Origin of the sequence: Marinoscillum sp. MHG1-6, assembly GCF_024714475.1 — a bacterium.
Lineage (GTDB): Bacteria > Bacteroidota > Bacteroidia > Cytophagales > Cyclobacteriaceae > JAMZMI01.
In genome coordinates, this window is record NZ_JAMZMI010000004.1 from 403,700 (window position 1) to 519,042 (window position 115,343).

The following is a 115,343-nucleotide window of genomic DNA, read 5'->3' on the forward strand; positions in this document are numbered from 1 at the left end:
GCTGGTCGCACAATTGGCATTCACGAGAGGCATAATATCGTCTGCAAGACTAACTCCGGTACGGACATACACATCTATAGTAGTACTGCATCCTTCCCCATCGGTTACCTTCATGGTATGTTCTCCTGCACTTAAGCTACCGAATTCAGTTGTATCGACGGCCGTTCCACCATCAAGACTATACTTATAAACGCCATCGCCCCCTGAAGCAGTCACCATAATCTCACCTGAACTTCCCTCACATCCTGCATCCATGGTTTGATCAGCAACTGCCGTCACCGAACCAGGCACCGCCTCAAGCGTAACATCCAGTGTGGCTGTACAGCCATTATTGTCCGTAACTGACAATTGATAGAACCCGGCACCCAAATCTGAAAACGTAGCCGAAGGCTGTTCTTTAGCTCCATTAATTTTATAAAGATATTCTCCCCCTCCACCTGTGGCATTTACTGTTATGGAACCCGCTTTCGTGCAGTCAGGCCGAAGCGTATCAGCCAAAGACAACGCAATATCACTCTCGGAACAGTCAACCTTCGGCTCCTCCTTTCCACTTGAACATGAAATTAGAAGTGAAATCACTACTACTAAAATTGGAATAAAAAGATTTTTCATCGCAAGGTTTTACTATTACTATTAAAAGTTAACCAATGCTTACTTCAATACCCAAGCGAGTCCAAAGTAAATGTATCTACATGATTTAGAAAGGGTCGATTGTCAATCAAATGGCATTGCCATCAGGCACTTATTTGTCCAGCTCCTTAGTAATCCTCTCTTTAAGGTTTATGTCGGAACCTGGCCAGGTGGTTCTTTTATTGATATCGTATGCGATATAAAGCATGATTAGAATGAAAATCAGAGAAAGAATAAAAAATATCTTCTTGGATTTTTTCATAAGCCTATAGAGAACTTTTTATTTGTGTTTTAATTAAAGAAGAGACAATGAATATTGAGGGCAAATTAATAGAGAAATTCGAGACTCAGAACGTTACAGAGTCATTCAAGAAAAGAGAGTTTGTGGTTGAATATGCAGATAATCCACAATATCCCGAATTTTTAAAATTCGAACTCATTCAAAATAATTGTCAACAATTGGACTCCTTTAATGTCGGAGATAAAATTAATGTCAATTTTAACCTGAAAGGCAGGAAGTGGACAAATCAAAAAGGTGAAACAAACTACTTCAATAGCTTACAAGCCTGGAGGTTAGAGAAAACTGGATCACCTGAACCTTCGGCCCCATCAATGGATACACCTCCCCCTCCATCAACAGAAGATTCCTGGATGGATCAAAGCTCAGCAGCAGATGATGATCTGCCCTTTTAATTAGTTCTTTTGTTTGAATGTAACCGGAATATATGCTTCGGTTGGCAGTCCAATCTGACTTAATTGCCAACCCGAATCATAGCCGGAAACTATATGTTTTAAGCAATCAACTTTGTGCTCTTTGGGGTCAGGACAATCATTCCAGTAAAAAAACTCAACCCGGTATTTGTACGTTTGCCTTTTACCGTTGATAATTACTTGAACTTCAATGTCTTGTTGTTCGTTAATATCAGGTATTTCGATTCCAATTATTCCCATTATCTTTTGATTAGTTTGGTGTATAATTGAATATCAAAAAACGTACCTATACCCGTAAATCATTAAAAATCAATAGATTAACCAAATATGAGTCCAGCCTATTGCTCAAAAATGAACACAGTAATGTCCATTAAAGCCTATTTGTTGTATTCTGTTATTTGGATAATTCTCCTTTCATCCTGTTCACGAAAAACCAGTGAAGGAAGGCCTTCTCCGCTTGCTCTTGATTCTACACAACTCGCCTTTTCTTCCGTTTCTATTGCTTACAGTAGTCCTGGAGTAAAGGAGAGAAAGATTTGGGGGGATCTGGTCCCTTATGGCAACATCTGGCGTACCGGTGCAAATGAAGCTACGGTGTTCAGTACTTCCAAACCCATCCACATCCAAAATGAACTTCTCCCTGCCGGGAAGTATTCGGTATTTACCATTCCGGATAGCCAAAAGTGGACAATTATATTCAACGAAGAATGGGATCAGTGGGGAGCTTATAATTACGATGAGAGTAAAAATGCCCTCACCATTCAAATCGAACCGGATATCGTAAAGGAATACCAGGAAAGGCTCAAATTCTACTTTGAGGATAATCAGCTAGTATTCCACTGGGAGTATCTTCGCTTTGCACTCAACCTCACAGAATAAGCTCAACGCCTGATAGCTTCATTCGCTACTCTCACCATGAGTCTGGTCATGGAAGTTATCGTTTCATCACAGCCGGAAACCATAAACCTTTTGGTCATAAACTTGGGGTCCATAAAACCAATATAAACATCTCCATACTCTTCCCATACCAGTATCTCTAAAGGTAGATCCAAAGCTGTGGTGGGTTGACAGGAGATTAGTTGTGTGGTTAAATCCGGATCTTCAAAAAGAATACTTCTTGTGGGCGGTATCTCCTTTCCGCGCTCTTTGGCTATCGCATCATGATTTACCGTCTCAAAAAACTTCAAATCATGGGACTTTATGATGCCTTCAATCTTTGTCACTGTCTCATCAACGGACAAAGAACTCCTGTAAATAGTAAGATTTTGCGCGCTTGCAATGAAGGTAATTAATGCCAGGGAGGTAAATAGCAGTGATTTTTTCATCAATAGCAATTTCAATCAACCTCAAAATAAAGGATTCATCAGCCCAAAAAACTAAAAAAACAGGATTATTTTATAAAAATCACTTTCAAAAAGTGTTTTAGTTTTGATTAATTACAATGTCATAATTGCAATGTAGTTTTACCTAAACTAACCAAACCCTAACTTCTACATAGACATATGAATATCTATGCCAAGCTCACCTTATTGTGTTTATTTCTAGTGGTGGTTTCATCATCTGTCATTTTTGTCTTCACGAATCTAAAAGTAAAGAAAACCTATAGCGAGGAAATACTCATCAGCGTCACTAAACAGGCGGAGTCTACCATTTCAAACATCGAACAATTCATATTCTCCAGAATTAATGATGTTCGAATGGCAACTAAGAACCCTTACTTTCGAATTGGAGACATCTCTTCTGAGGAGCTGACCTCCAGGCTTCAAGAACTGGAAAACCTCAATGACCTGTATTACAACTTTACGTTCTACAACATGGAGGGTGTTCGGGTGGCAGACAGTAAAAGACAATCTGTAGGTAAAAGTGATACCACCAACTTGTTGTGGAAGAAGCTATCTCCTGAAACTCCGTCAACCATGGCGGTTTCGATTTCTCCGGAACTGGATCGTGTGATCATGCAGTTTGGCGCCACAGTTAATGATCTGTTTGACCAGAACCCCTCAGGAGTCCTTGTGGGAAGCATTCTGCTAGATGAACTCTTCAAAATCATGGGCGATATCAGTCTTTCCGGCGACAGCACGGTTAGGCTAAATGTAAACCTGATCGATCAGAACGGACTCATCCTTTACAGTAACGATCCATCCTCCACCCCACTAAAATCAGCTTTCAATGACTTTGATTTGATTAAGGATGCAAAAGGATCATCCAGGGTTAATGTGGTTGAAACTGATAATGACCTCTACTTTGTAGCTCATCAGCAGAGCTATCTAAATTATGAAGGCAATGACTGGATACTGTGCGTCAGCACAGACAAGGAGTCGGTTAATGCACCCCTCAAAGACGTTCAAAGCCAGATACTCCTGATCATCCTCGCAGTACTTGGAGCCTCATTGATTTTGGCTCTTGTTGCAGCCAATTTATTTGTACGACCTATCGTAAAATTGAGTGAATACGCAGAAGAAATTGGTAGTGGAAACCTGAATGTTAAAATTGACATCACCGGCAATGATGAAATAGGAAAACTAGGAAAGCTCCTGGCTACTTCTTCCAAGTCCCTGATGGATCGCATACACGAACAAAAAGAGTCAAACCAGAAACTTGAGCAACAAAAGGCAGAAATCGAGAAGCAAAAACACCTTTTAGAAAATGTTAATCAACAGATTTCTGACAGTATTATCTACGCCCAAAGAATTCAAAATGCCATTCTTCCTGACCTGAACTCGATAAGCAAATTAGTTAATGACGCATTTGTGATCTTCAAGCCAAAGGATGTGGTAAGCGGCGATTTTTACTGGTTTGAAAGGATACGTCAAGGTAGAAGTGAATACCTGGTAATCGCATGTGCAGACTGTACAGGTCACGGCGTTCCTGGAGCTATTATGTCTATTATGGGTAGTAATCAGCTCACTAACATCATTTATTACCAGAATTACCTGGATCCCAATAAAATCCTTGCGCGTCTTGATAAGCTTATTAAAATGGAGCTACAAAGGGATAATGAAGAAAATCGAGACGGTATGGAGATTGGTATTTGTGTCATCAACCTTGATGACCTCAAAATGGAATTCTCAGGAGCCGGCATACCTCTGTACCTAGTTAGAAACAATGAGTTAACCACCTATCGAAGTCCTAAAGTTATGATCGGAGGAATAGAAGGTGATGAAAGAGAAGCTGCCGCTGTGATCAATAAAGAAGAAATTCAGCTATCTGAAGGCGATAGATTATTCCTCGCTTCTGATGGCTTTCAGGATCAGTTTGGTGGTCCTCAAGATAAGAAGTTCATGGGTAAGAATCTCAAAGCCCTGATACAAGAAAGTTCAGTGAGTCTATCCGATAAGAAAGTTGCACTGGAGGAAGCGTTCGATAAATGGAAACAAAACACTCCTCAAACAGATGATGTACTTGTGTTAGGTATTGAGATCTAGAAGATATTGAAAAGGTATTGAGATAGAATCTATCTCAATACCTTACTAGTAGTGTTTCGTCTACTGTTACGTCATATAATTCCAGTAAAGTCTGGTTGATAGCTTCTAGTAGCTCCTCATCCAATTCAATATCCGGATCCGTTTGTTCCATCTCGGTGATCGAAAGCCCTCGTTCACGCACTAGCGTCAGGCATTTTAACACTACTCTGGTCCACGCCTGAGGACTAATGTTATCCCCGCACCAATTTTTATAGTTACTTGCTTTTAAAGCCATGTTATTCCATTAATATTTAAATCCGAATACCGAAACATCATCGGTCAACCCGGACTCTCCTATCCAGTCTTCCAGCGTTTGATTCAAAAACGTATACTGATCCTCCATGCTCTTATCTTGAATTGATTTGAGCATTTCCTCAAACTTTTCCTGAGAAAATTTAACGCCATCCTGATTCTCCTGCTTATAAAAGCCATTGGAGAACATATAATACGTAGAACCTTCTACCATTGGGATTTTCTCCGCCATCAAATCCTGATAATTCTCTCCCGGCTCACCTTCAAGGACCATCATTTTTCCATTCTGGAAAACGATCATATCCTGGTCAATACCACTGAACTGCATGGTATTTTCATTATTATCAAAAAGTGCCACGGATACCTTCATATCACATTGCAATTCAGCTGATCCGGCAGCATCAATTTCTGCCTTAAGCTCTTTGATAATATCTCCGGTATGGAAAATTTTTCTGTCTTGAATAAGATCATTGAGAACTGAATCTGCAATCAATGTTTTCAATGACCCAACAATCCCTTTACCATCGAATTCTATCAGGGCTGCAACAGTGTAATCTTCTGATCTGAAGTTTAAACTTGTGGTCCACAAAAATTCTTCGCTGAAGAGATACTTCGTTTTATACAAAACAAAATGCTCATCAAAAATCCTCTTGAGATAACGCTCATTTGGAAGCATAGACTGCTGCAGAAGACCTGCATATCTGATGCTATCAATAAGCCTCTTATTCATCATGTTAAGCTCCTTGGTTCTTTCCCGAACCCTGTTCTCAAGCTCAACATTAGATTCCTGAAGTTCTTTAACGTGCTCATCACTATCCATGGCACTCTGATAAGTTTCCATGGCCCGATCGAGCACTCCCTTCATTTCCTCAAAATTCCATGGTTTGGTAATGTATTTATGAATACCGCACCTGTTAATCCCATCCTTAATAGCCTCAATGTCAGTAAAGCCTGTTAGGATGATTTTGATCAATTCAGGGTAATCAGGAAGAATTTTCTCAAGCAACTCCGTACCTGTCATTTCAGGCATTCGCTGATCTGTAACGATCACCTGAATTTCATTTTCCTTAAGGATATCAATCGCCTCTAAAGGGTTGGTAGTTGTGTGTACGTTAAAAAACTTCCTGAAATTTGACTTAAACACTCTGAGGTTAGTAGCTTCATCATCTACATAAAGAAGTGAATACTTCTTTTTTTTCTTCCCAGAGTCCTCTTTCACCTCATTTTCAATTTCTTGCATTCTTGCCGTCGGTTTCTAAGTTTTAGCTGATTTTCAAAATTAACCCTCAACTACCTTTTGAGAGGATTGTTTTACCTTCTTTACTACCTTTTTTGGCAAAGTAATAGCAAATTCAGTTCCCTGACCAATCTCACTGGCCAATTCAATTTTACCACCATGTTTTTCAATGATACCGTAGGTAATGGACATACCTAAACCGGTACCCTCTCCAACAGGCTTAGTCGTGAAGAAAGGTTCCCAGATTCTATTCTTAATTTCATCCGGAATACCAGAGCCATTATCCTTTATTCTAATGGCCACATTATCCTCTAACTCCTCAGTGTAGATGGTAATTTCAGCATCTTTCTTATCCTCAGGCATCGCCTGAACCGCGTTATTCAGAATATTCATGAAGACCTGATTCAACTGACCTGGATAGCATTCGACATCTTTCATCTTATCATCATAAAACTTGGATATCTTCACTTTGTTCTTTGTTTTGTTTCTTAACAAAGTCAGCGTAGCATCGATGTTTTCATTGATGTTTGCGGTCTTCACTTCCTCCTCATCCAATCTGGAGAATACCCTTAGACCTTTCACGATCTCTATGGTTCTTGTCACACCATAGTTAACGTCCTTGATCAATTCGTCAAGCTCTTCCATCATCTCTTCATACTCATGATCCTCTTTTAGCTCTCTGATATTCTCAATCACTTCAGCCGGATCAGCATCCTCCTCATCCAATCTGGAGTATTCATCTGCAATCTCTCGCAATGACTCGATGGACATCTTTATGGATGTCATACCGGACGAAATAAAGTTGATTGGGTTATTGATCTCGTGGGCAATACCCGCAGTAAGCTGACCAAGCGAGGCCATCTTTTCTGAGTGAACCAATTGCGACTGAGCACTTTTAAGTGAATGAAGTGCGTTGTTAAGCTCCTCTTTACTCTGTTGCTCCAGCTTAAGCGTTTCCTTAATCTTCTTCTCCGCAAGGAAAAGTTTTTCGTTATCCTGCAACTGCTTATCAGCCAGTTCCCGGATTTCAACCTCAGAATTTTGAAGCTTCTTATATGCTTCATTTAGTTCATTCTGGGCATTGATCAACTGTTCGTTAATCTTAATTTGTTCCTCTGAACTCTTCAACAATTTTGCCTCAGAAGCCTGAAGTTTCTTGTTATTCTCCTCAAGTTCCTTTCGGGACATGTAGAGCTTCTTGTTAATGATCTTCTGCTTTTGGTAGTTGACCTTCAGCTCTTCTTCTGACTTCTTCACTTTGATATAGGCAGCGTTCGCCGACAGGTAATTATCACCCGCCAACTTCACTAACGGCCTGAAAACAAACATGGCCTGTAAGAGAATAAGTCCAAAGAAGAATGCAAAGATGATCTTCTCGGCTAATGAGAATTCTGTTTTTCTCAATTGTGCTTCGTTCACAAGAAAATCGGCAATATTGTCTGCCGCAGTTTCGTACTTATTGACCGTATTCACCAATGCCTGGAAGGAATTACTTAGAGATAAATAATTCACATCAGAACTGTTGGTCGTGAAATCAAGACCAATAAGATTGCTGGCATTAATATCCATTTCAGAATAGTAATACCTCAATTCCTCCTGCAGCTTATCGTACTCAGCTGACTTTTCGGGTTGTAGAAGTTTTAAATCAGAATCACCTGAGATTAAAGCCTCATGGTTTTTTCTCCATTCAGGAAGAGCTCTACCCAATTCTACCTTGAAAAAGACAAAGTTTCTTTCGTTCTCAGCGTAACGCATACCCATAGCAGCCTTGGTCATTTGCTGACCCAGCGCGCTTTGATTAGTCGCTGTTTGGACCATTTTGGGGTCGTTGTTGAAAACGTTAATGATGTCTTTTTGAAGGAAGAAAATGTAATAGGCTACAGCACCTGCTACGATTAGCATCGTTATCACGTACGCTATCGCATATACGTCTTTCTTTAGCATGTAATTAGTGGTTGGTTGTAAATCGCTGTATTAATTAACCTACAATCTACGCATTTTTAAAATAATATCAATAACCCCTAATTCAATTTTTATTTGTCCATTATTTAGAATGATCCAAAAAAACATGCCTTGGTTACAGGAATTGCATTAATTTCACGGAGCACAAGATTTATGAAATCTTAAACCAAATAAGGTGAACTTTGAATTGATTTGGATTTAAACAAGATTCTGTTTTAGATTTCCAAACTAAACAGCACTAAATCGAATACGCCAATAGCACTATGGATTATCTAAGGAGCTACAAAAACATTTACGACCAAAATATTATCCTTTTATACAAAGGAGAGTTGACTTTCGATTTGGTGACTTCCATGATCGCGACTTTGGAAGAAAGATTGGAGGAGTTGGAAGAAAACAGGAAGGTCAAGAAAAAGTTCTACAATGTAGCTACCGAATGTGTTCAAAATCTTTACTACCATCTTGATGAGGTAACTACGGATGAGATGAAGATAAGTAGTTACGACTCCCAATCAGCTTTAATACTGATTGCCGCTCGTAAAAGATTTTACAGTTTACAAACAGGAAACTATGTTCCTACTGATAAGGTAGAGGAAATAAAGGCGAGATTGGATGAGATAAATTCAGTCAACCCGGATGAACTTCGAGATCTGTATAAAAAAGCGCTTAACGAACAAGAGTTCTCTGAGAAGGGAACCGGAGGTTTAGGTTTTATAGATATTGCCAGGAAAACAGGAGGTCAAAAACTGAGATACAAGTTTCAGGAGGTGACTGACAAGATTTCGTACTTTACATTGCAAGTAAGATTACCCAGAGAAATATAAAAAGGACAGAAGAGGTAGTTTCATATTTTATGGAAAGAGTATTCATTGAACCCACAAGAGTTACACCGCTAGTAAGTTTTGATCCTGACACGAACATTCTGGAGCTGAAGGGAAGATCTAGTCCTGAAAACTCCATACTGTTTTATGAAAAGGTTCACGAAATACTTGACAACATTATTGAAAACGACGATATTAATGAGGTAACTGTTAATTTTTCGTTTGAGTACTTTAATACCAGTTCATCCAAATGCCTCTTTGATGTGTTCAAAAAGCTGGTTAAGATGCAAGACTCAGACAAAGATTTGACAATTAACTGGTGCTACGAAGAAGATGATGAAGACATGATGGAGGCTGGTGAAGATTATGCCGATTTATTAGATTTAGACTTCAACTTCGTAGAAATAGAGGAGTTTTAGCTAATTTGAAGGAATGGATACCCCTAGAGAGCTCTATCATGAGGAAATAAAGCGGCTTAAAGAGTTTAGAACTCAGATTGAGAATCACTCCATCTATAAAGAGCAATTGGAGGAATTTTCAGATGATTATGAGGAACTCGTTGCTCAGGCAAAAGTTATCACCCGGGTATCGGATCGACTTCAGAAAAAATTGGATAGTGCCAACATCCAAATTCGTGAACAGAACGAAGAGATCAAGGACAAAAATCAGGAACTGACAAAGACCATTTTTCAACTGGCGGAAGCGAAAATGGGTAGACGAGCTTCGACCATTATGCTTACTGTTGCCATTGGACTATTCATTCTGGAACAGGTGGTTGTACAGCCCTGGATCGAAAACAACTTCAAAAATAGCTACTATTTAGAGTACCTTTTATTCATTGGGATATTCTTCCTTGTTAAGTTTTTGGAGTCCAGACTGGAGAACTTCTTTATGAATCGAGAGAAGAAGAAAATCATCAAGGGGCAAGTCGAGGAAAACGAACTCAAGTTCGCCAAGGCACAGCCACAATCCTAGCTTCCACTCCTCTCCTGACCCATGACGGAGTCATTCTTAAAATCCTGGAAATTCAAAGTCTTTCTCATTCGGCAACTTCCATTAGGCCTGCTCGTCGGATTAAAAATAAAAGAGGTTGATAACACCTCCTGTAGTGTGTCGGTACCTTTTAAATGGCTCAATAAAAACCCATTCCAATCCATGTATTTCGCGGTTCAGAGCATGGCCGCCGAAATGTCAACCGCTATCCTTTCCTTTACGGCCATTAACAAAAATGAAAATTCCATTGCCTTCATTATTGTTGGAATGCAATCAAACTTCCTAAAAAAGGCCACCAGGAAAGTAACCTTTAAATGTGCAGATGGTCACAAAGTTGAAGAAGCCATAAGTGAATGCATTCAAACGAAGAAAGCCGTAACCAAAACATTTAAGACTATTGGTACTCAAAGTGACGGTACGGTTGTCGCTGAATTCTTTTTTACATGGTCGTACAAACTAAGGTCATAAATCCTTTATCAGTTTATTCCCCTCAGAGGTCTTTCCATAACTTTCAATGTGAATCAAAGCTTCATCCACAGCTTTGAATGTTGGGTTATCCTCTAGTTTATTCAAATCGAGAACACCCACCAGATCGAGCTTTCTAAGGACGAGATGGACGTCAAGTTTGCTAACATCTACTGATGGCTGATAGTACTCATTACCATCATCTTTGGAAGTTTTTACACGAGAAACTAATCCTGCACGCTCCAGATTATTAAGTACTTCATGCACAAATCTGTTCGGGATAAACAAACCTTCGGTGAGCTGTTGGAATGAAAGGGGCCCATCCTCCTCCGAAAAATGCTTGACAATTTTATGTAGCACCATAAAGAGGAGCCTCTTTCGCAATCTTCTGCTCAGTCGCTTTCCCTCATCCGAGTAGGTCCAGTTCGATACGTTTTGTATGGCGTAAGCGAATTCAGCACCCAATAGCAAAATCAACCAGCTCAACTGTAACCAAATCAAGAATAAAGGAAAGGCAGCAAAGCTTCCATATATCGCACTATATCCTGACAAGAATGCCTGTCCGTTGATCCACGCGAATTGCGTTAACTGGAAAGCCGCTCCAGCAAACAAGGCCGCAGTAAAGGCCGGTCTCAACTTAACGGAAGTATTGGGAAAAACAATGTATACCAGAAACAGCAAGAAACAGATCAGAGTATAAGGAATAAGCTTGATCAATAATAAAATTGTTGGCTTCATGTATTCCAAAAGCGCCCATTGATTCGTGATCTCCTCTATACTTTCTGAAATGAGAACTGCCGTAGAGCTGGAGATGATGAGGATAATAGGACCCAGAAAAATGACTGAAATATAATCAGTGACCTTCCTCTTCAAAGACCTCCCCTGTTTGGTATTCCAAACATCATTGAAGGCATGTTCAACATTATTAAGTAATCGTGCCACGGCATAGATCAAAAGTACCGCACTCACACCCGAAATGATCCCTCCGCTTGATCCTGACAACATATTGTCTGCCCAACTTGTCACTTTTGCAAGCACCACTTCCTGATCACCAAATATTTCACCTTGCTCACTGAAATAACTCTTTAGCTCACTTTGGATATACTCTCTCAGACCAAACATCTGACCAATCCCAAAGGCGATAGCAAGGACCGGCACGATGGAAAGCAAGGAAAAGTAAGTCAATGCTGATGCCTTCTCTCCACATTTATCCTTTTGATATTCTGAGAAGGTGATCATCCATATCCTGACCTGTCTGTAAAGGAAGGCCTCCCATTTTGGAAGTGTGTTAAGAGGAGTATTCCAAACGGTTTCCTTGAAAAAGGTTTGGATAGATAGAATGAATTTGAGCGCCATAAACCGGTATTTCTCTCAATTTATAACCCCCGTTTAATTTTTGAAAATGAGAATGACTTTTTAAGGGCTGCTAGACTGATTTTAGTTCAAGAATAGTAATCTCCGGTAGGATTCCCACACGTCCGGGATAACCGATAAAACCATAGCCCCTGTTTACGTACAGATACTGATCGCCTTCCTGGTAAAGGTCAGCCCAACGATCATAGATATATTTTGATGGACTCCAACGGAAATCACCTATTTCTATTCCAAACTGCATACCATGGGTATGTCCGGCCAGAGATAGGTCTATACCAGGATATTCCTTCAAAATTTGAGCATCCCAATGGCTTGGGTCATGAGACAAAAGCAACTTGAAAGGGATCTCTTCTGTTCCCTTAATCGTGCGTTCCATATCCCCGTATTTTGAGAACCTTCCTGCGCCCCAGTTTTCCAGCCCCAGAATAGCCATCTGCCCGTCACCTTCCGTGATCACCCTGTTTTCATTCAACAGAATATCCCATCCCATATATCGGTGCATATCATGCAAATTGGAAATATCCTTTTGCTTAGCCTCTTGCGATGACCACGAACTATAGTCCCCATAATCATGGTTACCCATCGTTGAATAGACTCCCATTGGTGCCTTCACCTTTTTGAAAATATCGAGATAAGGTTTTGCTTCGGCACTTTCGCTATTTACCAGATCGCCTGTAAAAAATACGATGTCGGCCTTCTGTGCATTGATGAGGTCAACCCCACCTGCCACCGCAGTCTTATTGAAAAAACTTCCGGTATGGATATCGGATATCTGTGCTACTCTAATACCGTCAAATGACTTTGGTAGGTTCTTCAGGTGCAGCACTCTTTTCCTCACCCGGTAATCATGAGCTCCGGACAGAATACCAAAACTAAATGTTACCACTGGCACAGCTCCTGCAATTAAGGCTGCCTTTCCCATAAACTCTGACCTGGAAGCATCGATAGGAGTCTCTTTCTGTGGCAGTAAGTTTATTAAAGCCACAACTCCCCTCCTCGCATCATCAATCAATAAAAATATGGCGGCGAAGAGTTTACCAACCAGCATGATTAGAAAGCCGGAAAGTAGAAAGAGCCTCAGGTTCTTGAAAATCTGTGGATCGAGTGAACGGTAAAACAGCGCCCCCAGAAAGAAGGAAATCGAGAGCGTGAAATAGATGATATAAGTAACCCTACGAGCCGACAACGACCATTCGGAGATGGCCATTCTGATCGCCTGAAAGACATACCAGTCAAACAAGAAGTAAAGAACGGATATGAGAATAATTGTATAAAACCGACTCATAAGATAATTATACGGCGATCTCACTGAAGTGAGACCGCCTACTCATTGATTTATGGATTTTAACTAAGTCCTAGCCATCTATTAACTCTGGCAAAGAACAGGTACATAACTGGTACGATAACCAGAGTAAGGAATGTTGCAAATGATAACCCGAAAATGATCGTCCAGGACATTGGTCCCCAAAACGCAACGTTATCTCCTCCTATATAGAAATCGGCATCATAGGTACTCAGGAACTTAATAAAGTCTATGTTGATACCTACTGCAAGTGGAATCAAACCCAGGATAGTAGTGATCGCCGTTAAGAGCACAGGACGTAACCTTGTTGCTCCAGCTGTGGCGATAGCTTCTACTATCTCTCCAAAAGGCAACTTATCCACTCCTAATTCCTGACGCTTCCGCTCTCTACTCAACTCAATAAAGTCTATCAATACAATCGCATTATTCACAACAATTCCCGCAAGAGAAATAATTCCGATCATGGTCATGATTACCACAAAGTTCATCTGAAAGACCACCAGCCCCAGGAACACTCCGATAGTACTCAACAACACCGACATCATAATAATGAAGGGTGTTGTTACTTTATTGAATTGTGCGACAATGATCAGGAAGATCAAGCTAACTGCGATGGCGAGTGCTTTACTTAGAAATGCCATCTCTTTAGCCTGCTTTTCCTGCTCACCACCAAATTTAAACTCATATCCCGGAGGCATACTAAAGTCTGCCAACAACTCCTTAATTTCATTGTTTATCTCCGTAGCATTGTAACCGGTTTCTACATTCGAACTAAGCGTAATCACACGGTTCAAATCTTTTCTTTTTACAGAACCATACGTCGAACTTAATTCCGGTTCAGCAACAGAGGAGATCGGAACACTCTTCATCTTTCCAGATGTCTGGTCCCTGAATACCACACTTTTGTTCATTAGTGCATCGACATCATATCGGTACTTATCCATAAGTCGAAGCTGAATTTCATAGTCATCCTCCCCTTCTTTGTACTTGGAGATTTCTTTACCAAACAGTGCAGTTCTCACCTCGGTTGCAATAGAACTGGTAGACAAACCAAACCGTCTTGCCTTCTCACGATCAATATTTACCACCAATTCCGGTTTACCAGTTTCAAGGTCAGCCTTCAGCTTCTCAATACCTTCGATACCCGATTCATTGATAGTCTTCTTCATTCGCTCCGTTACTTCTATCAAAGTAGCATAATCGATTCCAGATATCTCAATACTTATTGGCTTACCTGCTGGAGGTCCATCTGCATTTTGATCCACAGTCACCGCAACACCAGGATAGCCTTCCATAACACCCCTGATCTCCGCAAGAATCTCTTTGGTGTCAACACCATGCCTGTATTTGAACTCCTTAAAGTTGACGGTAATCCTGGCTTTGTTCGGCGTATCCTGCTGACCGAAAGCTGATGGGTCATTCGGGTCCGCGGTCCCCTGCCCTACATTGGCAATGATGGACTCTACAATATCCGAATAAGGATCCACGACCTTCATCACCTTCTCCTCAATAGATTTGGTAAAGTCATTGGTCTCTTCAATGTCCGTCCCTACTGGGTATTCAATAAATACATTGATATACTTAGGGTCCGTCTTTGGGAAATACTCCACGTCAGGAGGAAATACTGACATTAATACGAATGAGAAAAAGAACATCAATACAGTCCCCCAGAAAAACAATGCAGGCTTCCAACCGGATAATGCAAAGTTCAAGGTAGACTTATACAATCCTTCTAACCATGGTAGAAAGGTGCTTTGAAACTTCCTTGAAGCCGGAGAAAGCACATAGACATTCAACAAAGTAATCAGTCCGGCTATTGCAAATAAGTTACCCGGTACAACCACCTTAATTAATGCCAAAAAAATCCCAAGTCCCAAAGCAACGAGTGCAAATACGGTCACCCTTTTCTTTCTGACTTCACCTGTATCCAACTTCATCAAAGTGGAGATCAATACCGGATTGATAACCAGGGCCACAAAAAGTGAAGAACCCAAAGTCACCATCAGAGTAATTGGCAGATATTTCATAAACTCTCCCATCAATCCCGGCCAGAAAGCCAACGGAAGGAAAGCCGCAAGCGTGGTAGCTGTTGAGGCTATAATCGGCCATGCTACCTCTCCAACTCCTTGTTTTGTGGCTTCGAAAGGAGAATTTCCTTCTTCCATTAATCGGTAAACATTTTCCACCACCACAATCCCATTATCCACGAGCATACCTAGTGCCATAATCAAGGAGAACAGTACCATCATATTGATCGTGATACCAAACATTCCAAGTACCATGAAAGCCATGAACATTGAAAGAGGAATAGCGATACCCACAAAAAGCGCATTTCTACTTCCCAGGAAGAAGAGCAATACAAGCACCACCAGAATTACCCCCGCAATAATGTTATTCTCAAGACTGCTCACCAACTCACGTGTCTGTTCAGATTGATCATTGGTTTTCGTCACTACGAGGTCTGCAGGAAATACTTCTTCCTGAGCTTTTTCCAGAATAGCATTGATTTTATCTGTCGCGATCAAAAGGTTTTCACCACTTCGCTTGATCACATCCACCATCACGACCGGATTACCTCTGAGTCTGGCGTAGTTTTGCTTCTCCTTATAGTCAAAGTCAACTTTCGCAATATCTCTGAGATAAACAATGTTTCCTTTTTCACTCTTGATCACCACATCAAGGGCCTCTTCAGGGTAAGTAAATTCCCCAACAATCCTGATAGATCTGCGAATTTCACCTTCCTTTACACTTCCCCCCGAAAGGGTAATATTTTCGGCCCTGATCGCATTTTCAACGTCTGTGAAATTGACCTCTCGTGCCTCCATTTGATATGGGTCCACGTTGATTTTGAGCTCTTTTTCGTCAATCCCCCGAATCTCAACTTTCGAGATCTCGGTAATCTTTTCAATTTCATCTTCAAGGTACTCCGCATACTCGTTGAGTTCCTCCATGCTGTAGTTACCTGACAGGTTGATATTCATCACAGGAAACTCAGAGAAGTTCATCTCAAACACATTTGGATCGGTTTGCAATTCAGGTAAATCTGGCTTGGCACGATCCACTGCATCCTTCACTTTGATCAGCGCATCTTCAATGTCCGTATCAGAGGTGAATTCAACAATTATGGTAGAATAATCCTGTACCGAGGTCGACTTAATATTGTCCACCTCGGCAATACTGTTGATTTCCTTTTCAATGGGCCTGGTCACCAGGTTCTCCATATCTACCGGCGAGTTTCCTGGGTGCGGTGTTCCGATATAAACAATCGGTTGCTGGATTTCAGGGAAACTCTCTTTGGGCAGTGTTATATAGGTTGTAAGCCCCATCACTACCACTATCAAGGTAAGCACCATCACCGTAGTGCGGTTTTTCAACGACAATGTGGTCAGCCCAAATTGCTTGTTGGTATTGATTTCATATGGTTCTTCAGCCATCTTAAAAAATGTCTTAGATTAAAAAATGTAATGAAGCTATGTTATTTCCTCACCGTGACGATCACTCCCTGAGCAAGGTCTCGATAACCTTCAAAAGCTATTGTCTGACCTGCGGCTAACCCACCTACAACTTCAGTCTGCTGATTATAAGTGACTCCGGGGCTGATATAAACTTTATTGGCTTTGGTGGTATCCCCATTCTTAACCAACTCATATACATAGCTCCCCTTACTATCCGTTTGAATCAATTTGGTAGGAACGATTAAAGCTTCTTCGTTGTGATAATCGGTCATGTTCAGTACTACTACCTGGTTCGGTTTTACCGGAAAATCAACTCGCGGCAAGCTCACTTCAATGTTGAAAGTACGGTTCTCTTTTTTGATCACCTGTCCAACCGCCTGAATAACTGAAAGGACTGTTTTATCCATTGACGGAAAGTAAACCTCTACTTTCTGGCCTTCAGTAAACCTTCCAAGAAATGCTTCAGAGACGTCCGCCGAAATGTACATTTCACGCTGACTCACCACTCTGAATAGAGGCATACCAGGTTGGGCCATTTCACCAACTCTTACAGGGACATCGTCGATAACACCATCAAATGGAGCGTACACATTGTATTGATTCAACTGCGATTTCAGTGTCTTTAACTTGTTTTCCAAAGACTCCTTATTGTTTTTGGCCTGTAAGTACTGCACCTCCGTACCAATATTTTGCTCCCACAGGCTTGCCTGACGATCATAAATTGTTGTAGCTAGCTCAAGCTGTGTCTTCACCTCTAAAATGCTGTTTCTCAACACATCTGCATCCAATTGTGCAAGGAGTTTTCCTCTTGATACTTTTTGTCCTTCCTTTACATAGATGGATTGAATCTTACCCATAGCTTCAGCTGAGACAATCACATTCTTTCTTGAAGAAACGGCTCCTCGAACATCTATCTTATGATCAAAGGGTTGTGGTTTCATATTCAGCTCTGTTACAAGAACCGTATTTGCCACTTTCACCTTTATGATCCCTGTTTCGATCAGTTCTTCTTCGAGCTCAGCAATTTGCTGCTCAAGTTCTTTCTGCTGGTCTTTCAGCTTTTGAAGTTCGGCCAGTTTATCATTGGCTGCTTCTGATCCTCCACATGCATACAAAATGGCGACCAGGATAGATAGATAGCTAATTTTGAAAATCTGTTTCATCACTCGGTTTGTATAAGTATTTTTCAAAGTTCTATTCAGTTTATTCGGTTGTTCCTAATGCTCTGCTCAAATCGATCTTAGCAATTACTGCTTCGAAAAGGGCATTGTAATAGTTAGTTTGAGCTTCTTTCAATGAGTTATTGGCATCCACCACTTCCAGGTTGGAACCAACACCCTCCTCAAACTTGATTTGTGTAATATTTGAAATTCGCTGAGCCAACTCCATGTTTTCTCTTTGAACATCCAGTTTTTCTAATGCATTTGAAAAGGTCGAACTTGCGTCCTCCACTTCGATATTGATGGCATTTTCCATTTCATCGATTGAGTTCTCCATTTTAGCCAATGCCACTTTTTGCTGCTGGATCTGATAGCTTCTTTGGAAACCTGTAAAAATGTTCCACCCCAACCTGAGGCCGAATACAGAATAACCGTACCACTGATCCGGGCCTAGACCGGGAACCTCGTTAAAGTCACTCTCAGTTCTGAACAGACCACCAAAAGACCCGGACTGGGTACTGTACCCCAATGTGGCGAACCCGCTAATAAATGGAAGTGCTTCAGCATACTTGTTCTTAATATTTAATTCCTGCAGCCGTTTGTTGGCCAAAAGCACCTGATAATCGCGTCGGTTATCCACATCCAACACCGGTTCAGCATTGGAAACAGACATACTCAAAACATCCTCTATCGTTCCTGACAATTCCAACGGTTGATCCAGTGGATAGTTCATTTGAAACTTCAGTAGACTTATGGAGAGGTTTAGCAAATTCTTGAAGTTCTCCTCCTCGGATTCAATGTTATTCAGAGATACCCTGATGCGATCAACATCAATTTGCTCTGCAAAACCATTTTTTTGCATTTGAACAGTATTGTCGTATAGAACCTGAAGTCTGTCCACATTAGAGGAGAATAATTTCAGGCGATCCTCATTGATCAGAACATTGAAATAGGCCTTAGCCACGGTAGCCGCTCTTTCACCCTCGATATGACTTGTTTGTCTTATAGAAAGTTCCTTAAATGCCCGTGAGGCCTGAAGACCTACAATATAAGAACCGTTAAAAATGAGCTGATTCACTCCCAAGCTGGCATTGCCATTGGATTTAAGCTGGAAAAAGTTCTGAGCTGCAAATACATCACCCGCTTCCATTCCTAGACTCTGAGCATCTTCTTCGCTGATAAAAGAGAATCCCTGCTCCTCTCCCGGTTGCGGAGGATTATATGTCGAAAAGAATCGCTGCTGTGTCGGGCTCTTCTGTACGGTAACGTTTCCGGTTACCTGGGGCAACCCTATGCCCACAGTTTCCTTCACCTTAAATTCCGCTGACTGTTCATCTAACTTCGCATTCTGAACGTCAATGGCATTTTGAAGCGCATAGTCTATACAGTCCTGTAAGGAAAATGCGGTGGCGGCATTTTCACCCTGAGCCATAACCATCGTGGGGCCCAGTAGTACAACTAGCGCAATAAGCTTCTTAATCTTTAACATGATTGTTGCTTTTGACTTGGTTTTAAGTTGATTTTAGTTCGTATTAATTCTTCTTTCTCTTAACTCACATTAGACACCTACGACACGGATACATTTTCTACTCCGTCTTTCAGGTAATTCTCGAAGAGCTTGTTTCCTTTGTCGGTCATCAATCCAAAGGCAAAATGTTCGAATAGCTGCATCTGAATTTCTCCATAGGGAATATCCAGTTTAGCAAATACCCCATCGAATACTAATTGTATAGTCTCCACTCTCAGGGTAGAAATTACTTCTGCATTCATATGCTCTCTGTAGTAGCCCTCATGCTTTCCACGCTTGATATTCTTTACCACGGTACCCCGTATAAATTCATATTTGAATTTTTGAAATACACCCCATGCCTCAGCATGGTATTTTTTCAGGTCATACATCAGCGATGGATGCATAGCATTCACCGTCTCTTTTATGCAGCTGGATAGTAGAAAAAGTTCGTGAACGGCATTTTCCGCTGCATCCGGAATGCTGTAAAATCTGTGTTTCTCCTCTTCAATAGCACCCTCTAAAACCTCATTCACGAGTTCGTCTTTGTTCGTAAAGTACTGATACAGGGTCTTCTTAGACATCGTCAACTCTCTGGCTACATCATCCATAGAGACTGACCGAACCCCGTATTGAAAGAATAATCGCTTTGCTCCTTCTACTATTTTTTCTTTTGCTTCCAATGCTCTCTTGTTTTGTCTTGTCTATAATCTGGATGTAAACTTAGGAAACTTTTACAATATAAATAGTTTCCATCGTTTCTACGTACTTCATTTGATAGGGTTTCGGAATAGTGATAATTATTTTTAAAATTTTAGATTAGCACTTCATGCAACCATTTCAGCTTCATTTTTCTAAACATGGAAATGGTCCCAAATCCATCCTTTTCTTCCATGGTTTCGGGCAGGAATTATCTGCATTCAGCAGCTACATTGAGGCTTTAAAGAGTGATTATCGTCTTTATTTGATTGATTTACCTCACCATGGAAGCAGCCCACCACTTGATCAGGAGATGACAAAAATTCGATGGGCAGAAATTCTGGAAAATTTCCTTGAGACGGAGTCAATTGATCAATTCTCTATTGTAAGTTTCAGTCTGGGAGGCCGATATGCCATTTCTTCCCTTTTCAATTTCAGAGACAGAATTGAGTATTGCTTTCTGATCGCTCCGGATGCTATCTATCCATCCATATGGTATAAGATGGCTACCAATCCGATTGGAAATGTGCTTTTTAAGTTTGCTATGACCAATGACTTAATTCTGAACGGGGTTCTTTGGTTTTCTGAAAAAACACGTCTTGCTCCCAAATCACTCATTCGATTCGCAAACAAGCAAATCCCTACAAGAGATAAGCGGCTTCAGCTCTATGCTACCTGGACGAATGTGAAGAACCTAAAGTATAAAATCTCCCTTATTACTGAGGAATTCAACACCACTCCCGTCATCATTCATGTGATTTTGGGTGAGGAAGATATTGTCATCCCACCGGTAAAAATAAAGGGTCAATTGAGGGATTGCCGAAAAATACATTGTCATATCATTCCGTCCCGACATGGTAAAATGATTGAGAAGTCATTACCATTGGTTTCAAGATTGCTAAAAGGTGGTTAATCTTTAGGAGATTCTTCTATTTTTGCGCTTTAATCTGATACCCTCCATGATCTATATTTTTCAAAAAAGCGTTTCTGAATTTTACATTGTTGGCAGTCATGAATCTCTTTCAGGGAAAAGCCTTGACACCCTGTCCTGGTTATTTTCGGGAGCTACACCGCTGGACGAAAAATCTCTTGAGGGGGAATTTGTCGGACCAAGAAAAGAAATGATCACTCCATGGAGCACCAATGCTGTTGAAATTGCTCAAAATGCTGGTGTTACGGGACTATTTAGGATAGAATCATTCAAAAAAGAGGTGAGGGAATTTGACCCGATGCTACAGCAAAAATATTCAGGCATTAGTGAGAATATCTTCACCCTAAACATTGAGCCTGAACCCATCAAATCGATCGAGGATCTAAAAGCCTACAACGAAACCGAAGGTCTGGCGTTGAGCGAAGAGGAGATCAGCTTTTTAGAAAATGTAGCGAAAGAAATTGGCAGACCATTGACAGACTCAGAGGTTTTTGGTTTTTCACAAATCAACTCCGAGCACTGCCGACACAAAATATTTAACGGAACCTTTATCCTAGACGGAGAAGAGCAGGAACTCTCTCTATTCAAATGGATCAAAAAGACCTCCCAGGACAATCCAAACTTTATTGTTTCAGCATATAAAGACAACGTAGCATTTATTGAAGGTCCGGTTGCTGAACAATTTGCTCCGGCCACACAGGATAAGCCTGACTTTTTTGAAACCAAGGAATACGAATCTGTTATCTCCCTAAAAGCTGAAACCCATAACTTCCCGACCACAGTCGAGCCCTTCAACGGCGCAGCTACAGGATCCGGAGGAGAAATCAGGGATAGAATGGCCGGTGGACAGGGAAGCTTCCCTCTGGCAGGAACGGCGGTCTACATGACTTCTTATGCCCGTCTTGAACCGGGAAAAGCGCACGAGCAGAATGTCCCGGAAAGAAAGTGGCTTTATCAGACCCCTAAAGAAATCTTGATCAAGGCGTCCAATGGTGCTAGTGACTTTGGTAATAAGTTTGGGCAACCGCTCATCTCTGGTAGCTTACTCACTTTTGAACACGAAGAAAAAGGAGAAGTTCAGGGCTTCGATAAGGTAATCATGATGGCCGGCGGCGTTGGTTATGCAAAAAAAGCAACCTGCCTGAAAAAGCCCGTGGGTAAAGATCAGAAGGTCGTGATCCTCGGGGGTGATAACTACCGCATTGGAATGGGTGGTAGTGCGGTATCTTCTGTAGATACGGGAGCCTTCAACCAGGCACTGGAACTCAATGCAGTTCAACGTTCTAATCCTGAAATGCAAAAGAGGGTTTGTAATGCTGTTCGTGCCATGGCTGAGCTGGACGAAAATCCAATCGTTTCGATCCATGACCACGGAGCCGGTGGTCACCTCAACTGTCTATCAGAATTGGTAGAGGATGCGGGTGGAGACTTTGACATGGACAAATTCCCTGTTGGAGACCCTACGCTTTCGGATAAAGAAATTATTGGTAATGAGTCCCAGGAACGTATGGGATTGGTAATTGATCCTGCGAAGACAGAGTACCTTAAAAATGTTTCCGAAAGAGAGCGTGCCCCTTACTATGAAGTGGGTGTAACCAATGGTACTATGGAGCTTAAGTTTTCCAGAAATGGACATGCAAAAGCCCCTTTTGATCTAAAGCTTGAGCATCTTTTTGGATCATCTCCAAAAACAATTCTTGTAGACAAAGTAACTGATAAGATCTACGAAGACAAACCTTACGATCTTTCAAAAGTAAAATCTTATATCGACGCCGTTTTGCAACTCGAAGGAGTTGCCTGTAAGGACTGGCTCACTAACAAGGTGGACCGTTCGGTAACCGGAAAAGTGGCTACGCAGCAAACAACGGGTGAGATCCAATTACCATTGAACAACGTGGCAGTAATGGCCATGGACTACAAAAGCAAAAAAGGAATGGCTACCTCTATCGGGCACTCCCCGATCCCGGCTTTGATCAATCCCGGAGCGGGTTCAAGGTTGTCGGTTACTGAGGCCCTGGCTAACCTGGTTTGGGCGCCATTGACCCATGGATTGAAAGGTGTTTCTTTAAGTGCCAACTGGATGTGGCCGGCGAAAAATGATGGTGAGAATGCACGGCTATATAAAGCGGTGAAAGACATTAGTACCTTCTCTTCAACATTGGGCATCAATATCCCTACAGGTAAAGATTCTCTTTCGATGACTCAAAAATATCCGGACAAGAAGGTTATGGCACCGGGCACCGTTATCATCAGCTCGGTTGGTGAGGTATCTGATATTACAAAAACGGTGAATCCTAATATTGACAGCGCTGCTGTAGGCAGCTCGTTGATCTATGTCAGCTTCAGTATAACTGACCTCCAACTGGGTGGAAGCTCATTTGCGCAAGCCAACTCATATATTGGGGAGGATTGTCCAGATACCACTCCAGGCATTGTTAAAAATGCATTCAACGCTATTCAGGAGCTCATCAACAAAGGGTTGATCCTTGCTGGTCACGATATCTCTTCAGGTGGTCTGATCACCACTTTATTGGAAATGAACTTCCCGAATGCTTCCGGGGGTATGAAGGTTGACCTATCAGGGTTTGACGAGGAAGATATCATCAAAACATTATTTGCGGAAAACCCGGCGGTAATCATCCAGTGTACAGAAGCAGAGAAAGTTGCTGAAATTCTTAGTGAGCATTCAGTCAATTTCTTTGAGCTTGGAAACACGACAGCGCAAAGAACCTTAAGTGTGGCTAAAGGTGACTGGAGCCTGAATCTGGACATAGACGCTCAGCGTGACACCTGGTTTAAAACCTCTTATCTTTTTGACGAAGCCCAGAGTGGCAAAGAGCATGCTGAAAAGCGATATACTAACTATAAGGCTCAAGCGCTATCCTACTCACTCCCTATCAATTTTAAAGGTTCTTATGGTGCGCTAAACCTTGATCCTAACCGCAAGACCAAGAGCGGTGTCAAGGCCGCTATCATCAGAGAAAAAGGGGTGAATGGAGATCGGGAGATGGCGTACGCACTCTACCTGGCAGGATTTGATGTGAAAGATGTTCACATGACAGACCTTGTTTCCGGCCGTGAGGATCTTTCCGATGTAAATATGATTGTCTTTGTAGGAGGTTTCTCCAATTCAGATGTCCTTGGTTCCGGAAAGGGCTGGGCAGGATCATTTGTCTTCAATGAGAAAGCCAAAACCGCTTTGGATAACTTCTATAAAAGAAAAGATACACTGAGCCTTGGGGTATGTAATGGCTGCCAGGTAGCAATGGAGCTTGGTGTGATCTACCCTGAAATGGGGGAATCTCATCCTAAAATGAAACACAACAGCTCCAGGAAATTTGAGTCTGCCTTCGTAGATGTGGTGATAGAAGATAATGAAACCATCATGTTTGGTTCTTTGTCCGGAACACGTCTTGGTATCTGGCTGGCACATGGTGAAGGAAGGTTTGACCTACCAGGTAACGCCGCAGATTATGTGATTCCTGTAAAATATGCCTACGATCAGTTCCCTGGCAATCCAAACGGCAGTGACTTCAGTGCCGCAGCAGTTGCTTCCAGGGATGGTCGTCATGTAGCGATCATGCCACACCTTGAACGCTCATTATTCCCATGGAATTGGCCTAACAATAAGGCACTCAGCGGCATGGATGTTTCCCCATGGATGGAACCGTTCGTAAATGCGTTTAAGTGGATAAAAAATCATCAATAATTCAGCAAACAGTATTTTGATTTATCAAAAGTTCACATACTTTTGCAGTCCGTTTTGGCCTATGGTGTAACTGGCAACACGTCTGATTTTGGTTCAGAAGAGTCTAGGTTCGAGCCCTAGTAGGCCAACAATAAAATCCCGTCCCGTTAAGGGATCGGGCTTTTTTATTTTAAAAGCGACCGAATGTCTGAAGTTTTTGTAAAACTATTCTCCGGTAAAGGGACCAACGAACTAGCTGAAAGGATTTCAAAATCCTACGGACAAGCACTTGGGCAATGTAGTTCACAAAGGTTCAGCGATGGGGAGCTTTCATTCAGCTATAACGAATCAGTTCGTGGCTGTGATGTTTTTCTGATTCAGTCAACGACCCCTCCTACTGATAACATCATGGAGCTATTGCTCATGATCGATGCAGCGAAAAGGGCGAGTGCAAAATACGTAACGGTAGTAATACCTTACTTCGGTTACGCAAGACAGGATAGAAAAGACAGACCAAGAGTAGCAATTGCAGCAAAGTTGATGGCTAACCTGATATCAGCTGCAGGAGCTAGCAGGATCATGACGATGGACCTGCACGCAGGCCAGATTCAAGGCTTTTTTGATATTCCGGTAGATCACCTGGATGGAACGGCCATTTTTGTGCCGTACATTAGATCGCTAAATTTGCAAAACCTGATCTTTGCTTCACCTGATGTGGGTGGCTCAGCAAGAGCAAGGGCCTTTGCAAAGCATTTCGGTGCGGAGATCGTCATTTGCGATAAGCACAGGAAGAGAGCCAATGAAATCGCTTCTATGCAAGTGATTGGAGATGTAGAGGGGAAAGATGTGGTTTTGGTTGATGACCTTGCAGATACAGCAGGAACCATCAGCAAAGCGGCCAACCTGATCAAAGAAAAGGGTGCGAATAGTGTAAGAGCAATATGTACTCATGCTATTCTATCAGGTAAAGCGTATGAGAACATTGAAGCTTCTGAGCTGGAGGAATTAATCGTAGCGGATACTATACCGCTCAAAAAAGAAAGTAGTAAAATAAAAGTATTGACTGTTGCAGAGCTATTTGCGCAGGCAATCAATAACGTCCATAACTATGGATCTATAAGTTCGCTTTTTATTAACAATTAATTATATACTATGAAAACTGTTGAGATTATAGGGTATAAAAGAGCAAATCTTGGCAAAACTGAATCTAAAAGATTGAGAGCCGAAGGTTATGTTCCAGGAGTACTCTACGGAGGAGAAGAACAAATTCACTTCTATGCTCCAGGACTTCTTTTTAGAGAAATTGTTTACACTGATGAGGCTCACTTCGTAGAACTAAACATCGAAGGTCAAAAAGTAAGAGCTATTCTTCAGGATCTTCAATTCCACCCGGTAAGTGAAGCAATCCTTCACGTGGACTTCCTTGAACTTCACGTAGGTACACCTGTAAAAATGGATATTCCTATCCATACTGTTGGTCAGGCTGCCGGTGTGAAAAGTGGTGGTAAACTTATCAAGAAGGTTAGATTCCTAAGTGTGAGAGCATTGCCTAAAAACATGCCTGAGCACATCGAAATCGATGTAACTAAACTTGGTCTTGGTAAAACGATCAAAGTTGGTGAAATCCCTACTGGTGATTATGAAATTTTGAACAGCCCATTGGTCTCTGTAGTTGGTGTTGAAATTCCTAGAGCACTTCGTGGAAAAACTGCTGCTGAGCTTGAGGGTGAAGAAGGAGAAGAAGAAGGAGCTGAAGCAGAATCTGCAGAAGCTTAATTCTGAGTTAGAGATTAGATTGAAATCCTGCTCCATTGGGGCAGGATTTTTTATTTTCGCACATCTCATATGAAATACTTAATAGTTGGATTAGGAAACATAGGAGCCGAATATGAGCTCACCAGGCATAATATTGGCTTTCTTGTACTGGACAGGCTCGCAGACAATCAGGGCGCTGCCTTTGAACAAGGAAGACATGCTTTTACCACTGAAATCAAATACAAAGGACGGACTTTGATTCTGGTCAAGCCAACCACTTACATGAATCTAAGTGGCAAAGCGGTTAAGTATTGGATGCAGGAGCATAAAATAGCTAAGGACAACTTATTAGTGATCACTGATGATATCGCCCTCCCCTATGGTAAAATACGCTTAAAGGCTAAAGGCTCCAGTGGAGGACATAACGGACTGAAAAACATCGAGGAACTAACCGGAGGACAAAACTACCCCAGAATGAGATTTGGTGTCGGCGATGATTTCTCTAAAGGACGACAGGTTGACTACGTATTAAGTCCGTTTAGCAAACAAGAGATGGACGAACTCGTTTTGAATATGGATCGCGCCATTGACGCCATTTTTGCTTTTTGCACTATTGGACTGGCGCGAGCCATGAATCAGTTTAATTAACAAGAACTTTTTCAAATGACCCCACACGATATTACGTTAGGTATACAAATTGTCCCTAAATCAAAAAATGGTCTTGATACCTATAAACTTGTTGATCACGCGATTGATGTGATCATTGAATCGGGTGTAAAGCACATGATCACTCCTTTTGAAACCGTGATGGAAGGGCCGTATGAAAAGCTGGTTCAGATAGCCGAAAAGGCTCAAAAAGCAGTTCTGGATGCTGGTGCTGATGAATGTCTGGTCTACTACCGAATCCATTATCGAAAAGATGGCCCGGTTACTTTTGAGGAAAAGAACTTAGATAGATAATTGAGCCAACAGGTAATCATTATCGGAGGCGGCGCTGCCGGTTATTTTTCTGCAATCAACATTGCGGAGAAGCATCCTGATTACAAGATCACTATACTAGAAAAAGCGGGCAAAGGACTTGCCAAAGTGAAAGTCTCCGGTGGAGGTCGTTGCAATGTCACCAACCAGCGTGATAACCCTTCAGAGCTTACCAAATTCTATCCAAGAGGTCAAAAACAACTCCATCTGGTATTCAAAGCCTTTACCACTTCTGATATGGTCCGTTGGTTAAGTCAACGCGGAGTGGACACTGTAGCTGAGGCAGATCAACGAGTTTTTCCGGTCAGTAATAGCTCACAAACCATTATTGATTGCTTTGTTAACCGCTCGTACGAACTTGGGATCAAAACCCATTATCACACAGCTGTCAAAGCGATCTCTACAGACTCAGGAGAATGGATCATTGAAACCAATCAAGGAAAATACGAGGCCGACAAGGTCATATTTGCCACGGGTTCAACACCTTCTTCACTGAATATCCTTTCAGACCTGGGATTAGAAATAACACCGCTCGCCCCCTCCCTCTTCACTTTCAATATTGATGATCCAAGGCTTCACAACCTTCCTGGAGTGAGTTTTGAAAACGTTCATATTAAGGTCGTCAAATCCAAACTTGAAGAAAGTGGTCCGCTATTGATCACCCATTGGGGTTTGAGTGGCCCGGTCGTGCTTAAGCTTTCGGCATGGGGTGCGCTGGAATTAAAGGAACGCAAATATGATTTTGGGGTATTGATCAATTTTGTCCCAGGGCTTAATCAGGAAGAGGTCAGATCTACTTTACAAGAACTGAAGACCACCAGTCCAAAGAAGAAAACCATGGGAGCAGTTCAGTTCGGGCTGCCGAAAAGGTTTTGGGAAAGAATGTGTGCTACGGCAGGTATATTAGATGAACAACAAAACCTTGATCTCTCGAAAAAGCAAATCAATAAGCTAATTGAAGAGCTTACCCAAGGATTATATCCAGTGAAAGGAAAGAGCACTTTCAAGGAAGAGTTCGTTACCTGCGGCGGTGTGAGCCTCAAGGAGGTTTCTTTAAAAACTTTCGAATGCAAGCGATTCCCGGGGCTGTATTTGGCAGGGGAAGTACTAGATATTGATGGGATTACAGGGGGATTCAATTTTCAGGCATGCTGGAGTGCCGGATGGGTGATTTCGGAGAATATCTAATCACAATTCCAACAAACCTCGTCTGGCCAATAAAAGACTCATCTCTTTGACCTGGTTATCAATAGTGAATTTCTTGGCAAAATTAGCTACCTGCTTCCCTAAAGTGACTGCAGTCGTATTTCTTTCTCCACGCTAGCCAATGCTTCCCCAAAGTTCTCTATCGTTACTGGCTTATGAATAAAAAAACATGCCTTCAAACCAAGTGCTTCATTTCTAAAGCCAGGGTTTGAGGACATGATCACTACCTTCGGTTGATGTGTGATACTGCTTAGAATGTGCAGTCCGTTTATTTTGGGCATTTCAACATCCAAAAAGACTAAATCAGGTTTTTTGGCTTCCATCATCATGATCCCCTTAACAGGGTCGGTATAAGCACCGACAAACTCAACTGATGGAAAATGTCTACATACCCCCTTGATTGCCAGGCCGGAAATGGGGTCATCGTCAATGCTGATGGCTCGTATCTTCATCCAATTAAAATTGGTTACAAGATCACCTCAGAACCGATAGATCACAAAATGTTTTCGGTGAACTGCCTGTATTTCCCTATTAAAATCCGGATTACCCTTTTGCCGGGTTAAACTACCTAGGCCACCGTCGCTCCGTTCTGCGCATCACTACCCGGACTAACTGCTTTCAAAGAGCCGTCCTCATTCTCAGCAAATAATAGCATCCCCTGCGATTCGATCCCCATAATCTTACGTGGCGCCAGGTTAGACATAACCAAAACCTTTTTTCCGATCATTTCCTCAGCGGTGAAATGTTTGGCGATCCCACTTACAATGGTTCGCTGATCCAGTCCTGTATCAACAGTGAATTTCAGCAGCTTATTAGATTTAGGAACAGCTTCGGCGGTCTTGATCTCACCTACTCTCAGATCCATTTTCATGAATTCTTCAAAATTCACAACCTCCTTAGCAGGAACCACTTTTGATCCCTCCGCTTCCGCCTCATTCGCTTTTTTAGTATCCATAAGTTTTTGTACCTGTGCTTCCACTGCACTGTCCTCAATTTTTTCAAACAACAAAGCTGCCTTTCCTATTTCTTGTCCCTCCTTCAAGAGGTCGCTTTCTCCCGCTAGTTTCCAATCTGCATTTTCAAGGCAAAGCATCTCTTTCAGTTTACCCGAAGTAAATGGCAAGAAGGGCTCAGCAATAATCGAAAGTGTAGATGAAATCTGGAGTGCGATGTTCATAATGGTTGCAACTCTTTCTTTATCTTCCTTAATCAGCTTCCACGGCTCCGTTTCGGCAAGGTATTTATTACCAGAACGTGCCACGTCCATTAGCTGACTCAAAGCTTCGCGGAACTTATATTGCTCCAATGAAGCTTCAATTGATTTAATTCCCGCTTTGACATCTACCAGAACAGCTTCATCAATTGGTTGCAGCTCATTTTTCATTGGTACTGTGCCCTCAAAAAACTTATGTGTGAGCACCACTGCCCTATTTACAAAGTTTCCAAAGATGGCTACGAGCTCACTATTATTCCTGGTCTGGAAGTCCTTCCAGGTAAAGTCATTATCCTTGGTCTCAGGAGCATTGGCTGTCAACACATATCGCAACACGTCCTGCTTATCCGGGAATTCTTCCAGATACTCATGCAGCCAAACCGCCCAGTTTCTCGAAGTAGAAATCTTATTGGACTCCAGGTTTAGAAACTCATTGGCCGGCACATTTTCCGGGAAAATGTATCCTCCATCAGCCTTAAGTAATGCAGGGAAAATAATACAGTGAAATACGATGTTATCCTTCCCAATAAAATGGACCAGTTTGGTGTCATCTGATTTCCAATATGGCTCCCAATCCTTGCCAGTAGCCGCAGCCCAATCTTTTGTTGCCGAGATGTACCCAATCGGTGCATCAAACCACACATATAATACCTTTCCTTCAGCCCCTTCTACCGGAACCGGAATTCCCCAATCAAGGTCACGGGTCATCGGACGTGGTTTTAGTCCCCCATCCAGCCAGCTTTTGCATTGACCGGCAACATTGGGCTTCCATTCTTTATGGTCTTCCAGTATCCATTTTCTCAGCCAGTCCTCATACTGATCTAATGGAAAGTACCAGTGCTTCGTAGCTTTTAAGACAGGCGCCTCACCACTCAACATGGACTTCGGGTTGATCAATTCTGATGGACTAAGTGTAGAACCACAGCTTTCACATTGATCCCCGTAGGCTTCCGGAAACGAACAAGTCGGACAGGTTCCTTTGATATATCTGTCTGCCAGGAACTGATTTTCCTTGGGATCAAAGAATTGTTCGGATGACTGCTCCAAAAACTTACCATTTTCATAGAGCTTCTGGAAATACTCAGATGCAGTCTCATGGTGAGTTTTAGAAGTTGTGCGGGAGTAGATATCAAAACTGATCCCAAATTTTTCAAAAGACGTTTTGATCTGTTCGTGATATTGATCCACCACTTGTTGAGGTGTTTTGCCCTCCTTTCTAGCCTTTAGGGTGATCGCCACGCCATGCTCATCTGAGCCACAAATGAACGCTACATCGTTTCCTCTCAACCTCAAATACCTCGCATAGATATCAGCAGGAACATATACTCCTGCCAAATGTCCAATATGAACGGGGCCATTAGCATATGGTAGTGCTGAAGTAATCGTATATCTCTTGAAATTTTTGTCTGACATGTTACTGATTTATTGTGGCGCAAATATAGAAAGAATGATGAGGCAAGAAGCTTGTCAAAGTTTTCATTTTGGGCTTTTTAGAATGACAACTACACCTATATTTACCACTGAAGCGATGTGCTCGCCTTTAAAATAAAAGAGGAAGCACCGAGTTAAATAGGTACGTTTCCCTAAAAACAAGTAATAATTAACAAGATATGATGATCAAAAACTCATTAGGTCTGATGCTACTATTGTGTACGTTTATGGGCATTGCCCAAACTACTGATTCTTATAAAGTAGAAATCGACCTCACCGCCGCAAAGGACGATAAAGTACCTGTAACCATTTACCCGCCACAATCTGATAGTGAATTTATAGAATATCATATGTCCAAGGTGGTTCCGGGAACCTACAGCATTTCAGACTTTGGTCGCTTTGTAACTGATCTTACAGCCACTGATGCCAATGGAAATTCCCTGAGTGTGGAACAAGTATCAACTAACAGGTGGAAAATTGAGAATTCAGGCAAACTGACTAAAATATCCTATCTGGTAAATGATTCAAGAGATGAATGCGAGGGATATACTTCTGATGGGGAAAATGTAGTTTTTGATCCGGGAGGAACCGATATCAACGAAGAGAAACAGCTTTTCGTGATGAATACTTTTGGGTTTATTGGATATGTCGATGGCATGAAAATGAATCCTTACGAGGTCGCCATTACACACAGACCGGAAATATATGGTGCTTCGGCCCTCAAAAAATCGACTAACTCAGACACAGTGGATACTTTCACTGCAGCTGATTTCAATTTCCTTGCGGACGGACCTATTCTCTACTGCATGCCGGATACGGTCAGCAGACAGATCTCCAATGCCAACATTAGTGTCTCTGTCTTTTCACCAAATGGCATTTTGACCGCAAAAGATGTGATGGATAACATTTACGATCTGATGGTAGCTCAAACAGATTACCTGGGCGGTGAGCTACCTGTCGATCGTTACTCCTACCTGATCATCTTGTTTGATGACATGACTTTGACCGGCTCATATGGAGCCCTCGAACATTCGTATTCTTCCCTTTACTTCTTACCTGAAAGAGCGGGTGATAGAATCAGTGGGATTGTTAGGGACGTGGCGTCTCACGAATTCTTTCACATCGTAACACCTTTAAATATCCACGCCGAGCAAATTGGCAACTTCAACTATATCGAGCCGGAGATGTCAGAACACCTTTGGTTGTACGAAGGGGTGACAGAGTATAGCTCTATGCATGTTCAGGTTAAATACGGCCTTAATTCCCCTGAAAAGTTTATCGCTGAAATAGCAGAGAAAATGGAAGGCGCTGATCGCTACCCTGCCGATGTTTCTTTTACAGAGATGAGCCGTAGAATACTGGAACCTGAATTTGAGCCCATGTACGGCAACGTATATCAAAAAGGAGCCCTGATCGGTATGTGCCTCGATCTTTATATCCTGAAATACAGTAATGGTGAAAAAGACCTCCAGTGGCTCATGAGACAGCTGGCTAAAAAGTACGGTAAGGAGGTGAGTTTCAAAGACGAAGAACTGTTCGCAGATATCACCGATCTAACCTATCCGGAAGTTGGTGAATTCCTAAAAACATATGTAGCTGGCAAAGAGCCTCTACCATTCGAGGAAGTGCTCTCCTGGGCTGGCATCGAGTATACAGCGCCAACTCAAACCAAGGTAATCACCGCTGGAAACATCGCGCTTGGATTGAATGGAGATAATCAGATTATCATTACGAGCACCGACCAAATGAATGAGTTTGGTGAGGCCATGGGATACAAAGAGGGTGACATCCTCATGAGTATCAAAGGCATGGAGGTTACGCTTCAGAATGCTGGTGAAGTGTTTGGAAATTATAAGGAAAACACTTTTGCCGGGGATAAGGTAATTGCAGTAGTTGGTCGTGAGAACAAAAAAGGCAAGGTGAAAAAGAAAAAGCTCAAGGCGAAAGCCATGGCCGTAGATGCGATGAGTGGTTACGAAGTCTCATTTATGGAGGATCCTTCGGAGGACCAACAGGCCCTGCTAGATGCATGGATTACCGCAGACTAAATAAGAATTCTAAATAGATCCAAAGCCACTCCAAAGAGTGGCTTTTTTATTTCCCTCAATTGATAATGACCGAAAAACCAACTTCATCTCTATTGCCTTCAGAATCAACCACAGCTAATTGGTGAGCTCCGGCCTTCAACTTTAGCGGTAAGGAAGGTTTTCTGATCGTACTTCCCAAAAACTCATCATCCAGGTACCAAAATACCTCACGATCTGGAAATTGGGTTGCCAGACGGCTCACGACAGGTTGATAGCTCCCATCAAAATCTTTTGTAACAAACAGGTTGGCATGATCCAGTGGATAGATGATTTTCAACACGTCTCTTTCTTGTCGCACCGGACATTTCGGGTTATGTGGTGGAATAGCTTCTACAATACCGCCATTTTTCCATAGATAATAATTCACATCAGGAGGATAGCGCAATACGTTTTGCTCAACATGGTGTTCACCCCAACATCTTGAGCAGACGATGTAGCGTTCGCTTTCATCCAGTATGCGTTTTTCGTGAAAGGGACATATCCGCATGGGTTTCATATTTACAGGAACTCGGGAAAGTTCGACATTAGCACAATTAGGATTAGCATAGAACCCCGTCTCACTACAAATTTTCACCTCAGTGAAATCCTCCTCATCTGATTCAAACCATCTCTTATCCTCAGACTCAGGAAGGATATTCAAAATATTGAATAACAAAGGACCTGCACTTCGCATGCCCGATAACCCTTTATTGGATTCTCCATTAAAATTACCCACCCAAACCACTATGGTCCAGTCGGGAGTAGCGCCAACTGCCCACGCGTCCTTGTGCCCATAACTTGTTCCGGTTTTCCATGCTATAGGTTTTTGATTGCCGTATCGTTTCCAGTAAAACTCCAACCCAGGCCTGATCAACTCTTTCATTTCTTCTAATATCAGGTTACTGGCACCCGAGCTAATCAACAGACGATGGCTTTCATTTTCATTACCTTTTAAGTAGGTTATATCTGAAAACATCCCTCCTTTAGCCAGACCACTGTACAGCTTCGCCATATCCCATGGTGTCACCTCTGATCCTCCTAAAATCAGGGGAAGACCGTAATCATCTGCCGTTCGGAATAAGGTCTGCACCCCTGCCGATTCCAGCAGGTTGTAGAATTTGGTAAGACCATACATATTGAGAAGTCGAACGGCTGGGATATTGAGCGAGTAAATGAGCGCCTTAGATGCAGGAATAATCCCGGAAAATTGCTCACTGGCATTGTTTGGAGAAAAGCTCTCAAAATAGGTTGGAACGTCCTTGATCAAGGTATTGGGAAGAATCAAACCTTCATCAATAGCCGCAGCATACAAAAAGGGCTTCAATATTGAACCTGAGGATCGTTGCGAAGTTACTCCGTCTACCCTGCCCTGATTTTCAAGGTCATCAAAATTCTGACTTCCAACATAACTGGCTACCTCTCCTGTTTTATTATTTACAACAAGCGCACAGGCATTCATGATCCCCATCTGCTGAAGTTGGGCAGCATGCTGCTTTAGGAAGAAATTAGTTTCATATTGAATGGACTGGTCAATGGTGGTATAAACAACCGGCAATTCATTTTCCAGATGTATTCTTTCGGTTAGATGAGGGGCCGCCAGTGGAAAGGGAATGATTTCAGAAGGAATAGGCTCCAGTAATGACAATTCAAAAGTTTCCTGATCAATTTCACGCTTTGCTAATAGCTTGCTCAGCAATTGATCTCTTTTTGCTTTTAGCCCCTCATTGTTTTTGCCTGGGAAAATCAATCCCGGAGCATTGGGAAGGACTGCCAAAGTAGCCGCCTGGGCCCAGGAAAGCTGATCGGGTTTCTTCTCAAAATAGCGAAATGAGGCCGCCGAAAAACCTCGAATATTACTTCCATAAGGTGCATGGGTCAGGTACTCCCTGAGTATTTCTTCTTTGGAGTATTGTGCTTCCAGGCGTATTGCAAGCACGATTTCAATCAGTTTCTGAAACAGCGTACGAGCCTCATCCTCCATCATTCTGGCCACCTGCATGGTAATAGTACTTCCACCACTCACCACCTTTTGATGTTTAGCATTAAGGTATGCAGCTCTAAGAATGGCTATAGGATTCACTCCGGGGTGGTAATCAAAATACTGATCCTCATAGGTTAATACCGCTGTCCGAAGATTTGCTGGAATTTCGGAATCCAATTGTGGCGGCAGACACCACTGTTTGTCCGAGTTCAGAAATACCCTGAGAAACGTGCTGTCCTTTGCCAATATTACCTGACTGTAGTCTCTGCTGATTCGCAGAGAAACAGGCCAAAATAAAGCAGCAAGGGTCCATACTATCAATATGGACCCAACAAGAAACGCTCGTTTCTTCATTATTCACTCTTTATCACCCGTGCCTGACGTGTCGCTTCGGTAGCCAGATAGTCATTGTTGTACATCGCCTCGCATCTTGCACCCGGCATCTGATAAGAACCCTGTGTGATGACGTTAATTTTCACTACAAAATCCAGCTTGGCTTTGTTTAAATCAAAGAACCACATGATTCGGTCATCCCTGATATCAAGGTATTCCTCAAATCCCATATTCCAGCGAGACATCCACTCCGGCATCACCGCATTGGAAAGCCTGGTATTCTCAATCTCCCAACCAGATGGAAGGATCTGAACCAAAGCCATTTCATCAATATCCGGAACGACGCTGATATTTTTCACCGAGTACTTTCCGTAAATCGTACTCCCAACCTTAAGCTGAGAGATATCAACGTTTTCTCCATCCTCGTTGAACCAGTCGACATCCAATTGAATGTTCTTATTACTCTCTTTGGTGTCATCTTTTAAAGGCACTCCATTGGATGATAAGGTAGCATACATTTGCGACACATTCACTCCTTCATCTAACGTCAGTTTAAGTTCTCCGCCATACCCTTCATTGATATAAAGCTGATACTTATTGACCGATTTGATTGTTTCTGAGGTACCATTTGGCAACTGCACCTTTCCTTCAACAATGAGATCATCACTTACTGAAATACCTGCGAATTCAAAATAATTACCTATTCCGAGTAGCATTTGACCCAATGTCTGAGTCGAGTACCAGTATCTGTCGCACAGGACTTTAGCGAGACGCTTTGCAAGCAGAGCAGCATCATCTCCTCTTTCAAAAATGACAAGGCATCGAAGTATAATTCCTAAATCCCTTTTGCCCGAACCATAAGTGTAGGCAAACTCATTATATTCTTCAACCTCCATGCTAATCGTTTCTACTAAATCCCGGATCTTATCCTCCGCACCGGCCAATTTATACGCAGTCACAAGTTGCCATTTCTGCACGCTATTCATGTCATTGTAATTATTCTGCTTTAGTAAGTTCATCTCACTTAAAGGGGCCTTTCCGGCCAGGGCAAGTACATAACATCTGTTTACACGGGTCATCAGGTATTTCTTTTCATTGCTGCTCTTTCTTGTTTGTCTTTCCAGATACCGAACAATCCCATCATACATGGCATCAGGCACTACGTACCCTTGTTTTCTGGCTTCTATGAGGAACTGGCCGGCATAGTTGCTCCCCCATTCAGAAGCCTCTTCGCCTCCTGGCCAATAGCTAAAACCACCATCATTGAGCTGAAACAACCTTAACCGATCAATACCGGCACTGATGTTCTTATCTATTTCCTTCAGTCGATCTGTCTGCCCTTTGAACATATTCTTCAGTGCCAACTGAGGGAAAACAGATGAAGTGGTTTGTTCGATACAGCCATATGGGTACCGAATCAACCAGTCTAACCTGGACATAAAATCCATGTTTGGAAACACAGATAGATGCAATCGCGCATTGTTCGTTCCATCTAATCCTACTTTCGGTACCGTAAAAGCGATCGTTTCACCGGGCTTAATGATCTTCTCTTCACTACGATAGTCTCTAGTCGCCGAAGGTGAAACAGGTACATCAGCTTCGAAGAAGCTCTGAGCACTTGCCGCTTGACCCATGATGACAATTTTTCCCTGTCCGATTGCTGACTTGACTTTCACCTTGAAATGGAACAACTGATCGTCCACATCAGTGAATGAGTGCTTTATATTTCTTTCTCCAATGACCTCGAGCGGCCCTTCTGTATCCATGGTGATATTCACCGCACCAAGCCCTTTTTTCATGGCAAAGACATTTACAGGAACAGTAAACTCATCTCCGGGTTTCAAGGCCCTGGGAATGGTTGGCTGGATAATCAGGTCACTGGTCACTGGAACAGTTTTTTCTGCCGAGCCAAACGCATTGCCTTTGGCGGAGACAACCATTACACGCACGGATCCGACATAGTTAGGCATGGTGAAGCTGACAGTGGCTTTGCCTTTGGCATCAGTCATGAGTGGCCCCTTGAACAGGCACACAGGTTTAAACCTCTTTTTCTTCTCAAAGGGGTCAACCTGAGATTCGCGGTAGTCCATATCTCCTCCTATAGAGAAGGTCTTGAAGACATCACCAGCGTTCGCTCCTATCACGTGACCAAAGAGGTCGTAAGTAGTTACATCCAGACGGATCTTTTTGAAAAACTCCTTCCATGGGTCGGGTGTCCTGAAACCCGTGATATCTAGCAACCCTTCGTCGACCACCGCCACAGTGAATTGAGTCTGGTCACCACTCAAATTGCTGATATTGATATCAAATTTCTTTTTCGGCTCAAGCTCATCCGGCATATCAATAACAAGATCTTGTTTGGTGGATGGATCAACAACCTTCAATGGTAAAATACCAAACACCCGAATCGGTCGATCATTGACCGTTTGGGCATGGTCCTGCAAGACTGTTACCGTTACATATACATTTGGAGACATAGATTCTAAAATCTTCAGCTTGACAGTCATGTCCTCTTTGTCCTCCGGAGTGATCCACTGGTCATGAAGAATTCGATCACCCTGCTCTACAGTAAGCAAGACGTTCCCTTGCCTTGGTGAGGGAAAGGAAATTGTGGCCGTTTCACCAACATTGTATGACGCTTTATCACTTCGCAAAGCCAAAGTACCGGCATTCTCATCCCCGGTTGGGATACCTCCATAAGGATAGGCACTTACAAATACACTAGAGATATGCCCCGTTGGATTGGAGGCGTCCTGTACTTCAATTAGATATTGCCCACTTTGTTGTGGGAAAAACGGAACCGAGGTAAAAGGCTTCCCGGATCTGATGGCCCCTTCTTCCACCAGATAAGAATGCTTGTCCGACTTATATCTCAATTTAAATTCTCTGAAACTATCATATTGATACCACCAGTATTTATTGTTCCGGTAGATTCTGTAAACCAAATCTTTTCCTGAAACCAACTCCCCATTGTGATCCAGTAATACTACTTTGATATCCTGTTTTGCGCCCAGCTTGGTGTATCGAACTTCCCGATCAATCCCTACATAGTGGGAGAAAGGATGCAGCGTCAGATAAGACCATGCATCATTTGGACGACCGCCTTCCTGTTGTACCGAAGCCATCAATTTGACTCTCAGCGGTGAAGGAGCCTGATTTAGATTGGGTACGTTCCAAACTACTTTAGCCTTTCCTTCGCTATCCAAAGCACCTGACTTGATTTTGGTTCGGATGTCCTGAAATTCAATGTATTGATTAAAAAACGAGTAGTCAGTGAATTTGGCAAACGGTTCGGAGACATCAAAGACCTCTACTTCAGTCTCATAGGGTAGCCCTTTCGCTGAAGCACCAAATAGGTATCGACTCTCTACTTCAAACTCCAATTGCTTGTTTTCAGGCAAAATGGTTTTCAAAGCGGGTATCACCTTCACCTTAAGCTTGTTGGCCACCACTGTTTCCACCTTCAGGGTGTGATAAAAATGCTTGTTACCTACCCTGATTCGCACGCTCCAGTTACCTGTGGGAGCATTTAAATCTGTTCCAAAATTGAAATTATAATAACCGTCGCGAGCCGCTTTAGCAGTGGTTTCATAGATAAGTGTCCCTTCCGGATTGTACAGCCAAAAATCCGCGGGTATATTGTTGCCACCCGATCCATCCTTGTATCGGACAATACAAGATACGTTGACCGAATCACCGGGACGATAAACTCCTCGTTCTGTGTAAATATATGCTCTGGTCTTTAGCGAGCTCGGACTGATTCCCCCGACATCATAGCCGGAGTTACTCCACTCCATCTCATAGGGCTTGATGACACTCATCTGACCATTCTTTTCTGCCTGAATTAGCTGGACATACGAACTGGCACGAATAGTTGCCATTCCCTTGTCATTGGTAGTAGCATAATAGTTATCATCATACCTTGTGGCCTTCACCCTCACTCCCGGCATTGGAGCCCCGGTTCTAAGATCCGTTGTGTAAATCCTGTAGGAGTCATTATCATATCTTTTGGCTAATAGGCCAATATCAGTAATGGTCACAGGTTTATATATCTGACCATTTTTTTGAATGTAGCTCAAACGGTCTTCCTTGACAGGCACGAGCACATCTTTTGGGTTGAAATTGATCCTGATCAGGTAAAGACCATTGGAGAACTCCTTCAGCACATTTTCCAACGAAAGGTTATGGAGCAACCAGGTGTTTTTCTCTCCACCAATTTCAAAGGTCTGGTTATAGACGATAGCCCCTACGGAAGAAATGTAGGTATTATCAAATTCACTGTTTCTTTTCTTAGAGCTATTGAGTGATTCATTTTTGAAAAATCGATCCGTATTATTCGAAAGGACCTTTTTTACCTCCACGTGCACCCTCTTCAAGTTGGTAGTAAGAAACTGAAGGTTCTTGTCGTTGCTGGTAGGCATGAATATTCCATCACTCGCAAATTCTACCTGCGGATTAATATCCGGGAAAGTAACAGTAGCCTGATATGGCTCTTCAGTCTTAGTAGCCCATTTACTCTTGACACCTGACTCAACTTTCACCTCATAGCTGGTACCAAATCGAAAATCACCATCCAAAAGCACATATTTCCCCATTTTTTGAAGCTTAAAATCGACCTCCGGATTGGTAGAAATAAAACCATCAATGGATTGATTGGCATCCAGTTGATCTGAAAATTTGATCATGATTTTCGGATGTTTGCCCTGGTCATCCTTTTCAACAGCGCTAATTCTAAGCTTGTCCAGAGGCACCACTTTTACCTCTCTTTCCAGGCCTTCCTCAAGATTCAGGTCTCCTCTGTCTATTTTAAAAAGATACCTTGCTTCGCTATCCTTTCTTTCAATCGGCTTGCTGACGAAGCTGAAGCTTTTATCTCCCTCCTGATTCCAATCCAATACCTCTCCATCCAAAGAGGCAGCTTTTGATACCTTTTCAATATCGGTTTTCAGGCCAAATTCCATCTTACCTTTATAGATCAATTGCTTTGGATTATTGGGGTTCAACAGTTCTAAATCACCCGAAAAAGACACAATCTCCTGTCCCTGAACATAAAATTTGAGATCTACGGGATCAAGTGTATTCCCCTCTATCACTTTGGATAAATCCAGCTTACCTGTGTAGTTGACCCTCGACTGAAACGATTCATCCGCCTGGAACTGTAGCACATTCGTTTCAACCCAGGTCACCTTGCCCGAAACCGCGGGAGAAAATGTAAACGGACTCTCTACCGCTTTATTTAATTGATCCTCGGATACTGAATACTCCACGAAAGACACTTTGATAGGTGAATTTGGTGGGATGGTACCAGTGGTGATATAATCAACCACGGCTGCCACCTCCGGAGAATATTGAATCTCCGTATTGTCCGGCTTCTCGTTGCTTTTGTTTCCGGAACATGAAATGAAAAATGACAAGATGATGAGTAGGAAGGTGAATTGAAAATGGCTACGCATAATTTAGTTAGGGGTTAAAATATTAAGCCCGGAAAAATAGACAATTAAAGCATTAGAACAGTGTAAGTGAAATTAAAACTTTACCTGCATGGATCTGCTTGTAATCAAGCAATGAACAAGATCTCTTTTAAAGGCACTTTTACCCTCAAAAATCTGTTTCGAGAAAGGAACATTGATGGCTATATAATTGCACATTTAGAGACTGAAAAAAGACAGTTCAGAACATGTTATCACTATTATTCAGAGCTGATATATGTCATGTTTTTTAAATAGAGGTTTATATAACTTATTGATATTCAGTATGAAAAATTTAACGTTAACAAATTTCGATCATGGAAGTTTTTGATCAAAGTGCCCTAAAGACTGTATTGATGTTTGGGGATTTGATGATATCCTTATCCATATTCACATTTTTAGGCTATGCGGTACAGGTAATCAGTTTCAGATCCAGAACTGACAAGTACAAATTCGTTTCTGAAAAGGAAAGCGGAGCCCTCAAAGTAACTGCCGTTCTTTTGGCAGGAAGTATCTCATTTTACTCCTTCGTATTAATGGGATTGTCAATTAATATTTCTGAAACTTATCAATACTTTTTTGTAGGCCTCTTCGGGCTGATAGTTGGGTCAACACTGGGGTATGGTCTTTGGTCCTTTCTTTCCTTCTACCACCCATTTATCCTGGAAAAAAGACTGAAAGACATTCGATTCCATCCGATGAACTCTCCTGTTACAGGCAAACCCATGATGTTATTGAATGAAACTCAGGAAGACGCCCATTTATCGCAAGAGATGATTGAAGAGGAAGACAACTTCTCAGTGGATTATGATGTATGGGTAGATGAAGAATCTGATTTCAAGGTGATCGAAAGATACAACACCCGGTTTCACCCTCAGATATGTGAAAGTTGTAATTTCAGAACGCTCACAGAAAAAAAACAGGAAATTATTGAACAGCCACAACTGCATCAGAAAGGAGTTCTCCGTAAACACTATGAGTGCTCTTATTGCGGACATAGGGAGCATAAGGATGTAGAAATAGCTAGCTGGGATGAAGAAAGTAAATACACCATGTATGAAAAAGACATTGTTGAAATTCCGGCTAACAAAATATCCAAATCAGAAACAGAAGAAGCAGAAATGTATTAAACACCTAAGGCAACTCCAACGACAAGTAGATTACCTTCTTGTCATATTGGTCGTCCACGCTTTGTACATTTTCGCCTGATCTTTGGTCATATCCTCCATTGGGGTGATAATAAGGCCTTTTTTTCGAGGCTCCCTGAAGCTCACCCCTACCTTCGCCAGGTATGTCTTATGAGGTAGAGGCTGGTTGTCCAGTACATAACTATCAAAGAAATCCCGAATTTCAGGATAGGTCATTTTTACCACCTCATCGATAAAGGTCTCCTCCGAAACAGGGTTTCCTTTTCCATATTTATCCACTAAATCAAGTATAAGTTCGCGCAGACCGTATTTTCCCTCTGATAATTCGAGCAGTCTTATATCTAACAATCCAGCTACCAATGATCCTCGATAATAGATGTTAGCGTATTGCTTCGCACCCGTAGTGAAAGATTCCTCCGCGATTTTCTTAAGGCTCCAGGTCTTATCGAAATGCTTTTCATCAACCTTGATCTTAAAATTGATGGAATTATCCAGGTAGTCCTGAACCGAAATCACCCCACCCCTCATCAGTAACATGTTAGAGGCCCATTCTGTCACACCTTCATAAAGCCACAGGTGCAAAGACGGCGTTGGAGAGACAAAATTGAACTTCTCAACCACCTCACTATGAATGTTAAGCGGCGTCACAATATGAAAAAATTCGTGAGAAGCAATGTCGGTTACCGCGCTCATGAAGGCACCGTTCGGATCCTTTTCAGCCATCACATATTCCGAGCTATAGCTATGCTCCCAAGCTCCTGTGGTTCCGGGCGGATTAGGCTCAAAGTGATAGAGAAAAGTGTATTGATCCACCGGAAGTTTTATCAGGAACTTTTGTGCCGCTCCCAACATATCCATCATATTCTTCAATAACATGGTAGAGGTAATCTTATCATTGGCCGAGTAGGTGAAAATTCGAATCGGTGTATCGGAAAGTGACGTATCCGCATAAGTCAGTTTACCCATAAGTATGGGACTGTCAACTGCATGATCAAAACTATTGGCATAGAATACACCATTTTCAAATTTCAGCGCCGTACCCACATCCCAGCCCTGTCTACCTGCAATGGTCAAAGCAATCGGGCTGGATTGAAGACCATTAAAGTACCCCAGAAAAACATGCGTATTGAGTAAGGCATGATCTTTTTCTAGAGAAGATCCACACATCAGGTAGATTGGTAATTCATCCACACGGGTGTCAAAGGTCTCCGCAACAGAATAAGTCACTTTTGAAATAAGTTCAGGTTTGGAAATTTTGAATTGGTTGATTGACTGTCGTTTAACCTCAAGCTCTTTGCCCTTCTTATCAAATGCTTTAAAGTCACTCACATATCTCCCAATATTCATAGTTTGATAGGTACCAGGTGCCGTAGCAGCAAACTGAAATACATCATTTTCGCCCGTCAACCCTTCCTCCGGCTCCAAACTGACATATATCGTATCTAAATTGGAACGTACATCTACCGAATATTTCATCACCGGCTGAGCTACAAGAGATAGCGACCCAACCAAACATAGCAACCAAACAAACTGCTTCATTTCTTTAATTAATGTTGTTTCTCTTTTTACGCATTTGTAAAATAGGCATACCCTTTAATTTGACGGGTGGTAGAATAGCCAGATTAACGCCATTAGTGCGGTATTGCCCTCCCAATTATTGTTAAAACCCCAAACGTTCTGAACGATATTGAAAAAGAGATGCGTTACTTTGCTATATGATCAGGTATTTACTGACTATAGCTACACTTGTCGCCATTGGTTATACAGCCAGGGCCCAGTATTCGATTGCAGGACGCGTATTAAACGAACAAGGAGATGAAATTGGTTTCACTCACGTTTTTAACAAATCCAGTGGTCTGGGAAAGGTGGCTGACATCAATGGTAAGTTCAATTTACTGGCCAACAAGGGAGATACAATCCAATTTTCCTTTGTAGGCTACAAAAACCATGAAGTAATCATTACCCCTATTCATCTTGCAAATTATATGCAGGTAGTGCTTCCAGAAGACCCCGTTATCCTCCCTTCTGTTACCATATACGCCGATCCCTATTACAAAGTGCCCTTGAACATGCAGGGTCCGCCAATGTATTTAAGAGGAATCAGTGTCGATGAAGATAAACCTGCCATTCAACCCGGTCAAATTACCTATGGAACCAGTCCGGGACCCGGTGGCATTCCGGGTGGTGGTGTCACACTCAATGGCCCTATTACTTATTTTAGTAAAGGTGAAAGAGAAAAGCGTAAGGCCGCTGAGATAGTTGAGGAGGACGCGAAGGTGATCACCTATTCTCAGTTTGTAGCAGAAGATTCTATTAAGCAACGCCTCATGAAACTTTATGCCCTGGATAGTACCGAGTATGATATGATCATTGTAAGGCTCAACAATCAATACCCGGGAATTGCCAAAGCCAGCACGCCTGAGGAAGTCTGGCATTGGATGCTAAGGTTCTTCAACCAGACAGTCCCCGTTGTCAGGGCCTTTCAAATGCATTAGTAATCTGTAAAGCGCCCGTTTGACTCCACCAGACCTGACAGGTTCCCATTGAATTTATCAGCTTCCAGCAGCTCCTCAATATTGATATGTAATCGATACCTCCAGTAATGCGGAACAATCGCCGGGACATTGATACGTTCCTCCATCGCATTCCCCCTTTTCAAGTCATCGCTCATGGCCAGGATATCCTGTATCGGGAATACTGCCAGCATAGCCGGAGACGCCAGGTGCTGTCTCACCGTTTCATAAGCCACCCATGCTTCACATCGCTTCGGTGCTATACCGTGAAAATGAAGGATGTTATTGAAGAACCTTTGGGATAGCTCAGAATCCTCTAACCACCATTCTCTCAAATTCGATACATCATGACTTCCTGTACTTGTGACGTACATCCATGGAATATCTGCAGGCTGCCAAAATTCTCTGGCGTCATTTGGCATACGCTGGATCGCCAGACTCAGGATTTGCAGTTCATCCATCACGCCCGGTACACAAGCCGGAACCATTCCAAGGTCTTCTCCACAAATGAGCATGTTAGTGGCACGTTTTAACATGGGCAATTTTCGCAACGCACTCTCCCTCCAAAAATGATTATGCCGATGATAGAAATAGTCGTTATGTAGCTCAAACAATTGATGCCTCGTCATTGGGTCGAGATGTGCAAATGAGGAAGTTTGATGTAGAGAGATCCGGGGATTGAAGCTCCCCTTTTGCTTGTCCGATTCGAAAAATAACACCTCTCCCGGCAGGCTGTAAAGTGGTAGTCTTAGGCTGTTGAAAAAAGGAGCTTTTCCCGGTTCCGTTTCAACCAACTTATCAAGTCTATTACAGATACCTACTTGTGTTGAAAATTCAGGCTTTAAATCGAATTGATTGTTTTCCCTTTCTATAAGGAAATTTTTCTTGATCCAATCGGTGTGCTCAGCGAACAGATAGTCCAGTAGATCTTCTGAAATATAGGGCTTACAAAAACGATCATAATTCCAAGATATGCCTCGGGATTCGATCTCTGAAATACTGTATGGAAGGGCAGGACTGAAGTGCCCCATGATCCCCTGAATGGCGTGCTTTGGCATCTCCCAGATTCTGAAAAACCCAAGGATATGATCGATGCGAAACACGTCGAAATAATCCGCCATTTTCTTCATCCTGCTGATCCACCAACGGTAGCCTCCCGCCTCCATCGCCTCCCAGTTGTAAGTAGGGAATCCCCAGTTCTGACCGACAACGGAGAAGTCATCCGGAGGTGCCCCCGTCTGTGTATCCATATTGAAAAGATGCGGCCATCGCCATGCATCCACACTATGTCTGAAGATCCCGATCGGGATGTCGCCCTTCAACACCACCCCATGTTGTCTGGCATATTCAGTTGCTTCCTTTAGCTGTTGATCCAGGTGATATTGGATGTAATAATGGATGGCAATGTCCTCATAATGATCCTGTCCGGGCTGGGCAAATTCGATCAATTGCTCGTCAGTCATCTGCGCATATTCACCCCACTGTGAAAAGTCGGCCGTTTTGAATTTATCACGTAAAAAAGAAAAAACTGCATAAGCGATTATCCAACTTATATTTTGGGTTATAAAACCATTTAACTCTTTAGAATTCAGGAACTTTATCTTCACTTCATCAAAGTGATACTTAAAGAATTTGGACTTCAATTTCATCACCCCCTCATAATCAAGCTGTGCACGCTGATTCAATCGCTCTGCTTCCTCATTGATACTCTTTTGAAGTTTTTTATCCTTCAAGTCACCGATCTTTTTCATACTCGCATAGATCGGATGAAGTGCATGAACAGAAATGCTCGCGTAAGGATAAGAGTCTTTCCAGGTATGGGTGGCCACTGTATCATTTACCGGCAATACCTGTATAATTTTCATGTTGGTCTTCACTGCCCAATCTACCAGCTTAGGGATGTCAGCAAACTCTCCTACTCCTGCTCCACTTTCAGAGCGAATAGAAAAAACGGGGATGGCAAATCCTGCTCCCTTCCATGGATCCGAGGGATAAGAAAAATACTCATCGTTGATCGCCACTTGTTCTGAGTCAAGCATTTCATCTGATAGTTCCACCACTCGATTACCCCCGGTTTCCCAAGTAGCTATGCGGCCGGTTTCCGCATTCACAATGACGTACTTATATTCAATTCTGGAAGGCTGTTTTGGAAGATCAAGAGTGTAATCCCAAATGGGGTAATTGGGATCATTCAAATGTCTTACCTTTCCTTCTGACCACTCTCCCAACTCCGGGGTATTTCCCATTATTCCCACCAGGTAATTTGGACCTACACGAGGGGCTCTCAGTGTGATAGAAACTGTGAGGTTTTTCGAAGCCTTTCCAGACTTTTTGGAGGTCTTTTTCTTGCTGGATTTTCTGTTAAAAAAAGCCTTGTAAAATGGAGATGAATGTAACAGGTTTTCGGGCGAATCGGAGTATCGGAAATGATCCCTTAAATACAGGCTTTCAGTGTCCGACATTTTAACCGTTCGGGCTTCGCCAAACTCACTCCATGATTCAGACTCAGACCTGACCTCATAGTAATAAATCAGGCCGGCACCATTCCTTAAATCACCACTTCCCTTCCAGCGGCCGTCCTGCCAAAACAACTCAATCACCAGCTCCTGGTGTTGCGCTGCTTTTTTAATAATTACAAAGACCCGCTCTCCCGGTTGGGTCTTTACCTGCAAATCAAACCATACCTTCATAGGATTAAATCTCTTCATTAGATCAGAATAATACCAGCACTTAACAAGGAATAAAATTGAGGCTGCAAATTTCCTAATATCACCTCAAAACCGACCATCTTGTTTAGAATCATTTAAAATTCCTCTATCACTCATTCACAATATTAAATTGGGCGGGCGACTATTGCTTCCAAATGATATATTTGCAGGAAATCAAGTGAATTAAAATAACTAGGCATGAAATTTAAACCAGGAGTCCTAACAGGTCAGGACGCAACAGATCTTCTCAACTACGCCAATGAGAACAACTTCGCCCTACCTGCGGTGAACTGTATTGGTACCAACACCATCAACGCAGTACTAGAAACTGCTAAAGAGGTAAATTCCCCAGTCATCATCCAATTCTCTAATGGAGGTGCTGCTTTCATAGCGGGTAAAGGACTTAGCAATGATGGCCAGGCTGCAGCTGTAGCCGGTGCTGTTAGTGGCGCACAACACGTACACCAAATGGCGGAAAAATATGGTGTTCCTGTAATCCTACACACAGATCACGCGGCTAAAAAACTATTGCCGTGGATAGATGGCATGCTAGATGCCAACGAAAAGCATTTTGCAGAAACCGGCTCTTCTCTTTTCAGCTCGCATATGATCGACTTGTCTGAGGAGCCTCTTGAAGAAAACATTGATATCTGCAAGAAGTACCTTGAGCGTATGGCTAAAATGGGTATGACTCTTGAAATCGAGCTTGGGGTAACAGGAGGTGAAGAAGATGGTGTAGATAACACAGACATCGACAGCTCAAAGCTTTACACACAGCCTGAAGAAGTATCTTATGCTTATGAAGAGCTTAAAAAGATCAGTCCAAACTTTACTGTTGCCGCTGCATTCGGTAATGTTCACGGAGTTTATAAGCCAGGTAATGTGAAGTTGACGCCGATCATCCTTAAAAACTCTCAGGATTACATCCAGGAGAAATTCGGAACAGGTAAAAACCCTGTAAACTTTGTATTCCACGGTGGATCGGGATCAAGCAGAGAAGAGATCAGAGAAGCTATCGAGTATGGTGCAATCAAAATGAACATCGATACTGATACTCAATGGGCATTCTGGAGTGGAATCCTAAACTTCTACCAATCAAAAGAAGGATATCTACAAGGACAGATCGGAAACCCTGAAGGTGAAGATTCTCCTAATAAGAAATTCTACGATCCTCGAGTATGGCTAAGAGAAGCTGAGAAAAGCTTCGTTACTCGTCTGAAAGTGGCGTTCGAAGATTTGAACAACATCGGAACAAACGCTTAAAATCGTAGCAAACTTTATTTTTTTAAAGCCCTGACCCACATCAGGGCTTTTCTTTTACCCTTAGGGTTTATAATTTTCTTGCTTAATCTTTCCTATGCGCCCGATCATCTACCAAATCTTCACTCGCCTCTTTGGCAATACCAACACCACCAATAAGGAATGGGGCACAGTTGAGGAAAATGGCGTCGGGAAATTCAATGACATCACGGAGAAGGCCCTTAAGGAAATCAAAAAAATGGGGATCACCCATATCTGGTACACCGGAGTGATCGAACATGCCCTACTGACAGATTACACTGAATATGGAGTGGCTTTGGATGATGCTGATGTGGTAAAAGGACGTGCAGGCTCGCCTTATGCGATCAAAGACTACTATGATGTGAATCCCGACCTGGCTTCGTTTGTTCCGGACCGGATGGAGGAATTTAGGAAATTGGTTACCCGCACCCATAAACATGGGATGAAAGTCATCATAGATTTTGTCCCGAACCACCTGGCACGTGGCTACCAGTCGGACAACAAACCGGAAGGTGTACCTGATTTTGGGGAGAATGATGACGAAACCAAAGCTTTCGCCCCCAACAATAACTTTTACTACTTGCCTAAGCATGGGTTTGTGGTACCTGAAGAATATGCGGAGTTAACAAAAATCAACTTTCCGAATAAGGACGGCTTTTACAAAGAGTTTCCAGCTAAAGCCACAGGGAACGATGTGTTCTCCGCAAAGCCCTCAATCAATGATTGGTTTGAGACCATCAAATTGAATTATGGGGTGGATTATGTCCATGGTCACAAATCTTACTTTGACCCAATCCCGGATACCTGGCTGAAGATGCGCGACATCTTGTTGTTTTGGGCCAAAAAAGGAGTAGATGGATTTCGTTGTGACATGGCTGAAATGGTGCCGGTAGCATTCTGGAAATGGATCACAGCAGAAATCAAATCAGCACACCCGGACATCATATTCCTTGGAGAAACTTATAAACCGGAGGAATACCGTCATTACATTCATGATGGTGGGTTTGACTACCTCTATGATAAGGTCGAGCTCTATGATACCTTAAAGTATATCGTGCAGGGACATGCCAATACGGATAGCATTACGAGCGTTTGGCAGTCTCAAGAGGATATTTCAACGCACATGCTCCGCTTTCTTGAAAACCATGATGAACAGCGCATTGCTTCCAGGTTCTTTGCAGGAGATATGCGTAAAGGCATCCCTATGATGGCCGCAACCTCATTTATGCATACAGGTCCTGTCTTGATGTATTTTGGACAGGAGGTTGGAGAAGCAGCTTATGGAGCCAGTGGTTTCTCGGGGGATGATGGGCGTACCACCATCTTTGACTATTACAGCGTACCCGAATTTGTGAAATGGGTTAACAATGGGGCTTTCGACGGCGGCATGCTATCTACGGATCAAAAGTGGCTCAGACAAAAATACATTGACATCCTTACAGCCTGTAATGACTTACCTGCTATCAAGGAAGGGGCTTTTTACGACTTGCACTACTACAATCGCAATGAGGATTATGAAGGCTACAGCGATCGGGTTTATGTCTTTATCCGACATTGTGAGGAGCAAAAGCTTTTGATCCTGATCAACTTCAGTGACTACCTGCAAACGGCTAACATCAAAATTCCTGAAGTTGCCTGGGGACAGTATGGACTCAACACAGATAAAATCGAGGTTATTGGTGAGGAGCATTTTGTGATCGATAAATCATCCACGTTCGATCATAAGGGTACTGACTCCCAGCTTTCCTTCAACCTTCGGGCTTGCAACTACAATATCTACGAGCTTAGAGAGGCATGAAGTGGCCACTCTCTTCGATCTATGAGGTTTTTGTAAGGTCCTTTGCGGATGGAAATGAAGATGGAATTGGGGACCTCCCCGGACTGAGGGATCAACTGGACTATATTGTTGGCCTTGGCTGTGACGCCCTGTGGCTCACCCCGTTCCACCCCTCTCCTTCCTACCATAAATATGATGTCACCAACTATTTCGATGTTGACCCGGAATATGGTTCAATCGCAGATTTTGAAGACCTCATTAAAGAAGCTCATGAAAAGGATCTTAAAGTAATCATGGACCTCGTCGTCAATCACTGCTCCCGGGAACATCTTTGGTTTCAAAGCGCTTTGAAAGGTGATCCTGAGTTCCGCAATTACTTTATCTGGAAACCGAAAAATGCTTTTAAAAGCAAAAAACAACGAAGAAAAGGAAAGAGTGGCGACAGTGACAATACAGTCATCTGGCATGAAATTGATGGACATTCCGATCTTTTTTATGCCTACTTCTGGGAGGGCATGCCTAATCTCAACTACGACAATCCTGCGGTCAGGAATCAGGTTTTCGAAATTGGTAGATTCTGGCTGGAGAAGGGAGTGGATGGGTTTAGGCTGGATGCGGCTATGCATCTTTACCCGGATGATCAGGTTGATGACACCGTAGCATTCTGGACGGAATTCAAAAAGGAAATGCAGCAGGTCAACCCAAAGGTATTTCTGTTAGGCGAAGTATGGAAAGACCTGGAGACCCAATCTAAATTCAAGGAGTGCTTCTCCTCCCTTTTCAGCTTTGACCTGAGCTATTCGATACTTGAATCGGTCAAAAGAGGCCTTATCGCCTCCGCCCACGTAAGTAAGGATGCCTGGAAGGCCGAAGACCGTGGCTCCCCTGCCGAGATCTACAATGAAGGTATCGCTCCAAACCCGGGTTTTATACAAAGTACTTTCCTTTCCAACCATGACCAGGAACGTGTAGTATCTTTTTTAAAAAATAATATTCACAAGGCCAAGCTTGCCGCTTCTATCCTCCTCACGCTACCCGGCATTCCTGTGGTTTACTATGGCGAAGAAATTGGCCTGAAGGGCAAAAAACCGGATGAATATCTTCGGGAACCTTATCCATGGTGCAACCAATACCAAACGGACTGGATGCAACCGAAGTACAATAAACAGCCAAAACCTGAGGTCGCAGCTCTGCTAAAGGATCATTACAAAACCTTATTGAAGTTTCGCAACCAATATCCTGAATGGGCAGGCAGCGAAGTCGTGCCCATAGATTTGAAAGACCCTGAGTTGTTTGCCTTTCAGATTCCCATGGTTGACGAGGAATTACAGATTATTCATAACCTATCTGATGAGGCCAAGCCCCTTGAGCTACCTTATGGGATGACACCAATCTTTTACACGTGTGGTTTGGAAAACATGGAGATAAATGAGTTTTTTACCATTCAATCGTACAGCTCAATAATATTCAAACCCAACACCCCATGAAAAACATTACCGTGGTCGGATCCGGAACAATGGGCAATGGCATCGCCCACGTCTTTGCACAATATGGCTATCAGGTAAGCCTGGTAGACATTGCAGAAGAGGCACTGATCAATGCCCTCAAAACGATTGAAAAGAACCTGCAACGGCAATTAAAGAAAGAACTGATCACCCAGGAGGTCGCAGATAAGACCACACAAGCGATTCAGACGAGCACGAACCTCGCCGAATCAGTGAAAAATGCGGATCTGGTCGTCGAAGCAGCCAGTGAGCAATTTGAGATCAAGAAGAAGATTTTTGAAGCCATTGATCAGGCTGCACCTGCTAATGCGATACTGGCCAGCAACACCTCCTCTATCTCCATCACCAAAATAGCTGCGGTAACAAATCGCCCTGATCAGGTGATCGGGATGCATTTTATGAACCCGGTTCCGGTGATGAAGCTCGTGGAAGTAATCCGGGGTTATGCGACCAGCAATAAAACTACGCAGACCATCATGGAGGTGAGCAAGAAGCTGGAAAAGGTACCTGTGGAAGTCAACGACTATCCTGGCTTTGTGGCCAACCGAATCCTGATGCCGATGATCAACGAGGCCATTTATGCCCTGTATGAAGGGGTATCCGGAGTGGAAGAAATTGATACGGTCATGAAATTGGGCATGGCACATCCGATGGGGCCACTGCAATTAGCTGATTTCATTGGACTGGATGTTTGTTTGTCTATCCTTAATGTCCTTCTCGATGGCTTTGGTAATCCAAAATATGCCCCTTGCCCCTTACTGGTAAATATGGTCACGGCGGGATACAAAGGGGTCAAATCCGGTGAAGGTTTCTATCAGTATACTCCTGGCACTAAAGACCTGGTGGTCAGTCCGAGGTTTAGTAGGTAAGGTGGAATTAGGATAACCTAATCCCCCTGCCCCCTTTCAAAAAGGAGATCTTCTAATCTTTCCATTCAAAAATTCCCCATTTAAAAGGGGTGGCTGAAAGCCGGGGGATTAGAACGTCACCATGAGCTACCTAAAGGAAGCCAGCACCGGCCTGTGATCAGAAACAAGTATGCTATAATCATTGATGCAGTTTTCAGGCAAGATCACCTCTGTCATTCTCAGCTTATGAAAGAGTTCATCGGTGATCAGGATGTGGTCCAAATGACTGGGCCAGGAAGGGTAACTCATCTCCGTCAGATGTCGGTCCGCAAATTGATAGTTCGTTGAGTCATTAATGAAATTCTCAAAGGGGGTTCCGGATTCAAGGTCATCATTAAAATCCCCGGTCACAATGACCGCCTGATCGGATAGCTCTTCATCGATGTATTGCTTCAATGCCTCACTAGCCAATTTCCTTCTTTCCAACCCATCACCACAACATTTTAAATGCACAATAAGAAGAGTAAATTCAAGACCACTGACATGAGTGGCATCCAGTCTTACCACCTGCCTGGGAAAAGCATTGGCATCACCTTCAAACAATAAGGTTGATTCGCTAAGTGAGGTGAATGCAGACTCCTTATAGATGAACCCAACCTCCAGGTTATACCTCACATTCGAATAATGGGCGGAATACATTTCCAGCCCATTGCCCAAATCCACAAACGCCACCGTATCCGAAATCTCCTGAACGGCAATGAGGTCGGCATCCAAATCAGCAATCAATGTTTTCACGAGGTCTTTGGTATTGACATCCTGAGGAAAATCCTGAATGTTCCATGTCGCGATGTTGAGTTCGTTGTTATAGTAAGCAGGATAGCAAGCGGAAATATCTTTCCCCGGATCAGTCTTTAGACCTATCTCTTCCTCCATTTCCAAATCCGGTTCCCTTTCAAACTGACAACAGCATAGCAATGCCAAGAGTCCTATTAAATATTTCATAGCCTGCAAAACTAATCTTCTCAACCATTCAGTTATACAATATTTTAATATTTCAACAGTAATGGTTTTATTCAGGTGATGATAAAGGCTCATGACTAAAAGCGATCAATTATGACATGATCTAAATCAGGGTATGGGGTGACCCCTCGTCCCACCGACCCTATTACCTATATTTATTTTTGCTCCAGACCAAAAACACTATCATGCTTAAGGATATCACTGCAACCGCCAAGAAAATATTGCTCCAGAATGAGCGATATCAATACCTCCGAAGAAAATTAAAAGCGCATGCCACCGCCATCAAGATCATTGGTTGCCTTGTGCTGCCATTACTCATCATCTTCCTCCCCGCGGAGTGGACTTTAACAGATAGCCTGACGGTTACCCAACACCGGACCGTATTCATTTTTGCTTTAGCCGCCATCTTCTGGATTCTGGAACCAATCCCCATCTTTGCGACCTCAGTATTGGTCATACTACTGGAGCTCATCCTGATTTCTGATAGTGGACTTAACCTTCCAGAAGCTACTGAAGCAGGTGAAAAAGTAGGTGTGATCCTTAGCTACAAAGCTATTTTGGGAACCTTCGCCAGCCCCATCATCTTTCTTTTCCTTGGGGGGTTCTTCCTGGCCATTTCCGCCACGAAATATGGTCTGGACCAGGTAATGGCCAAGACTTTCATCAAGCCCTTTGGCACAAACCCTAAAATGGTGATGCTCGGTTTGATGATCGTGACGGCCGTATTTTCCATGTTCATGAGTAATACGGCTACTACTGCCATGATGCTGTCAATACTCATGCCTGTACTGGCTGCTTTACCTGAGCAGGACAAAGGGCGTACGGCTTTCATTCTCTGCATCCCTGTAGCCGCAAACGTCGGTGGTCTCGGTACCCCTATCGGCACGCCGCCCAACGCCCTGGCGATGAAATACCTGATGGACTTTGATATCACCTTTAGCAAATGGATGCTTATGGGTGTGCCCGCTGTGATCATTCTGGTAGCATTGGGCTGGACCTTGCTGAACGTCTTTTTTCCTACGGACAGCAAGGAGATCAAAGTACAGATCTCCACTTCCAACAAGCTGGGTAGAAAGTCCTTCATTGTGTATGCTACTTTCAGTCTCACGGTATTACTGTGGTTGACAGACTTTATTCATGGGATGAACTCCTATGTGGTGGCTTTTATTCCCGTGGTAGTCTTTCTGAGCTTAAACATACTTGGAAAGGAAGACCTCAAGTTGATCTCCTGGGATGTACTCTGGCTGGTTTCCGGTGGTCTGGCACTGGGTCTGGCCCTCGAAAAAACAGGTCTCGCACAAGCGATCATCAACGGAATCCCTTTTGGAGAGATGAACCTGTACGTCATCTTCATTATTGCGGCATTCGTAGGGCTGCTGATCGCCAACTTTATGTCGAATACGGCCACAGCCAACCTCATGCTCCCACTGATCGCTATTGTGGGCAGTTCCCTCAGCGGCCTTGAAGGACTCGGAGGTAGCAAAACCCTGATCCTGTCAACGACCCTGTGTATATCACTAGGCATGGCCCTCCCTATCAGTACTCCGCCCAATGCGCTGGCCTACAGCACCGGACTCATCAGCACCAAACATATGTCCCGTGTAGGTGTTCTTATGGGACTGATCGGTATGGTCATCGTTTTTGGAATTCTTTACCTGGATCAAATCATTGGCATTATCTGATATGAAAAAGCTACTCCTAACACTCTTTGCACTGGCCACAACCTCCTTCATCACCCTCGCCCAGGAAGGCCCAACTTTTTATGCCGGACTACAGATCTGGATGCGATACACCGATTTAAATCCGGGTTCGGCCATTGGTACAGAGGAAAGCGACGAAGCGCTGGATTTCAGCATCAGACGTTACCGTCTGGGGGTAAAGGGGAACCCTTACGACTACCTCAGCTACAATATCCAGATCGGACACAACAACCTTAGCCGCTATGCCAAGGATCAACCTCCGAAATTACTGGACGCCTACGTGAGCTATCACTACTTCCCCAACCATAGCGTCACCGTAGGGAAACATGCCTGGACAGGATTATCGCGGTATGCGGCGCCTTCCACCTTTGCTGCGGTGGGTGCTGATATCAACTATGCCGCTACCATTGCACTGAATTTGCATGATGATTTCTTCAGAAGACTGGGTGTGGCTTTACATGGTGACATTAATGACCTGAATTACCGACTGGTGTTTTCCAAACCCTTTAGCTATAAGGCACCGCCATTGAGCAATTATGCACAGTTCTCGGATCAGCCGACCTCCCTGAATGTCAGCGGGTACTTCAAATACCAGTTCCTGGATCATGAGTCCCAATCTTCGGCCTTTAGCCCGTGGACGTATCATGGAAAGAAAGAGCTCTTCAACATCGGGGCGGGCTGGACGTACCAACATGAAGCCACGCAATCGCTGAGTACACTCAATGATACGGTAATTCATGCGATGAAATCTTTTGCAGTCGATGTGTACTATGAGCGCCCTTCCGGTAAGCTAGTCTGGACTTCTTATTTATCCTTCCTTAATCACCATTTGGGAAAAGAGTTTATCCGATATATCGGTGCCAACAATCCTTCCAATGGGGTGGTCAATACCCTTTCGCTAAACGGAAAAGGAAACAGCTTCCCTGAGGCTGGATCCGGACAGATCATATTATTCCAGTTGGCTGCTCTTAAGCAACTAACGAAAAATGCAATCCAGCCCAACCTGATGATCGAATACGCTCGGTTTAAGGCCCTTGATGACCCGATGGTCTTGTTTGAAGGTGGGGTGAATTACATCCTTGACGGACACAAATCCAAAATCTCCTTAGGCTATCAAAACCGCCCTGTATTCACTGATGACGGCACCGGAGCGAAGGAAAGCGACCGAAGACATATGGTGGTGTTGCAGTATCAGTTGAGGATATAGCATAGAAGTATATATTAATTACCTCCCTGTTGTTTTAAGTGTTCAGCTTTCAGCGTCACTTAAAATGACTGATGATCACTTTCGCCCTTGACAGTTTTATGACCTAAATGAATTCTTTACCATAGTAATGTTATTGGAGACAGCTCAACAACGGCTCAAGGATTACCATATTTTTGATAGAGCCAAACGCTATTGTTGTTTTCGGTCTTAGCGGACGCTACGACCAGTGGTGAGAACGTCATTGCGAACGTAGTGAAGCAATCTTTCCCAATCAAAAGAAAAGATTGCTTTAGTCGGGTTTCTCTATTTCTTATTATCAGTTACCGGTCGCCCCAACGCGCAAACCCTTCGCGGGAAGACTCGCGATGGCCAGGATTAGCAGTCTCAGGACATGGTTTGATACGGTTCATACATTAACCTTATTCCTTTCCGTGTTCGGAGACACTCGTACTCATCTTAGCTTCAAAGTGTCCTGAAGAACACTTCGAAGAACTGGGTTGCTGACAGATCATGAACGATTGTCGGGTGGTCATTTGTCATTTTCTCATGGTCAGGAATGATTGCAGGACAGTCAGGAATGATACTACTCCTTACGCGAGGCAAGTGAAAACAGCTGTGGATTGCTGATACTTCAAAGAGTGGCACAAGCGGACCACTGCGCCAGCTAAATTCTGAAGTTAAGTCCCTCCAGGATTGACCTTACATGATTCTGCTAGCGCCAAAGATGCTCTGCGAGAATGCCTTTAGAGCAGGTAGGTGGGGCCGCGTAGGCCCGTCGAAGCGAATGTCACCTTGAGCTTGTCGAAGCATGGACATTTTACGAATAAAAATGATTTCTCCTCCGTCGAAATGACAATTTATATAGGCCTAACTTAACAACGTTGAACACGTGTATGAAACTGAAGGCTTGATATTAAGAATTACGAATTTTGAATGGCATGAATCAAAAGAGGAATATTGCTATTAATTCCACAATTCTCTATGTGATAGCATTTATGCTTACCTCAGTTCTTCACGAGTTGGCACATGCTCTTGCCGGTATTTTTTACAATACTCAACCTGTCCTGCATCATAACTATGTAGAACAACTTACAACTCATCATATGTCCGCACTACAACTCGCCACAGTAGCGCTGGCAGGCCCCATAATGAGTTTAACTCAGGGATTAGTTGCCGGTTGGGTATATTTTCAATCACCCAAACAGGGCCTGTTCAGGCTTTTTATTTTGTGGTTTTCCATTTTAGGCATGTTTAACTTTTTGGGATACCTAATGACCGGGCCTGTTTTTCACAACGGTGACATTGGCAAAGCGCTGGCCCTTTTTAATACTCCGATGTGGATGCAAATCTTTATCGCAATTCTTGGGGCTGCCCTCCTCTTGCTGGTCGCATATCATCTAACGCGACCATTTCTACAATTTAGCTTCAAGGAGGAATGGGTAAACTCAGCGTCATCCAGAAAGAATTTCTCCTTATACATCATGATTCTACCCTGGTTATTTGGTTCAGCTATTATGACACTTTTATACTTACCTGTAGTGGCCATTGTCAGTATTATTTATCCATTCACCAGCGGAATGGTCTTCATTTTTCCATGGCAGAATGCAAGAAGAATTGTTAATGTTCCGGTATCAGATAATAGTAACCCGGGACAAGTGTCATATTTCACCTTAATATGCCTAATTCTATTGGTACTGGTGTTCAGACTCATTCTACAGCCAGGGATACCCATTTAATGAAACGGTTTTTAACACCTGACTGAAATGAAATATATCAGAGTCCCTGCCGTGACTCTCAAGGCGTGAAAGTCCGCGTTTCAAATGCCCGCCAGCAAACTGATTTTTCCGCTATTCCCAGACTGAAAATAACACTACCTCTCCACTATGATCTGCAAGTGTATTATATTCGGTACTCTTCATTAATCAGATTATGAACAGAAAAAAATTCATTCTATCTCTCGGATGGTTGTTTACTTCCGTTGCGGTATTCCCATCCCAGCTGATCAAATCGATTACCAACAACTACGGTAACTTCAAAGCCATCTATTTAAACAGCGAATTAAAAAATGAATTTTTCAATTTTCTGAAAAATGTATTTAGCCTTTACCCGGAAAAGGATATTCATCAGTTGATTTCGGATGCAACAGCAGCTAATAACACTGACCAGGATATATACCTGGAGGCCCAATATAAACTGGATGAGATCACTCCATGCTTTTCCCTTTTCACCAACAAACTCCCATCGCTATTCAAGCAAAAAGATGAAATGGCTAAGCAAACAGTGGCGTTGCTTGGTGAAGACACCACCTATAACGGATACCTGGAAATTGGTTCTTTGGGCAGATATCTCGATTATTTGGAAGAAAAGGTGAACATCATCGGCAATCGTTACTATGCGGATGGAAAGGAACCCGGCTATTCTATTACAGAAATGGTGGACAGAGGGCAAATAGCTATTGGAGCAGAATACATCCCAATGGCTGATTATCGCACCGAATATTCCAAACTAATAGACAATGAAAGCCTTGATCTGGTTACAGTATATATCGGATTTCATCATTGTCCTATTGATCTGCGCAAAACATTTATTTCTTCCATTCGCGATACGCTACGCGTTGGGGGGAAACTGATTTTAAGAGACCACGACTGTAATACGGAAGCTCAAAAAACGATGGTGGCTTTGGCTCATGATGTGTTTAACATGGGAACCAAAGAATCATGGGATTACAACAGCAAAGAAGTCCGCAACTTCTATTCACTTGAGTTCATCTGCAAATTTGTGGAAGATATTGGATTCAAGTTCGATAAACGGACCCTGTTTCAGGAAGGTGATCCCACCAAAAATGCGTTAATGATGTTCACCAAAGTTTAATCTCTCCCGGCTTACGAATGACAAAATCAAAAGCTGTCTTCAGGTTCATCTTTTCTCTATTCGGAAAGGTGCTGAAATTTCTATTCCGACTAATGGGAAAATGTACGTGGCTTATCCATAGGAAAAAGCGTTATTTCATTCCATTTTATGCATTTACAGGGTATGTATTGTTGGTTGTTCTGGTTATTTGGTTTTCCGGTGATCCGGATTTCGAAAAAACCCTTCCCGACAAACGACTAAACGATATAACTCAGCTAAATCCGATACAAGTTGCAAAAGAGATTAGACCACATTCTATCAATGATATTGTGGAAGCCATTCGATCTACCTCGGGACCGATTTCTATAGGAGGTGGCAGATTTAGTATGGGTGGACAGACCGGCTATGAAAATAGTCTGCACCTTGACATGCGAGCATTTAATGGGGTACTGCACCTTGACAAAGAAAAGAAGCAGGTAACCGTTCAGTCCGGTATCATTTGGAGAGATCTACAAAATGTGATAGACAAGGAAAACCTTTCTGTCAAAATTATGCAGACCTATGCCAATTTTACGGTTGGCGGCTCTATCTCCGTAAACTGCCATGGCCGGTACATTGGTCATGGGCCGATCATATCATCGGTTTTAGCTTTGAAAATAGTTACGGCTTCAGGAGATGTAATTACCGCCAGCAGGACAGAGAATGAAGAAGTGTTCAAGGCCACAGTTGGTGGCTACGGCGGCATTGGGGTGATTGCAGAAGCTACATTGCAGTTAGTAGACAATGTTAAAGTAGAGCGACAAACCAAACTGGTTGATGTAGCCGATTACAATGAGTTTTTCCAAAACAATATCAGGAAGGACACCAGTATAATCTTTCAAAATGGAGACCTCTACCCTCCTGACTTCGACGTAATCAACAATGTTTCATGGAAGACAACCCATAAGGAGCTAACCGATACGACCCGGGTTACGCCCGAGGGCATCAACTATTGGATTGAACCCAAACTGGTTGAAATAGCCTCATGGGGAGACTTTGGTAAATGGGCTCGTAGAATGTTTGTTGATCCTGCCTTTTACAACAAGGAAAAAGTTGTCTGGAGAAATAAGGAAGCAAGCTATGATGTAGCAGAGCTAGAACCAGCATCGAGGGAAGAGTACACCTATGTTTTACAGGAGTATTTCATTCCGGTAAACAACATTCAGTCGTTCATTCCAAAAATGAAGGCTGTTTACGATAAATATGATGTAAATGTGATCAATGTCTCACTGCGCCATGCATATCCGGACAAGGAATCATACCTTTCATGGGCCGACGAGGAGGTTTTTGCTTTCGTGATCTACTACAAACAAGGCACTGATGTTGAATCCCGAGCCAATGTAAAACGGTGGACTATAGAAATGACGGATGCTATTTTAAGTGAAAACGGAAAGTGGTATCTACCTTATCAACCTCATGCAACCATCAAACAATTTGCGCAGGGTTTCCCGAATTCTGTTAAATACTTTGAGGTGAAAAACAGGATGGACAGCATGCAGCGCTTCAATAATAAACTGCTTGACAAATACAATCCTTACCTAACGGGGCAAATTGAAAAAGAAAGAGAGGACATAAAAGGGTATTTCCGTGATGAAGAACAAACGGTGCTCACCGTTCCGGAATGGTACCTGGTCTTTAACCCAAAGGAATATGCAGACTTCCTGGAAGCTGGTAATAACCCTTCTGACTTTCCCTTTCTTGCCTCAATTGATGAATACTGGAAGCTTTATGACCGCTCTCTTATACTGGTTTCTGAGGCCTACCCCAAAAACAATGAATATCATACGATGCTCCAGGTGATAGGTGTAAGCATTACCATGGAGTACGCGGCAAAAATGATCTATGAAAACACTATTGGCAAATTGTTTAGCTGGTTTGCTGGCAATTCTATTTCAGAAAAGGAACAAACCATTATTGATGCTCAGAGAGCTTATAGTGACTTTATTTACCATACAGCCTGGTATGAATTCGAATTCCTGCCATGGATAGGAAAAGTATGGAAAGCTTCAAGTACCCGGGATGCCAGTTGGTTGCGCAAATGGGAACGAACCTTGTTTTTCACATTTGAATATGTATTCAAGGCCGGTTACGCTCAGTTAATTGAATGGGCAGCTGAGGCTAGCTACGAAGAGCCCGTAACCAACATTTATTTGATGGTATCTACTGAAGAAAACATGGCTATCTCAGATGAAATCAAGGTAATTAACGAACAAGGAAGCAAAAAGCTGATAGGTATAACACGTTGGGGTGCATTTACCAACACAATTCTGGACCTATGTGAAAAGGAAATAACAATCCATGAAATTGGAGGTAATGACGAGATCGTAGTTTCTATATTGATGGATAAATCTCAGCAGTTAAATTTCAAAAATATAGAACCACTTTATGAATCGAAGGTGGTCACCAGCGACCATCTGATGCGGCTGGTATGCATACTTCCCGTCAATGAATTATTACCATTTATTCGCCATGCAGGTAGGAATTCTATTGAAGTAGAACACGTGTTCGACTATTAGAGACACCAGCTATCAAAAGGATTTTCCTTATGCAGGCTCCTCTCCCTTCTGAATGCCAGTTTGTTATTGCCTTCTGAAACTATATAATTTTCAATTTAGCTTCAGCTGCACTCTTCAAACATGTGCTAACCCAATTGTACGATCTACCAAAGACACAATCCCTTTCATTGTCAAAAAGAATAGCCCATTCCCAGGTTGAGTAAAAGAGGAAATGATCCCGAACTTGTTGCATTTGGATCACTGATTTGTTCGCTAACCATCAAGCCAAATCCCAATTCTCCCCTGAAATACACGCTACGGCCCGATCTATATCCCAGCTTAAGGTTCACTTTATGTTCTGTAACATTTACGTCTTTATTATAAAACAAAGCCCAAAAGGAACCCTCGGTCAATTGGGCAAAATTGACCGTCATCGAGGTAAGCCCGTAACCCAGATGCCCATAAAACCCCTTGCCCGGTTTTGAAAAATATAAATTCGCACCTATAGTGGCATACATATATTCCATACCACTTGTAGGAGCAAAATAGGACCCATCAACAGCTGCCGCCAATTTTTGCTCCATCAAAGGGGTTAAATACTCCAGGCTGAGAGCTGCAACTTCAGGCACTCCAACCTTAATCCCTACCCTGAATGGGCGCTCCTGAGCATTGACTTGACATGAAATGGAAAGGAAAAGAAGGATTACGGTGAATGTTCGGAACATGACAGAGTGCATAGAGGTTTAAAGGAACGCATTTGAAATGCGTTCCAACTTAGTGCTTTATTGCATCTCCTGCATCTTCTTCATGATCTCAGCCAGTCGTGGACGCAACAGCTCCAGGTCATCATCATTAATCATGCTTCGATATTGTTCCCATTGAGTAGAGATCATTTCCTTGTAGGAGGCCTGTTGCTCCTCCGGAAGTGCATTGACCTGCTCTTCCATCACGAGATAACTGGTACCCATCGAGATCGCCATGAATTTCTGGCCGAAGTCTTTATCCCATCCATATTTTTTGACCACTTCGATTACCTCATCCGATTTGAACATGGCATCCAAGGTTTGACCGGGGCCATCCATCCCTCTGTTCAGACTTTCTCCCAAAGCTTCAAAATCCGCTGCCATAGGCTTGATGGTTTCCAGGTAACGATCAATATCCGCATTTGAAAGGACACTACTAGAGCCGGCATCCCCGCCCATCGCCTCGTTGATTTCCTCCATCGCCTCTTCGCCTTCAGCCATTACTTCATCCTGGTCCTTATCTGACTCAGATTTTTGATTGCTGCACGAGGCGAGCACAAAGACTAAGATGAAACATAAATAGATTGGTGATTTCATAATTTTTTGTTTTTAGGTTAGTTGATGAAGTTACGAAAATCAGTTATTGGAAGCAATAACTGTTTGACTCTGATAAATAATGTCTTATGCCGTAGAATGATTGTCGCTATCATTACCACCATTTCTTCGTACGTTTACTACCCAGAGCAACAAACCAGAAGCATACTCAGTGAAGAGATTGATAATATTAACCCTGTGCCTAATATTAGGCAGTTTAGTCGCTGCACAAACCCGAGTAGAAAAACCCATTCAAATACACTTAAATGCCAGTGGCGTGTTTCTAAGGACCCTCGGGAATACTTTGGCAGACAGTGAGGTTGATGAATTGATCGTGAAGGATTGGGGATGGCCAGGCATCACTATTGGATATCATTTAAACCCACGTCTCCACGTTGGATATGCCTTTCAGCCCAACAGGAATTTAGTTTTAAAGGAACCCTGGACCTTTGGTGAAGATGTAAAAGACGGAAACATTGTCGTTGATCATAATACCGGAACTGCCCACAGCCTGGAAGGCAGGTACTTTCCATTCAAATTTGACCTTTATGCGGCCGTATTTTTAACTCACGTTACAAAGGCAAAGTATAACATGGATTTTGACATGATAAATACTACTATGGTCATCGGACAAAATTCATACGCTACCGACATATATGCCGAATGGAATTTCAAATCCCTCTCCACCATAGGGATTGGATTAGGATATAACTTCGTTCACAGAAGCGGTCTTTCTTTTGACATTGGACTGGGAGTACCAATAGCTCTAAGTGCTCCCTTTCACAGGAACATTTCACTGCAATCCATTCAGGGCGTGACGATTGACCAGACGGATTTAGAAAGTGCGAAAAGAAGAATTGAAGATGAGATGTTCTTCTTTCCTATACAATTTCACTTCAATCTTGGCTACAATCTTCCATGGAATAAATGACCTTCCCGAAAAACTCGAAATTCTTCCCAATGAATACCCAAATCCTAAATACTCCCATTACCCTCGAAAACGAACGGGTTTTGCTACTGCCTTTTGAGCATGCAAGGAATGATGAATTGAAGGGAATCATCTTTGATGAAAGGATTTGGAAATATATGGGCATTTCCATGAAGACCGAAAAGGACTTTGACAGCTACGTAGCCAACACGCTAGTTGATAAATGTAATGGCCTCTGCTATCCATTTTTAGTGATCGACAAACTCAACGATCGGGTGTCGGGCAGTACACGATACGGATATATCAATCGGGCCAGCGAGAAATGTGAGATCGGCTGGACATGGTACGGCATTGAGTTTCAGGGAACGGGATTAAACAAGGCCTGTAAATTCGAACTATTAAATTTTGGGTTCGAAACCATCAGGTTCCGACGCATACAATTCAGCGCAGACGAGGACAACCTCAGATCACAAAAAGCCATCGCAAAATTAGGAGCACAACAAGAAGGGATTTTCAGAAACAACTATATCGACTCAAATGGTGAAAGTCGAAATGATGTGTACTTCAGCATCATCAGAGAAGATTGGGACTCAGTCAAAAAAGAAAGATTTCAGGAGTTTGGATAACCACCGAATTTATTACCCCTTATTGCCCTCTTCGCTCCCAGAAAAATTCCTGACCAAAATCATACGATAAGTACATGAATTTAACGATATTAATACCTATTCGTTCATGCTATGATCATTCTGGTTGCCACCGATTTCTCCCCCGCTGCCAATAACGCAGTTGATTACGCAGCACATCTCGCACAGACGACTGATTCGGAATTAATTCTTTTCAATGTATTTAAGCTGAATATTCACGCAAGTAACTCTCTGGCATCAACTTCCAGCATCGATAATCTTATAAGAAAAAGTGAAAACGAACTGATCAGGCAATCCAGAGACTTACAAGAAAGTCATAAAATCAAGGTGAGCTGGGAATTAAAAAAAGATGACACCATAGGAAGCCTGAAACAGTACATGAAAACACATTGGGTGGACCTGGTAGTCATGGGAATAGAAAGTAACCTCATCGAGTACAAACTATTTGGAAATACGACCACCTCTGCTATTCACCTGATGCAGTTTCCATTGTTGGTCGTCCCTAATGAAATTCCCTTCGCAGGCATCAATAAGATCATGTTAGCCTGCGACTTGTCCTACTTAAAAGAGGACTTTGAGTTAGGTGTACTCAAGCAGCTAACCAGGTGTTTTAAGTCGCAGCTTCAGGTTTTCCATGTTTTCACTCATCGGACAGAAAAACAACGAGATGAAGAATTAGAAAGGTTTCTTGAAGGAGTCCTTCATGGTATTGATCATACCTATGGTTATGCATACAACCACAAGGTAGGTGACGGCATCAGGGAAGGTCTTGACCAGTTTCCAGCAGATTTATTGGTCATGATACCCCATAAGCTCCGTTTTTTTGAATACCTTTTGAAAGGAAGCAAAACGGATCGAATGACTGTAAGAACCCGAACTCCCCTCCTGGTAATTCCGAATGAAAGAGTGATGTGATTAGTACCTGCTTCCAGAAACGATAATGTCTCCTACTCCTATTAGGAACCCTATACTATTTCACTCCCACTCCTAATGTCGCACTATTTTTTAAAGTAATCGGGCCATCACCAAAACGCTCCGACACAATTTTGAACAAGGCCTCCTGTATCTTCAACTGCCCATCATCACCTAGTTGATCAAACAACATCTGTATTGGCGGAGCACCTGACGTTAACATCGACCAGATCTCATTCCTGGTAGGAAGTATGAGCTCACGAGTCACATATTCCGTTGTCACCTCCCGGAAACCTGCTGCTTTGAACTCCTCTCGGAATCTATCCAGATCGGCAAGATTAAATACAGGTGGTGGAGATGGCGGCTTCGGAAAGTCCGGAATAGCACGACCGATAGCTTCAAAGAAAATAGCAAATGCCTCAAATCTGTCCGGTGTTGACCAACCACTGACCACGGCCTTATGTCCGGGTTTAAGTACCCGATACAGTTCTTTAAAACCCTTATTTCTATCGGGGAAAAACATCAATCCAAAACTGCATAAAGCACCATCAAAACGGTCACTGTCTACTTCCAGGTTTTGGCCATCCATTAACGCCGTTTCCACGTTTTGAACACCCACTTCTACTGCTCTGGATTCCAGTACTTCCAGCATAGGCGGAGAAAAATCAGTAGCCAAAACTGATTTTACGCGTCGGGACAAAGGAAGCGTCATAGCTCCTGAACCCGCAGCTACCTCAATAACATTGCTCTCTTTTGAGACTTCTAACCGATCTAGAAATTCTGAGACGTAAAGATCCATCAATCGAGGTGCAACTTCGGTGGCATAGCCTCTGCTGGCCTTGCCCCAGTTTTCTGGCGTATCAATCGTAGGTTTTGACATAATAATGGGGTGATTAGTCTATTTGTAAGATAATCATTTGATCTCTGACCTGTAGAACATACCGCCTGATACGGCAAATCCAATACTAAAACTTTCTCTATGGATATTACCTTGATCCAGGTAACTGTTTTGAGTAAATTTAGTAGTGAACTCTGAAGAAAAGCCAAAAGCCAATATTCCAAAAGCGTTCCTGGTCTATTTCGGAACTGCCTGGTTGTTCATTGAAGCTTTCAACTTTGTTGTACAGTGGTACAATCTGGAATCGAGCTACCTCGACATTATCATCATACTGGTATTGTTTGGGCTGCCGAGCGTTCTTATTCATGAGTGGTTCAATCAGCAATTCACACGGAAAGCGCTCATGCTTCATGCATTAAACATTACGCTGGCGATAACCGTGGTAAGTTTCAATCAAGCCTTTCCCGATAAAATCAACCCCACCAAGCTGCGGCTTTTAGAGTTTAAAAAAAATCAAAAAAAATTGGCTCAGACCATCAACTCCATCGCTATTCTGCCACTGGAAAACATGACCAATGATACTTCTCAGATTTACCTAGTAAATGGTATCCATGATGAAATCATTAGTCAAATGGGAATAATCAGCGGCATCAGGGTCGTATCCAGAACATCAGCAATGAACTACAAGGATACCCAGAAGCGTCTCAATGAAATTGCCGGGGATCTGCATGTAGATGCAATCATTGAAGGTTCTGTACTACCTACGGAACCCGACAAGATCAAGGTTCAACTTAGACTCATAGGCAATATGCCTGACGAGATACAACTCTGGTCAAAATCCTATGAGCTGGAAAAAAGAAAAGTACTCAACCTGTACGCTACCATTGCCAAAAACATCGCAACAGAAATAAACCTTGCCTTATCGCCGGATGAAAAAGAGCAACTTGAAGAAACCAGAACTGTTGATCCCAAATGCTATGAGTTATATCTCCGAGGTAAAGTGAATTTGGCCTTCCTGACTCTGACCAGTATTGAGAACGCGGAGCAATACTTTTTAAAATCCATTGAAATCGACCCTGATTTTGGACCTTCATATGCAGGATTGGCTGGTATCTGGGTAGCGAGAAAGCAATTATATAGCGAAACCTACCCTCATAATCTCACTAACCCTAAAATTGATGCCTATATCAAAAAATCCTTTGAACTGGATAGTATGGATGCGGAAGTCTGGCGATGGTATGCTTCAAAACTGGCTTATGACTTTGACTGGCAAGGCTGTAATCAGGCTATGGAAAAGTGCCTTGAGTTGAATCCCAGCTTTGCTGAAGCTCATGCCTTTTATGCCCACTTTTTAATGATGCAAAATAAATGGGAAGAGGCCTGGCGTCAAATAATTAAGGCAAAGGAACTAGACCCTTTAAACCCATTGGTGAAATTCTTTCAGGATGTTATGTACATCCATTCAGGTAATTGGGATGAATTGAATATGAAACCTCCCTACATGGCACCTTTGATGCAATTCAGTATGTACGCTGATCTGGGCAAATCCGACAGCTCTATTTTGGCATTGAAACTTACGCTGGAAGCCAGAGGCTTTGACGAGCTTTCGAACAACCTGGCAGCGCTATATGAAGAAACAAATGACTATAAAACGTCATTAAACATGGTGGGTGATTCACTGGTTTCGCTGGGTGACTCCTCTAGTATCCAGGGTCCTGGGCTATTGCTCATCTATCTCTATGCAGATAACGTAGAGAAATCCTTGAGCCAATTGGAAAAAATGTATATCGTCAGAGATCCTGACCTACCCTATTTTGCCATAAAAGGTCCTCATAAAAAAGAATGGTTCATGAATCACCCCAGATACATAGCCATCATGAAACATATCAACCTGATGGAGTAATAGAGGGACAGTTAAGACTGCTAATCGGCCCGTTCAACATTTTCAATGGCAATCTCCATTTTTTCATCCATCACATCGGAACCTTTCCCATCCAATGTGGCGGAACGCCAATTTGGTTTTTCCGTTACTGCTTTTAGAAGATCTGAAACCTCAAATTCCTGAACGTTTCCATCCGGCCCTTTTATGACCACCACGTACAAATTTTTACTGACCTCGTAGGTATAAAGGACTTCTCCTTCAGGTAAATCAGGTGTTTGAGCCTTTGTAAAAAATATGATTCCGATAAGACAGACAGCGAGGCATAGGACCTTTTTCATAGCTCTTCATTTAGTTACCACAGTATAAAAATACTCAATATCTAAAGCGTCCGCAACACAGCAGGCAGTCATGCAAAAAAAGGCACCCCTTGAGGTGCCATTTTCATTGCCTTTAAATTCGTCAATTAATTCAACGCAGTCTTTACCACCTCAGATAGCGGCGTTGTAGAATGTCCGATTAGTTCAGAGAGTGTTTTGCCTTCGTCATACAAATCCCCTTTGGATGCACTCACATCCCAACTCGCTATAGCATCCGCAAAGCCATCGGGCAATCCAAAGCTCTTAAGTGCCTGGCTGTAGTCTGCTTCTGGAAGGTTTTGATAAGCAATCACCTTTCCGCTCTGTTTGGAAGTCTCTTCCGCCAACTCTGTTAATGTATACGCTTCGTCGCCGGAGAGCTCGTATGTTTTACCCTCGTGACCGGCACTTGTCAAAACCACAGCTGCAGCCTCTGCAAAGTCTGCTCTACCGGCCGATGAGATTCTACCATCACCCGCACTACCAATAAGCGCTCCTGCTTCAACAGCACCGGACAATGAACCCGTGTAATTCTCCGTGTACCACCCATTTCTCAAAATGGTGAATGAAATACCCGACTCTTTCAGCAAGTTTTCGGTAGTCAGGTGCTCCTGAGCTAAATTAATCGTAGAGGTATCTGCCCTCAACAGACTGGTATAAACAATCCATTTCACACCGGCCTCCTTAGCAGCGTTGATCACATTCTTGTGCTGTCTTGCACGTTGACCAATCTCATTTCCTGAAATCAACAAAAGACTATCTACTCCCACTAAAGCCTCGGCCAATTGATCAGGCTTTTCATAGTCAAAAGCTCTTGCCTCAATTCCATCCACCTTTTCAGGAGAGCGTACCATCGCCACCAGGCTGGATGCGTCAGTTCTCTTTTTCAATTGCTCTACTACTAAAGTTCCTAGTTGTCCGGTTGCCCCGGTAATTCCGATTTTCATAAGTTTTATATTTTAAGTGTAATAATTTTTGTTACATTAATGGTCAAAAAAAAGTCAGTGAAACTCTGACACAAAATCTGCCAGTGTTTTGCCACTTAATTCCCTGACTACCGAGTTATCAATACCCGTAAACAGCACATCCAACTTTTCGTTGATATCCTTGCCAATGGGACATTTCGGATTGGGTTGGTTATTCTTTTTACCCAAAACATTTGAATTCTTAATGGCCAGATAGATGGCATCCATGGTAATGTCCTCACTGCCAACTGCCAGCGTGAAGCCACCTTCCTTACCCTTTCGACTCAAAACCAATCCTGCATCATTTAAAACCCCAAGCTCTTTACGAACAATGACAGGGTGTATGTTAATGCTACCTGCAATCCAGTCAGAGCTTAACCACTCTCCTTTTGCATCGGCAAGAAGAGTTAATATATGAAGTGCTGTAGCGAATCTTGTATTACTCATAATTGACTCAAAATTACCTCTTTTTACTTAATGTAATAAAAAATGTTACATTTAATTTTACTTTTTTCATTTACGATCAAAAATTAGGGCCATGACGTGAAAAATAAACATTATTGAACCAGGTAAGTCAGGGCCAAAAAAAAGGAGGCTGACCATTACTGATCAAGCCTCCTTCAAATCTTTCGGAGCTCTTCTCTAATGCAGGGCTTTTCAGCCCGCAACGACTCCCTTTACACGACCCTGGTACACTTACTCCGGTCGGGTAAGCTGGTCATCCCATCAAGGTTTATCGATATTTACCTTCACAGGATTGTCTACTATTTCTTTCTGATTTGCCAGCATTTGAAGCCAATCTTCCTTTGTGGTCACCTGTCCGCTTTCGGTCCAGGCGAAACCTGCGTAATAGGTCAGTGTGGTTAGTGTCGAATCGGTCAGGACAATCAACTGACTCTGATCCGGAACTTCTGTTCTGAAGTCAAAAGCTTTAATCACGACCGTAGGATCTATCACAATTCCTTCCCCAACCTGAGAACCCTTTATTGGCTCCCAATGGCTGTAATAACCCAGCTCACCATTGAGGTCAACCTCACCCTCCTTCTCATGCAATGTGATACCAATTGTATAGTTTGGAACTGGTTGATCCGAGGAAAGACTGATTTCGTACTTCGAAAAATTAGAACCTAAATCAAGGGTAATTCTTTTGGTTTCTTTCACCCCATATTCACTCCACGGTGCATAATCCAGTTCAAAAACAGTCCTGAGTGGCCCAATAGCAATTGTGCGGTAAGCGGCAAAGTTCTTTGAAGTGAGCAGCGTGTCATCTGCCCAAACTCCTGTCCCACCGGTACCACGGCTTTTGCCAACGTGGTAAGGATCATACCCCTCGCCATGATCAATATGATAGTACCCACCTTCTTTCAGGTTACCTTCATACCAACTGTCGATGATCGAGTAGTTGACCTTTTTAAGCCAAAGATCTATCCCACTCGAAAGCGTACCTCCCGGTATATTTTCTTCAATCATTCGCTGCGCTTCAGGGCCAAAGGTTCTGAAGGCCACCTTGTCATTTTCCCAGGTGTAATCATCTGTGCGCTCAGGAACAAATCTCGAGTAGGTAGTAGATTCAGAGGTCGGTTGAAGAGTGCTACCTCCTTCCTGCCAATATATCCGAATGTCCTTTTTCTCACCAGCCGTAAGACCAGTCAAAAACAAAAGTTCATCCATAGTACTGTCCTGATCATTATCCACCCACTGTGTTCGCAACTTCTCTTGCGTTAACACGTCCTCCACCAGGATATCATCCAAATTGCTAATGACAGAAATGTCTCCCAGTTGCTCTATTGAAATTCCAACCACTGCGGCTAATCGATCTACAGCTGCAGGATTCTCTATGGTAAATGTTCTGTCCAGTCCATTCTTTGAGGCGCACGAAGCCAAAAAGGCCAAACCCAAGACAATGCTAATTCTTTTCATTTTTTAAGGTTTTGATAAGTAGTCCAATCCCTAAAGTTGTTTAAGAATTGATCCAATTTCAACAATTGAATTTTTCCCTTCAAGTATAGTGTATTGATCAATATTAGACCTCACCTGGTGAAATAGATCATTGAACCGCACTCACTTTCAATGACAGGATTTGATTCTTTTTACCTGGAAAGTAGTGGTCAGGCCATCCTTGACCGTGAGTTCCAGCAGGGTGTTGCCTTCCGCTTGATACAATAAGGATCCAGACGGACATCATTTTTCCTCATCCATCATGCTTAAAGGAAGGCTCGTATTCCATATGTTGCTGCAGATCTTCCAGTCGCCATTTACCTTAGTCCAAATATTGATGTACTTGCCCCGGTCAGTTACACCATCTTCGCCAAACCGTAAGAAGTAGGTACCTTCATCAATGAGATAATCTTCATTCCCATAGAAAGTAATCGTCTCTTCCGTAAATTCCTGAATTTCATAGTTTACCCATTCAGTATTAAGCAGGGCAATTGCCTCTTTCCCAACCACAATCTCTGAATTCGGTGGGAAATACCTTGCATCATTAGAAACAATGTTGTTGAGATAGGCTGTATCCTTCAATATATGCGCCTCTGTAAAGCGCTTTGTCTTTTCCTGAATAATACCTCGTGCTTCATTCAAATCAAATGCGGAAGCACTTTGATCATCAGTTTCTCCTGATGAACTTTTATCGTCTGTACAGCGGGAGAAAAAGATCACGGCAAAGATCAATGTCAGAATAGGCATTAAAATCCGTCTCATTTTAATTGCTTTAGGGTTTCATAAAAAAACCATCCTTTTATCTGATTGTGCCTCAAAACCCATATGAATATAACCCGACTATCACCAGATTGCAACTGGTAGCGGGTTCTAGAGAACAAAATTAGGTTGTCATTCCTGACTGGTTCAGGAATCCCATAATATTAATGATAAGAGCTTCATAGCTGGCCCAAGTGCCCACTTGTGCTTGCAATATGACCGGTATCTTCCTTCCGTCAACTGAGTGATTTCAAGAAAAATTAGGACCGCCTGGTATCTATGCTATTGAATAATAGACATAAGCGGACGCTTGCGCCAGAGCTTTCAACCAATTGGTATCCGGATCTCAAAAAACTTTGTCTCAACCTTCAAACCTTCAGAGTTAGTAAGTCATATCTCAGTTGAAGGAGCCTTAAAATATATTACCTGATCGGAGCTGCTACAAAGTACTTTTTAATCTCCTTATATGGGATGACAGACCATTCGGGATTATTACATGATCTTTTAACCCCGGGAAAAACAGCTCCCATGTAGATTCCTTTATCCTTCAAATGCCATATTGGCTGTTGCCAGGCCTGTGAAATATTGTAATCACATGGGGTAATTGAAGTAAATTTTTCCGGATAACACCTTTTTAATATATCAACGATGGCCGAACCGAACACATTTCTCCTATAACTGAACCAATCTGAAGAATTAGGTCTGGGCGCTGTGCCCTCTCCCAAATAAACAATGTCTTCTAATGTTAAAACCTGAGCCGATATAATATTCAAAGTAACAAACTCAGACTCTTTATTATTTTTTTGGCTAAAACAGCTTGATTGAGTAATCTTTTCATAACTAACATAATTGTCATTCAGAAAATGAATGACAAACTCCACCCCATAACTACCCACAAAACCAAGCGTTCCACATTCCAAAAAACTTTCTACCTCAAGTATGTGAAGGGTTTGTAGCTTCTTATTTATCGCTGCAGTGCTTACAGCATTTTTGGGATCACTTATTCGAAAGGCTGTTATACCCGATACTGGTTCCCTAAGCCATATCAGGCGAAATCCTTTATGCCTCGAAACCTCCACCTCCTCAAACTTCAGGTTACTCGTCCTCAAATAACCATAGAGATTTAACGTTTTCAACAATTCCTGACTTTCGTATTGGTGATTAACTTTTGATTCAACGATAGGCTTCAACTGAATATTCAAAGTGTCTGCGCCACCGATCAACTGCCCCTCCCATTTTCCATCAGGCAAGTGTTTTATAAGGATACTCTGGGTGTGCTTATCTTTTAACTCCTTGGCACTTTCGAAATGGAACTGTGTTGAGTCAAACTTACCTTTGAAGAAGTGATTCAGCTTTTCATCCTGATAGAAATATTTCAGGTAAACAGCTTCTTGAAAATGATCTATCTGAACACCAACCTGACGACTACCTATGGTTCCTTGTAGGTAATATGTAGGTTCCAGATGGGCAAATGCTGTACATAAACAACCTAAAAAGAGGACAAGAAAACTGCTGCTTTTCACAATATTACTTTTGAAATTTCATAATTCACGTTCACCATATTCCAAACACCAACCTTTAATACATTTATAATGGCACAAGGTGCTTTAGGTCAGGAGAGCAAGGTTATGATATTTTACGTAAATACAATTATGGAAATTAACTCGATTACGAGCTTTAAAAAGCGAAACCACTTCGCAATAAATCTCCCCGACGCGTTAGTTGAAGATGAGAAACGACTATCGATGTAACAAAAAAAGGTCAGCTGATTAGCTGACCTTTTGGCTCTGTAGCGGGAGCAGGACTCGAACCTGCGACCTTCGGGTTATGAGCCCGACGAGCTACCAACTGCTCCATCCCGCGCTGTTAGGAGTGCAAAAGTAGTATAACTCTTTACACATCCAAAACATTACAACAAAATATCAAAAGAAATTACTCCCGTATCGTTAAGGTCTTTTCAAAAACATGGATATTGCAGCAGAAATGAAGAATATTGATCAATTTAAAGCTGGCTTTGTGACCATCATGGGAAAACCCAATGTGGGCAAGTCCAGTCTTATGAACCGACTGACTGGTGAGCGACTATCCATCATCAGCAACCGTGCACAAACTACTCGTCACAGAATTTTTGGGATTATCACCAAGGACGAATACCAAATCGTCTATTCAGATACTCCGGGGACCATCGATCCCAGTTACAAACTACAGGAGAAGATGATGAACTTCGTCAAAGCTTCTCTCGAAGACGCGGACATTATCCTTTATGTGGTAGAACTCGGTGAAAAGTTCGACAATCCAGATTGGTTACAATTAGCCCGACAATCGGGCATACCAATCCTCTTCATTATTAATAAGACAGATCTTGGGAAAGGATCACAGGTTGAGGATAAAATGGCTTACTGGAAAGAACAAATTCCCGACTTTGAACCCATTGCCGTATCGGCGGTCACCGGTGATAACACTGACCTGCTCGAGCAGGCCATCATTGATCTACTCCCCCATCACCCACCCTATTTTCCGGAAGACGAACTAACGGATAAAACTGAGCGTTTCATTGCTTCCGAAATCATACGGGAGAAGATCTTCCTACAGTACAAACAAGAGATTCCCTACAGTTCTGAAGTAGTTGTCAGCAGTTTCAAGGAAGATGAAAAGATTATAAGGCTTAGGGCAGAAATCTACGTAGAGCGCGACAGTCAAAAAGGGATTCTTGTTGGAAAGAAGGGTGAATCCATTAAAAACCTGGGAATTGAATCGCGAAAAGAGCTGGAGTCATTTTTCGGAAAACAGGTACATCTGGAAACCTTCGTTAAAGTGGAAAAAGACTGGCGCAAGAATGACCGAAAGCTTGCCAGATTCGGTTACTAAAATCGCGTGAACTAATCTTTTCCCTCTTCAGTTTAATGCCGATATGGTTTGCTGCAGATTTGCTCCTGCACCAAAGCAAACAAATGCGTAGTTTTGCACTTTCAAAAATTCACTAGGAAGTAACCGTGGGAAATATAGTAGCGATTGTAGGGAGACCAAACGTAGGAAAATCCACCCTTTTTAACAGGCTGATCGAAAGGAAGCAAGCCATCATGGATAATGAGTCCGGCGTTACCCGTGACCGTCATTATGGTTTTGCGCAATGGCGTGACCAGTTTTTCACGGTCATTGACACTGGTGGATACGTAGAAGGGTCGGAAGATATTTTTGAAGGTGCTATCAGATCCCAGGTGAAAGAGGCACTCGAAGAAGCGAACGTGGTGCTCTTCATGGTTGACTGCCACACGGGTATGCATGGTTTGGATGCAGATTTTGCCAATGTTGTACGCGAGATCAAAAAGCCTGTAATCATTTGTGCCAACAAGGCTGACACTACGGAGAAAGCCTACATGTCGCACGAGTTTTATGCACTTGGACTACCCGGTGAAATATACCCAATCGCCGCAGCGGATGGTTCCGGTACAGGTGAATTGCTGGATGAAGTGATCAAGCATTTTGAAGAGGAAAAGGAAGAAGAAAACACTGAAGGTTTACCTAGAATTGCGATTTTGGGAAGACCTAATGTGGGAAAATCGTCTTTCCTGAATGCCCTGCTTGGGAAAGAAAGAACGATCGTAACCAATATAGCGGGAACTACCCGTGATGCGGTAGATAGCCGCTACCAACTATTTGGAAAGGACTTCATTCTTACAGACACAGCTGGTATTCGAAAAAAGGCCAAGGTTCACGAAGACATTGAGTTCTATTCTGTTTTGAGAGCCATTCAGGCACTTCAGGACTCCGACGTTTGTATCATTGTCATTGATGCACAAAATGGCGTGGAATCACAGGATATGAACATCATTAGCCTGGCACATAAATACAAAAAAGGGCTGGTCATCATGGTCAACAAATGGGACCTGATTGAAAAGGAAACCAATACGGCGCGTGACTTTCAAAAGGAAATTGAAAACAAACTGGGGGTATTCAGCTATGCCCCCGTCATCTTCACCAGTGTGCTTAATAAGCAACGGATCTTCCAAACCATAGAGCTTGCCCTCAAAGTATCAGAAAACAAAAACAAAAAAATATCAACCTCGAAACTCAACGACATTATGCTCAAGGAGATCGAACATAACCCACCACCTGCGGTTCGAGGTAAATACATCAAAATCAAGTACATCACTCAGTTGCCTACCCCAAGTCCCACGTTCGCATTCTTCTGCAACTATCCCAAGGATATCCGGGAGTCATATGAAAGGTTTTTAGTCAACAAGCTAAGGGAGCACTTTGGCTTCGAAGGGGTCAACATCAAAGCCGTATTTAGGAAAAAATAGTGAAGGGAAGCTGTGAGGACATATTTGGCAAGTTTGTCCCTCCTGCGGCGGTTAGTTACTGCTGCAAACTCTACAACTATTTTGGGTTTGAATTCAAGATCAAGAAAAGTCGCCAAACCAAACTGGGAGACTTTAGATTTAATGCCCAAACGAAAAAGTATACCATTACCATCAACAATGACCTGAACCCGTATGCATTTCTGGTCACCTATATTCACGAGGTTGCCCACCATGTCACCTATATAGAAAATGGCAGGAAGGTCAACCCCCATGGGTCAGAATGGAAGCTGAATTATAAAAAGGCCATGCAGCCGGTACTTAATGAACAGGTTTTTCCTCCCAAAATATTGTTGGCACTTCAGAATTATTTTAAAAACCCAAAAGCCAGTAGCTGCTCTGATCCCGTACTATACAATGTCTTAAGAGAGTTTGATGGACCAACCGACTCCATCCCATTGAGCAAGGTCAACATCGGTGAAGTTTTCACCTTTAAAGAAAAGACTTATCGGAAATTAGAAAAACGACGAACCAGAAGTGTTTGTATGGAAATGAGCTCTGGAAGAAAATACCTCATTGCGGAAATTGCCTCTGTTTCTAAATAGCTCATAAATATTGGGGATTGGTTTCATCATTCTCTCCAAAATATTAAATTGACCTAGCAACTATAGACCATTCAAATGACACTCCAACCCGTCATTAGAATGATTATTTCAACCAGGTATGTCAAATAATATTGCTATCTATAACTTTAAGGGAGGTGTCGGAAAGACCACGTCCGCACTGAATATTGGCTATAACTGGTCCAGGTTATTTAAGGTCTTGCTCATCGACGCGGACCCCCAATGTAATCTCACCAATTCATTAGCTCCCCTTAAGAAAGCCACCGCTCCTACACTACACGATATTTTTAGGCAACTACTGCATGATCAAAGAGTAGAGATCAAACCTTTTGAAATTCATCCTTATTTACATCTTATACCCGGTGATTATCGAATGTCAGAAGTAGAATCCCATCAACAATTTGTTCATGAGGGGTACGAGATCGTCCGCAAACTCCTTTTAAATCTCAATAAAGACTACGACCTAGTACTCATAGATTGCCCAACCCATTTCGGCTTCTATCTCAAATCAATACTTCAAAACATCAATAGCATCTTAATTCCGAATGTTGCCGACGCATTCTCGATCACAGGTGCAGAAACACTGGTCAATCATCTCAAATCGATTGAAAACATAAAACAAATCAATATTTTGGGTATGTTTTTCAATATGTACAGGAATGACAGGATCCAAAACAGGAAAGTTTTTGAATATACACAGGAGCTCTTTGGAAACATCCTTTTGGATACTACGATTAGCACTTCCATTAAGCTCCGAGAGGCCACTAGTCAGGGGCTTCCGATATCCAGTTATCTACCTGATCATAAAATCAGCAAACAATTTTCGGAACTGAGCGAAGAGTTACTTACCAAACTTTTTGAACAAAAAGCCTTCAACCCCGATGAGATAAATGCTGCGATTCGTAAATTGAGTCAAATCAAGGATTAACGGACATTTATCTCAAAACGAGAAGTTATTTTTCATTTTGATGTTTTCTAATTTTTGGAATCATGCATTCAACGTGAATTTCAAAACAGCAACAAATTGGACCGATTTTGGGTTAAATAATCGAACTTAAATAGAAACCTATATGATCACTATGAAATCAATTAAATCATCCATCTCTATACTCTGTTTACTGGTAGCTGCTGCTATTTTCTTTCAGGGTTGTAAAGCATCGAATACCGTAAAAGGTGCTGCCATCGGAACTGCTGCGGGTGGTGCGTTAGGAGCCGTCATTGGAAAAGCTGCCGGTAACAATACAGCCGCCGGAGCCATCATTGGAGCAGCTGTCGGAGGAACTACTGGTGCCATCATCGGAAGACACATGGACAAACAGGCGGAAGAGCTTCGTGAGGATTTAGATGGAGCTACTGTTGAGCGTGTTGGTGAAGGTATCAAAATCACCTTCTCTTCAGGACTTCTTTTTGATGTCAACTCTTACACCATCAAAGAGAGCACCAAACAGAACCTTAATGAGTTGTCTGAAACACTTAACAAGTACGAAGACACGAACATCCTGATTGAGGGTCATACGGATGCTTCAGGTTCTGATAGTTACAATCAACAACTTTCAGAGCAACGTGCCAATTCAGTTTCCGGTTACCTTATCGGTCAGCAAGTGGATGTAGCCAGAATATCTACCATGGGTTACGGCGAGTCTCAGCCTATTGCAGATAATGAAACTGAGGCTGGAAGAGCAGCGAACAGACGCGTAGAGGTAGCTATCTTCGCCAATGAAAAGATGAAGAAAATGGCAGAAAAAGGAGAACTCTAATTGTCATCAAACCATTATTAAAAGCCCGGTTTATTCGGGCTTTTTTTATGCCGGTAACCTTCTTTGCATAAGGTTATTTACTATTTCAAAGACTACCATTGGGGTCATGGTACGCCAGTTGATCATCTGTAGCTGCCCACCGAAATTCACATATTGATCTATCGCGTAAACGGCCATCTCAGATTCTATAAAATCCCGAAAATTCAAGGCAACAATCCATCCGTCTTCCACTTCTTCAAACCATTCTTCATAGTAGCAATCATCGCTCCCATGAAAATTGAGTATGTTCTCCCCTATCAAAATGAATCTGGTTATTCCTAGACCAAGAAAATGCTCAATAATGTTGCGCTTGAGATGCATGATGTCATTATTGAGTGCATCATTCCACTCACCCAAAAACTCAATGATGATGTACCCTTCATGATAGTTTACATAAAGAACTTTTAAATAGAGAGTCTCAGAACCAAAAAAATCCCATCCCGGATCTATGTAGTATCCGTAAATATTCTCTGAATACAGATCGTAATTATACTCCTTACCGAAAAAAGGAGAGTTCGGGTCTTCAGCTGAATCATAAAATTTCAGCCATCGGGAATATGGTTCGATCTGATGCACAGCACAAAATTAAAAAAGGGGCTCGAAGGCCCCTTTGAAAGTTCAATTAATATTATTTATTCAAAAATATACCGGATTCCCAGTTGCATCTGCCAACGGGAACTCAAGACTCCGGAATCATCAAAATCTCCATAATAAGGCTTATTCTTCTCAAATTCCTGGAAGGAATAGACAGGGATATTGGTACCCGTCTGAAAGCCTTCAAAGTTTAATGGAGTGTAACCATCTTCCAGGTCGTAATTATACCTTTTCCCCCAGTTTTTGCTAAGCAGATTCGTGAAATTGAAGATATCGAGCGAGAGTTGTAGGGTGTTACGTTTTCCATTTTCCATCTCGATATAGAAATCCTGCAGCACCCTCACGTCTATGATATGCTCAAAGGGTGTCCGGTTCTGATTTCTTTCAATGTATTCCCCTCTTTTTGATTTCAGGTAATCATCACTTTCTATAAATGCATCCAAAGCAGCCCATTGAGCAGCGGAAGTAGCCCCATCTGCCAGAACTACCTGATCTAATCCGGAGTCATATGCTCCGAAAACGATCTCAGTTGCGTCCTTCGGAATGTACAACAACTCCCTGTTTCGTGAGTCTTCACCGGTGAGCTCATCTCCATCCCCATAAACGTAGCTATAGTTATTGCCTGATTGCCCCTCATAAATCAAAGAGATCGTAGACTTCATGAATCCCAGGTATTCCTTTCTGTATGTGACATTCGCCAGAATACGATGGCCCTGAGCAAAGTCTGATCTACCCAATTGGGTCCAAAAATTCCTGCCATTGATCGCATGTAAGCCCCGCCACTGTGAGGAGTTCTGAGAAGAGGTACCATCATACACCGTCCAGGCATCACCATACGCATAGGAAACGGATGTCGAGATTCCTGTTTGAAACTCTTTCGATAAGGTGGTAGAAACATTATAGGTGTATCCTTTATTGGTGTTACTTCCAAGAAGTACTCTACCGTAGGTTCCATCTACATCATCATAACCTGTCAGACGATCATCCGGGGTACCTTCCAGCCGGGTTGTAGGTATGGTCACATTGACATTTTGGTAATAAACATTATTCACAAACTTGCTATAAAGCCCTTCGACCGTACCAATGATCCCTCCGGGCAATTTTGCATCTGCAGCCAGATTCACTTTCATAACCTGAGGTATCTTAAAGTCTTTGGCAAACATGTCCACACTTCCTGATGGCTGGGTAGCTCCAACGGCTATATTCCGTGTCTGATTCAGGGCATCAGGATTGAAAGTAGTAGTAGAACCAAAAGCAGCGGCCTCAAAATCAAAACCCGTATTCAAACCGGTGTTGTTATAAGCAGCTCCCGGCCATACAAGTGGAATTCTACTTGTAAAGAGACCTACACCTCCCCTAACCTGTACATTTTGGTCTCCATTGACATCATAATTGAAACCCAATCTTGGCGACCATGATATTTGTGGATCAATGAAGCTCCCTGGTGCCGCGCCCTTCAGGTCATACGTACCCGAAGTGACGATAGCAGAGGTTTCAAACTCAGAATTTGTAGGAGTATTCTCAAAAATATTGATATCCGCTCTCAGTCCTAAAGTCAATCTGAGCTTTTCATTAGCCTGAAATTCATCCTGCACATAAAGCCCAAACTGTGAAGCAGTAAACTTTGCTGCAGCACCATCCCCTGCATCCCCAAGCCTTGGGTCATTTAGTGCGTAGCTGAATTGATACAGTGGAACCGTCAGGTTGTTGTAAAAATCATCCAGGAAAGAGGTTCCTTGCACACCATAACCGAATTGAGTGCTGTAGCTGTAATCTCCGTAGTTAAACGGAATGAAAAGGTTTAGTGTCTTGTAGAATTCGGCATTCGCGCCAATTAAGAAGGTATGTCGGCCTCTATACAATTCAAAATTATCATTGATAGTAATGATATCCTGATGTAATAAGTTGGCCGTAGAGAATGGCTCCGAACCAAAGAAAATTCCCCCTCTGCCATCATCAATAAATACTGAAGGGAAAGGGTCTCCAAATGGATCTCGATCATCTCGAACAAATGTCGCCCCCACAGTAAGATGGTTCGACATGGAATTTCCAATCATGGATTTCAGCTCCAGCGCTGATGAATTGGTAGTAGACACTACATACTCTGATCCATTTTTGAACTGAATGCTGGAAGCAGAAGACCTTCTGGCTTCAAGATTTTCAGCACGGGTATAAGAATGTCTGACAGTTAGCTTATGTTGTTTGCCCAGGTTAAAATCAAATCGTCCTAAGATTTTATCACTATTGAGAAAAGCAGTGTTATTCAGGTAAGAGCCCGGATTGTATCCATAATTGGTTTTCAAATAATTTGACAAGCCGTCAATATCCGATTGTGTAATGTCTCCATTGTAATTTTCAAAACTAAACGGCTGAGGAGTTTCATCTCGTTGAAACTCAGCATTCAAAAAGAAAAAGGCTTTGTTTTTAACAAGCGGACCACCTACTCTCACACCATAGGTTTGGGCGGAAAATTCAGCCAGCTTTTCTCTCTCAATGATATCTTTTTGTCCCTTCTCAAAAGGTGTTTTCCCTGCCAGGTTTTCGTTTCGAAAGAAGTAGTACGTTGAACCTTCAAATTCATTCGTTCCACTTCTGGTCACCGCATTAATAGAACCTCCGGCAAACCCGGATTGCCTCACATCATAAGGCGCCACGGATATTGTAAATTGTTCAATCGCATCCAGCGAAATCGGCGATACCCCCGTCTGTCCACCATTGGTTCCACTCGCCGCCAATCCGAAAACATCGTTATTTACAGCCCCATCGATGTAGATGGCGTTGTATCTGTTATTCATACCGCCGATGGATATTTCCAAACCATCCCCTCCTTCTTCAATGGTAGCCTGAGGATTGAACCTGGCAAAATCACCTATCGAACGTCCCACCGTAGGGATTTCGTTAATCTTTGAAGTTCCGAGATGTGTCTCTGCTCCTGTCTTAGTACCTGAAAAAGCATCTCCTACACCCGCTGAAACGATGACTTCCTGCAACTGAGTAGCTGACTCCTGCAAAACGACATTCAAATTATAGGCCTGACCCAACGATAAAGCAATACCCTCTTTGGTTTGTGTTTCAAACCCAACAAAAGAGATGGTAATTGTGTATGGCCCACCTACTTTCAATGCAGGAAGCCTGTAGAAGCCATCAAAATCGGTAATATTTCCCCATTCCGTACCGGTTGGTTCATGGACGGCTATCACCGTAGCACCAATCAATGCCTCCCCCTGATCATCGACTATCCTTCCCCTCATTGAAGCAGTGGTCGTACCCTGCGCATAGGCTGCTAAAGACAATAAAGCCAGCGTCCCGGCCATCAACAGTCTTCCAAGTAAATATTTAGTCATAGTAGTCATTCAGGTTAGTCATCCAAAAATAACCTTGATTCTCATTTAATCTGATTTTCAAATAATTAATTTTCAAGCATTTAGTTAACACTGAGTTAACGAAACTCTCAATTACTTAACAAAAACGCATAGGAAGGTTTGGATCATTGTAATCCACTACCCTCACTTGATGAGACGATGAATCATGATTTCGAAATCCTTAAGAAAACGTTTGAAATATTGCGGGCTACTCTTGGATCAAGCAATAAAGTTGTGGGGAGATTATATTCATCAGTCAAATCCACTAGCAGAAATGTAGAGTTGATTACATCTCTTCATTGTATATGATTGCCCTATTTACATTCCCCTTAAAATTACGCTAGTCATGCCATGACTGACTAGAGGGCTAATAGAATTCATGTCATGACTTTTTAAACAAATTCTTCCTACCTATCATGGAGGTCTTCGGCATTGAAGGAATTCCGATCAGAAATTCAAATATTGGAATGCCCATTTTTGAATCCGTTGTTTGAGTCCCGATAACATCGGGATGAGTTTCGGATTCATTACCTATTGAATTTGAATTTCCGGAATTACTTCACAGCCTTGATTTTTGGCTTCCGTTTGCATCAAGGCAAATGGAAGGGGTGTTCAACCTTGGGAGCAAATGTAGGAAAAGGGATATCCCACAGGTTTTCGGACTGATCCCTACTTTTTGGCTTGAGCAAGGACCGCCCGAACTGAGCCATGTGTTTTCAATAACGATCGGGCTTCTTCTTCTGAAATATTCAATTCGGCCATGATCATGCGAGCTCCCCTGAACTCCAGTTTTTGATTGCTCAGTTGCATGTCCACCATTTTATTTCCCCTGATCCTTCCTAACTTGATCATTACGGAAGTGGAAAGCATATTCAGCACCATTTTTTGGGCCGTTCCTGATTTCATTCTGGTACTTCCGGTAATGAACTCCGGCCCAACAGCCACCTCAATAGCATACTCACAGGCCTGCCCAATCTTCGACCCGGGACTACAGGTAATAGCCCCGGTGAGTAAACCTTCCTCTCGCGCCTTCTGAATACCTCCAAGGACATAGGGAGTACTACCGGATGCGGCCAACCCTACAATACTATCCAGTGAACCAATGCTGTATGCTTCTAAATCTTCCCAGGCCTTTTCTGTATCATCTTCGGCAAATTCGACAGCTTTTCGAATAGCACCATCTCCGCCTGCTATGACGCCAACCACAAGTTCATCTGACACGCCAAATGTAGGTGGGCATTCAGAAGCATCCACCACACCCAACCTGCCACTGGTTCCAGAGCCAATGTAAAACAATCGCCCTCCATGTTTCATCCTTTCAGCAACGGCATCCACCAGCACAGCAATCTGTGGAAGGCATTGTTGAACCGCCAGAGCAACTTTAGCATCCTCCTGATTAATGGATTGCAATATTTCTTGCGTAGACATATTTTCAATGTCATTGTAAAGAGAACTATGTTCGGTCGAGGGGAGTTTATCCATATTGTTGGTGATATTTGATCAGATCATCCATTGGTGACTGCAGCACCATGTCGATATATAAGTCTTTTTCGGAGCCTACCTTCCTCAACATCTCATCAAAATGATGAGCGATAGACCCTGTGAAACGCCATTTAAGATCCATTAACCTTGGATCATTGTTATACATACTCTTAAAAAACATCCTAAGTCCGTCATAGACCATCTGGTAAACATACGGATGTTTTTGCTGCATACTTAGAAACTCGCAAAAGCCGGCTATAACACGGTTAGGGTGATCCTCTTTATAGGCTATATCCAATGCCCTCAATTCATCAAAATCAGGAAACTTGAAAAGGAAAGCCTTTTTAACTTCCTCAGGAACCTGTCCCCTCAATAAGGCTGCAATAAAGGTTTTCGCCAGATAAAATCCGCTCCCCTCATCTCCCAACACATACCCCAGGGATGGAACACGCCTCACAATTTCTCCATCAACACACTCTCCCAGGGCAGCACCTGTTCCCAACACACCAATCATCCCATGTTCCTTTCCAAAGGCTGCACGCGCTGAGGCGGTAAGGTCTGATCGTACATGTATCTCACTATCACTGAAAATAGATTTGAGAATTCCCTTAACTACCTCTGCCCGATCTTCTGAAGCAACACCGGCTCCATAAAAATGAAGGGTATCTATTTCAGAAATCCAATCTGCAAACTTCTGAACAACCTCCTTTTCAAACTGAATGAAGGTTCCGGAGTTTGGGTTCCAGCCGACCGTATTCAGAAGCTTTATCCCATCAGGACTTAAAAGGCACCAATCCGCCTGTGTGGCTCCTGCATCTACTATTAGCTTCATGGGATCAATTCTCCTATTTGTTCAAATTTCTCAAATACTCTTTCGGTATGAGGTGCGTCCGGTAACTCATCGGTAAGGTCCTGCCCAGCCCAATGCTCATAATGCTTACCTTCTCTCCATAATCGACTTTTGGTCACATCATATATGCGACCCTGATAGGCGATCCATACTTCTTCTCGATCTGACCCATTCCTGAGCGCTAACTGGGATTTTGTGATCTGCCTCATTTGAACGTCACTATCGTTATGCCACTTCCTCCAAAATCCACATGTTCATCCACAGCCGACGCAACGCTTTGATGTCGCCTCAGGTGATTTCTCACTAACTCCCTCAATACACCATGCCCCTTGCCGTGCAATATCCTTACCTGATCGGTTCCAAGCATCAAAGCCTGGTCGATGTACTCATCCACTTTTCCCAGTGCCTCTTCTGCTCTCACCCCCCTAATATCCAGTTCTCCATTAAATTTCGACATCTTCTCCAGCATATTGACACCTCCAACCCTACTCGATTTCTTCTTTTCTCCCGAAGAAGCAGATTTGCTGGTTTTTTCTAATTTCTTGAGATCAATGAAGGAAATGATATTTCCAAAACGCACCTGCGCCTGCTTGCCTTTTAGGTGCATCACTTCACCGGCAGTATCCTGACCGATGATCGTTACCGCATCACCAGGTTTGATCTCCGCCTTCTTAGCCGCCTTGGGCTCTCGCTCCTCCAGACGTTGCTTTTTAAAGGCTTCCAGCCCCTCTCTTGCCTTCCTGGTCTGTTCTTTATCTGCCTTTTGTTCCTTGATCTGGCGTATGGTGCCTTCAATTTTCTTGTTGGCTTCAGCTAATATCTGACGAGCCTCGTTCTTGGCTTTTTTAAGGATATCTTTTCGCTCCTCCTGCACCATTTTTCTCACCTCCTCATAATCCTTTCGGATCTCAAAGATCTCTTTTTCGCTCTTCTCTGCCTTCTTATTGAGTTGACGATACTTGTTTCGTTCCTTTTCCAGATCATTCAGCAAAAACTCATAATCAACCTGGTGACTACCGATCTTGGTTTTCGCATCTTCAATCAGGAGTTTAGGGAGTCCGATCTTTTTTGCAATTTCAAAAGCGAAGGAACTTCCCGGCTTGCCTATTTCCAGTTCAAATAAGGGCTCCAACTCTGCTACATCATATTTCATGGCTCCATTGATCACCCCCATATTGTTTTCAGCAAATTTTTTAAGGTTTTGATAGTGCGTGGTCACCACTCCAAAGGCCTTTTTTCGATGCAATTCGTTTAGGATAGACTCGGCAATGGCACCACCAAACTGAGGCTCGGTCCCTGTACCAAACTCATCTATCAGGAACAAGCTATCTCTGTCAGCCATTTCATTGAAATACTTCATGGCTGTAAGGTGAGAACTGTAGGTACTTAAGTCGTTTTCAAGTGACTGAGTATCTCCTATATCCAGAAAAACACTTCTGAAAATTCCAAATTCAGACCTTTCATCTACCGGCACCATGAATCCGCACTGAAACATATACTGGATCAGGCCAACTGTTTTAAGTGCTACGGATTTACCCCCGGCATTTGGTCCGGAGATAACCAGGATGCGATTTTCCTGCCGATTGAGTCTCAAAGAAAGTGGTATGGTCGGCTTTCCACTGGCATTATGAGATAACCACAATAAGGGGTGTCGAGCTTCCATCCAGTGTACCACCGGATATTTCTGCGTTTTTGGTTTGACGGCCTCTATCTCTTGTGAAAAAACAGCTTTGGCATGTATAAAATCCAATAAACCAAGAAAAAAAGTACCCTTCTCAATATCCTTTAAGGAAGACCTTAATAAATCGGTCAGCCTTGTAAGGATTCTTGCAATCTCCCGACGTTCCTGATAGAGTAATTCCCTAACCTCATTGTTCAACTGAAGGGTATCAGTTGGTTCCAAATAGACTGTTTGACCGGTAGAGGATTCATCATGGACAAACCCCTGGATTCTGCGCTTATTCTCAGCCCTAATTGGAATCACCAATCGACCTTCTCGAATGGTCACAATACTATCTTCGTCAGTCAGCTTATCATGTATCGCCTTCTTAAGAATCTTGTTGATAGCTGTTCGAACCTCTCTTTCCTTTTTGACAAGTAGATTGCGAATTGCTTCAAGTTCGGGACTGGCATTATCTCTCACCAGACCTCTTTCATCTACGATTCGGTCTATCTCATTGATCAGGTTCTGATCGGAAATAAAGCCAAGCGTAAGCTTAAATAGTTCAGGTGATTGGGTTTGACGTTTTTTGAGGAACTGAGTCCACTCATACAACGTACGAAGTGTGGATTTAATAATCCCAAATTCTTCCGCCTGGAGAAATACTCCGGCAACTTTAGAGCGCTTCAAAAAGGCTCTGATGTCCATGAATTCCCTCGAAGGCACATTTTCTCCTCCGGAAAGAATTTGAAGCATTTCATCCGTCTGGTTCAACCAGAGCATGACCTCATCTAATTTCGATGACGGCTTCACGCGGCTGACATACTCTTCTCCGGCCGGGGTATGGCATTTCTGCCTCACCATTTCCAGCACCTGATCAAACCCTAACTTATTCTCGTAATCCTTGGGGAATATCAGCATAAACTATTTTAACGTCGATCTTTTCTCTCTACTCAGCAAAGTGTCTACTACCTCATTGTACACCTTCTCAAATTTCTTTGGATTGGAAAAGTAGTGCTTTAAACTATTCTCGTACTGCTCAGGTGAGATATTCAAACTATCCAACAACATAGTTTCATAGTGCTGATAAAGCTTTTCAGCCGAATCACTTTTAAGGTACAATTTATAAATCTTAGCTTCCAAAATATGAACTTCGGTCATTACCCTTGCCATCTCAGATTTACTCAACACTTCACCGTAATCTTCCGTATTGTTTTGAGAGCAACCAAGAAGCAGCAATAGACCTATAACAAGTATTTTCTTCACAGGATTCTTTTCATGATACAAGATACATGACAGTTGATTTTCAAATGTCTAAAAATTCAGAACGAGGTTTTCACACATTTTAACATGTCAAACCTCCAAAACTGTTCAATTGATATATTTTTGAATCCCAAAATTACTCCGCATGAAGGATATCCTCAAAAAGCTCCGTAAATATGAGATCAGAATCCGAAAGGCGATCAACTCGCAGATGCAAGGGGACTTTCATTCTATCTTCAAAGGATCCGGTTTGGAGTTCGACGATGTGCGTTCTTACCAGTACGGGGATGACATTCGAACTATCGACTGGAACGTAAGCGCAAAGGGGCATGGAACCTTTGTGAAAACCTATATCGAGGAAAAGGAACAAACTGTACTTTTTGTGCTGGATGTGTCTGCATCTCAGGAAATTGGCGAAGAAGGCAACCAGAAAATTGACCTTGGAAAAGAGTTGGCTGCGCTATTGTCTATGTCGGCCATCAAGGAAAGTAGTCAGGTTGGGTTGTTATGCTTTTCGGACCAAAAGGAAAAATTCATCAAGCCGGCTAAAGGGTCCAAACACATGTATCAAATTCTTTCGGGAATATTTAACCTCAAGCCCAAATCCCGAAAAACTAATCTGGATTTAGCTATCAGAACAACGCTGAGCTTGCTTAGGAAAAGAGCCGTGATCTTCCTTATTTCTGATTTCATCGATGAAGGTTTTGAACATAGCATGAAAGGTTTGGCAAGGAAGCATGACCTTGTTGTCATTCAACTAAAAGACAAGCGAGAAAGCGCCATGCCCGGACTGGGTATCATTCCTTTATTTGAAAAAGAATCCGGAAAAACCGTATGGATCAATTCTTCCTCCGGTGACTTTAGAAATACTTTCAACAATACGAACAAGAAAAATAGTGATCAACTCGAAAGTTTTTGTAGCAGAAATGATGTGAACTACGTTTCCATCGAGACGGGTGAAGATTATGTCCCGAAACTTATCAGGATGTTTAGACATAGAAATAAATCGAGTATTCAACGTGCGAAATAACCTACTCCTCTTTTTATTGGTGTTGCTTTCTCTGAACTGCTTTTCGCAAAAGCTGGAAGTCAGAGGTGGTTTTGTTCAGGATCATTTCGAGCTGGGGGACGAAGTGCAGTATTATCTGACTGCCACCTATCCTGACCACATGAACCTGTTCTTTCCCGACAGCACCTACAACTTTTCCCCTTTTGAGTATTCTGCAAAGAACTATTACCCTTCTAAAAGGCTACCTTCAGGCCAGGTTTATGACACAGCGATCTATACCCTTCAATGCTACGAAATAGACCCTTCTCAGGGGCTCAGCGTGCCTGTGATCATCCTTTCACCTAAAGGGGACAGCACCAAAATATTTACTAAAGCGGATACCATCTTATTCTACGAACTGGCACCAGTGGTGACTGACACCACCAGCCTCCGCACCAACGTGGCCTACACAGAGGTGGATACCCTATTCAATTTTCCGCTTTTGTGGATCTCCCTGGGAGTGGTGGTTGTGTTAGCACTGGTCACATTCCTGATCTTTGGCAAGAAAATCAGGAGGATTCTCAAACTCAAAAAATTGAAAAAGGACTACATCCGCTTTTCAGAAGAACTCACTCAATACATCCGTACATTAAAAGAAAACCCTGATAAAATTACGGCTGAAAGAGCCCTTGTGTCCTGGAAAAATTTTTCAGAGCGGCTGGAAGACAAACCTTACTCCAGAATGACTACCAGGGAAATTCTTGGCTTTGGCTACACAGCAGAATTAGACGAGCCGCTTAGAGGCATTGACAAATGCATTTATGGAGGCGCTACAGACAAAGAGCTGTATCGACATTTTCAGAGTATTGAGGACTTTACTCAACATAGATATACAATAACAGTAGACGAGATCAAAAACAGCAAATAGAATGGTATTGGCAGATTCTATGTTTTCACTTCGATGGTTCCGACCTGAAACACTACAATCATTTGATTGGGAGGCTCCTTTCTGGTTTTACCTGATCCCGGTAGCAATTCTCATCTTACTGATCCGCTGGTTGGTTATTCAAAAACTGACCCGGAAAATGCCGATTGCATTGATCAAAAAGGATATCAAAAACGATCCAATTAGCATATTAAGGTTTCTACCACCGCTGCTTTTTGCATTAAGTCTGCTATTAATAATTGTGGCTCTGGCCCGGCCTCAATCCACCAATGAGCAGGTGGAACAGTGGAGTGAAGGAATTGATATCATGCTGGTCATAGATATTTCTCAATCTATGGAACTACAGGATTTTGAACCCAACCGCCTTCAGGCCGCTAAGGAAGTGGCCGAAAACTTCGTGAAAGGCCGTTTTCAAGACCGTATTGGATTGGTCGTATTCTCAGGAGACGCTTATTCCCGTGCTCCTTTGACTACAGATTATGACTTGCTCAACAACTACATTGATGAAATTGAATTTGATCTAATCGAAAACCGTGGAACGGCCATAGGCAGTGCCATAGCCGTGGGCACCAATCGCCTCAGGGAATCAAATTCTAAATCACGCGTTATGATTCTTTTGAGTGACGGTGAAAATACCGCCGGCAATATTGACCCAATTACCGCGGCGAAGCTTGCCCAGGCTTACAATATCAAGATCTATACAATTGCCATCGGTAAAGAAGGTCGGGTACCTTTCGGGCGAGATCCATTTGGCCGGGTTCGGTACGTGGAGAACAATCTGGATGAAACCACCCTTAGAGAGATTGCCAAAATTGGAAGTGGTAACTTTTATCGTGTAACCGACAAGTCCGCTTTGGAGCAGGTATTCTCACAGATAGACCAACTTGAGAAAGCTGAGATCAAAGAATCCCGATACAAGGACACTACCGATTTCTATCTCATTTATTTAAAATGGGCTATTCTTCTCCTTCTATGCTGGCTTTTGCTAAAGTCTACTTTCATGACGAATGCCCTTTCTGATTAATCTGTATCATTAGCTACCTTGACATAAATCATTGATAATTAGCGCTTTTTTTCTTAAATAGAATAAAAAAAAGGCCATGAAAAATAGATATATCGGGTATTTAGCATTTCTGATCTTCGCTTTTAGTTCATTTTACCTTGGCTCCAGAATTCACCTGACCTACGCATCACACCATTCATCCTTGAGTGATGATAATATGGAAACCGATATGTACCTGCAAAACGCACGGTATTATATTCACGATAATGTCTTTGATCGAAGCACTTACCACATTGATCAGGCTAAAAAATCACTGAGACGATTGGAAGAGGATATTGACATAGAAAGTGGACAGGAGATAGAAGATGCCATCAACTCCCTGAATAAGATTGAAAGAGAGATCGTTGAAAATAAGTTTGAACCTAGTGACATGAATAAGGCCTTTGCTAAAACTCTGGAGACCGTAGCACTGGCCGAGTTGAGAATTTCTGAGCGATATGCTGAATCCGCCAATTTAGATATTGCTCAGGTGGCCCTAAAATATGCTAAACTGCACCTTAGGAACGCCATGGAATACGAGCATCTGCCCAATAAAACTTATGATCTGAAGGTTTATCAGCAAATTGACTCTCTAATCGAGTCACCGGAGATTTCACCCATAGAGATTTCAAACAAACTGGATGAAATGATCCGTGAAATGAATGAGATTATTGCTTTGAACGATAATTGATTATGGGATCATCGAAGTGACCTGCACTCCGTTTTCGAACAGGTAAAAAATTATTCGTATTCCAAATAGAATAAGGATAAGTCCAACTGATCGGTTCATGATCAAAATAGACCTTGGAGTGATCACTGACCTTAGTCGATTGGCTAGAAAAGCCTTCGCCAGATCCATGGTCAGGATGGTAGTCAAGACTCCTGAAAAGAAAATTATTTGCTGATTAAGCGAGTAGTCGTGTTTTACACTAACAATGCCAATAATACCAATCCAAAACAGCAAGATAAATGGATTCAAACCATTCAGTAGTATCCCTTTTAGAATATACTTTAAATGGCCTGAGTCAATTTTACTATCAGATGTGACCTTATAAATTCGAGGTTTCCTATACCAGCTATAAATACCGTAAGCGATCAAAACTATAGTGCCGCCTATAGCAATCCACATCCTTACCCCGTCTCTCTCCAATAGAGACATGAGCCCAAACACGGAACAAGCAACGTAAATAATGTCACTCAGGGATATCCCCACTGCCAAAAAGATAGCCTTGCTCAGCCCTTTCTGAACGCTCGTCTGAATCAGGGAAAAGAAACCCGGACCAAACGAAAAGATGAAAATCAACCCGAATATCAGCCCATTGATATATGGTGGCATTAAACTCTGGTTAGGTGATGATGGTTTACCAAAATATACCTCTAATAATGTTAGAAGGCAAGATGTCCACTTATATGCCTCAAAGTCATGAGAATTCCGTAATCATCTTAGCGACGCAAACTTAATAACATCCCTAATAAGTTTAAGCTATGTCAAGGTATTTGTATTCTGCTATCAACCAAATTAAAGACATCCCGGGTTCACTTTCATCGGTACCAAAACCTCAATAAATCACTTCATTTAAAAAGGATAATAATTACTGATTATCTACACGTTAGGAACTTATCGCAATTATTTGATGGCCGCAGCAAATCAATCACTCCTCCTTCTCTAAGATTAATTTTATTTTTGAGGATGGTCGATATTAAACATAACATAGACTCAATATTAAGGGAAATTGATGGTCGCAATTGCACACTGATTGCAGTCAGCAAAACCAAGCCTAATGAGCTAATTCAGGAGGCATACAATAGCGGGCAAATTCACTTCGGAGAGAACAAAGTTCAGGAGCTTGCTGGCAAGTATGAAATTTTACCTAAGGACATCAAGTGGCACATGATTGGTCATCTTCAGCGTAACAAGGTAAAGTATATTGCTCCCTTTGTTCATTTAATCCATTCTGTTGACAGCGAGCGACTACTGAAAGCCATTGATAAAGAAGCGAGAAAGGCAGGACGTGTTATTGATTGTTTACTACAAGTTCACATCGCGGAAGAGAGCACCAAATTTGGCTTCGATGAGGAAGAATTGTTATCCCTCCTTCACTCCGATGAGTTTGCCAATCTGAAGAATATCAATATCAAGGGGCTGATGGGCATGGCTACTTTTACAGAAGACCAAGAACAAATAAGAAGAGAGTTTTCAGGACTAAAAAAGCTTTTTGATAAGATCAAAAATGGAGTTTCAGTCGATAATATTTCCATGGATGAATTATCAATGGGAATGAGCGGAGATTACATGATTGCCCTCGAATGCGGGTCTACCATGATACGTGTAGGAAGTTCAATATTTGGTGAGAGAAATTATGCATAAGAAAATATTAATTACGGGAGCTACTTTTTCATTCCTGGCAATTGCCATCGGTGCTTTCGGAGCTCATGGCCTCCATTCCATATTAGTGGCTTACGATAGGGTCGGCACGTTTGAGACTGGAGTACTGTATCACATTATGCATGCCCTGGCGATTCTTATTGTGGGGCTTACGGAAACAAAAAAGCCGAGTAACTATTTCCGTTACTCGGCCTGGATCTTTTCTATTGGTATTTTGATGTTTAGCGGTTCCCTTTACCTTCTTGCAACGCTTAATCTTCCTTTTTTAGGAATGATTACCCCCATCGGTGGGTTGGCTTTTCTGATCGGCTGGGCAACCTACATTTTGGGATTGTTCAGGGAGTAGCCTCTTTCTCAGTCTCTTCAGTAGCCACTGGAGCTTTAGGAAGAACATTCGCAGTGATTTTCACCTTCTCGATGCTATTGGTAGCATTGGAATTGATCGTGATCACTTTGTTTTGCATTCCCATCTTACCAGTACTGTTAAATCTCACTATCAAATCCGCGGACTCACCCGGGGCTAATGGGTCTCTGCTCCAATTTGGCGCTGTACACCCACAAGTGGTTCTTACACTGGCCAAAAGCAAAGGCTCAGTTCCGGTATTTTTATATTTAAAAGTATACTCTACTCTATCTCCTTGCGTAATGTCACCAAACTCGTGAAGTTTTTCTTCAAATTCAATTTTCGGTCCTGTTGCTGGTTCCTCTTTTGCTGTTTCTGTAGCGTCCTGAGATTGTGCGTAAACACCAAAACCAATAAATAGAACAAATAGTACTGGAATAATTCTCATGCTTTTTAACTTTTTATTTTAGACAAATCTAACGAACTCTGCTTACATAAGTTTTAAACTATGGTTCAAGATATCAATCCATTTTCGGGGTCTGTCCGTGTTCGTGTATGCGGATTACTCGAAGAGAAAGACAAAATTTTACTCTTGAAACATGAAGGCCTGGGCTCCGCCGGATACCTGTGGTCACCCCCTGGTGGTGGGGTTGAATTCGGGCAATCGATAAAAGAAACTCTGAAAAGAGAGTTTCTCGAAGAAACCAATTTAAGCATTGATATTGAACATTTTATGTTTGTTAATGAATACATTGATAGCCAGTATCATGCCATTGAGCTGTTTTTCAAAGTAAAAAAAATTAATGGCCAACTAAAGCTGGGAAAAGACCCGGAATTGGCACCGAACAAACAGATATTAAGTGATGCTCAATTTATCAGTATTATGGATTTGCAAAAAATGGATCATACTACGATCCACAATTCTTTATTAGATTGCACCTCATCTGGGAAGCTTTTTCAAAAAAATGGCTTTTTCGCCTCTGAGAACAAATAGCCATTATTGCCTTTCCTCAGAGATTAGAAAATCTTTATTATTGTAAAAATCTAATAACCGATAGACAACAAATGAATACCACAAAGGCTCTGACAATCGTGTTTGGAATTATTGCTGCTGGTTTGGCATACTTCCTTTACAACTCGATTAATTCAACCATAGAAGAAGGCAAAAGAATCGAAAAACTTGAAGCCAGAATAATCGAACAGCTTAAAATGATCCGAGAAGCAGAAATTGGATATGAAGCTGTAAATAAGCAATATACAAGTGACTGGGAAAAACTGCAGGCGTTTGTGGATACCGGCACATTTTATATTACATTAAGAAAAGAATTCATTGTCACATTAGCTTATGGTGCGGATAGTACCTACGTTGAAATTGACACGCTTGGGTCGGTCGCTGTTAAGGACTCTTTGTTCAAGAAAGAAAAGTGGCCAAGATTTGATCTGGCAACATTACCAATTGTCCCAGGAAGTGAACCTCCTGTAAAATTTGACATCTGGGCAGATAAAATTGACAAGAGCGGTGTGAAAGTGAATGTAATTGAAGTCGTGAACCCTAAGCCGGTTGACAAAACAAGAGATCCGGAAAGTGAAATTCCTTCAAGAAGACCGCTTCGATTTGGATCAAGAACGAACGTAACTACTGCAGGTAACTGGGAGTAAAATTTTGAGTACAGCAGTCACATCAGGATTTAAACTATTAAAAAGAGTAAAGGCTTCTTCCTTTGATTCGAAGAGCCTGCACTCTTATACTTTATGCCTGCTGATTGGCGTTAAAGACTTTCAATTTGCTGCAATAACAGGACAGAATTCCTGTCTCTATATAGAGGATTACAAATTAGAAGGACTCAAAACCATCAATGACCGGCTAACGATCATTAAGGAAATCTTTAACAAACATCCTCTTCTCCGATCTTACAAATGGGGCAATATCAAGCTCTGCTTTAAGAGTCAAAAATTCTCACTCATCCCACATAGCTTTTTTGTTCCTGAAAGAGCAGGTGATTACCTCATCCTGAATAATGAGGTTAACACTAAGGCTGAAGGCATATTTTATTACCGGCAAATTCAAACTGAGGCAGTAAATGTCTTTGCTGCCGATAAGAAGGTGATTGAGTGGGTTCGAAGTATTTATCCCGGAAAGTCTCCGCAGGTACTGCATCAGGGTAGTGTCCTTTTAGAAGGAGTGCTTAAATATGATGACCACTCTCATGAAACAATGGTATTTGGCTTCATCGACAGGGGTTTACTCCACCTGATCGCTTCCAAAAAAGGGAAGCTTCTTTTCTACAACCAGTTCGTGGTTACTGCGAGTGACGATTATCTTAAATACATATTAACTGTATTTAAAGAGCTTAGGCTCAACCCAAAAGAAGTCAAATTAATTCTTTGGGGCATCTTCAACCCCAATTCTGATCACATTACACTGATCAAAAAATACGTACGGCACATCACTCTTGGTGCCAGACCTAATTTTGTAAAATTCCCTGAAGAGTTTTCAGATTTGCCTGATCACAGGTATTTCGATCTTTACAGCATCTTTCTTTGTGATTAATGAAAAGAATAGCTCTTTTTCCCGGATCCTTTGACCCCTTCACCAAAGGACATGAAGATATAGTATTGAGAAGCCTCAAGCTTTTTGATGAGGTCGTTGTGGCCATAGGTCACAATACCAAAAAACAGCGGTATTTTGATATTGATCTGATGCTCGATAAGATCAAATCGGCATTTAAGGATTACCCAAATGTGAAGGTGGTTTTGTATGACGAGCTCACCGCAAAACTGGCCGAGAAATTTGATGCCTCATTTCTAGTAAGAGGACTCAGAAATACTACTGACTTTGAATACGAAAACAGCATCTCTCAGATCAACAAACACCTCAATGTTGGATTGGAAACGGTATTCCTGATTACTTCTCCAGAGCTTGCCCCTATCAGCTCAAGTATTATCAGAGAAGTGCACAAGTACGGGGAGGATGTTTCCGCATTCCTGCCTTATGATCTGTGAACGACCTTTAGCATCTTGTGATATTCCTGAATCACCACTCTAATGGATCGATAGCTGTCATATAATGCAGCTCTCAACTCCGTCAAAGTCATCCATTTTGCTTCCTTGATATTTTCTTCCGCCTGGGGAGCCATTTCTGAGTCATCAAGGCATTTCATCCAATACCAATGAGTCTTCTTTAGGATGTACTTTTTATTGGTCACATAGGTGTGCCAGGTGGTACAGATCTTCTCTATGATTTCGGCTTGCACTCCTGTCTCCTCTTCCACTTCCCTGACTGCGCATACCCGCTTTTTCTCTCCTTTGTCAATTTTCCCCTTAGGAATGTCCCATCGCCCCTTTCTATAGATCAGGAGTGTCTTGCTGTTTTTGTCTACCACACCCCCAGCTGCTTCAATGACTTTAAACTTCGTTTTGATGTACTTGATGGCTACATCCTTTTTGTCGCTGGCAAAGGTGATAGAATCAACATCCTTCAACTTACTATCCGTCATTAGACGAAGCAGCTCATCAATCTTATTTGGCTCGCAGTCATTAATCAAGACATCATCAATCAAATGCTTTTTATTGATCTTTTTGCTGCCATCTATGACCTTACCGAACTTCTTTTGCTTAGAAAGATGTTCTCTATCCACAATACTAACGGGGATATCGTTAATATATATTTTCAAAGTAGGTTAGCTTTGTTCTAGATTCAATTTCAAATATATTGGGGAGGAGTTAATTATCTGCTTTTCCCATCATTAAATAAAAATAAAATTCATGTCTGTCAATAAATTCGATACGCAACTGGCAAAACAAATTGCTTCCGAATTGCTTGCCATAGAAGCCATTAAAATAAACCTTGAAAACCCTTATACCTGGGCTTCAGGGTGGAAATCACCTATTTATTGTGATAATAGACTGAGTCTCTCCTTTCCATCCACTCGTACATTGATAAAAGAATCACTGGCGAAATTGATTAAGGAAAAATATCCTAATGCGGAGGCCATCGCAGGAGTAGCCACCGCCGGAATTCCTCAGGGGGCGTTAGTGGCCGATTACCTTGACCTGCCGTTTATTTATATCCGGTCAAAATCAAAAGCTCATGGCCTTGAAAACCAGGTAGAGGGCTTAACAAGACCAGACCAGAAAGTAGTCATTCTTGAAGACCTGGTCTCTACGGGGGGTAGCTCGCTACAGGCTTCCGAGGCTATCCGCGCTGCACATATGGAAGTACTCGGAATGGTTTCCATTTTCACCTATGGCTTCCCTATCTCCGTAGAAAATTTCAAATCTCACAACATTGACCTTTGGTACCTCAGCGACTACAATACGATGATTGATCTGGGAATGGAAAACGGATCTCTTATTGAAGATCAACTGGCCACATTGAAAGCGTGGAGAACAAATCCAGCCCAATGGGGTAATGAAGTAGAAGAAACGGCTTAAAACTTCTCTTCTATACCAAGTCCGAATAAAGCAAAATCATATTTAACTGGATCCTTAGGGTCCAGTTTTTTTAGCTCTTCAGTAAGCTCAATAGCTGTTTGCCAATCCGTTTGCTTCCGGGTGATCAACCCCAGCTTTCTGGCAACACGATCTACATGCACATCACAAGGACAAATAAGTTCTGAAGGCTTTATGCGCTTCCATAGCCCAAAATCTACTCCTCCAACATCCTCTCTAACCATCCAACGCAAAAACATGTTGATCCGCTTACAGGCTGATTTTTTTCGGGGGTCGGGAATATGCTTATAGGTTCTTGTCGGATGGTCAGGCAATGAAAAGAAATAGGAAAAATGGTGCGAGAGGCCTCGCTCTGCGTCCCATGGTTGATAGCCCCCTTGCAAAAAGGCATCTTCCAGAGATTCATATTGAAGATAATGCCAACGAAAATAATGAATGAAGTAAAGCGCATCGGTAGCATTGTAGGTTCGGTGCTTAAACGCTAAAAAGGGCTTTAATTCCGTCTCCTTATGATTCATGATGAACTCATATGGCGCATTATCCATTAACTCAAAGAATTCACGGCATTTGTTAATAATGGTCTTTCGCTGTCCCCATGCGAGCACCGCAGCCATAAAAGCAGCAATTTCAATGTCCTGTTTATGATGAAATGAATGCGGAATACAAATGGGATCATTTTCTATAAATCCCGGAACATGGTATTGAAGGAACTTTTCATCCAAAAAGTCCTTTAACTCTTCACTCCTCATAATAAGAGATTTCCACTCTTGTTTGAGGGTCTATGACCCCCAGGCGCTCAAAACATATTGGTGTAAGGCGAATGAGGGTGTTTTCGTTTAATCCGGTATCGGGGAGTTTGCCCACGATGCGAACAAATATCTTCTTGTTGTTCATCAGATTACGTACTTCAACCATCGTTCCCACCTTGAGTGTACGATGCATTGCCAGATACTTATCGGTGTCTATCACACCCTCAATGGATTTGGCTACTCCTTCCTCATAGATCTTGACAAAACCACTAACATCCTCCACCCTTCTTTTCTTGCCATAATTGGTTGTCTCAACCATTTCAGGAATCGATTGTGCCTTCTTATCCAGATTCCCTCTTATCAATAGCATTTGACCAATTGCGAGATAAGTATTGGGAAGCTCATTCCAGATGATAATACTATCGGGATGCACATCATATTTTTTCGCTATGGTCTCCAATCTATCGCCAGTTTGCACATAATATTCTGTAAATCCCGGCTTCGATTCCTTTGCTGCGATGGATGTTGTTTCCTTCTCCTCTTTTTCTGTTTTGGTATTTGGGGAAATGTTTTTGGATCCACCCTTTTCTACAAGCAATTCCTGTCCAATATCCAGCGAGTTCCCTTTCAACTTATTCCATGACTTTAAATCAGATACTGAGACACCATACATTTTGGATATGCTGTAGAGCGTTTCTTTTGATTTAACAATATGAGTTTTCGTTGATGATGATTTAGCAGGTTTAACCTCCGTGTTAGATTTCTCAGAAGCTAGTCTTCCGGTGGGAATCACGAGTAATTGTCCGAGCGATATGTTGTTATTTTCTATATTATTAGCACTGACTATGGCAGAAAGTACCGCTCCATATCTTTTCGAAAGAGCGTACAAGGTTTCACCCTGGTCCACCTGATGTATGATTACCTGTTCACCATTTCTGTTTTCCATACGTAGGGAATCGTAACCATACAGACTGGTAAAAAAAGTTGCGAGCAGCACTACCAAAGAGAAACTATATCTTAATTCCATTAACCTGTTTTGAATCTGCGATAAAAATTAAAAAACCCGATTGGATCAAAAAACCTCCGGACGCATAGCCGTCCAATCCTGTATCCTGAACAGCCCTGAGTATTTCCTCTCCATCCTTGTTCACGAGTAAGTACCTATCAAATTTAGCACCAGAACGAAGGTAATAGCTAAAAATGATCGTAGAACCTTCCTCATAATACTCGACGCCAAGTTGGATATCTTCTTCCAAATACTCCTTACATAGCTCAAAAATCTCTGACCCCATCGGAGCAAAAACCGGAGCCATGCCCCCTGAATCTTCTGATTCAATGAAACCATCATCGCTCTGAGTTAACCGCTGTGTCTCACAGTTATAGCTTAAATAGGTTTTCTTAGAAGGATCCTGAGGGTCACTATACTGGATTATTGCAAGGTCTCCAGATTGGATACCGTGTAAGGTAGACCACCAATCGATCACTTCAATATTTAAGTAATCGGATATTTCAAACGTTTCCAGATCGAAAACCAAAAAGGAAACTGATTGATCCTCTTCATTTCGAACCTCCAGAGCCAGTTGTCCATTCTTATGATCTGCTTTTAACTGCCAAATCTTGCCTACTATATCAAAAGAAAAATCGAAACTGAGATGGTGCTCCAACTGATTTAGGTAATTTTATCCGAGTGCACCCCAAAGGTATAAAGAGTGCCACGGCTTAGCTTGTTTTTACCAATGCAATCTTAAATCATGATCCAAAAAATCGTTGTTCTGTTCTTATTGACATGGAGTTTCTTAGCCCACGCGGAAGACGAACCCCAAACAAAAGTATTATTACTTCAAATACAGGATAATATTGACCCCAGAACCAACCGATACTCTGAACTGGGACTTGAAAGAGCCAATGAAATCAATGCCGACATCGTTATTCTTGAGTTGGACACCTACGGAGGTGCGCTGAATGATGCCGATGAAATACGTACTCGTATTCTGAACTTCGAAAAACCTATATATGCCTTCATCAATAAAGATGCGGCTTCAGCGGGCGCTTTGATCTCAATTGCCTGTGATAGTATTTACATGGCAAAAGGCTCTTCCATTGGCGCGGCTACAGTAGTCACCCAGGATGGTTCCGCAGCGCCGGACAAATACCAGTCTTACATGCGTTCTATCATGCGTTCGACTGCTGAAGCAACAGGTAGAAATCCTGCCATTGCTGAAGCCATGGTAGATGAAGACATTAATCTCGACTCTATAGCCACCCAGGGCAAAGTGGTGACCTTTTCCGTTTCAGAGGCCATCAAATGGGGGTTTTGTGAAGCGCAATTAGATCGGGTTGAAGATATTATGTCCAGAATAGGCATTGAGAATTATGAAATCATCACCTATGAGCCCAGCGCTACTAACAAGGTCATCTCTTTATTCCTTAATCCATTTATTAGTGGTATCCTGATCATGATCATTATTGGTGGTATCTATTTCGAGTTACAAACGCCAGGGGTAGGCTTCCCAATACTGGCTTCTATAATAGCCATGATTTTATACTTCACTCCATATTACTTAAATGGCCTGGCTGAAAACTGGGAATTGGTCGCATTCGCTTTGGGAATTGTACTCATTGGGCTGGAAGTATTTGTAATCCCTGGATTTGGCATTGCCGGCATATCAGGAATCATACTCACACTTGGATCATTGATTCTTTCCATGCTCAATAATCAACAGTTCGATTTCCAATTTGTCAATTTGGATGAGGTCTTCGTAGCCATAGTGACTACCCTACTCGCCTTATTGGGTTCTGTCATTGTCATGGCTTTTGGAGGAGTTCGTCTTACCAACTCTAAAGTTTTCCAGAAAATTGCGCTGGCAGATACACAGGAAACAAGTCAGGGATATTCTTCAAGCTTTTATAAGGGAAAGTCCATGGTAGGTAAATCAGGCAAAGCTTATACCATTCTAAGGCCGAGTGGCCGCATTGAAATTGAGGGGGAATTATATGATGCCTTTACACGAGGAGAATATATCGAAGAAGGACAGGAGATCGTGGTGATTTCAGACGAAGGCACCTCATTGAAAGTAAAAAAAGCAAACTAATTATTAGATGACATCATTTCTAAGAGCCCTGACCTGGGGCTTTACCATTGTAGCCATTATCCTTTTCTGGTTGTCTATCAGAAGCGAAAATGATCAGGTGATGTATACCCTTGCGGCATTAGTTGCCTGGTTGCTTGGTCAGGGAGCTCACCTCTGGTACAAAAAGAACAAACCTAAAGACGAGTCTCAATAATTGAAACCAAAATAAAACAGCCTACAAGGTTGACTTGTAGGCTGTGATGAATTTTGTAAGGCGGACCAAAAAGTGGAAGTGTTTGCTAATGCTAGCCGAGGGAAGTACTTTTCTCCAAAATCACTATTTTCTGCATGATCATCTGGGCCTCTCTGCGCACCTTAGAAGCTGCTTTCGAGTCAGTTTGATCAAGCTCCAGAGCTTTATTGGATAGTTTGGTATACTTCTCCTCTAACTTCTCTTTTTTGGTTTTAGAACCGAACAAATTGAACATAACTTTAGAAAGATTTATTTTAATAACAGATAATGCTAAGTTAAAAAATAATTTTGCATTAATCAAATAAAAAATATAATTAATTTAATTTCGATAATCTGCCCAATTAAAGACGGAGCGCAATACCTTGATGCACTCATTGAATCCGTCCTGCTTCAATCCTTCACAGACTGGGAACTTATCTTTATCGATGATCACTCATTTGACAGCACCCTATCCATCCTTAAAAACTGGTCTCAAAAGGACTCAAGAATTAAGGTTTTTGATAACAATGGTCATGGTATCATCGATGCACTGAAAACAGCACTCAATGAAGCATCTGGCTATTATATTACTCGAATAGATGCTGATGACCTCATGCCGGCTGATCGTCTTTACCTTATGAAGGAGAAGCTGGATCAATGTGTTGGACCCACCATTGTAACCGGACTTGTAAAGTATTTTTCTGATCAACCCATAAGCGAAGGCTATCAAAAGTATGAGCAATGGATCAACCAAATCAACCTCAGTAATTCCCAATGGAAGAATATTTATCGTGAGTGTGTTATCGCCTCCCCTAACTGGTTAATGAAAACTGATGAATTAAGGGCCATTGGAGGGTTTGACCAACTCACCTATCCCGAAGACTACGATTTAGTTTTCCGGTGGTATCAGCATCGATTTGAAATCAAGACGATGAATCATGTCACCCTATTTTGGCGTGAACATCCTGATCGAACTTCAAGAAATTCGAATCACTATGATCAGGAACACTTCTTTAACCTGAAAATCCGGCGTTTCATTGAATTAGACTGGAATAGTGAACCTGTCATCCTATGGGGCAATAACATCAAAACTCAACTTTGTAGCCAGGTATTTAAAGCACACGACATTCCGTTTCAGAAACTCATAATCTCCAACTATCAATCGATCGAAGATCATGCTGATTCACAACTACTCGTCAGCGTGTACCCCGAACCAGAGGAAAGGAATCAAATGGAAGGATATCTGAAAAAAATCAACCGCCACCAGGGAAAAGACTGGTGGTATGTCTAAACAAATTAGGTGTTGTACCAGTTGATTCAGTCAAATTACGACAATGGCTGTTTACACACTTGAAAGAGATCAATTACTAAAAGCAACTTTAGCAGAGGTCTGGAATTTTATTTCTTCACCTGAAAATCTCAAAACCATCACGCCTGATTACATGGGTTTCGATATCCTCTCCGAAAACCCGCTTCAAGAGATGTATGAGGGCATGATTATCCGATACAAAGTCAGTCCCCTCTTAGGCATCAAAACGACCTGGGTTACGGAAATTACTCATATCAGACACCAACAATTCTTCATCGACGAGCAAAGAATAGGACCTTATAAGCTCTGGCATCACCAACATCATATCAAAGAAACCCCTGAGGGCATATTGATGAAGGACATCGTCCATTATAGCCCTCCCTTTGGTTTTTTAGGGGCTGTTGCAAATTCGCTTATGATTAAAAGTAAGTTGAACGAAATCTTCGACTACCGATGGAATAAGCTTGAGGAGATATTCCCTGTCTGAGAAATCATGCCATCTCTACATGTTCTGGGTAAAAAACACTTGTATATTTGATAGACAAATACCGAAATTCGCACCCGCAAAAAACCACGGAAAATGGCTAAAGAAAGGATTGTCAATATCGGCTTAGTTCAAACCTCCTGTAGCAAGGATTTGGAGGAAAATATGAACAAGGCTATTAAAGGAATTGAGGAAGCAGCAGCTCAGGGAGCACAAATCATCTGTCTTCAGGAGTTATTCAAATCGCTTTATTTCTGCGATGTAGAAGATTATGATAATTTCAATCTTGCCGAAGCGATCCCAGGTCCTACTACCGACATATTTTGTGCACTTGCTAAAAAACTAAATGTGGTAATCGTCGCTTCCCTTTTTGAAAAAAGAGCCGAAGGACTCTACCACAATACTGCTGCCGTCATTGATGCAGATGGGAGCTATCTGGGCAAATACAGAAAAATGCACATTCCGGATGATCCTGGTTATTTCGAAAAATTTTATTTCACTCCAGGCGACCTGGGATTTAAGGTATTCCAAACCAAATACGCAAAAATTGGGGTATTGATCTGCTGGGATCAATGGTACCCAGAGGCCGCCAGAATCACTTCCCTGATGGGCGCTGAAATGCTCTTCTACCCTACTGCCATCGGATGGCATGAAAGTCAGGATGAACGCACCAACAAGGAACAGCATAATGCATGGCAAACCATTCAGCAATCTCATGCTGTAGCCAATGGTGTTCCCGTCATCGGGGTAAACAGAACGGGAGTAGAAGGTGAAATGCAGTTCTGGGGCGGATCGTATGTAACGAACGCCTTTGGCTGGTTAGAATATAAAGCACCTCATCTGGAAGAGATTATTAAAGTCGTACCGGTCGACCTAAAACAATCAAACAATTACAGGGTGCATTGGCCATTTCTTCGTGACAGACGAATAGATGCTTATTCTCCAATCGAAAAGCGCTTCATTGACGAGTAATGACAAATTCAACACCGAAAGAAGCTGGTTTTATATTTCCGGCCGAATGGCATCCGCACCGTGCTACGTGGCTTAGCTGGCCACACAATGTAAACTCCTGGCCAGGGAAAATCGAGAAGATTTACCAGCCTTATGCTGAATTTATCAGACTGGTTGCGGAAGGTGAGCGTGTCTGCATCAATGTAGCAGACTCCAAAATGGAATCCTTTGCCCGCAAATGTCTGGAGGAAGTGAATGCAGACCTTAGTCAGATTGATTTTTTCCATCATCCAACTAACGATGCCTGGTGCCGAGATCATGGGCCAGCCTTTGTGATTAAAAAGGATGAGAAGGCGATTGTCAATTGGGGCTATAATGCGTGGGGTGAAAAGTACCCACCCTACGACCTCGATAATCAAATCCCAGGGCTCGTTGCAGACAAACTGGGCTTAGAAGTGTACAACCCGGGCATAGTGATGGAAGGTGGTTCTGTTGAATTCAACGGAGAGGGCATTCTACTCACCACAACTGCCTGCTTGCTCAACCCGAACCGCAATCCACATCTCAACCAATCTCAAATCGAGGATTACCTAAAGAATTACTACGGCGTAAAAGAAATCTGGTGGATCGGAGATGGCATAGTAGGTGATGACACTGACGGCCATGTTGATGATATCACGCGCTTTGTCAATCCAAATACTGTGGTAACTGTAGTGGAACCAGATGAAGAAGACGAAAATCATCAGCCACTTGCGGAAAACCTGGAATTGCTTAAGAAATTTCAAATGCCTGACAGCTCACGGCTAAACGTGGTGGAACTTCCCATGCCTAAGGCTGTGATTTATGAAGACCAACGACTACCGGCTTCATACGCCAATTTCTACATCGCAAATAAATATGTCGTAGTTCCTACCTACAAAGATCCTAAAAATGACCCCATTGCCCTGGAAATCCTGCAATCATTATTCAAAGACCGAAAAGTGGTTGGGATCGACTCTACAGATATTGTATGGGGATTAGGTAGTTTCCATTGCCTGAGTCAGCAGGAACCTTCTCTATAAATAGCGTTAGGTCATAAAAAAGGCGGTCGATGACCGCCTTACTTTCCAACCAGCTATTTTTAAGATCACATCTTAAGAAAATACCTTTCATAAAGCTATTGACTAGCTCAACGATAATCAATACCTAGAAATGGGTATTTATTGAAAGGAAAACAAAAAAATTTTAAGCGGAATAAAAGATTCACATGGGTTATCCGTCTGTATAGGAGTACTTAGACCTTCTCAATCTTATGGAATTAACCTCGACACCGAAGGAATCATTTGCCATTGTTATAGCAGATACTACTATCAACCGTGGCTCTCATCTATTAGCACTGGAAATAGATGAAAGATTAAGTGATTTGCGCCAAAACAGCCGAATCTTTGACATGGCGGACAGGTCTTATCCTATGAGCCAGCTTATTGCATTTGACAATATCATTTTAGTTGGATCACATGAGGGAAGCCTGTATTCGTTAGAAATTCACGAGTTATTAGCTGAACACAGACAGGTATGGAGAAATAAAAAAGTGGCTAGCATCATTGATGGTTCCGAGCTCATTCAGGCAAGTGCCGCAGATTTACAATTAAAATTAGCGCTTAAAAACCTGGGTGTCCACGAATTAGAAGCAAGTCTTATCGTGCTCAATGCTAAGAACAAATTTGACTCCTTTCTAAATCTTATGAATATCGATCTGGATAATGAAATTGATCGTTTTATAGGAGCGCTGCTAAAAATGAGCTCAACAAGACATTCTTTTGTACTCAGTACCTGAAAAGCATGCATACAGGTGCATTACATATGAAAGAAAAGGAAGAACGTATCAATGAAACGGTGAACAGCCAGCGCGTAAGGCTGCTCAACTTCATTCGTCAGTTCGTAAGTCACGATGAAGACGCCGAAGATATTCTTCAGGATGTGCTTTACCAGTTTGTATCTGGATATGAACAAATCAGGTCTTGGGATCAGGTCACTTCCTGGCTTTTTCGGGTAGCCAGAAATAAAATCACTGACAGCTATCGCAAAAAGAAACCTGAGACCTTCTCGTCGCTAATACTGTCGGATGATCAGGAGTTTCTTAGTCTGGAAGATATTCTTCCGGACCTGAATAGCTTGCCGGATAGTGAATTGCATGGCGAAATGATCTGGGAACGGATTGAGGAAATGCTGGATATGATGCCTGAAAAACAGCGACAGGTCTTCATTTGGCACGAGTTCGAACAAAAGAGTTTTAAAGAGATCGCCTCCTTCACCGGAGAACCGGAAAACACATTAATGTCCAGAAAAAGATATGCAATACTCGCACTTCGAGATGGGCTGGTTGATATGTATAAAGAAATGTTTAATTGATAAGAAAATGAAAAAGCTTTGGTTTATAAAAACCCCCTTCCTCATCCTACTGGCCATTTCCGTGGTGACCGTAGCGGTGATGTACCTTTGGAATTGGTTGATGCCTGAAATTTTTGGCTTAACCACAATCACCTTTTGGCAGGCCTTTGGATTACTATTACTCTCCAAAATCATTTTTGGTTTTGGGAAATGCCGTGGAGGACATCACCATCACCCTGGAGGATGGCAGTCACGATGGCAAAAGAAGTGGCGACAAATGTCTGACGAAGACCGAGAAAAATGGAAGCAAAAATTTGCTAACAAATGGTGCCCAAATGGTGGACATCATGACATGCAGTATGATCCAAAACCTAAAGAATGATAGCTACTTTTTTCCCCATTTGCTTTGGCGATAACTAAGATAAAGCAGTAACAGCCCTACGATTGTCAATCCGTAAAACATAGCTTTCTGACCAAGCGTTGGCTCCTGTGAGGCAGAATCCTGAGCAAAGGCCACAAGCGTCATGAGAATAAACAGTGTAGATAATATGAGTTTTTGAGACAGGTATTTCATGAGGGCAAATATAAGTCTGTATGATACACTTGAAAAAAAAGCCCCTTGCGGGGCCTTTTTACAAAACTAACCTAACCTATCATCTATCTAGCAAAAGACCCTAGAATTACGTAAGTGGTTGGATCGGTGGTGTCAATTGCCTGCAAAGGATCATGAATCACGAAGAATCCTTCATACGTTGCAGTGATTTCATCATGAGACATGCTGCTTATTTGAGATCCGGTAGCGGTTCCTCCATTTCCGGCAATCATCTTGACGAAAACCTCAGAATTTGGGGTCTCATTGTAGGGTGTTCCATTAGGCGTTGATGCCGCATCCGCAGCATCATGTGCATGGGTGGCATACATCTCACCATCAAGCGTGTTCATAATATCAACAGTAATTCTACTTTGGCTTCCGGCTAGTTCTTCCACAGTGATCGACGCAGAAATAGTGTTCACATGTGAACCCGCATAAGCATAGGTCTCAGCCAATTGGCCGGTATTGAAAGTGTAATCAAAAGTTGAAATCGCAAAGGATGTAGCTGTCTGTGCTCTGGCAAATGCACCCACAACCAGGTAAGTCGAAATATCCGTGGTGCTGATATCCTGTAGCGGATCATGAACCACAAAGAATCCGTCGTACATCGTAGTCAACTCCTCATAGGACATGGTTGTCTCCTGAGAAACTGATACCGATCCCCCATTACCCATGGCCATTTTAACCAGGACATCTGAATTGGGAGTTTCGTTATAAGGAGTCCCATTTGGAGTGGAGGCAGGATCGGCTGCATCGTGGGCATGGATCATGTAAGTCTCCCCTTCTACGGTGTTTTTTAAATTGACAGTAATTAAAGTTCCACCATCTGTTTCCTCCAAGACCATGTCTGCAGAAAAATCACTGGAGTGTGTCCCGTCATAGGGTGCTGTTTCTACCGTCTGCCCATTATGAAAGTCATAGGAGATGGTCATCATACCCTTGATCCCGTCATTTTCCTCATCCTTACAAGAGGTAAAACCAAGAGCTACAAAAAACACAAGGGCGGTAAGTAGTGAGTGCTTGATTAAGAGATCTTTTAAACGTAAATGTTGCATTTTTTTGAGATTTAATATTCAATTATTGATTTCTCTATCTACGACCCGTGAGTCCGGATTGGATTTCAAAAAATTGAAAAAATCTAAAAAAGTGCTTTTACGCCCCCAGAGATACGATTATCCCTGACAAATAATTGCTTAACCTGTGATTTCCTGAAGAGCGGCTTTATTTGCAGCCAGAATGAGCTCTACTTCCTTCTCAGTAAGTACCGCAGAAACAAACAGTGTTTCAAACTGTGATGGTGCCAGGTAAATACCCTGATTCAACATAGCTCTGAAATATTTTCCAAAAAGTTCTGTATCGCAAGATTTTGCGGTTTGGAAATCTGTAACCTCTTGATCCGTGAAAAAGAGACTGTACATGCTTCCAACATGGTTGATCACGTATGGTAACTCAAGATCATCCAGGGTTTCATTATATCCTTCCACCAAATGAGCTGTTGTTTTCGACAATTTGGAATATATCTCCGAAGCATGCTCATTTAAATGATTCAGGATAGCCAATCCTGCGGCCATAGCAACCGGGTTTCCGGAAAGTGTACCTGCCTGGTATACCGGGCCCTGAGGTGAAACGAAATCCATGATCTCCCCTTTTCCTCCGTAAGCTCCTACCGGTAAACCTCCTCCAATAATTTTGCCGAGAGTGGTCATGTCAGGACGGACATCAAATAGTTCTTGTGCTCCCCCCCTGGACAACCTAAAACCAGTCATTACCTCATCGAAAATCAAAACGATCCCTTCACGGTCGCACAACTCTCTAAGCCCTTCAAGAAAACCAGCTTTCGGTGGAATGCAGCCCATATTTCCTGCTACGGGCTCGACGATAATTGCTGCTATCTCTCCTGGATTTCGGTCAACCAGGTGAACAACAGCTTCCAGGTCATTATATGGAGCAGTCAGGGTATCTTGAGCGGTACCTTTTGTCACTCCGGGACTATCAGGCGTTCCCATAGTCACTGCACCGCTACCGGCAGAAATCAAAAATGAATCTCCATGTCCGTGATAGCAACCTTCAAATTTGATGATCTTATCACGTCCGGTAAAACCCCGGGCAACCCTAATGGCTGACATGGTCGCTTCCGTTCCGGAGTTGACCATTCTAACCTTGTCAATAGATGGCACCATATCGACGATTACCTCAGCAATTTCAACTTCTCGTTGACCTGGTGCACCAAATGAAGGAGATGACTTCACGGCATCAACAATAGCCTTTTCAACATCTTCATGCGCGTGACCAAGGATCATCGGCCCCCACGAATTGATCATATCGATGAAGGCATTCCCATCTTCATCATACATATATGCTCCCCTGGCACGCTTGAAAAACAGCGGATCCCCTCCTACTGCTTTAAATGCCCTAACCGGAGAGTTAACCCCTCCAGGGATAAATTTCTTTGCCTGATTAAATAATGCGGTACTCTTATCAATCTTCATAACTATCCTTATTCACCACCTTTAGCTTTGACTCTTCGAATCGAACTATCGGTGCAATCTGATTATCATTTGCCAGACCATATTTTAAACCCTGAAAAATATCGCCTGGGAAATAATTTCCATTTCTAATACCATTTTGAAAGTACTTGCCATACCTATTCATCAAATAGCCAACCTGAACAGTCAGCTCATAGCCAATCATATGATAGATGGAGGGCTCGACCTTCCATTGATTGGCGAGTTGGTTCTTCTTATTGACATAGGCATCACTCCAATATTCTACAAATTCAGGGTAGACAATAGACACGCCATTACGCTCCAATTGACTAAACGAGAGCATCGTAAAATCTAACCAATCTTTATAGCCGCCAAACCCAAAGAGCACGGTACTGTCTCCCATGGTCTCTACAGCGCTGATGAGATTATTCGCCAGGACGTTCCTGCTCGTGGCTCCCAGGATATGGCCAATGGAATCCCTGTCGATCTTGAGTTTGGTCTCATAATAAGTGATCGCCTCTTCCTTCTGATTGTAGGTAACCGGAAGGCTTTCATAGAATTTCCTATCCCAATTTCGTTCACCAGCTTCGTATTTCTTTATCCTACGCAGTTCGTCCTCTCTCAAACGCCTTTCCTTCACAAATCTGCCTGGTAGTTGTGCAATAGAATCTGCCACTTCTTGCGTATAGTAATCTTCATATTCCGCTATCAGCTCGTCCATGACCTCCTTGGCACTTTCAGCATCGATCTCCTGGTACCATCGCACTTTGAACCCTGCCTGCTCCAGTTCAGATTTATAAATGCTGGCAAAGACCGAGTCCCTATCATTGTTTTCATAGAAAATCATGACATTCTTGTTATTAAACTGCTCAATTGCCTGACGAGCCAGGGCCAAAGCCATGGTTTCATAGGTTGGCTTAAACAAGAAACCGAATGGATTATCACCAATGACAGCACTACTTGAGGATACTGGGTTGATCATATTCACCCGGTTATTTTTGGAATACTCCTTTGCCACTTCAAATGGCCCCGAGAGCAATGGCCCAACCATAAGATCAAGGTAGTCAGATGGAAGCAGCTCTAAAGCTTTGCTCATCTCATCTTTGCTGCGCTTGGTATCTATCGGCTCAAGATCAAGATAGATTTTCTTTTTTGCCAGCTCCTGTGTTCCTGAGATCATCCCCTGATACAATCCCATTACGGCCTTGTTCTGGAGTATCTGCTCAATGTTTTTCGAATCATACATAAACGGAAGCAGCACTCCGATCCTATAACGATCCTTCAGTTCCATAGGAAGAACCTCTGAGAGCAATGCAGTTTCTTCAGAGCCTAGCTTCTCGTCCAATTCTTTCATCAGTCTGAGGTCTCGCATCTCATACGGCTGAGTTTTCATTTTACTCAATAAAATCGCCCCAAGAGCACGGTCCTCCGGGAAGGTTTTATACAGCTCCTGAATTTTCTCGATTGGTTTGGGATACAAAAACTTCGCATATAGGTCCTTTTTCAAATAATCAGAAGTTGTCTTTCGGGCAAGTCGCTCCGAATACTTAATTCCTGAATCTTCACTATTAGTAGAAAAGCTTGTGTACGCCAACCAGAAAAGCACCTCATCTTCACCTGACCAATTAGGTGCTTTAACCAGAAGTTGCTTCCACATAGCAAGAGCCTGGGTGGTGTCTCCCTCGTTAAGGGCACATAAAGCGAAATAAAAAGAAGCGTAATTTCCAAAGTGCTTATCCTCCATCAGGGAACCGAAATAGGATTTGGCACTGGGATAATCTCCTTGTTTAAACATTCTTTTCCCTTCCAGATACTCGGCCTGCTTACTTTGGCCTTGAAGCAAAAAAGGAACGATCCATAGGGCGGTAAGGAAAAGAAAACTACGTATCACTGGTGATTATTTTAGGTGTAAAAGATCATCTTATTCCCACTCAATGGTAGCTGGTGGTTTGGAGCTGATATCATAAACCACGCGGTTTACTCCTTTCACTCTATTGATGATTTTATTAGAAACTTTACCAAGGAATTCATAAGGCAGATGACACCAGTCTGCTGTCATACCATCAAGGCTGGATACCGCTCTCAACGCTACCACGTTTTCGTAGGTACGTTCATCCCCCATTACTCCAACCGACTGCACTGGCAGCAACATCGCGCCAGCTTGCCAAACGTCATCATACAAACCTTCTTCCTTCAATCCGGAGATGAAGATATCATCTACATCCTGAAGAATTCTGACCTTTTCAGCCGTGATATCCCCAAGGATTCTGATACCTAATCCGGGTCCCGGGAACGGATGACGGCCTAAGATAAACTGTGGGATCTCCAATGCCTTACCCACATTTCTTACCTCATCCTTAAATAGCGTGTTAAGTGGTTCTACCACCTTCAGCTTCATTTTTTCAGGAAGTCCCCCAACGTTATGGTGAGATTTGATCGTTACAGACGGGCCATTAACAGAAACAGACTCGATTACGTCAGGATAGATTGTTCCCTGACCCAACCATTTTACATCTTCTATCTTATGCGACTCCTGATCAAAAATATCAATAAAGGTTTTACCAATTGCCTTTCTTTTATCTTCCGGGTCAGTCAGACCTTTTAATGCGTTATAAAACTGATCCTTAGCATCAACACCTTTGACATTTAAGCCAAGTCCTTCATAGGATTTTAGTACCTGCTCAAATTCATTCTTTCTAAGAAGTCCATTATCTACGAAGATGCAATACAGGTTCTTACCGATGGCATGATGGATCAAAGTGGCAGCCACAGAGGAATCTACCCCTCCTGAAAGTCCCATTACCACCTTATCATCCCCCAGCTTTTCCTTTAATTCTTTGATGGTGTTTTCGGCAAATACATCTGCCGTCCAATCCTGACCTGCTCCACAAATGTGCACAACGAAGTTTCTGAGAAGCGTTTTACCCTCAAGAGAATGCGTCACCTCCGGATGAAACTGTATTCCATAAGTGGATTGCCCGTCTACCTTGAAAGCTGCAACCGGAATGCTCTCCGTATGCGCTATCACCTGAAAGTTCTCAGGGAGCTTCGTGATCGTATCTCCATGAGACATCCATACCTGACTTCCAAAATTTATTTCCTTAAGCAAATCAATCCTGGTATCAACACTATCCAGATTTGCACGGCCGTACTCCCTATGTTCTGATCTACTGACTACGCCACCATTCTTATGAGCCAGCAACTGTGCTCCGTAACAGACCCCTAACAAGGGCAATTCACGAAATTGTGCAAGGTCAATATCTGGTGCTCCTTCCTCTAAAACTGAGCACGGGCTACCACTAAGAATCACCCCCTTTGTTGATGAATCTATCAATGGTACCTTGTTAAAGGGATGAATTTCACAATAAACATCCAATTCTCTTACTCTTCTCGCAATAAGTTGGGTATATTGTGATCCAAAATCCAGGATCAGAATTTTATCAGTCATTCGGCAAAATTAGCAGAATCGACCAAACGTGAATCGAAATCTCCGTAGGATTTATAATTTGTTACTTTTTCAATTTATTGGCACTAGTATATTTACTGTATGACGAGAGAGGAAGAGCGTTTAAAAGAGGCCAGAGAAGGGGTTTCATGGAAGGAATGGGGACCCTATCTAAGTGAAAGACAGTGGGCGACCGTACGAGAAGATTATACCGAAAGCGGTAACGTTTGGGAAAGTGTCGTTCATGATCACTCACGAAGCAAAGCTTACCGCTGGGGCGAAGACGGGATTGGTGGGTTTTCAAATTCAGACCAAAGAATATGTTTTTCCTGGGCCTTTTGGAACGGGAATGACTCAATTATAAAAGAGCGACTTTTTGGACTTACCTCCTATGAAGGCAACCATGGAGAGGATGTAAAGGAACTGTACTACTACCTGGACAGCACTCCTACCCACTCCTATATGAAAATGCTCTACAAATATCCCTTCACTTATCCGTATGGTGAACTAGTGGATAAGAACGTAGGGCGCTCCAAATCACTTCGGGAATTTGAACTTCTCGATACCGGGGTTTTCGACTTCGATGAGTATTTCGACATCTTTCTTCACTATGCAAAAAACAACACGGAAGACTTTCTCTTCAGTGCTGAAATCCATAACCGATCTGAGAAGGAAGCTGAAATCGTGGTCATGCCCACCATATGGTTTAGAAATACCTGGGCCTCCGGACGTGATAAAACCAAACCAAAAATCAAAAAATCAAATGATCGCAGTGCAAAACTGGATCATCATATACTTGGCAGCTACAACATCTATTTTGATGACCAATTAGC

Annotated in this window: 103 protein-coding genes and 2 tRNA genes (2 of these 105 running past the window's edge); 57 read left to right on the forward strand and 48 right to left on the reverse strand. The window is 42.4% G+C overall.

Features of this window, described 5'->3' with window-relative positions; all coding sequences use genetic code 11:
- Positions 1–612 carry the 5' portion of a SprB repeat-containing protein gene (locus tag NXR94_RS11720; RefSeq protein WP_258104821.1) on the reverse strand. Its footprint begins 192 nt before the window's first position, so 612 of the gene's 804 nt are visible here — the first part of the coding sequence; it begins with the start codon at positions 610–612; its stop codon lies off the left edge, out of view.
- Between the two features lie 327 nt (positions 613–939).
- Here NXR94_RS11720 and NXR94_RS11725 point away from each other — a divergent pair, with 327 nt between their 5' ends.
- Positions 940–1,323, forward strand: coding sequence for a DUF3127 domain-containing protein (locus NXR94_RS11725; protein WP_258104822.1), 384 nt, complete (start codon positions 940–942; stop codon positions 1,321–1,323).
- On the opposite strand, the gene NXR94_RS11730 is transcribed toward NXR94_RS11725, so the two are convergent.
- Positions 1,324–1,581: a hypothetical protein gene (locus NXR94_RS11730; protein ID WP_258104823.1), complete on the reverse strand. Its 258-nt coding sequence runs from the start codon at positions 1,579–1,581 to the stop codon at positions 1,324–1,326. It abuts the gene before it with no gap.
- 111 nt (positions 1,582–1,692) lie between these two features.
- On the opposite strand from NXR94_RS11730, the gene NXR94_RS11735 reads away from it, so the two are divergent.
- A complete protein-coding gene (locus NXR94_RS11735) occupies positions 1,693–2,220 on the forward strand; it encodes a DUF2911 domain-containing protein (protein ID WP_258104824.1) in 528 nt (175 codons plus the stop codon).
- A gap of 2 nt (positions 2,221–2,222) precedes the next feature.
- Here the strand turns inward: NXR94_RS11735 and NXR94_RS11740 are convergent, their stop codons facing one another.
- Positions 2,223–2,666, reverse strand: a complete 444-nt coding sequence (locus tag NXR94_RS11740; protein WP_258104825.1) for a DUF302 domain-containing protein — start codon at positions 2,664–2,666, stop codon at positions 2,223–2,225.
- Between the two features lie 177 nt (positions 2,667–2,843).
- Between NXR94_RS11740 and NXR94_RS11745 the strand changes: the two genes are divergently transcribed.
- Positions 2,844–4,766 carry a SpoIIE family protein phosphatase gene (locus tag NXR94_RS11745; protein WP_258104826.1) on the forward strand — a complete coding sequence of 641 codons (1,923 nt, stop codon included), beginning with the start codon at positions 2,844–2,846 and terminating at the stop codon, positions 4,764–4,766.
- Between the two features lie 34 nt (positions 4,767–4,800).
- Here the strand turns inward: NXR94_RS11745 and NXR94_RS11750 are convergent, their stop codons facing one another.
- Genes NXR94_RS11750 through NXR94_RS11760 form a run of 3 tightly spaced genes read right to left on the reverse strand, consistent with a single transcriptional unit; the run spans position 4,801 to position 8,238 of the window.
- Complete coding sequence (locus NXR94_RS11750) at positions 4,801–5,040, reverse strand: hypothetical protein (RefSeq protein ID WP_258104827.1); 240 nt, start codon at positions 5,038–5,040, stop codon at positions 4,801–4,803.
- Positions 5,041–5,049: 9 nt separating this feature from the next.
- Positions 5,050–6,297, reverse strand: a complete 1,248-nt coding sequence (locus NXR94_RS11755; protein WP_258104828.1) for a response regulator — start codon at positions 6,295–6,297, stop codon at positions 5,050–5,052.
- A gap of 39 nt (positions 6,298–6,336) precedes the next feature.
- Complete coding sequence (locus NXR94_RS11760) at positions 6,337–8,238, reverse strand: sensor histidine kinase (RefSeq protein ID WP_258104829.1); 1,902 nt, start codon at positions 8,236–8,238, stop codon at positions 6,337–6,339.
- A 281-nt stretch (positions 8,239–8,519) separates the two neighbouring features.
- On the opposite strand from NXR94_RS11760, the gene NXR94_RS11765 reads away from it, so the two are divergent.
- From NXR94_RS11765 to NXR94_RS11780, 4 genes are read left to right on the forward strand one after another with little or no spacing between them, the layout of a single operon-like run.
- A complete protein-coding gene (locus tag NXR94_RS11765; protein ID WP_258104830.1) occupies positions 8,520–9,080 on the forward strand; it encodes a SiaB family protein kinase in 561 nt (186 codons plus the stop codon).
- A 29-nt stretch (positions 9,081–9,109) separates the two neighbouring features.
- Positions 9,110–9,496, forward strand: a complete 387-nt coding sequence (locus NXR94_RS11770) for a DUF1987 domain-containing protein (protein WP_258104831.1) — start codon at positions 9,110–9,112, stop codon at positions 9,494–9,496.
- Between the two features lie 13 nt (positions 9,497–9,509).
- Entirely contained in the window at positions 9,510–10,052 is a 543-nt protein-coding gene (locus NXR94_RS11775; RefSeq protein ID WP_258104832.1) for a hypothetical protein, read from the forward strand.
- A 21-nt stretch (positions 10,053–10,073) separates the two neighbouring features.
- Positions 10,074–10,538 (forward strand): DUF4442 domain-containing protein, encoded by a 465-nt coding sequence (locus NXR94_RS11780; RefSeq protein ID WP_258104833.1) that lies wholly within the window; start codon positions 10,074–10,076, stop codon positions 10,536–10,538.
- Here NXR94_RS11780 and NXR94_RS11785 read toward each other — a convergent pair.
- The 6 genes from NXR94_RS11785 to NXR94_RS11810 form a co-directional block, all read right to left on the reverse strand.
- Positions 10,533–11,891 (reverse strand): YhjD/YihY/BrkB family envelope integrity protein, encoded by a 1,359-nt coding sequence (locus NXR94_RS11785; RefSeq protein WP_258104834.1) that lies wholly within the window; start codon positions 11,889–11,891, stop codon positions 10,533–10,535. The two genes, NXR94_RS11780 and NXR94_RS11785, sit on opposite strands and share 6 nt — an antisense overlap.
- Positions 11,892–11,961: 70 nt before the next feature.
- Positions 11,962–13,194, reverse strand: coding sequence for a metallophosphoesterase (locus NXR94_RS11790; protein WP_258104835.1), 1,233 nt, complete (start codon positions 13,192–13,194; stop codon positions 11,962–11,964).
- Positions 13,195–13,253: 59 nt separating this feature from the next.
- Positions 13,254–16,646, reverse strand: a complete 3,393-nt coding sequence (locus NXR94_RS11795; RefSeq protein WP_258104836.1) for an efflux RND transporter permease subunit — start codon at positions 16,644–16,646, stop codon at positions 13,254–13,256.
- A 41-nt stretch (positions 16,647–16,687) separates the two neighbouring features.
- Entirely contained in the window at positions 16,688–17,830 is a 1,143-nt protein-coding gene (locus NXR94_RS11800; RefSeq protein WP_258104837.1) for an efflux RND transporter periplasmic adaptor subunit, read from the reverse strand.
- A gap of 40 nt (positions 17,831–17,870) precedes the next feature.
- A complete protein-coding gene (locus tag NXR94_RS11805) occupies positions 17,871–19,316 on the reverse strand; it encodes a TolC family protein (protein WP_258104838.1) in 1,446 nt (481 codons plus the stop codon).
- Between the two features lie 77 nt (positions 19,317–19,393).
- Positions 19,394–20,017, reverse strand: coding sequence for a TetR/AcrR family transcriptional regulator (locus tag NXR94_RS11810; RefSeq protein ID WP_258104839.1), 624 nt, complete (start codon positions 20,015–20,017; stop codon positions 19,394–19,396).
- Positions 20,018–20,163: 146 nt separating this feature from the next.
- On the opposite strand from NXR94_RS11810, the gene NXR94_RS11815 reads away from it, so the two are divergent.
- The 8 genes from NXR94_RS11815 to NXR94_RS11850 all read left to right on the forward strand — a co-directional run bounded on the left by NXR94_RS11815 (position 20,164) and on the right by NXR94_RS11850 (position 28,573).
- Positions 20,164–20,946 (forward strand): alpha/beta hydrolase, encoded by a 783-nt coding sequence (locus NXR94_RS11815; protein WP_258104840.1) that lies wholly within the window; start codon positions 20,164–20,166, stop codon positions 20,944–20,946.
- A gap of 46 nt (positions 20,947–20,992) precedes the next feature.
- Positions 20,993–24,673, forward strand: coding sequence for a phosphoribosylformylglycinamidine synthase (gene purL, locus NXR94_RS11820; RefSeq protein WP_258104841.1), 3,681 nt, complete (start codon positions 20,993–20,995; stop codon positions 24,671–24,673).
- 55 nt (positions 24,674–24,728) lie between these two features.
- A tRNA-Gln gene (locus tag NXR94_RS11825) sits at positions 24,729–24,801 on the forward strand.
- A gap of 55 nt (positions 24,802–24,856) precedes the next feature.
- Complete coding sequence (locus NXR94_RS11830; protein WP_258104842.1) at positions 24,857–25,795, forward strand: ribose-phosphate pyrophosphokinase; 939 nt, start codon at positions 24,857–24,859, stop codon at positions 25,793–25,795.
- 9 nt (positions 25,796–25,804) lie between these two features.
- A complete protein-coding gene (locus NXR94_RS11835) occupies positions 25,805–26,428 on the forward strand; it encodes a 50S ribosomal protein L25/general stress protein Ctc (RefSeq protein ID WP_258104843.1) in 624 nt (207 codons plus the stop codon).
- Between the two features lie 69 nt (positions 26,429–26,497).
- On the forward strand, positions 26,498–27,055 hold the full coding sequence (pth, locus tag NXR94_RS11840; protein ID WP_258104844.1) for an aminoacyl-tRNA hydrolase: 558 nt from the start codon (positions 26,498–26,500) through the stop codon (positions 27,053–27,055).
- A gap of 15 nt (positions 27,056–27,070) precedes the next feature.
- Positions 27,071–27,367 (forward strand): thiamine-binding protein, encoded by a 297-nt coding sequence (locus tag NXR94_RS11845; protein ID WP_258104845.1) that lies wholly within the window; start codon positions 27,071–27,073, stop codon positions 27,365–27,367.
- Positions 27,368–28,573 (forward strand): NAD(P)/FAD-dependent oxidoreductase, encoded by a 1,206-nt coding sequence (locus NXR94_RS11850; protein ID WP_258104846.1) that lies wholly within the window; start codon positions 27,368–27,370, stop codon positions 28,571–28,573.
- 98 nt (positions 28,574–28,671) lie between these two features.
- Here the strand turns inward: NXR94_RS11850 and NXR94_RS11855 are convergent, their stop codons facing one another.
- Together NXR94_RS11855 and metG are read right to left on the reverse strand one after the other, a co-directional pair.
- Positions 28,672–29,043, reverse strand: a complete 372-nt coding sequence (locus NXR94_RS11855; protein ID WP_258104847.1) for a LytTR family DNA-binding domain-containing protein — start codon at positions 29,041–29,043, stop codon at positions 28,672–28,674.
- Between the two features lie 116 nt (positions 29,044–29,159).
- Complete coding sequence (gene metG / locus NXR94_RS11860) at positions 29,160–31,217, reverse strand: methionine--tRNA ligase (protein WP_258104848.1); 2,058 nt, start codon at positions 31,215–31,217, stop codon at positions 29,160–29,162.
- Between the two features lie 197 nt (positions 31,218–31,414).
- Between metG and NXR94_RS11865 the strand changes: the two genes are divergently transcribed.
- Complete coding sequence (locus NXR94_RS11865) at positions 31,415–33,283, forward strand: peptidase M61 (RefSeq protein ID WP_258104849.1); 1,869 nt, start codon at positions 31,415–31,417, stop codon at positions 33,281–33,283.
- A gap of 55 nt (positions 33,284–33,338) precedes the next feature.
- Here the strand turns inward: NXR94_RS11865 and pbpC are convergent, their stop codons facing one another.
- Positions 33,339–35,636, reverse strand: a complete 2,298-nt coding sequence (gene pbpC / locus NXR94_RS11870) for a penicillin-binding protein 1C (protein ID WP_258104850.1) — start codon at positions 35,634–35,636, stop codon at positions 33,339–33,341.
- Positions 35,636–41,068 (reverse strand): alpha-2-macroglobulin, encoded by a 5,433-nt coding sequence (locus NXR94_RS11875; RefSeq protein WP_258104851.1) that lies wholly within the window; start codon positions 41,066–41,068, stop codon positions 35,636–35,638. The genes pbpC and NXR94_RS11875 overlap by 1 nt, the downstream gene beginning before the upstream one ends.
- Positions 41,069–41,400: 332 nt before the next feature.
- Between NXR94_RS11875 and NXR94_RS11880 the strand changes: the two genes are divergently transcribed.
- Positions 41,401–42,213, forward strand: a complete 813-nt coding sequence (locus NXR94_RS11880) for a hypothetical protein (RefSeq protein ID WP_258104852.1) — start codon at positions 41,401–41,403, stop codon at positions 42,211–42,213.
- Positions 42,214–42,243: 30 nt separating this feature from the next.
- On the opposite strand, the gene NXR94_RS11885 is transcribed toward NXR94_RS11880, so the two are convergent.
- Positions 42,244–43,770 (reverse strand): peptidase, encoded by a 1,527-nt coding sequence (locus NXR94_RS11885; protein ID WP_258104853.1) that lies wholly within the window; start codon positions 43,768–43,770, stop codon positions 42,244–42,246.
- A gap of 176 nt (positions 43,771–43,946) precedes the next feature.
- On the opposite strand from NXR94_RS11885, the gene NXR94_RS11890 reads away from it, so the two are divergent.
- Positions 43,947–44,726: a carboxypeptidase-like regulatory domain-containing protein gene (locus NXR94_RS11890; RefSeq protein ID WP_258104854.1), complete on the forward strand. Its 780-nt coding sequence runs from the start codon at positions 43,947–43,949 to the stop codon at positions 44,724–44,726.
- Here NXR94_RS11890 and NXR94_RS11895 read toward each other — a convergent pair.
- A complete protein-coding gene (locus NXR94_RS11895) occupies positions 44,723–47,452 on the reverse strand; it encodes a 4-alpha-glucanotransferase (RefSeq protein WP_258104855.1) in 2,730 nt (909 codons plus the stop codon). The genes NXR94_RS11890 and NXR94_RS11895 overlap by 4 nt on opposite strands.
- Before the next feature lie 198 nt (positions 47,453–47,650).
- Between NXR94_RS11895 and fbaA the strand changes: the two genes are divergently transcribed.
- The 4 genes from fbaA (at position 47,651) to NXR94_RS11915 (ending at position 52,884) form a co-directional block, all read left to right on the forward strand.
- The gene (gene fbaA, locus NXR94_RS11900) at positions 47,651–48,715 is read left to right on the forward strand and encodes a class II fructose-bisphosphate aldolase (protein WP_258104856.1); all 1,065 of its coding nucleotides are present in this window, start codon (positions 47,651–47,653) and stop codon (positions 48,713–48,715) included.
- Positions 48,716–48,809: 94 nt separating this feature from the next.
- Positions 48,810–50,531 carry an alpha-amylase family glycosyl hydrolase gene (locus NXR94_RS11905; RefSeq protein WP_258104857.1) on the forward strand — a complete coding sequence of 574 codons (1,722 nt, stop codon included), beginning with the start codon at positions 48,810–48,812 and terminating at the stop codon, positions 50,529–50,531.
- Complete coding sequence (locus tag NXR94_RS11910; protein WP_258104858.1) at positions 50,528–51,997, forward strand: alpha-amylase family glycosyl hydrolase; 1,470 nt, start codon at positions 50,528–50,530, stop codon at positions 51,995–51,997. Before NXR94_RS11905 ends, NXR94_RS11910 begins: the two co-directional genes overlap by 4 nt.
- Positions 51,994–52,884 carry a 3-hydroxyacyl-CoA dehydrogenase family protein gene (locus tag NXR94_RS11915; RefSeq protein WP_258104859.1) on the forward strand — a complete coding sequence of 297 codons (891 nt, stop codon included), beginning with the start codon at positions 51,994–51,996 and terminating at the stop codon, positions 52,882–52,884. The genes NXR94_RS11910 and NXR94_RS11915 overlap by 4 nt, the downstream gene beginning before the upstream one ends.
- A gap of 126 nt (positions 52,885–53,010) precedes the next feature.
- Here the strand turns inward: NXR94_RS11915 and NXR94_RS11920 are convergent, their stop codons facing one another.
- Positions 53,011–53,865 (reverse strand): endonuclease/exonuclease/phosphatase family protein, encoded by an 855-nt coding sequence (locus NXR94_RS11920; protein ID WP_258104860.1) that lies wholly within the window; start codon positions 53,863–53,865, stop codon positions 53,011–53,013.
- A gap of 203 nt (positions 53,866–54,068) precedes the next feature.
- On the opposite strand from NXR94_RS11920, the gene NXR94_RS11925 reads away from it, so the two are divergent.
- The 5 genes from NXR94_RS11925 (at position 54,069) to NXR94_RS11945 (ending at position 62,195) form a co-directional block, all read left to right on the forward strand.
- A complete protein-coding gene (locus NXR94_RS11925; protein WP_258104861.1) occupies positions 54,069–55,565 on the forward strand; it encodes a DASS family sodium-coupled anion symporter in 1,497 nt (498 codons plus the stop codon).
- A 1-nt stretch (position 55,566) separates the two neighbouring features.
- Positions 55,567–56,790, forward strand: a complete 1,224-nt coding sequence (locus NXR94_RS11930) for an OprO/OprP family phosphate-selective porin (RefSeq protein WP_258104862.1) — start codon at positions 55,567–55,569, stop codon at positions 56,788–56,790.
- 938 nt (positions 56,791–57,728) lie between these two features.
- Positions 57,729–58,526, forward strand: a complete 798-nt coding sequence (locus tag NXR94_RS11935) for a hypothetical protein (protein ID WP_258104863.1) — start codon at positions 57,729–57,731, stop codon at positions 58,524–58,526.
- A 193-nt stretch (positions 58,527–58,719) separates the two neighbouring features.
- Entirely contained in the window at positions 58,720–59,661 is a 942-nt protein-coding gene (locus NXR94_RS11940) for a hypothetical protein (protein WP_258104864.1), read from the forward strand.
- Between the two features lie 17 nt (positions 59,662–59,678).
- Complete coding sequence (locus tag NXR94_RS11945) at positions 59,679–62,195, forward strand: FAD-dependent oxidoreductase (protein ID WP_258104865.1); 2,517 nt, start codon at positions 59,679–59,681, stop codon at positions 62,193–62,195.
- Between the two features lie 170 nt (positions 62,196–62,365).
- On the opposite strand, the gene NXR94_RS11950 is transcribed toward NXR94_RS11945, so the two are convergent.
- Both NXR94_RS11950 and NXR94_RS11955 read right to left on the reverse strand, forming a co-directional pair.
- Positions 62,366–62,899 carry a hypothetical protein gene (locus NXR94_RS11950; RefSeq protein ID WP_258104866.1) on the reverse strand — a complete coding sequence of 178 codons (534 nt, stop codon included), beginning with the start codon at positions 62,897–62,899 and terminating at the stop codon, positions 62,366–62,368.
- Between the two features lie 57 nt (positions 62,900–62,956).
- Positions 62,957–63,514, reverse strand: a complete 558-nt coding sequence (locus tag NXR94_RS11955) for a hypothetical protein (RefSeq protein WP_258104867.1) — start codon at positions 63,512–63,514, stop codon at positions 62,957–62,959.
- A 274-nt stretch (positions 63,515–63,788) separates the two neighbouring features.
- On the opposite strand from NXR94_RS11955, the gene NXR94_RS11960 reads away from it, so the two are divergent.
- The 3 genes from NXR94_RS11960 (at position 63,789) to NXR94_RS11970 (ending at position 65,998) form a co-directional block, all read left to right on the forward strand.
- On the forward strand, positions 63,789–64,442 hold the full coding sequence (locus NXR94_RS11960; RefSeq protein WP_258104868.1) for a hypothetical protein: 654 nt from the start codon (positions 63,789–63,791) through the stop codon (positions 64,440–64,442).
- Positions 64,443–64,471: 29 nt separating this feature from the next.
- Complete coding sequence (locus NXR94_RS11965; protein WP_258104869.1) at positions 64,472–65,065, forward strand: GNAT family N-acetyltransferase; 594 nt, start codon at positions 64,472–64,474, stop codon at positions 65,063–65,065.
- Between the two features lie 111 nt (positions 65,066–65,176).
- Positions 65,177–65,998, forward strand: coding sequence for a universal stress protein (locus NXR94_RS11970; protein WP_258104870.1), 822 nt, complete (start codon positions 65,177–65,179; stop codon positions 65,996–65,998).
- A 55-nt stretch (positions 65,999–66,053) separates the two neighbouring features.
- Here NXR94_RS11970 and NXR94_RS11975 read toward each other — a convergent pair whose 3' ends face one another.
- Entirely contained in the window at positions 66,054–66,875 is an 822-nt protein-coding gene (locus tag NXR94_RS11975; protein WP_258104871.1) for a class I SAM-dependent methyltransferase, read from the reverse strand.
- A gap of 145 nt (positions 66,876–67,020) precedes the next feature.
- Here NXR94_RS11975 and NXR94_RS11980 point away from each other — a divergent pair, with 145 nt between their 5' ends.
- Positions 67,021–68,736: a hypothetical protein gene (locus tag NXR94_RS11980; RefSeq protein WP_258104872.1), complete on the forward strand. Its 1,716-nt coding sequence runs from the start codon at positions 67,021–67,023 to the stop codon at positions 68,734–68,736.
- A gap of 20 nt (positions 68,737–68,756) precedes the next feature.
- Here NXR94_RS11980 and NXR94_RS11985 read toward each other — a convergent pair whose 3' ends face one another.
- The 7 genes from NXR94_RS11985 to NXR94_RS12015 all read right to left on the reverse strand — a co-directional run bounded on the left by NXR94_RS11985 (position 68,757) and on the right by NXR94_RS12015 (position 74,596).
- The gene (locus NXR94_RS11985) at positions 68,757–69,053 is read right to left on the reverse strand and encodes a hypothetical protein (RefSeq protein WP_258104873.1); all 297 of its coding nucleotides are present in this window, start codon (positions 69,051–69,053) and stop codon (positions 68,757–68,759) included.
- A gap of 125 nt (positions 69,054–69,178) precedes the next feature.
- The gene (locus tag NXR94_RS11990) at positions 69,179–70,018 is read right to left on the reverse strand and encodes an SDR family oxidoreductase (protein ID WP_258104874.1); all 840 of its coding nucleotides are present in this window, start codon (positions 70,016–70,018) and stop codon (positions 69,179–69,181) included.
- 54 nt (positions 70,019–70,072) lie between these two features.
- Positions 70,073–70,483 (reverse strand): Rrf2 family transcriptional regulator, encoded by a 411-nt coding sequence (locus NXR94_RS11995; RefSeq protein ID WP_258104875.1) that lies wholly within the window; start codon positions 70,481–70,483, stop codon positions 70,073–70,075.
- Positions 70,484–70,762: 279 nt separating this feature from the next.
- Positions 70,763–71,956: a DUF4861 domain-containing protein gene (locus tag NXR94_RS12000; protein ID WP_258104876.1), complete on the reverse strand. Its 1,194-nt coding sequence runs from the start codon at positions 71,954–71,956 to the stop codon at positions 70,763–70,765.
- A 261-nt stretch (positions 71,957–72,217) separates the two neighbouring features.
- The gene (locus NXR94_RS12005) at positions 72,218–72,736 is read right to left on the reverse strand and encodes a nuclear transport factor 2 family protein (protein ID WP_258104877.1); all 519 of its coding nucleotides are present in this window, start codon (positions 72,734–72,736) and stop codon (positions 72,218–72,220) included.
- Between the two features lie 419 nt (positions 72,737–73,155).
- Positions 73,156–74,256 (reverse strand): hypothetical protein, encoded by a 1,101-nt coding sequence (locus NXR94_RS12010; RefSeq protein ID WP_258104878.1) that lies wholly within the window; start codon positions 74,254–74,256, stop codon positions 73,156–73,158.
- Between the two features lie 267 nt (positions 74,257–74,523).
- Positions 74,524–74,596, reverse strand: a tRNA-Met gene (locus NXR94_RS12015).
- Positions 74,597–74,698: 102 nt separating this feature from the next.
- Between NXR94_RS12015 and era the strand changes: the two genes are divergently transcribed.
- The 5 genes from era to NXR94_RS12040 all read left to right on the forward strand — a co-directional run bounded on the left by era (position 74,699) and on the right by NXR94_RS12040 (position 79,414).
- Complete coding sequence (gene era / locus NXR94_RS12020) at positions 74,699–75,601, forward strand: GTPase Era (protein WP_258104879.1); 903 nt, start codon at positions 74,699–74,701, stop codon at positions 75,599–75,601.
- Positions 75,602–75,726: 125 nt separating this feature from the next.
- Positions 75,727–77,037, forward strand: a complete 1,311-nt coding sequence (gene der / locus NXR94_RS12025; protein ID WP_258104880.1) for a ribosome biogenesis GTPase Der — start codon at positions 75,727–75,729, stop codon at positions 77,035–77,037.
- Positions 77,037–77,639: a SprT-like domain-containing protein gene (locus NXR94_RS12030; protein ID WP_258104881.1), complete on the forward strand. Its 603-nt coding sequence runs from the start codon at positions 77,037–77,039 to the stop codon at positions 77,637–77,639. The genes der and NXR94_RS12030 overlap by 1 nt, the downstream gene beginning before the upstream one ends.
- A gap of 118 nt (positions 77,640–77,757) precedes the next feature.
- Positions 77,758–78,585, forward strand: coding sequence for a ParA family protein (locus tag NXR94_RS12035; RefSeq protein ID WP_258104882.1), 828 nt, complete (start codon positions 77,758–77,760; stop codon positions 78,583–78,585).
- A 151-nt stretch (positions 78,586–78,736) separates the two neighbouring features.
- Positions 78,737–79,414 (forward strand): OmpA family protein, encoded by a 678-nt coding sequence (locus NXR94_RS12040; RefSeq protein ID WP_258104883.1) that lies wholly within the window; start codon positions 78,737–78,739, stop codon positions 79,412–79,414.
- A 45-nt stretch (positions 79,415–79,459) separates the two neighbouring features.
- Here the strand turns inward: NXR94_RS12040 and NXR94_RS12045 are convergent, their stop codons facing one another.
- The 7 genes from NXR94_RS12045 to NXR94_RS12075 form a co-directional block, all read right to left on the reverse strand.
- Entirely contained in the window at positions 79,460–80,029 is a 570-nt protein-coding gene (locus NXR94_RS12045) for a hypothetical protein (RefSeq protein WP_258104884.1), read from the reverse strand.
- Positions 80,030–80,085: 56 nt separating this feature from the next.
- Positions 80,086–83,391, reverse strand: coding sequence for a TonB-dependent receptor (locus NXR94_RS12050; RefSeq protein ID WP_258104885.1), 3,306 nt, complete (start codon positions 83,389–83,391; stop codon positions 80,086–80,088).
- 687 nt (positions 83,392–84,078) lie between these two features.
- Complete coding sequence (murQ, locus tag NXR94_RS12055; protein WP_258104886.1) at positions 84,079–84,891, reverse strand: N-acetylmuramic acid 6-phosphate etherase; 813 nt, start codon at positions 84,889–84,891, stop codon at positions 84,079–84,081.
- Positions 84,884–85,723 carry a hypothetical protein gene (locus NXR94_RS12060; RefSeq protein WP_258104887.1) on the reverse strand — a complete coding sequence of 280 codons (840 nt, stop codon included), beginning with the start codon at positions 85,721–85,723 and terminating at the stop codon, positions 84,884–84,886. Before NXR94_RS12060 ends, murQ begins: the two co-directional genes overlap by 8 nt.
- Positions 85,720–85,950, reverse strand: coding sequence for a cytochrome b5 domain-containing protein (locus NXR94_RS12065; RefSeq protein WP_258104888.1), 231 nt, complete (start codon positions 85,948–85,950; stop codon positions 85,720–85,722). The genes NXR94_RS12060 and NXR94_RS12065 overlap by 4 nt, the downstream gene beginning before the upstream one ends.
- On the reverse strand, positions 85,947–88,322 hold the full coding sequence (locus NXR94_RS12070; protein ID WP_258104889.1) for an endonuclease MutS2: 2,376 nt from the start codon (positions 88,320–88,322) through the stop codon (positions 85,947–85,949). Before NXR94_RS12070 ends, NXR94_RS12065 begins: the two co-directional genes overlap by 4 nt.
- Before the next feature lie 3 nt (positions 88,323–88,325).
- Positions 88,326–88,667, reverse strand: coding sequence for a DUF4296 domain-containing protein (locus NXR94_RS12075; protein ID WP_258104890.1), 342 nt, complete (start codon positions 88,665–88,667; stop codon positions 88,326–88,328).
- Positions 88,668–88,809: 142 nt separating this feature from the next.
- Between NXR94_RS12075 and NXR94_RS12080 the strand changes: the two genes are divergently transcribed.
- From NXR94_RS12080 to NXR94_RS12095, 4 genes are all read left to right on the forward strand, one after another.
- A complete protein-coding gene (locus NXR94_RS12080; RefSeq protein ID WP_258104891.1) occupies positions 88,810–89,694 on the forward strand; it encodes a DUF58 domain-containing protein in 885 nt (294 codons plus the stop codon).
- On the forward strand, positions 89,684–90,580 hold the full coding sequence (locus NXR94_RS12085) for a hypothetical protein (protein WP_258104893.1): 897 nt from the start codon (positions 89,684–89,686) through the stop codon (positions 90,578–90,580). The genes NXR94_RS12080 and NXR94_RS12085 overlap by 11 nt, the downstream gene beginning before the upstream one ends.
- A gap of 1 nt (position 90,581) precedes the next feature.
- Complete coding sequence (locus NXR94_RS12090) at positions 90,582–91,622, forward strand: VWA domain-containing protein (RefSeq protein WP_258104895.1); 1,041 nt, start codon at positions 90,582–90,584, stop codon at positions 91,620–91,622.
- A gap of 76 nt (positions 91,623–91,698) precedes the next feature.
- Positions 91,699–92,331: a hypothetical protein gene (locus NXR94_RS12095; RefSeq protein WP_258104896.1), complete on the forward strand. Its 633-nt coding sequence runs from the start codon at positions 91,699–91,701 to the stop codon at positions 92,329–92,331.
- On the opposite strand, the gene NXR94_RS12100 is transcribed toward NXR94_RS12095, so the two are convergent.
- Positions 92,332–92,976, reverse strand: a complete 645-nt coding sequence (locus NXR94_RS12100; protein ID WP_258104897.1) for a LysE family translocator — start codon at positions 92,974–92,976, stop codon at positions 92,332–92,334.
- Between the two features lie 354 nt (positions 92,977–93,330).
- Between NXR94_RS12100 and NXR94_RS12105 the strand changes: the two genes are divergently transcribed.
- Positions 93,331–94,008 (forward strand): YggS family pyridoxal phosphate-dependent enzyme, encoded by a 678-nt coding sequence (locus NXR94_RS12105; RefSeq protein ID WP_258104898.1) that lies wholly within the window; start codon positions 93,331–93,333, stop codon positions 94,006–94,008.
- Positions 94,001–94,372 carry a DUF423 domain-containing protein gene (locus NXR94_RS12110; protein WP_258104899.1) on the forward strand — a complete coding sequence of 124 codons (372 nt, stop codon included), beginning with the start codon at positions 94,001–94,003 and terminating at the stop codon, positions 94,370–94,372. The genes NXR94_RS12105 and NXR94_RS12110 overlap by 8 nt, the downstream gene beginning before the upstream one ends.
- Here NXR94_RS12110 and NXR94_RS12115 read toward each other — a convergent pair.
- Positions 94,362–94,817, reverse strand: a complete 456-nt coding sequence (locus NXR94_RS12115) for a DUF1573 domain-containing protein (RefSeq protein ID WP_258104900.1) — start codon at positions 94,815–94,817, stop codon at positions 94,362–94,364. The genes NXR94_RS12110 and NXR94_RS12115 overlap by 11 nt on opposite strands.
- A 60-nt stretch (positions 94,818–94,877) precedes the next feature.
- Between NXR94_RS12115 and NXR94_RS12120 the strand changes: the two genes are divergently transcribed.
- The 4 genes from NXR94_RS12120 to coaD all read left to right on the forward strand — a co-directional run bounded on the left by NXR94_RS12120 (position 94,878) and on the right by coaD (position 97,372).
- Positions 94,878–95,363 (forward strand): NUDIX hydrolase, encoded by a 486-nt coding sequence (locus tag NXR94_RS12120; RefSeq protein ID WP_258104901.1) that lies wholly within the window; start codon positions 94,878–94,880, stop codon positions 95,361–95,363.
- A 71-nt stretch (positions 95,364–95,434) separates the two neighbouring features.
- Positions 95,435–96,028 (forward strand): hypothetical protein, encoded by a 594-nt coding sequence (locus NXR94_RS12125; protein WP_258104902.1) that lies wholly within the window; start codon positions 95,435–95,437, stop codon positions 96,026–96,028.
- 4 nt (positions 96,029–96,032) lie between these two features.
- Entirely contained in the window at positions 96,033–96,920 is an 888-nt protein-coding gene (locus tag NXR94_RS12130; RefSeq protein WP_258104903.1) for a DUF3822 family protein, read from the forward strand.
- Positions 96,920–97,372 carry a pantetheine-phosphate adenylyltransferase gene (coaD, locus tag NXR94_RS12135; RefSeq protein WP_258104904.1) on the forward strand — a complete coding sequence of 151 codons (453 nt, stop codon included), beginning with the start codon at positions 96,920–96,922 and terminating at the stop codon, positions 97,370–97,372. The genes NXR94_RS12130 and coaD overlap by 1 nt, the downstream gene beginning before the upstream one ends.
- Here the strand turns inward: coaD and NXR94_RS12140 are convergent.
- The gene (locus tag NXR94_RS12140; RefSeq protein ID WP_258104905.1) at positions 97,360–98,043 is read right to left on the reverse strand and encodes an NUDIX hydrolase; all 684 of its coding nucleotides are present in this window, start codon (positions 98,041–98,043) and stop codon (positions 97,360–97,362) included. The genes coaD and NXR94_RS12140 overlap by 13 nt on opposite strands.
- Before the next feature lie 91 nt (positions 98,044–98,134).
- Here NXR94_RS12140 and pyrE point away from each other — a divergent pair, with 91 nt between their 5' ends.
- Complete coding sequence (gene pyrE, locus NXR94_RS12145) at positions 98,135–98,803, forward strand: orotate phosphoribosyltransferase (protein ID WP_258104906.1); 669 nt, start codon at positions 98,135–98,137, stop codon at positions 98,801–98,803.
- On the opposite strand, the gene NXR94_RS12150 is transcribed toward pyrE, so the two are convergent.
- From NXR94_RS12150 to NXR94_RS12160, 3 genes are read right to left on the reverse strand one after another with little or no spacing between them, the layout of a single operon-like run.
- On the reverse strand, positions 98,800–99,570 hold the full coding sequence (locus tag NXR94_RS12150) for a TIGR02757 family protein (protein WP_258104907.1): 771 nt from the start codon (positions 99,568–99,570) through the stop codon (positions 98,800–98,802). The genes pyrE and NXR94_RS12150 overlap by 4 nt on opposite strands.
- Complete coding sequence (locus tag NXR94_RS12155) at positions 99,560–100,597, reverse strand: LysM peptidoglycan-binding domain-containing protein (protein WP_258104908.1); 1,038 nt, start codon at positions 100,595–100,597, stop codon at positions 99,560–99,562. Before NXR94_RS12155 ends, NXR94_RS12150 begins: the two co-directional genes overlap by 11 nt.
- Positions 100,581–101,234 (reverse strand): DUF4905 domain-containing protein, encoded by a 654-nt coding sequence (locus NXR94_RS12160; protein ID WP_258104909.1) that lies wholly within the window; start codon positions 101,232–101,234, stop codon positions 100,581–100,583. Before NXR94_RS12160 ends, NXR94_RS12155 begins: the two co-directional genes overlap by 17 nt.
- 87 nt (positions 101,235–101,321) lie before the next feature.
- Here NXR94_RS12160 and NXR94_RS12165 point away from each other — a divergent pair, with 87 nt between their 5' ends.
- Together NXR94_RS12165 and NXR94_RS12170 are read left to right on the forward strand one after the other, a co-directional pair.
- Entirely contained in the window at positions 101,322–102,662 is a 1,341-nt protein-coding gene (locus tag NXR94_RS12165; protein WP_258104910.1) for a nodulation protein NfeD, read from the forward strand.
- Between the two features lie 7 nt (positions 102,663–102,669).
- Entirely contained in the window at positions 102,670–102,855 is a 186-nt protein-coding gene (locus tag NXR94_RS12170; RefSeq protein ID WP_258104911.1) for a hypothetical protein, read from the forward strand.
- A gap of 91 nt (positions 102,856–102,946) precedes the next feature.
- Here the strand turns inward: NXR94_RS12170 and NXR94_RS12175 are convergent, their stop codons facing one another.
- Positions 102,947–103,129: a Lacal_2735 family protein gene (locus NXR94_RS12175; RefSeq protein ID WP_258104912.1), complete on the reverse strand. Its 183-nt coding sequence runs from the start codon at positions 103,127–103,129 to the stop codon at positions 102,947–102,949.
- A gap of 96 nt (positions 103,130–103,225) precedes the next feature.
- Between NXR94_RS12175 and NXR94_RS12180 the strand changes: the two genes are divergently transcribed.
- The 7 genes from NXR94_RS12180 to NXR94_RS12210 all read left to right on the forward strand — a co-directional run bounded on the left by NXR94_RS12180 (position 103,226) and on the right by NXR94_RS12210 (position 108,369).
- Positions 103,226–104,164 (forward strand): glycosyltransferase family 2 protein, encoded by a 939-nt coding sequence (locus NXR94_RS12180; protein WP_258104934.1) that lies wholly within the window; start codon positions 103,226–103,228, stop codon positions 104,162–104,164.
- 43 nt (positions 104,165–104,207) lie between these two features.
- Positions 104,208–104,669, forward strand: a complete 462-nt coding sequence (locus NXR94_RS12185) for an SRPBCC family protein (protein ID WP_258104913.1) — start codon at positions 104,208–104,210, stop codon at positions 104,667–104,669.
- Between the two features lie 93 nt (positions 104,670–104,762).
- Positions 104,763–105,638: a carbon-nitrogen hydrolase gene (locus NXR94_RS12190; protein WP_258104914.1), complete on the forward strand. Its 876-nt coding sequence runs from the start codon at positions 104,763–104,765 to the stop codon at positions 105,636–105,638.
- A complete protein-coding gene (locus NXR94_RS12195) occupies positions 105,638–106,678 on the forward strand; it encodes an agmatine/peptidylarginine deiminase (protein WP_258104915.1) in 1,041 nt (346 codons plus the stop codon). The genes NXR94_RS12190 and NXR94_RS12195 overlap by 1 nt, the downstream gene beginning before the upstream one ends.
- A gap of 230 nt (positions 106,679–106,908) precedes the next feature.
- The gene (locus NXR94_RS12200; RefSeq protein WP_258104916.1) at positions 106,909–107,433 is read left to right on the forward strand and encodes a hypothetical protein; all 525 of its coding nucleotides are present in this window, start codon (positions 106,909–106,911) and stop codon (positions 107,431–107,433) included.
- A 26-nt stretch (positions 107,434–107,459) separates the two neighbouring features.
- A complete protein-coding gene (locus NXR94_RS12205; protein WP_258104917.1) occupies positions 107,460–108,008 on the forward strand; it encodes an RNA polymerase sigma factor in 549 nt (182 codons plus the stop codon).
- A 7-nt stretch (positions 108,009–108,015) separates the two neighbouring features.
- On the forward strand, positions 108,016–108,369 hold the full coding sequence (locus tag NXR94_RS12210; protein WP_258104918.1) for a hypothetical protein: 354 nt from the start codon (positions 108,016–108,018) through the stop codon (positions 108,367–108,369).
- 3 nt (positions 108,370–108,372) lie between these two features.
- On the opposite strand, the gene NXR94_RS12215 is transcribed toward NXR94_RS12210, so the two are convergent.
- The 5 genes from NXR94_RS12215 to guaA all read right to left on the reverse strand — a co-directional run bounded on the left by NXR94_RS12215 (position 108,373) and on the right by guaA (position 114,513).
- Complete coding sequence (locus NXR94_RS12215; protein WP_258104919.1) at positions 108,373–108,561, reverse strand: hypothetical protein; 189 nt, start codon at positions 108,559–108,561, stop codon at positions 108,373–108,375.
- 83 nt (positions 108,562–108,644) lie between these two features.
- Positions 108,645–109,634 (reverse strand): hypothetical protein, encoded by a 990-nt coding sequence (locus NXR94_RS12220; RefSeq protein WP_258104920.1) that lies wholly within the window; start codon positions 109,632–109,634, stop codon positions 108,645–108,647.
- A 138-nt stretch (positions 109,635–109,772) separates the two neighbouring features.
- Positions 109,773–111,068, reverse strand: a complete 1,296-nt coding sequence (hemL, locus tag NXR94_RS12225) for a glutamate-1-semialdehyde 2,1-aminomutase (RefSeq protein ID WP_258104921.1) — start codon at positions 111,066–111,068, stop codon at positions 109,773–109,775.
- Positions 111,058–112,956: a tetratricopeptide repeat protein gene (locus NXR94_RS12230; RefSeq protein WP_258104922.1), complete on the reverse strand. Its 1,899-nt coding sequence runs from the start codon at positions 112,954–112,956 to the stop codon at positions 111,058–111,060. The genes hemL and NXR94_RS12230 overlap by 11 nt, the downstream gene beginning before the upstream one ends.
- 30 nt (positions 112,957–112,986) lie before the next feature.
- The gene (gene guaA / locus NXR94_RS12235; protein WP_258104923.1) at positions 112,987–114,513 is read right to left on the reverse strand and encodes a glutamine-hydrolyzing GMP synthase; all 1,527 of its coding nucleotides are present in this window, start codon (positions 114,511–114,513) and stop codon (positions 112,987–112,989) included.
- Positions 114,514–114,612: 99 nt separating this feature from the next.
- On the opposite strand from guaA, the gene NXR94_RS12240 reads away from it, so the two are divergent.
- Positions 114,613–115,343: the 5' portion of a glucosidase gene (locus NXR94_RS12240; protein ID WP_258104924.1), read on the forward strand. Its footprint extends 1,900 nt past the window's final position; 731 of the gene's 2,631 nt are visible here — the first part of the coding sequence; its start codon is at positions 114,613–114,615; its stop codon lies off the right edge, out of view.

Bases quoted from the DNA above. Each gene is read 5' to 3' on its own strand.
- NXR94_RS11725 (WP_258104822.1), top strand. From the start codon at position 940: ATGAATATTGAGGGCAAATTAATAGAGAAATTCGAGACTCAGAACGTT.
- NXR94_RS11730 (WP_258104823.1), bottom strand. From the start codon at position 1,581: ATGGGAATAATTGGAATCGAAATACCTGATATTAACGAACAACAAGAC.
- NXR94_RS11735 (WP_258104824.1), top strand. From the start codon at position 1,693: ATGAACACAGTAATGTCCATTAAAGCCTATTTGTTGTATTCTGTTATT.
- NXR94_RS11740 (WP_258104825.1), bottom strand. From the start codon at position 2,666: ATGAAAAAATCACTGCTATTTACCTCCCTGGCATTAATTACCTTCATT.
- NXR94_RS11745 (WP_258104826.1), top strand. From the start codon at position 2,844: ATGAATATCTATGCCAAGCTCACCTTATTGTGTTTATTTCTAGTGGTG.
- NXR94_RS11750 (WP_258104827.1), bottom strand. From the start codon at position 5,040: ATGGCTTTAAAAGCAAGTAACTATAAAAATTGGTGCGGGGATAACATT.
- NXR94_RS11755 (WP_258104828.1), bottom strand. From the start codon at position 6,297: ATGCAAGAAATTGAAAATGAGGTGAAAGAGGACTCTGGGAAGAAAAAA.
- NXR94_RS11760 (WP_258104829.1), bottom strand. From the start codon at position 8,238: ATGCTAAAGAAAGACGTATATGCGATAGCGTACGTGATAACGATGCTA.
- NXR94_RS11765 (WP_258104830.1), top strand. From the start codon at position 8,520: ATGGATTATCTAAGGAGCTACAAAAACATTTACGACCAAAATATTATC.
- NXR94_RS11770 (WP_258104831.1), top strand. From the start codon at position 9,110: ATGGAAAGAGTATTCATTGAACCCACAAGAGTTACACCGCTAGTAAGT.
- NXR94_RS11775 (WP_258104832.1), top strand. From the start codon at position 9,510: ATGGATACCCCTAGAGAGCTCTATCATGAGGAAATAAAGCGGCTTAAA.
- NXR94_RS11780 (WP_258104833.1), top strand. From the start codon at position 10,074: ATGACGGAGTCATTCTTAAAATCCTGGAAATTCAAAGTCTTTCTCATT.
- NXR94_RS11785 (WP_258104834.1), bottom strand. From the start codon at position 11,891: ATGGCGCTCAAATTCATTCTATCTATCCAAACCTTTTTCAAGGAAACC.
- NXR94_RS11790 (WP_258104835.1), bottom strand. From the start codon at position 13,194: ATGAGTCGGTTTTATACAATTATTCTCATATCCGTTCTTTACTTCTTG.
- NXR94_RS11795 (WP_258104836.1), bottom strand. From the start codon at position 16,646: ATGGCTGAAGAACCATATGAAATCAATACCAACAAGCAATTTGGGCTG.
- NXR94_RS11800 (WP_258104837.1), bottom strand. From the start codon at position 17,830: ATGAAACAGATTTTCAAAATTAGCTATCTATCTATCCTGGTCGCCATT.
- NXR94_RS11805 (WP_258104838.1), bottom strand. From the start codon at position 19,316: ATGTTAAAGATTAAGAAGCTTATTGCGCTAGTTGTACTACTGGGCCCC.
- NXR94_RS11815 (WP_258104840.1), top strand. From the start codon at position 20,164: ATGCAACCATTTCAGCTTCATTTTTCTAAACATGGAAATGGTCCCAAA.
- purL (WP_258104841.1), top strand. From the start codon at position 20,993: ATGATCTATATTTTTCAAAAAAGCGTTTCTGAATTTTACATTGTTGGC.
- NXR94_RS11830 (WP_258104842.1), top strand. From the start codon at position 24,857: ATGTCTGAAGTTTTTGTAAAACTATTCTCCGGTAAAGGGACCAACGAA.
- NXR94_RS11835 (WP_258104843.1), top strand. From the start codon at position 25,805: ATGAAAACTGTTGAGATTATAGGGTATAAAAGAGCAAATCTTGGCAAA.
- pth (WP_258104844.1), top strand. From the start codon at position 26,498: ATGAAATACTTAATAGTTGGATTAGGAAACATAGGAGCCGAATATGAG.
- NXR94_RS11845 (WP_258104845.1), top strand. From the start codon at position 27,071: ATGACCCCACACGATATTACGTTAGGTATACAAATTGTCCCTAAATCA.
- NXR94_RS11855 (WP_258104847.1), bottom strand. From the start codon at position 29,043: ATGAAGATACGAGCCATCAGCATTGACGATGACCCCATTTCCGGCCTG.
- metG (WP_258104848.1), bottom strand. From the start codon at position 31,217: ATGTCAGACAAAAATTTCAAGAGATATACGATTACTTCAGCACTACCA.
- NXR94_RS11865 (WP_258104849.1), top strand. From the start codon at position 31,415: ATGATGATCAAAAACTCATTAGGTCTGATGCTACTATTGTGTACGTTT.
- pbpC (WP_258104850.1), bottom strand. From the start codon at position 35,636: ATGAAGAAACGAGCGTTTCTTGTTGGGTCCATATTGATAGTATGGACC.
- NXR94_RS11875 (WP_258104851.1), bottom strand. From the start codon at position 41,068: ATGCGTAGCCATTTTCAATTCACCTTCCTACTCATCATCTTGTCATTT.
- NXR94_RS11880 (WP_258104852.1), top strand. From the start codon at position 41,401: ATGGAAGTTTTTGATCAAAGTGCCCTAAAGACTGTATTGATGTTTGGG.
- NXR94_RS11885 (WP_258104853.1), bottom strand. From the start codon at position 43,770: ATGAAGCAGTTTGTTTGGTTGCTATGTTTGGTTGGGTCGCTATCTCTT.
- NXR94_RS11890 (WP_258104854.1), top strand. From the start codon at position 43,947: ATGATCAGGTATTTACTGACTATAGCTACACTTGTCGCCATTGGTTAT.
- NXR94_RS11895 (WP_258104855.1), bottom strand. From the start codon at position 47,452: ATGAAGAGATTTAATCCTATGAAGGTATGGTTTGATTTGCAGGTAAAG.
- fbaA (WP_258104856.1), top strand. From the start codon at position 47,651: ATGAAATTTAAACCAGGAGTCCTAACAGGTCAGGACGCAACAGATCTT.
- NXR94_RS11905 (WP_258104857.1), top strand. From the start codon at position 48,810: ATGCGCCCGATCATCTACCAAATCTTCACTCGCCTCTTTGGCAATACC.
- NXR94_RS11910 (WP_258104858.1), top strand. From the start codon at position 50,528: ATGAAGTGGCCACTCTCTTCGATCTATGAGGTTTTTGTAAGGTCCTTT.
- NXR94_RS11915 (WP_258104859.1), top strand. From the start codon at position 51,994: ATGAAAAACATTACCGTGGTCGGATCCGGAACAATGGGCAATGGCATC.
- NXR94_RS11920 (WP_258104860.1), bottom strand. From the start codon at position 53,865: ATGAAATATTTAATAGGACTCTTGGCATTGCTATGCTGTTGTCAGTTT.
- NXR94_RS11925 (WP_258104861.1), top strand. From the start codon at position 54,069: ATGCTTAAGGATATCACTGCAACCGCCAAGAAAATATTGCTCCAGAAT.
- NXR94_RS11930 (WP_258104862.1), top strand. From the start codon at position 55,567: ATGAAAAAGCTACTCCTAACACTCTTTGCACTGGCCACAACCTCCTTC.
- NXR94_RS11935 (WP_258104863.1), top strand. From the start codon at position 57,729: ATGAATCAAAAGAGGAATATTGCTATTAATTCCACAATTCTCTATGTG.
- NXR94_RS11940 (WP_258104864.1), top strand. From the start codon at position 58,720: ATGAACAGAAAAAAATTCATTCTATCTCTCGGATGGTTGTTTACTTCC.
- NXR94_RS11945 (WP_258104865.1), top strand. From the start codon at position 59,679: ATGACAAAATCAAAAGCTGTCTTCAGGTTCATCTTTTCTCTATTCGGA.
- NXR94_RS11950 (WP_258104866.1), bottom strand. From the start codon at position 62,899: ATGTTCCGAACATTCACCGTAATCCTTCTTTTCCTTTCCATTTCATGT.
- NXR94_RS11955 (WP_258104867.1), bottom strand. From the start codon at position 63,514: ATGAAATCACCAATCTATTTATGTTTCATCTTAGTCTTTGTGCTCGCC.
- NXR94_RS11965 (WP_258104869.1), top strand. From the start codon at position 64,472: ATGAATACCCAAATCCTAAATACTCCCATTACCCTCGAAAACGAACGG.
- NXR94_RS11970 (WP_258104870.1), top strand. From the start codon at position 65,177: ATGATCATTCTGGTTGCCACCGATTTCTCCCCCGCTGCCAATAACGCA.
- NXR94_RS11975 (WP_258104871.1), bottom strand. From the start codon at position 66,875: ATGTCAAAACCTACGATTGATACGCCAGAAAACTGGGGCAAGGCCAGC.
- NXR94_RS11985 (WP_258104873.1), bottom strand. From the start codon at position 69,053: ATGAAAAAGGTCCTATGCCTCGCTGTCTGTCTTATCGGAATCATATTT.
- NXR94_RS11990 (WP_258104874.1), bottom strand. From the start codon at position 70,018: ATGAAAATCGGAATTACCGGGGCAACCGGACAACTAGGAACTTTAGTA.
- NXR94_RS11995 (WP_258104875.1), bottom strand. From the start codon at position 70,483: ATGAGTAATACAAGATTCGCTACAGCACTTCATATATTAACTCTTCTT.
- NXR94_RS12000 (WP_258104876.1), bottom strand. From the start codon at position 71,956: ATGAAAAGAATTAGCATTGTCTTGGGTTTGGCCTTTTTGGCTTCGTGC.
- NXR94_RS12005 (WP_258104877.1), bottom strand. From the start codon at position 72,736: ATGAGACGGATTTTAATGCCTATTCTGACATTGATCTTTGCCGTGATC.
- era (WP_258104879.1), top strand. From the start codon at position 74,699: ATGGATATTGCAGCAGAAATGAAGAATATTGATCAATTTAAAGCTGGC.
- NXR94_RS12035 (WP_258104882.1), top strand. From the start codon at position 77,758: ATGTCAAATAATATTGCTATCTATAACTTTAAGGGAGGTGTCGGAAAG.
- NXR94_RS12040 (WP_258104883.1), top strand. From the start codon at position 78,737: ATGAAATCAATTAAATCATCCATCTCTATACTCTGTTTACTGGTAGCT.
- NXR94_RS12050 (WP_258104885.1), bottom strand. From the start codon at position 83,391: ATGACTAAATATTTACTTGGAAGACTGTTGATGGCCGGGACGCTGGCT.
- murQ (WP_258104886.1), bottom strand. From the start codon at position 84,891: ATGGATAAACTCCCCTCGACCGAACATAGTTCTCTTTACAATGACATT.
- NXR94_RS12060 (WP_258104887.1), bottom strand. From the start codon at position 85,723: ATGAAGCTAATAGTAGATGCAGGAGCCACACAGGCGGATTGGTGCCTT.
- NXR94_RS12065 (WP_258104888.1), bottom strand. From the start codon at position 85,950: ATGAGGCAGATCACAAAATCCCAGTTAGCGCTCAGGAATGGGTCAGAT.
- NXR94_RS12070 (WP_258104889.1), bottom strand. From the start codon at position 88,322: ATGCTGATATTCCCCAAGGATTACGAGAATAAGTTAGGGTTTGATCAG.
- NXR94_RS12080 (WP_258104891.1), top strand. From the start codon at position 88,810: ATGAAGGATATCCTCAAAAAGCTCCGTAAATATGAGATCAGAATCCGA.
- NXR94_RS12090 (WP_258104895.1), top strand. From the start codon at position 90,582: ATGGTATTGGCAGATTCTATGTTTTCACTTCGATGGTTCCGACCTGAA.
- NXR94_RS12095 (WP_258104896.1), top strand. From the start codon at position 91,699: ATGAAAAATAGATATATCGGGTATTTAGCATTTCTGATCTTCGCTTTT.
- NXR94_RS12100 (WP_258104897.1), bottom strand. From the start codon at position 92,976: ATGCCACCATATATCAATGGGCTGATATTCGGGTTGATTTTCATCTTT.
- NXR94_RS12105 (WP_258104898.1), top strand. From the start codon at position 93,331: ATGGTCGATATTAAACATAACATAGACTCAATATTAAGGGAAATTGAT.
- NXR94_RS12110 (WP_258104899.1), top strand. From the start codon at position 94,001: ATGCATAAGAAAATATTAATTACGGGAGCTACTTTTTCATTCCTGGCA.
- NXR94_RS12115 (WP_258104900.1), bottom strand. From the start codon at position 94,817: ATGAGAATTATTCCAGTACTATTTGTTCTATTTATTGGTTTTGGTGTT.
- NXR94_RS12120 (WP_258104901.1), top strand. From the start codon at position 94,878: ATGGTTCAAGATATCAATCCATTTTCGGGGTCTGTCCGTGTTCGTGTA.
- NXR94_RS12125 (WP_258104902.1), top strand. From the start codon at position 95,435: ATGAATACCACAAAGGCTCTGACAATCGTGTTTGGAATTATTGCTGCT.
- coaD (WP_258104904.1), top strand. From the start codon at position 96,920: ATGAAAAGAATAGCTCTTTTTCCCGGATCCTTTGACCCCTTCACCAAA.
- pyrE (WP_258104906.1), top strand. From the start codon at position 98,135: ATGTCTGTCAATAAATTCGATACGCAACTGGCAAAACAAATTGCTTCC.
- NXR94_RS12150 (WP_258104907.1), bottom strand. From the start codon at position 99,570: ATGAGGAGTGAAGAGTTAAAGGACTTTTTGGATGAAAAGTTCCTTCAA.
- NXR94_RS12155 (WP_258104908.1), bottom strand. From the start codon at position 100,597: ATGGAATTAAGATATAGTTTCTCTTTGGTAGTGCTGCTCGCAACTTTT.
- NXR94_RS12165 (WP_258104910.1), top strand. From the start codon at position 101,322: ATGATCCAAAAAATCGTTGTTCTGTTCTTATTGACATGGAGTTTCTTA.
- NXR94_RS12170 (WP_258104911.1), top strand. From the start codon at position 102,670: ATGACATCATTTCTAAGAGCCCTGACCTGGGGCTTTACCATTGTAGCC.
- NXR94_RS12175 (WP_258104912.1), bottom strand. From the start codon at position 103,129: ATGTTCAATTTGTTCGGTTCTAAAACCAAAAAAGAGAAGTTAGAGGAG.
- NXR94_RS12185 (WP_258104913.1), top strand. From the start codon at position 104,208: ATGGCTGTTTACACACTTGAAAGAGATCAATTACTAAAAGCAACTTTA.
- NXR94_RS12190 (WP_258104914.1), top strand. From the start codon at position 104,763: ATGGCTAAAGAAAGGATTGTCAATATCGGCTTAGTTCAAACCTCCTGT.
- NXR94_RS12195 (WP_258104915.1), top strand. From the start codon at position 105,638: ATGACAAATTCAACACCGAAAGAAGCTGGTTTTATATTTCCGGCCGAA.
- NXR94_RS12200 (WP_258104916.1), top strand. From the start codon at position 106,909: ATGGAATTAACCTCGACACCGAAGGAATCATTTGCCATTGTTATAGCA.
- NXR94_RS12205 (WP_258104917.1), top strand. From the start codon at position 107,460: ATGAAAGAAAAGGAAGAACGTATCAATGAAACGGTGAACAGCCAGCGC.
- NXR94_RS12210 (WP_258104918.1), top strand. From the start codon at position 108,016: ATGAAAAAGCTTTGGTTTATAAAAACCCCCTTCCTCATCCTACTGGCC.
- NXR94_RS12215 (WP_258104919.1), bottom strand. From the start codon at position 108,561: ATGAAATACCTGTCTCAAAAACTCATATTATCTACACTGTTTATTCTC.
- NXR94_RS12220 (WP_258104920.1), bottom strand. From the start codon at position 109,634: ATGCAACATTTACGTTTAAAAGATCTCTTAATCAAGCACTCACTACTT.
- hemL (WP_258104921.1), bottom strand. From the start codon at position 111,068: ATGAAGATTGATAAGAGTACCGCATTATTTAATCAGGCAAAGAAATTT.
- guaA (WP_258104923.1), bottom strand. From the start codon at position 114,513: ATGACTGATAAAATTCTGATCCTGGATTTTGGATCACAATATACCCAA.